This window comes from Pantoea sp. alder81 (assembly GCF_020179835.1).
In the GTDB taxonomy this organism is placed as follows: Bacteria; Pseudomonadota; Gammaproteobacteria; order Enterobacterales; family Enterobacteriaceae; genus Pantoea.
In genome coordinates, this window is record NZ_JAIUDA010000004.1 from 227906 (window position 1) to 343248 (window position 115343).

Annotated in this window: 110 protein-coding genes and 2 pseudogenes (2 of these 112 running past the window's edge); 56 read left to right on the forward strand and 56 right to left on the reverse strand. The window is 53.1% G+C overall.

Annotation, left to right across the window (positions count from 1 at the left end; all coding sequences use genetic code 11):
- Positions 1-726, reverse strand: the 5' portion of a protein-coding gene (gene ahr / locus LBW88_RS13365; RefSeq protein WP_224932763.1) for an NADPH-dependent aldehyde reductase Ahr. 291 nt of this gene lie to the left of the window's left edge; 726 of the gene's 1017 nt are visible here — the first part of the coding sequence; it begins with the start codon at positions 724-726; its stop codon lies off the left edge, out of view.
- 110 nt (positions 727-836) lie between these two features.
- Positions 837-1106 carry a hypothetical protein gene (locus LBW88_RS13370; protein WP_224932764.1) on the reverse strand — a complete coding sequence of 90 codons (270 nt, stop codon included), beginning with the start codon at positions 1104-1106 and terminating at the stop codon, positions 837-839.
- Positions 1107-1393: 287 nt separating this feature from the next.
- Between LBW88_RS13370 and LBW88_RS13375 the strand changes: the two genes are divergently transcribed.
- From LBW88_RS13375 to LBW88_RS13385, 3 genes are all read left to right on the forward strand, one after another.
- Positions 1394-1954, forward strand: coding sequence for a thioredoxin (locus tag LBW88_RS13375; RefSeq protein ID WP_224932765.1), 561 nt, complete (start codon positions 1394-1396; stop codon positions 1952-1954).
- A gap of 114 nt (positions 1955-2068) precedes the next feature.
- The gene (locus tag LBW88_RS13380) at positions 2069-2992 is read left to right on the forward strand and encodes an extracellular solute-binding protein (protein ID WP_224932766.1); all 924 of its coding nucleotides are present in this window, start codon (positions 2069-2071) and stop codon (positions 2990-2992) included.
- Entirely contained in the window at positions 2992-3771 is a 780-nt protein-coding gene (locus LBW88_RS13385; protein WP_224932767.1) for a molybdate ABC transporter permease subunit, read from the forward strand. Before LBW88_RS13380 ends, LBW88_RS13385 begins: the two co-directional genes overlap by 1 nt.
- A gap of 21 nt (positions 3772-3792) precedes the next feature.
- Here LBW88_RS13385 and LBW88_RS13390 read toward each other — a convergent pair whose 3' ends face one another.
- The 12 genes and pseudogenes from LBW88_RS13390 to LBW88_RS13445 all read right to left on the reverse strand — a co-directional run bounded on the left by LBW88_RS13390 (position 3793) and on the right by LBW88_RS13445 (position 13662).
- Positions 3793-4182: a response regulator gene (locus LBW88_RS13390; protein WP_224932768.1), complete on the reverse strand. Its 390-nt coding sequence runs from the start codon at positions 4180-4182 to the stop codon at positions 3793-3795.
- A gap of 301 nt (positions 4183-4483) precedes the next feature.
- A complete protein-coding gene (locus LBW88_RS13395) occupies positions 4484-5575 on the reverse strand; it encodes a VasL domain-containing protein (protein ID WP_224932769.1) in 1092 nt (363 codons plus the stop codon).
- 19 nt (positions 5576-5594) lie between these two features.
- The gene (gene tssE, locus LBW88_RS13400; protein WP_224932770.1) at positions 5595-6035 is read right to left on the reverse strand and encodes a type VI secretion system baseplate subunit TssE; all 441 of its coding nucleotides are present in this window, start codon (positions 6033-6035) and stop codon (positions 5595-5597) included.
- Complete coding sequence (tssJ, locus tag LBW88_RS13405) at positions 6035-6574, reverse strand: type VI secretion system lipoprotein TssJ (RefSeq protein ID WP_224932771.1); 540 nt, start codon at positions 6572-6574, stop codon at positions 6035-6037. Before tssJ ends, tssE begins: the two co-directional genes overlap by 1 nt.
- Before the next feature lie 226 nt (positions 6575-6800).
- Positions 6801-7349 (reverse strand): annotated as a pseudogene (locus LBW88_RS13410) (type VI secretion system contractile sheath domain-containing protein); the annotation flags it as partial.
- A 28-nt stretch (positions 7350-7377) separates the two neighbouring features.
- Positions 7378-7875 (reverse strand): type VI secretion system contractile sheath small subunit, encoded by a 498-nt coding sequence (tssB, locus tag LBW88_RS13415; RefSeq protein WP_160866980.1) that lies wholly within the window; start codon positions 7873-7875, stop codon positions 7378-7380.
- A gap of 364 nt (positions 7876-8239) precedes the next feature.
- Positions 8240-9016 carry an ABC transporter ATP-binding protein gene (locus LBW88_RS13420; RefSeq protein ID WP_224932772.1) on the reverse strand — a complete coding sequence of 259 codons (777 nt, stop codon included), beginning with the start codon at positions 9014-9016 and terminating at the stop codon, positions 8240-8242.
- The gene (locus LBW88_RS13425) at positions 9013-9699 is read right to left on the reverse strand and encodes an ABC transporter permease (RefSeq protein ID WP_200536971.1); all 687 of its coding nucleotides are present in this window, start codon (positions 9697-9699) and stop codon (positions 9013-9015) included. The genes LBW88_RS13420 and LBW88_RS13425 overlap by 4 nt, the downstream gene beginning before the upstream one ends.
- A gap of 9 nt (positions 9700-9708) precedes the next feature.
- Positions 9709-10428, reverse strand: a complete 720-nt coding sequence (locus LBW88_RS13430; protein ID WP_224932773.1) for an ABC transporter permease — start codon at positions 10426-10428, stop codon at positions 9709-9711.
- Between the two features lie 12 nt (positions 10429-10440).
- On the reverse strand, positions 10441-11289 hold the full coding sequence (locus LBW88_RS13435; RefSeq protein WP_224948300.1) for a transporter substrate-binding domain-containing protein: 849 nt from the start codon (positions 11287-11289) through the stop codon (positions 10441-10443).
- A gap of 21 nt (positions 11290-11310) precedes the next feature.
- Positions 11311-12498, reverse strand: coding sequence for a M20 metallopeptidase family protein (locus LBW88_RS13440; RefSeq protein WP_224932775.1), 1188 nt, complete (start codon positions 12496-12498; stop codon positions 11311-11313).
- A 270-nt stretch (positions 12499-12768) separates the two neighbouring features.
- On the reverse strand, positions 12769-13662 hold the full coding sequence (locus tag LBW88_RS13445; protein WP_224932776.1) for a LysR substrate-binding domain-containing protein: 894 nt from the start codon (positions 13660-13662) through the stop codon (positions 12769-12771).
- A gap of 106 nt (positions 13663-13768) precedes the next feature.
- Here LBW88_RS13445 and LBW88_RS13450 point away from each other — a divergent pair, with 106 nt between their 5' ends.
- Together LBW88_RS13450 and LBW88_RS26500 are read left to right on the forward strand one after the other, a co-directional pair.
- Entirely contained in the window at positions 13769-14473 is a 705-nt protein-coding gene (locus LBW88_RS13450; RefSeq protein WP_224932777.1) for an SDR family oxidoreductase, read from the forward strand.
- 194 nt (positions 14474-14667) lie between these two features.
- Positions 14668-14799 carry a hypothetical protein gene (locus LBW88_RS26500; RefSeq protein WP_265112598.1) on the forward strand — a complete coding sequence of 44 codons (132 nt, stop codon included), beginning with the start codon at positions 14668-14670 and terminating at the stop codon, positions 14797-14799.
- 1 nt (position 14800) lies between these two features.
- Here LBW88_RS26500 and LBW88_RS13455 read toward each other — a convergent pair whose 3' ends face one another.
- Complete coding sequence (locus tag LBW88_RS13455; protein ID WP_224932778.1) at positions 14801-15733, reverse strand: AraC family transcriptional regulator; 933 nt, start codon at positions 15731-15733, stop codon at positions 14801-14803.
- 160 nt (positions 15734-15893) lie between these two features.
- Here LBW88_RS13455 and LBW88_RS13460 point away from each other — a divergent pair, with 160 nt between their 5' ends.
- On the forward strand, positions 15894-16625 hold the full coding sequence (locus tag LBW88_RS13460) for an SDR family oxidoreductase (RefSeq protein ID WP_224932779.1): 732 nt from the start codon (positions 15894-15896) through the stop codon (positions 16623-16625).
- Positions 16626-16742: 117 nt separating this feature from the next.
- Here the strand turns inward: LBW88_RS13460 and LBW88_RS13465 are convergent, their stop codons facing one another.
- The 5 genes from LBW88_RS13465 to LBW88_RS13485 all read right to left on the reverse strand — a co-directional run bounded on the left by LBW88_RS13465 (position 16743) and on the right by LBW88_RS13485 (position 20037).
- Positions 16743-17438: a DJ-1/PfpI family protein gene (locus tag LBW88_RS13465; RefSeq protein WP_224932780.1), complete on the reverse strand. Its 696-nt coding sequence runs from the start codon at positions 17436-17438 to the stop codon at positions 16743-16745.
- A 66-nt stretch (positions 17439-17504) separates the two neighbouring features.
- A complete protein-coding gene (corA, locus tag LBW88_RS13470; protein WP_224933010.1) occupies positions 17505-18473 on the reverse strand; it encodes a magnesium/cobalt transporter CorA in 969 nt (322 codons plus the stop codon).
- A gap of 34 nt (positions 18474-18507) precedes the next feature.
- Entirely contained in the window at positions 18508-18978 is a 471-nt protein-coding gene (locus LBW88_RS13475; RefSeq protein WP_224932781.1) for a GNAT family N-acetyltransferase, read from the reverse strand.
- Between the two features lie 74 nt (positions 18979-19052).
- The gene (locus LBW88_RS13480) at positions 19053-19373 is read right to left on the reverse strand and encodes an AzlD domain-containing protein (protein WP_167134304.1); all 321 of its coding nucleotides are present in this window, start codon (positions 19371-19373) and stop codon (positions 19053-19055) included.
- Positions 19363-20037 (reverse strand): AzlC family ABC transporter permease, encoded by a 675-nt coding sequence (locus tag LBW88_RS13485; RefSeq protein ID WP_224932782.1) that lies wholly within the window; start codon positions 20035-20037, stop codon positions 19363-19365. The genes LBW88_RS13480 and LBW88_RS13485 overlap by 11 nt, the downstream gene beginning before the upstream one ends.
- A gap of 102 nt (positions 20038-20139) precedes the next feature.
- On the opposite strand from LBW88_RS13485, the gene LBW88_RS13490 reads away from it, so the two are divergent.
- Positions 20140-20688, forward strand: a complete 549-nt coding sequence (locus LBW88_RS13490; RefSeq protein WP_224932783.1) for a helix-turn-helix domain-containing protein — start codon at positions 20140-20142, stop codon at positions 20686-20688.
- 88 nt (positions 20689-20776) lie between these two features.
- Positions 20777-21298, forward strand: a complete 522-nt coding sequence (locus LBW88_RS13495) for a GNAT family N-acetyltransferase (RefSeq protein ID WP_224932784.1) — start codon at positions 20777-20779, stop codon at positions 21296-21298.
- Here the strand turns inward: LBW88_RS13495 and LBW88_RS13500 are convergent.
- From LBW88_RS13500 to LBW88_RS13515, 4 genes are read right to left on the reverse strand one after another with little or no spacing between them, the layout of a single operon-like run.
- Positions 21295-22695: an ABC transporter ATP-binding protein gene (locus LBW88_RS13500; RefSeq protein ID WP_224932785.1), complete on the reverse strand. Its 1401-nt coding sequence runs from the start codon at positions 22693-22695 to the stop codon at positions 21295-21297. The two genes, LBW88_RS13495 and LBW88_RS13500, sit on opposite strands and share 4 nt — an antisense overlap.
- A complete protein-coding gene (locus LBW88_RS13505; RefSeq protein ID WP_224932786.1) occupies positions 22692-23474 on the reverse strand; it encodes an ABC transporter permease in 783 nt (260 codons plus the stop codon). Before LBW88_RS13505 ends, LBW88_RS13500 begins: the two co-directional genes overlap by 4 nt.
- Positions 23471-24406: an ABC transporter permease gene (locus LBW88_RS13510; RefSeq protein ID WP_224932787.1), complete on the reverse strand. Its 936-nt coding sequence runs from the start codon at positions 24404-24406 to the stop codon at positions 23471-23473. Before LBW88_RS13510 ends, LBW88_RS13505 begins: the two co-directional genes overlap by 4 nt.
- Complete coding sequence (locus LBW88_RS13515; RefSeq protein ID WP_224932788.1) at positions 24406-25932, reverse strand: ABC transporter substrate-binding protein; 1527 nt, start codon at positions 25930-25932, stop codon at positions 24406-24408. The genes LBW88_RS13510 and LBW88_RS13515 overlap by 1 nt, the downstream gene beginning before the upstream one ends.
- Before the next feature lie 190 nt (positions 25933-26122).
- On the opposite strand from LBW88_RS13515, the gene LBW88_RS13520 reads away from it, so the two are divergent.
- Positions 26123-26308 (forward strand): tautomerase family protein, encoded by a 186-nt coding sequence (locus LBW88_RS13520; RefSeq protein ID WP_034822328.1) that lies wholly within the window; start codon positions 26123-26125, stop codon positions 26306-26308.
- A gap of 42 nt (positions 26309-26350) precedes the next feature.
- On the opposite strand, the gene LBW88_RS13525 is transcribed toward LBW88_RS13520, so the two are convergent.
- From LBW88_RS13525 to LBW88_RS13535, 3 genes are all read right to left on the reverse strand, one after another.
- Positions 26351-26668 carry a helix-turn-helix domain-containing protein gene (locus LBW88_RS13525; protein WP_224932789.1) on the reverse strand — a complete coding sequence of 106 codons (318 nt, stop codon included), beginning with the start codon at positions 26666-26668 and terminating at the stop codon, positions 26351-26353.
- A complete protein-coding gene (locus LBW88_RS13530) occupies positions 26661-27050 on the reverse strand; it encodes a type II toxin-antitoxin system RelE/ParE family toxin (protein WP_058960458.1) in 390 nt (129 codons plus the stop codon). Before LBW88_RS13530 ends, LBW88_RS13525 begins: the two co-directional genes overlap by 8 nt.
- Positions 27051-27481: 431 nt before the next feature.
- Entirely contained in the window at positions 27482-28858 is a 1377-nt protein-coding gene (locus LBW88_RS13535) for an aldehyde dehydrogenase family protein (RefSeq protein ID WP_224932790.1), read from the reverse strand.
- 480 nt (positions 28859-29338) lie between these two features.
- On the opposite strand from LBW88_RS13535, the gene LBW88_RS13540 reads away from it, so the two are divergent.
- The 3 genes from LBW88_RS13540 (at position 29339) to LBW88_RS13550 (ending at position 34555) form a co-directional block, all read left to right on the forward strand.
- Complete coding sequence (locus LBW88_RS13540) at positions 29339-30268, forward strand: RepB family plasmid replication initiator protein (protein WP_224932791.1); 930 nt, start codon at positions 29339-29341, stop codon at positions 30266-30268.
- A gap of 2108 nt (positions 30269-32376) precedes the next feature.
- The gene (locus LBW88_RS13545; RefSeq protein ID WP_224932792.1) at positions 32377-33576 is read left to right on the forward strand and encodes an AAA family ATPase; all 1200 of its coding nucleotides are present in this window, start codon (positions 32377-32379) and stop codon (positions 33574-33576) included.
- A gap of 7 nt (positions 33577-33583) precedes the next feature.
- Complete coding sequence (locus tag LBW88_RS13550; protein ID WP_224932793.1) at positions 33584-34555, forward strand: ParB family protein; 972 nt, start codon at positions 33584-33586, stop codon at positions 34553-34555.
- Positions 34556-35002: 447 nt separating this feature from the next.
- Here the strand turns inward: LBW88_RS13550 and LBW88_RS13555 are convergent, their stop codons facing one another.
- Positions 35003-36934 (reverse strand): aliphatic sulfonate ABC transporter substrate-binding protein, encoded by a 1932-nt coding sequence (locus tag LBW88_RS13555; protein ID WP_414004086.1) that lies wholly within the window; start codon positions 36932-36934, stop codon positions 35003-35005.
- A gap of 276 nt (positions 36935-37210) precedes the next feature.
- On the opposite strand from LBW88_RS13555, the gene ssuD reads away from it, so the two are divergent.
- From ssuD to LBW88_RS13595, 8 genes are all read left to right on the forward strand, one after another.
- A complete protein-coding gene (gene ssuD, locus LBW88_RS13560; RefSeq protein ID WP_224932795.1) occupies positions 37211-38383 on the forward strand; it encodes an FMNH2-dependent alkanesulfonate monooxygenase in 1173 nt (390 codons plus the stop codon).
- A gap of 14 nt (positions 38384-38397) precedes the next feature.
- Positions 38398-39804, forward strand: a complete 1407-nt coding sequence (locus LBW88_RS13565; protein WP_224932796.1) for an FAD/NAD(P)-binding protein — start codon at positions 38398-38400, stop codon at positions 39802-39804.
- A gap of 75 nt (positions 39805-39879) precedes the next feature.
- The gene (locus LBW88_RS13570) at positions 39880-41274 is read left to right on the forward strand and encodes an LLM class flavin-dependent oxidoreductase (protein ID WP_224932797.1); all 1395 of its coding nucleotides are present in this window, start codon (positions 39880-39882) and stop codon (positions 41272-41274) included.
- A complete protein-coding gene (locus LBW88_RS13575; RefSeq protein ID WP_224932798.1) occupies positions 41271-42290 on the forward strand; it encodes a methionine ABC transporter ATP-binding protein in 1020 nt (339 codons plus the stop codon). Before LBW88_RS13570 ends, LBW88_RS13575 begins: the two co-directional genes overlap by 4 nt.
- Positions 42287-42985 (forward strand): methionine ABC transporter permease, encoded by a 699-nt coding sequence (locus LBW88_RS13580; RefSeq protein WP_224932799.1) that lies wholly within the window; start codon positions 42287-42289, stop codon positions 42983-42985. Before LBW88_RS13575 ends, LBW88_RS13580 begins: the two co-directional genes overlap by 4 nt.
- A complete protein-coding gene (locus LBW88_RS13585) occupies positions 42982-43857 on the forward strand; it encodes a MetQ/NlpA family ABC transporter substrate-binding protein (protein WP_224932800.1) in 876 nt (291 codons plus the stop codon). Before LBW88_RS13580 ends, LBW88_RS13585 begins: the two co-directional genes overlap by 4 nt.
- A gap of 177 nt (positions 43858-44034) precedes the next feature.
- Complete coding sequence (locus LBW88_RS13590) at positions 44035-45474, forward strand: MFS transporter (RefSeq protein WP_224932801.1); 1440 nt, start codon at positions 44035-44037, stop codon at positions 45472-45474.
- Positions 45471-46685: an acyl-CoA dehydrogenase family protein gene (locus LBW88_RS13595; protein ID WP_224932802.1), complete on the forward strand. Its 1215-nt coding sequence runs from the start codon at positions 45471-45473 to the stop codon at positions 46683-46685. Before LBW88_RS13590 ends, LBW88_RS13595 begins: the two co-directional genes overlap by 4 nt.
- 39 nt (positions 46686-46724) lie before the next feature.
- Here the strand turns inward: LBW88_RS13595 and LBW88_RS13600 are convergent, their stop codons facing one another.
- On the reverse strand, positions 46725-47579 hold the full coding sequence (locus LBW88_RS13600) for a LysR family transcriptional regulator (RefSeq protein WP_224932803.1): 855 nt from the start codon (positions 47577-47579) through the stop codon (positions 46725-46727).
- A gap of 108 nt (positions 47580-47687) precedes the next feature.
- Between LBW88_RS13600 and LBW88_RS13605 the strand changes: the two genes are divergently transcribed.
- On the forward strand, positions 47688-48647 hold the full coding sequence (locus tag LBW88_RS13605) for a quinone oxidoreductase family protein (RefSeq protein WP_224932804.1): 960 nt from the start codon (positions 47688-47690) through the stop codon (positions 48645-48647).
- A 43-nt stretch (positions 48648-48690) separates the two neighbouring features.
- Here LBW88_RS13605 and LBW88_RS13610 read toward each other — a convergent pair whose 3' ends face one another.
- Positions 48691-49638, reverse strand: coding sequence for a sulfonate ABC transporter substrate-binding protein (locus LBW88_RS13610; protein ID WP_224932805.1), 948 nt, complete (start codon positions 49636-49638; stop codon positions 48691-48693).
- 252 nt (positions 49639-49890) lie between these two features.
- Here LBW88_RS13610 and LBW88_RS13615 point away from each other — a divergent pair, with 252 nt between their 5' ends.
- Positions 49891-51945, forward strand: coding sequence for an FUSC family protein (locus LBW88_RS13615; protein ID WP_224932806.1), 2055 nt, complete (start codon positions 49891-49893; stop codon positions 51943-51945).
- 93 nt (positions 51946-52038) lie between these two features.
- The gene (locus LBW88_RS13620) at positions 52039-52737 is read left to right on the forward strand and encodes an aspartate/glutamate racemase family protein (protein WP_224932807.1); all 699 of its coding nucleotides are present in this window, start codon (positions 52039-52041) and stop codon (positions 52735-52737) included.
- Between the two features lie 118 nt (positions 52738-52855).
- On the opposite strand, the pseudogene LBW88_RS13625 reads toward LBW88_RS13620, so the two are convergent.
- The 6 genes and pseudogenes from LBW88_RS13625 to LBW88_RS13655 all read right to left on the reverse strand — a co-directional run bounded on the left by LBW88_RS13625 (position 52856) and on the right by LBW88_RS13655 (position 57671).
- Positions 52856-54127, reverse strand: a pseudogene (locus tag LBW88_RS13625) (alanine racemase).
- Positions 54128-54138: 11 nt separating this feature from the next.
- On the reverse strand, positions 54139-54876 hold the full coding sequence (locus LBW88_RS13635; protein WP_224932810.1) for an amino acid ABC transporter ATP-binding protein: 738 nt from the start codon (positions 54874-54876) through the stop codon (positions 54139-54141).
- On the reverse strand, positions 54873-55517 hold the full coding sequence (locus LBW88_RS13640; protein ID WP_224932811.1) for an amino acid ABC transporter permease: 645 nt from the start codon (positions 55515-55517) through the stop codon (positions 54873-54875). The genes LBW88_RS13635 and LBW88_RS13640 overlap by 4 nt, the downstream gene beginning before the upstream one ends.
- The gene (locus tag LBW88_RS13645; RefSeq protein ID WP_224932812.1) at positions 55514-56251 is read right to left on the reverse strand and encodes an amino acid ABC transporter permease; all 738 of its coding nucleotides are present in this window, start codon (positions 56249-56251) and stop codon (positions 55514-55516) included. Before LBW88_RS13645 ends, LBW88_RS13640 begins: the two co-directional genes overlap by 4 nt.
- Positions 56252-56301: 50 nt before the next feature.
- Entirely contained in the window at positions 56302-57138 is an 837-nt protein-coding gene (locus tag LBW88_RS13650) for a transporter substrate-binding domain-containing protein (protein WP_224932813.1), read from the reverse strand.
- 140 nt (positions 57139-57278) lie between these two features.
- The gene (locus tag LBW88_RS13655; RefSeq protein ID WP_224932814.1) at positions 57279-57671 is read right to left on the reverse strand and encodes a RidA family protein; all 393 of its coding nucleotides are present in this window, start codon (positions 57669-57671) and stop codon (positions 57279-57281) included.
- A gap of 381 nt (positions 57672-58052) precedes the next feature.
- Here LBW88_RS13655 and LBW88_RS13660 point away from each other — a divergent pair, with 381 nt between their 5' ends.
- From LBW88_RS13660 to LBW88_RS13675, 4 genes are all read left to right on the forward strand, one after another.
- On the forward strand, positions 58053-58805 hold the full coding sequence (locus LBW88_RS13660; RefSeq protein ID WP_224932815.1) for an IclR family transcriptional regulator: 753 nt from the start codon (positions 58053-58055) through the stop codon (positions 58803-58805).
- A 260-nt stretch (positions 58806-59065) separates the two neighbouring features.
- Entirely contained in the window at positions 59066-60172 is a 1107-nt protein-coding gene (locus LBW88_RS13665) for an ABC transporter substrate-binding protein (protein WP_224932816.1), read from the forward strand.
- Between the two features lie 158 nt (positions 60173-60330).
- A complete protein-coding gene (gene zigA / locus LBW88_RS13670; RefSeq protein WP_224932817.1) occupies positions 60331-61542 on the forward strand; it encodes a zinc metallochaperone GTPase ZigA in 1212 nt (403 codons plus the stop codon).
- Positions 61543-61748: 206 nt separating this feature from the next.
- On the forward strand, positions 61749-62939 hold the full coding sequence (locus tag LBW88_RS13675; protein WP_224932818.1) for a CobW family GTP-binding protein: 1191 nt from the start codon (positions 61749-61751) through the stop codon (positions 62937-62939).
- A gap of 1 nt (position 62940) precedes the next feature.
- On the opposite strand, the gene LBW88_RS13680 is transcribed toward LBW88_RS13675, so the two are convergent.
- Positions 62941-63168, reverse strand: a complete 228-nt coding sequence (locus tag LBW88_RS13680; protein WP_224932819.1) for a hypothetical protein — start codon at positions 63166-63168, stop codon at positions 62941-62943.
- Positions 63169-63240: 72 nt separating this feature from the next.
- Here LBW88_RS13680 and dksA point away from each other — a divergent pair, with 72 nt between their 5' ends.
- The gene (gene dksA / locus LBW88_RS13685; RefSeq protein WP_224932820.1) at positions 63241-63660 is read left to right on the forward strand and encodes an RNA polymerase-binding protein DksA; all 420 of its coding nucleotides are present in this window, start codon (positions 63241-63243) and stop codon (positions 63658-63660) included.
- Between the two features lie 32 nt (positions 63661-63692).
- Here the strand turns inward: dksA and LBW88_RS13690 are convergent, their stop codons facing one another.
- The gene (locus tag LBW88_RS13690; protein WP_224932821.1) at positions 63693-64364 is read right to left on the reverse strand and encodes an O-methyltransferase; all 672 of its coding nucleotides are present in this window, start codon (positions 64362-64364) and stop codon (positions 63693-63695) included.
- A gap of 81 nt (positions 64365-64445) precedes the next feature.
- On the opposite strand from LBW88_RS13690, the gene LBW88_RS13695 reads away from it, so the two are divergent.
- Both LBW88_RS13695 and LBW88_RS13700 read left to right on the forward strand, forming a co-directional pair.
- Complete coding sequence (locus tag LBW88_RS13695; RefSeq protein WP_224932822.1) at positions 64446-65084, forward strand: TetR family transcriptional regulator; 639 nt, start codon at positions 64446-64448, stop codon at positions 65082-65084.
- A gap of 137 nt (positions 65085-65221) precedes the next feature.
- Complete coding sequence (locus tag LBW88_RS13700; protein ID WP_224932823.1) at positions 65222-66043, forward strand: Cof-type HAD-IIB family hydrolase; 822 nt, start codon at positions 65222-65224, stop codon at positions 66041-66043.
- 93 nt (positions 66044-66136) lie between these two features.
- On the opposite strand, the gene LBW88_RS13705 is transcribed toward LBW88_RS13700, so the two are convergent.
- Positions 66137-67312 (reverse strand): MFS transporter, encoded by a 1176-nt coding sequence (locus LBW88_RS13705; RefSeq protein ID WP_224932824.1) that lies wholly within the window; start codon positions 67310-67312, stop codon positions 66137-66139.
- Positions 67313-67414: 102 nt separating this feature from the next.
- Here LBW88_RS13705 and LBW88_RS13710 point away from each other — a divergent pair, with 102 nt between their 5' ends.
- Entirely contained in the window at positions 67415-68329 is a 915-nt protein-coding gene (locus tag LBW88_RS13710) for a LysR family transcriptional regulator (protein ID WP_224932825.1), read from the forward strand.
- Here LBW88_RS13710 and LBW88_RS13715 read toward each other — a convergent pair.
- Positions 68314-69204: an SDR family oxidoreductase gene (locus tag LBW88_RS13715; protein ID WP_224932826.1), complete on the reverse strand. Its 891-nt coding sequence runs from the start codon at positions 69202-69204 to the stop codon at positions 68314-68316. The genes LBW88_RS13710 and LBW88_RS13715 overlap by 16 nt on opposite strands.
- A 103-nt stretch (positions 69205-69307) precedes the next feature.
- Between LBW88_RS13715 and LBW88_RS13720 the strand changes: the two genes are divergently transcribed.
- Positions 69308-70132, forward strand: a complete 825-nt coding sequence (locus tag LBW88_RS13720; RefSeq protein ID WP_224932827.1) for a helix-turn-helix transcriptional regulator — start codon at positions 69308-69310, stop codon at positions 70130-70132.
- Here the strand turns inward: LBW88_RS13720 and LBW88_RS13725 are convergent.
- Positions 70074-70505, reverse strand: a complete 432-nt coding sequence (locus LBW88_RS13725) for a winged helix-turn-helix transcriptional regulator (protein WP_224932828.1) — start codon at positions 70503-70505, stop codon at positions 70074-70076. The two genes, LBW88_RS13720 and LBW88_RS13725, sit on opposite strands and share 59 nt — an antisense overlap.
- Positions 70506-70615: 110 nt before the next feature.
- On the opposite strand from LBW88_RS13725, the gene LBW88_RS13730 reads away from it, so the two are divergent.
- Positions 70616-71665 (forward strand): NAD(P)-dependent alcohol dehydrogenase, encoded by a 1050-nt coding sequence (locus LBW88_RS13730; RefSeq protein WP_224932829.1) that lies wholly within the window; start codon positions 70616-70618, stop codon positions 71663-71665.
- A gap of 40 nt (positions 71666-71705) precedes the next feature.
- Here LBW88_RS13730 and LBW88_RS13735 read toward each other — a convergent pair whose 3' ends face one another.
- The gene (locus LBW88_RS13735) at positions 71706-72623 is read right to left on the reverse strand and encodes a formyltransferase family protein (RefSeq protein WP_224932830.1); all 918 of its coding nucleotides are present in this window, start codon (positions 72621-72623) and stop codon (positions 71706-71708) included.
- A 195-nt stretch (positions 72624-72818) separates the two neighbouring features.
- The gene (locus LBW88_RS13740) at positions 72819-73259 is read right to left on the reverse strand and encodes an ester cyclase (protein WP_224932831.1); all 441 of its coding nucleotides are present in this window, start codon (positions 73257-73259) and stop codon (positions 72819-72821) included.
- Between the two features lie 112 nt (positions 73260-73371).
- Between LBW88_RS13740 and LBW88_RS13745 the strand changes: the two genes are divergently transcribed.
- The 4 genes from LBW88_RS13745 (at position 73372) to LBW88_RS13760 (ending at position 77026) form a co-directional block, all read left to right on the forward strand.
- On the forward strand, positions 73372-74283 hold the full coding sequence (locus tag LBW88_RS13745) for a LysR family transcriptional regulator (RefSeq protein ID WP_224932832.1): 912 nt from the start codon (positions 73372-73374) through the stop codon (positions 74281-74283).
- A gap of 128 nt (positions 74284-74411) precedes the next feature.
- A complete protein-coding gene (locus LBW88_RS13750; protein WP_224932833.1) occupies positions 74412-74729 on the forward strand; it encodes an aspartate/glutamate racemase family protein in 318 nt (105 codons plus the stop codon).
- 9 nt (positions 74730-74738) lie between these two features.
- On the forward strand, positions 74739-75053 hold the full coding sequence (locus LBW88_RS13755) for a hypothetical protein (RefSeq protein ID WP_224932834.1): 315 nt from the start codon (positions 74739-74741) through the stop codon (positions 75051-75053).
- Between the two features lie 137 nt (positions 75054-75190).
- Complete coding sequence (locus LBW88_RS13760) at positions 75191-77026, forward strand: methyl-accepting chemotaxis protein (RefSeq protein WP_224932835.1); 1836 nt, start codon at positions 75191-75193, stop codon at positions 77024-77026.
- A 42-nt stretch (positions 77027-77068) separates the two neighbouring features.
- Here LBW88_RS13760 and LBW88_RS13765 read toward each other — a convergent pair whose 3' ends face one another.
- From LBW88_RS13765 to LBW88_RS13775, 3 genes are all read right to left on the reverse strand, one after another.
- Positions 77069-78331, reverse strand: a complete 1263-nt coding sequence (locus LBW88_RS13765; protein WP_224932836.1) for an MFS transporter — start codon at positions 78329-78331, stop codon at positions 77069-77071.
- Positions 78332-78472: 141 nt separating this feature from the next.
- Positions 78473-78832, reverse strand: a complete 360-nt coding sequence (locus LBW88_RS13770; protein ID WP_224932837.1) for a hypothetical protein — start codon at positions 78830-78832, stop codon at positions 78473-78475.
- Positions 78833-79115: 283 nt separating this feature from the next.
- Positions 79116-81137 carry a DUF4034 domain-containing protein gene (locus tag LBW88_RS13775; RefSeq protein WP_224932838.1) on the reverse strand — a complete coding sequence of 674 codons (2022 nt, stop codon included), beginning with the start codon at positions 81135-81137 and terminating at the stop codon, positions 79116-79118.
- Between the two features lie 803 nt (positions 81138-81940).
- Here LBW88_RS13775 and LBW88_RS13780 point away from each other — a divergent pair.
- Both LBW88_RS13780 and LBW88_RS13785 read left to right on the forward strand, forming a co-directional pair.
- Positions 81941-82837 carry a DMT family transporter gene (locus tag LBW88_RS13780; protein ID WP_224932839.1) on the forward strand — a complete coding sequence of 299 codons (897 nt, stop codon included), beginning with the start codon at positions 81941-81943 and terminating at the stop codon, positions 82835-82837.
- Between the two features lie 129 nt (positions 82838-82966).
- The gene (locus tag LBW88_RS13785; protein WP_224932840.1) at positions 82967-84052 is read left to right on the forward strand and encodes a diguanylate cyclase; all 1086 of its coding nucleotides are present in this window, start codon (positions 82967-82969) and stop codon (positions 84050-84052) included.
- Here LBW88_RS13785 and LBW88_RS13790 read toward each other — a convergent pair whose 3' ends face one another.
- Positions 84053-84511: an OsmC family protein gene (locus LBW88_RS13790; protein ID WP_224932841.1), complete on the reverse strand. Its 459-nt coding sequence runs from the start codon at positions 84509-84511 to the stop codon at positions 84053-84055.
- 71 nt (positions 84512-84582) lie between these two features.
- On the reverse strand, positions 84583-85242 hold the full coding sequence (locus tag LBW88_RS13795; protein ID WP_224932842.1) for a helix-turn-helix domain-containing protein: 660 nt from the start codon (positions 85240-85242) through the stop codon (positions 84583-84585).
- Between the two features lie 133 nt (positions 85243-85375).
- On the opposite strand from LBW88_RS13795, the gene LBW88_RS13800 reads away from it, so the two are divergent.
- The 9 genes from LBW88_RS13800 (at position 85376) to LBW88_RS13840 (ending at position 94152) form a co-directional block, all read left to right on the forward strand.
- Positions 85376-86293, forward strand: coding sequence for a carbon-nitrogen hydrolase family protein (locus tag LBW88_RS13800; RefSeq protein WP_224932843.1), 918 nt, complete (start codon positions 85376-85378; stop codon positions 86291-86293).
- The gene (locus tag LBW88_RS13805) at positions 86286-87068 is read left to right on the forward strand and encodes an ABC transporter ATP-binding protein (protein WP_045834332.1); all 783 of its coding nucleotides are present in this window, start codon (positions 86286-86288) and stop codon (positions 87066-87068) included. The genes LBW88_RS13800 and LBW88_RS13805 overlap by 8 nt, the downstream gene beginning before the upstream one ends.
- 12 nt (positions 87069-87080) lie before the next feature.
- Positions 87081-87923, forward strand: coding sequence for an ABC transporter permease (locus tag LBW88_RS13810; protein ID WP_224932844.1), 843 nt, complete (start codon positions 87081-87083; stop codon positions 87921-87923).
- A gap of 2 nt (positions 87924-87925) precedes the next feature.
- The gene (locus tag LBW88_RS13815; RefSeq protein ID WP_224932845.1) at positions 87926-88933 is read left to right on the forward strand and encodes an ABC transporter substrate-binding protein; all 1008 of its coding nucleotides are present in this window, start codon (positions 87926-87928) and stop codon (positions 88931-88933) included.
- Positions 88934-88999: 66 nt separating this feature from the next.
- Complete coding sequence (locus tag LBW88_RS13820; protein WP_224932846.1) at positions 89000-89203, forward strand: hypothetical protein; 204 nt, start codon at positions 89000-89002, stop codon at positions 89201-89203.
- Positions 89196-90566 (forward strand): amidase, encoded by a 1371-nt coding sequence (locus LBW88_RS13825; protein WP_224932847.1) that lies wholly within the window; start codon positions 89196-89198, stop codon positions 90564-90566. The genes LBW88_RS13820 and LBW88_RS13825 overlap by 8 nt, the downstream gene beginning before the upstream one ends.
- Positions 90563-91438: a DMT family transporter gene (locus LBW88_RS13830; RefSeq protein ID WP_224932848.1), complete on the forward strand. Its 876-nt coding sequence runs from the start codon at positions 90563-90565 to the stop codon at positions 91436-91438. The genes LBW88_RS13825 and LBW88_RS13830 overlap by 4 nt, the downstream gene beginning before the upstream one ends.
- Before the next feature lie 603 nt (positions 91439-92041).
- Complete coding sequence (locus LBW88_RS13835; protein ID WP_414004083.1) at positions 92042-93277, forward strand: oligosaccharide flippase family protein; 1236 nt, start codon at positions 92042-92044, stop codon at positions 93275-93277.
- Positions 93278-93282: 5 nt separating this feature from the next.
- Positions 93283-94152, forward strand: a complete 870-nt coding sequence (locus LBW88_RS13840) for an ATP-grasp fold amidoligase family protein (RefSeq protein WP_224932850.1) — start codon at positions 93283-93285, stop codon at positions 94150-94152.
- 105 nt (positions 94153-94257) lie between these two features.
- On the opposite strand, the gene fic is transcribed toward LBW88_RS13840, so the two are convergent.
- Positions 94258-95334 (reverse strand): protein adenylyltransferase Fic, encoded by a 1077-nt coding sequence (gene fic / locus LBW88_RS13845; RefSeq protein WP_224932851.1) that lies wholly within the window; start codon positions 95332-95334, stop codon positions 94258-94260.
- Positions 95335-96037: 703 nt separating this feature from the next.
- Here fic and LBW88_RS13850 point away from each other — a divergent pair.
- A complete protein-coding gene (locus tag LBW88_RS13850; protein ID WP_224932852.1) occupies positions 96038-96259 on the forward strand; it encodes a hypothetical protein in 222 nt (73 codons plus the stop codon).
- Between the two features lie 41 nt (positions 96260-96300).
- On the opposite strand, the gene LBW88_RS13855 is transcribed toward LBW88_RS13850, so the two are convergent.
- Positions 96301-96924 (reverse strand): TetR/AcrR family transcriptional regulator, encoded by a 624-nt coding sequence (locus LBW88_RS13855; RefSeq protein ID WP_224932853.1) that lies wholly within the window; start codon positions 96922-96924, stop codon positions 96301-96303.
- A gap of 190 nt (positions 96925-97114) precedes the next feature.
- Between LBW88_RS13855 and LBW88_RS13860 the strand changes: the two genes are divergently transcribed.
- Complete coding sequence (locus LBW88_RS13860; RefSeq protein ID WP_224932854.1) at positions 97115-98320, forward strand: MFS transporter; 1206 nt, start codon at positions 97115-97117, stop codon at positions 98318-98320.
- Between the two features lie 93 nt (positions 98321-98413).
- Here LBW88_RS13860 and LBW88_RS13865 read toward each other — a convergent pair whose 3' ends face one another.
- Complete coding sequence (locus tag LBW88_RS13865) at positions 98414-99337, reverse strand: LysR family transcriptional regulator (RefSeq protein ID WP_224932855.1); 924 nt, start codon at positions 99335-99337, stop codon at positions 98414-98416.
- A 110-nt stretch (positions 99338-99447) separates the two neighbouring features.
- Here LBW88_RS13865 and LBW88_RS13870 point away from each other — a divergent pair, with 110 nt between their 5' ends.
- Together LBW88_RS13870 and LBW88_RS13875 are read left to right on the forward strand one after the other, a co-directional pair.
- Complete coding sequence (locus tag LBW88_RS13870) at positions 99448-100587, forward strand: M20 family metallopeptidase (RefSeq protein WP_224932856.1); 1140 nt, start codon at positions 99448-99450, stop codon at positions 100585-100587.
- The gene (locus LBW88_RS13875; protein WP_224932857.1) at positions 100574-101974 is read left to right on the forward strand and encodes a YfcC family protein; all 1401 of its coding nucleotides are present in this window, start codon (positions 100574-100576) and stop codon (positions 101972-101974) included. The genes LBW88_RS13870 and LBW88_RS13875 overlap by 14 nt, the downstream gene beginning before the upstream one ends.
- A 63-nt stretch (positions 101975-102037) precedes the next feature.
- Here the strand turns inward: LBW88_RS13875 and LBW88_RS13880 are convergent, their stop codons facing one another.
- The 3 genes from LBW88_RS13880 to LBW88_RS13890 are packed head-to-tail and all read right to left on the reverse strand — an operon-like array spanning position 102038 to position 107448.
- The gene (locus LBW88_RS13880; protein WP_224932858.1) at positions 102038-104029 is read right to left on the reverse strand and encodes a hydantoinase B/oxoprolinase family protein; all 1992 of its coding nucleotides are present in this window, start codon (positions 104027-104029) and stop codon (positions 102038-102040) included.
- 12 nt (positions 104030-104041) lie between these two features.
- Entirely contained in the window at positions 104042-106096 is a 2055-nt protein-coding gene (locus LBW88_RS13885; protein WP_224932859.1) for a hydantoinase/oxoprolinase family protein, read from the reverse strand.
- Positions 106097-106104: 8 nt separating this feature from the next.
- Positions 106105-107448 carry an NAD(P)/FAD-dependent oxidoreductase gene (locus tag LBW88_RS13890; protein ID WP_224932860.1) on the reverse strand — a complete coding sequence of 448 codons (1344 nt, stop codon included), beginning with the start codon at positions 107446-107448 and terminating at the stop codon, positions 106105-106107.
- Between the two features lie 248 nt (positions 107449-107696).
- On the opposite strand from LBW88_RS13890, the gene LBW88_RS13895 reads away from it, so the two are divergent.
- The 3 genes from LBW88_RS13895 (at position 107697) to proX (ending at position 111532) form a co-directional block, all read left to right on the forward strand.
- On the forward strand, positions 107697-108446 hold the full coding sequence (locus LBW88_RS13895; protein WP_224932861.1) for an IclR family transcriptional regulator: 750 nt from the start codon (positions 107697-107699) through the stop codon (positions 108444-108446).
- Between the two features lie 268 nt (positions 108447-108714).
- Positions 108715-110082 carry an MFS transporter gene (locus tag LBW88_RS13900; RefSeq protein WP_224932862.1) on the forward strand — a complete coding sequence of 456 codons (1368 nt, stop codon included), beginning with the start codon at positions 108715-108717 and terminating at the stop codon, positions 110080-110082.
- Between the two features lie 454 nt (positions 110083-110536).
- A complete protein-coding gene (gene proX / locus LBW88_RS13905) occupies positions 110537-111532 on the forward strand; it encodes a glycine betaine/L-proline ABC transporter substrate-binding protein ProX (protein WP_224932863.1) in 996 nt (331 codons plus the stop codon).
- 133 nt (positions 111533-111665) lie between these two features.
- Here proX and LBW88_RS13910 read toward each other — a convergent pair whose 3' ends face one another.
- On the reverse strand, positions 111666-113150 hold the full coding sequence (locus tag LBW88_RS13910; protein WP_224932864.1) for an MFS transporter: 1485 nt from the start codon (positions 113148-113150) through the stop codon (positions 111666-111668).
- 117 nt (positions 113151-113267) lie between these two features.
- Between LBW88_RS13910 and LBW88_RS13915 the strand changes: the two genes are divergently transcribed.
- Positions 113268-114272 carry a helix-turn-helix domain-containing protein gene (locus tag LBW88_RS13915; RefSeq protein WP_414004087.1) on the forward strand — a complete coding sequence of 335 codons (1005 nt, stop codon included), beginning with the start codon at positions 113268-113270 and terminating at the stop codon, positions 114270-114272.
- A gap of 7 nt (positions 114273-114279) precedes the next feature.
- Here LBW88_RS13915 and fhuB read toward each other — a convergent pair whose 3' ends face one another.
- Positions 114280-115343, reverse strand: the 3' portion of a protein-coding gene (gene fhuB / locus LBW88_RS13920; protein WP_224932865.1) for a Fe(3+)-hydroxamate ABC transporter permease FhuB. The gene runs 856 nt beyond the window's last position; the window shows 1064 of its 1920 coding nt (coding positions 857-1920); its start codon lies off the right edge, out of view; its stop codon occupies positions 114280-114282.

The window sequence follows — 115343 nt, forward strand, 5'->3', positions numbered from 1 at the left end:
GAGGTCTACTGCAACGGTGCTGATGATCAGATCAAACTGACCCGCCAGCGCATTCAGTTCCTGCGGATCGCGGCTGTTCACTACACGATCCGCACCCATCGCCAGGATAGATTCAGTTTTGCTCGCGTTGGAACTGAACGCGGTCACTTCTGCACCCATGGCACGCAGCAGTTTGATCGCCATATGGCCAAGGCCGCCAATGCCAATCACGCCCACACGACTGGTGGCATTGATGTTGTGCATAAGCAGCGGTTTGAACACGGTGATACCACCGCACAGCAGTGGGCCGGCAGTGGTGATATCCATGGATTCTGGCAGTGGGATCACCCATTGCCAGTCAGCACGCAGATGGCTGGCGAAGCCACCTTTATTCATGATGGTAGGGACAGAACCGTTTTCGCAGTTGACCTGCTCGCCGTTGATGCAGGCATTACAGTGCTGGCAGCTTTTCGCTGTCCAACCAATGCCCACGCGCTGGCCAACTTTCAGCCCTTTGTTCTGTGCGGCATCACCCAACGTGCTGATGCGGCCAATCACTTCATGGCCAGCAATCACTGGAAACGAGGAGATGCCCCACTCGTTATCGATCATCGACAGGTCAGAGTGGCAAACGCCACAATAATCGACCTCAACCTGTACCTCTTCAGCTGCCAGCGGACCGGCCTCATACTCAAAAGGCACCAGCGCTTCGCCTGCATTCATCGCGGCATAACTTTTGATTTTCATTACTGTCCTCTGTTTCAGCGTTTTCGACTCACTAGTCTAGCAGAGCGTACGCCAGGATTATGACGATAAATCAAACGATTATCCGCAAACTGTCAGAAAAGCATTCAGGGTTAAAGCGGATCGTGATTGAGGGGGCTGCGAAAAGCATGGCGCGCCGCTTCAACCAACTGATTGGCTGTCACTGTAGGTGGCAATCGCGTTAGCACTTTACTGGCCTGCCAGTAGCACAGCACCATCGCTTCATCTGTTTCGTTTTCGGCCATTTCACGCAACCGTCTGCGCAGTGTTATCACATCCAACGTTTGCTGCTCATCCACCATCTCCGCGATGGTCTGGTTAATGACCTGATGGATGATTTTCCAGGATATTTCGGCAAACACATTGAACCTCGTTGCTTATCTATTGGCTCCAGGCAAATGAATCAAACGTGCGGCGATGACCGCACAAAAAGAGAACAAAGCTGGCATAACTATAGCCGTTTATTTTCTGAGCAACGGCGGGAGCAGCGGACATTCTTGTAGTTAACGGATCTATAATATGATTTTTATTTTGCGTGATGCTGACAACGTGAATGTCCTTGTAACAAAAAAGCATAAACCTGCGCTGGCTGTCGTCGCCGCGCTTTGCCAAAGTAGGGCAACGTTTAACCTCGCAACAGGGAATGAATATGAGTCAAACCACCGCTTTACACGCCGATCCATTGATCTGGGGACACGGCCCCAAAGTGTTTGAAGTGTTCCTGGAACCCACCTGCCCGTTTTCCGTCCGTGCGTTTAATAAACTGGATGCGCTGCTGGCGTTGGTCGGTGAAGATAAGATGACGCTGAAGATTCGGTTGCAATCCCAGCCGTGGCACATGTATTCCGGGCTGATCGTACGTTACATCCTCGCTGCATCCACTTTGCCAGAGGGCAAAGCCGCGGCGAAACGTGTGCTGCAGGCGGTCGCCGATCATCGTGAGGAGTTTGAGTTCACCGATCACAGTCATGGCCCCAATATGGACGCCACGCCGCACCAAATTCTTGATCGTTTGCAACAATATAGCGGTGTGGATGCCCATGCGCCGTTCCTGCGCGCCGAGCTGCAAAATGAAGTCAAATGGCACTGCAAGTATTCGCGCCAGAACGGTATTCACGTCTCGCCCACCTTTATCACCAACGGCCTGGTGCAGTTGGACATTGGCAGCGGTGATGAGATTGAGTCCTGGGCTCAGCGCATTCTCGCCTGATGCTGTCAGCCCGCTGCGGCGGGCTATCCCCATATTTCGCAACAGATTTCAGCTTGCACTGATTGCACAATTTCCGATAATCGTTATCTACCTAATTATATAGCGAGAAAGGGAATGCAAGTCAGACACCTTACAGCATTGATGTTAACCGCAGCCGCTGGCCTCAGCTTGCAGGCACAAGCCAATACCGATATTCGTGTGACTTATGCCGGTTCGATGGGGAAAGTGATGGACCAGTCTTTAGGACCAGCCTTTGCTAAACAGAACGATGGAAAATATGAAGGGCAAGGTCAGGGCGCATACGGCATGGCACGTCTGCTCGCGAGTAAAAAAATCACCGCCGACGTGTTCGTCTCCATCACGCCGGGCCCGATGCAGATTTTGAAAGATGCAGGATTGATTGATGATGCCGTACCGGTTGCCAGCACTAGCATGGTGGTGGCGTACAGCCCGAAAGGGAAATTTGCCCAGCAGTTCGCACAGGCCAAAGGCGCAGACGCCAGCTGGCTGAAAGTGCTGGCAACACCGGGGATTAAGTTCGGGCGCACCGATCCGATCAATGATCCAAAAGGCCAGAATATTATCTTTACCCTGCTGCTGGCTGAGAAATATTACCAGCAGCCAGGCATCGCCGATAAAATTCTCGGTGGCTACCAAAATCCTGCTCAGACCCACCTTGAAGGCGGCCTGCTGGCTCGTCTGGAGAGCGGCCAGGTGGATGCCGCTGCCGGTTATGAGAGTGAAGTGATTTCCGCACATCTGCCTTACGTGGCGCTGCCAGATGAGATCAATCTGAGCAATCCAGACATGGCAAAACAGTGGTATGACACCGTCAGCTTCAGCGTGAAAGATAGCGCGGGCAAAGATAAAGTGCTGCATACCCAGCCGCTGGTTTACTACGCAGCAGTGCTGAAAAACGCCCCGCACGGTGTGGCAGCGGGTAAAGCCTTTGTCGACTTCATGCTGAGCCAGCCAGGTCAGGCACTGTTTAAACAGAATGGTTACGCCGCACCGAAAGGCGGAGCTGTTTATCAGTAATGAAGACGGGTCACGCCACCGCGCTTTGGTTGTCACTGCCAGCACTGTTGTTGCTGGCAGTGCCTTTTGTCACCCTGATTGGCGTCACGCAATGGCAGCATATGCACCTCGCCTGGGCCGATGGCAGTGCCATCACTACCTCTTTAGGTTTGGGCGCGATTGCGCTGCTGTTGATCTTTATCAGCGGATTGCCAGTAGCGTGGTGGTTGTCGCAGGCAAAGGGCCGCGCGCGCGCCATTGTGGAACTGTTGGTGATGATTCCATTACTGACGCCTCCGCTGGCAATGGGAATTTTACTGGTGAGCGCTTACGGACCTTACAGTGTGCCAGGGGAATTACTGGGGAAATTTGGCTGGACGCTGGTTAACAATCCTGCCGCGTTTATTCTGGCGCAATGGTACGGTGCACTGCCCTACTTCATTACCACCGCACGTTCTGCTTTTGCCGGCGTTCCGCAGGATATTCTGGATGCCGGTCGTACCTTAGGTGCCTCACCCTGGCAGGGATTTTGGCGTTTGTCGGTTCCGCTGGCCGCGCCGGGCTTGGCCTCTGCAACGGCTTTGGCGTGGGTGCGTGCCATGGGTGAGTTCGGCATTGTTATGATTTTCGCCTATTTCCCTCAGGGCATGCCGGTTCAGCTTTATAACAATCTGCAAAATGACGGCGTAGACGCGGTGTACGTGCTGCTGTGGTTGCTGCTGTTGTTTACGTTGCCGGTTCCTCTGCTGTGCTTTGTGGCATCAAGGCGAGTGCGCGGCGAACACATCGCGCATAATTAATTTCAGTGCATCACGCGCCCGTTATGGCTGGGCGCGTTTCTCACTTTCCTGCATGGCTTGATGCAAGGTCTCAAGCAGCGGCTCAATCTCCAGCGGCTTAGAGAAAATGGCAAACATGCTTTCGGAAAACGCATGGCGACATGCCTCAACGTTATCCTGATCGGTCATGATGACAATCGGTAGCAAAGCATGACGAGCAGTTAAGTTCACCATGACGTTCAGTTCATCTGCGTCTGCGGTTGGCACATCCACCAGCAAGCAGCCTTGCAAGGGTTCATCGCTGTGCACAGCGGCAGCAAACGATGCGATATCCGCAAAATCGGCCACTTCATATTCAATGGCTTTTAGCACAAAACCCAGTGACTCACGCACTGACAAATCCTCATCCACTAACCAAACTTTTGCGCTCATTCCCTACTCCGCCAACGGTGAAACTCAGTTAACTTTTGCATCGTGACCGATGCAGATTGCTTGCCATGGCAGTGGCACTCTCTTACATCATGGCTGGCAGAATTGAGGCGGTTTTTAATGTTTAGAAAACAATAAAAAAAAGCCCTCCGTTGACTGGAGGGTCATCAATATCGCTGTTCGGCCTGTTGATGCAGTGTGCAACTTTTATCTTTATTATCCTTGCGATTCAATATCTTTTACCGGTTAAATAGCGATTTCAGACGTCTACCTAAGACAACTTTGATTTAGACTGGTTGCTAATTCAGTCCAGCGTGGGCTGCGCTTTTTGCTGCTGCAAAAGTTGAAAGCGAAACATCAGTTGCTTCAGTCGCAGTTCTGTCTGAGTTTCTTCATTCAGTTGGTCATTCTCACTTTGCGCGTAGCGCCGCAGTTGTTCTTCAACCGGAACCTGTTCATTGAAAGCTTGCATGGCTGAAAATATGCCGGTTTTCAATTCGCTTACCGTCAAATACTTGCCTTTGGTTTTGTCCAGACTGTTAAGCTGCTCAGCCATATTTTCCAACTGCGCCATACCGCGGTGCCAGCTTGCCAGCCGCTCCAAAGGTATCGCTTGTTTCTCTCTACGCTGTTGCTCAAGCAATGCCTGAGCCGCGGCTGATTGCTGCTGATGTAAATGCCGGTACCCCGTGCCGCAGGCAAACACCAATGCACCGGCCAGCAATGCACAGCAGGCACCACTGACAAATGATTTCAAGGGTGACGGCGTTGCATGCATCGCTGATTGCTCATCGGCATCTGGGTAGACAACATAAACGCGGGTGGGAGTATTATCTTGTGACTGGTTAAGCGCTGCGGGGATAAGCTGCAACGGAGAGAGCAGGCTTTCCTGCAACTGCGTCATTGAGTGTTTGACCTGATGTAGTAACGTATTGGCCTGCGCAAATTCCCGAATGCCAAAACGTAACAATGCTTCACGCAGGGATATCAGCAGTCGTTCCGTTTCTATCAGCTGGGTCAGCATTTCGTGGCCCTCCACCTGCCAGCCACGATAGAGACTTTGCAGACGTCGAAACATCACGCTGAGGATATCGGCGCGGGCATCAATCGCCAGCGGCCAGAAAACCGCCCATTGATGCACTACTAACGCATTAATCAGGTTCAGGCCTTCATTCAGGCCGCTCAACCCCGAGTTCTGAGCACGCGCCAGGGTAAACCAGGCCGCACTCTGCAATTCCAATCCATTCTGTTCAAACAACCGCAGCGTGAGTGTCTCTACTTTGCCCCAATCGACATCGGGCCGGGCGGGATGCGTCAGCTTATTCATCTCATCCCGCAACTGGGTATAGCCCGGCAATGTGCGCGGATCTGCACCGGTTTTGATCACCTGATTCATATTCAACAACCTTCCTTGTTTATCGCGTCAAACCATTGCCTATTAGCTGCTGTTGCTTTAAGTGACGCAGCAACACTCTGCCCTCTGGTTTGAATTCCGTGCCGTAGCGCACCAATCCGATATCGGTGAGTTCGGCATCAATGGCGTAGCGCAATTCACCAGGCATTGTTTGCTCCAGCAATGCCACATCAACACGCTTCAGACGCGGCTCGTATTTCAGCAGCACATTTGAAAAGGTGTAAAGCAGCTGATGCGCAGTGCCAGGCATCCCCTGCAAAATGCGGGTCATATCCGGCAGACCGTAATCGGGGATGTGCGCAATTGAGCCTGCGCGGGTGTTGAGGATACGCTGCAGATTATCCAGCACCGAGAGAATGACCTGGTCCCGTTCGCTCACCGCATCGAGGTCCAACCCACCACTGAAATTTCCGTAGAGGATCTCGTAAAGTGAAGGCATCATTATGGTCGCTTCGCCTTTTCCGCTACCAGCGTCAGGATACCGTCACCCAGCTCAATCACGCGCGCCTTGTCCGGATCGAGGTCATCGCGGGTCAGCAGCAGTCGCCACTTATCATCCTGAGTGTCCGGTGACAGGAACAGGCCGGCCACCGCCACGAATTCCGAGTTATCGTCCATGGGCATATCAATACTGACTGACTCGCCCGGGCGTATGCGGATGTCCTTTTGTGCCAGGATATCCGCCTTCAGCACCTGACTGTCAGCAGAAAACAGTGAAGCATAGTCTGAGGCTTCAAAGGCTTTACTGTCCTTGAGCTGCCATATGCGCACCACGGTCGAGAGCGCAGCACCCTGCGCGTTACGGTTTGCCCCTTCACGGGCGCGAAAATCGAGATGCAGTGTGCGTATTTGTTTGTAAAAAATGGATTTTGTTACGGAGACGGTGCCCTCTGATACTTTCTGCGTCAGACCGCAGCCGCTGACGCTCAGCGCCAGCATAAGAGAGAGCAGCGTTTTACCAGCGGTAGTCGCCCTGTTCATCGGTTTCGATCCTTGAAGGTTGTACCCGGACACGCTGATAGCGACCGAGCTGTATGGTTATCAAATCAGGCTCTCGGGAGCCCGGGGGTTGTGTCAGAGGCAGCACCGCCGTGCGCCCCAACTGTTGCGCTTCATTCGTCCGGCAGCTCAGCTGCGCATCAGGCAACAGTGCACGATCAACGCAGAGCTCCAGTCGCGCATCCAGCTTTGCGCCCAGATAGACGTGCAACAGCGCCATCAGGTCGCCACCCGGCGTGTCGTACTCGGCAACGTAAGTTTGCAGATAGAGACCGCTTTGGATTATTTCCGGCGCGTCTTCGAAGTCCTGACGCAGGTCTTCTTTCGACACATCAAGCACTTCCAGTTTGACGTTTTGGCGGAAATCGGTCTTATCCACCAGCGATTTCAATCCACGCCACACCGATTCCACCTTCTGGAATTCGTCATGGTGCATCACCGCATCCAGCTGGCGGCTGATCTGATAATCCAGCTCGGCAATATGATGATCCAGCAGGTTTTTATCCAGTTTTTCGACTTTCTCACCGCTGATTTTTAAGCGATTAAGAAACACCTGCATCGCCGCCGTGACGCGCTCGTCAGCGGTGGCGTCTGACATCACCTGATTGTCTTGCCAGACATTCAGATCGCTCAGGGAGGTGACCGGATGGAGATTAATTTTATCAAACAGCGAGGCGTACACGCCTTCCACTGCAGGGTTTTCAAGCATGGTGGTTTCACCGGAAGGCAGGGTTTCATTCTGAACTGACATCAGCATCTTCTCTCATTTAGTCCGTTAAAAGGGTTCAGCCGTTATCGCTGGCAAGCGCAGAAAGTTCGGAACGCAGTTCGTCACTCAGTGCCGGGTCTTTCAGGATGATTTCCAGTTCTTTGCGGAAGGTGACGTTATCAAGCAGATTGGATTTGAGATCGCGCAGCAGATTGCGCATCGCGAGCATTGCTTTGAGTTGCGGGATTTGACGGGCGACCTGTTCAGGTTCGAAGTCTTTGATGTTGCTGAAGGTAAGATTGATGGCCTGTTCACTGCCATCCGCTGACAAGGTATCCGGCACGGTGAGCCGTACTGAAGGCGAGAAGTCAGCGAGCACGCTGTCGAAATTGTTTTTATTGACGTTAACTTTTTCGCGCTCGCTCAGGACGCGATCTTCCTGGCCGTTACTGAAATCTCCGGTCACCAGCAGCTTGAGCGGCAACTCCATTTTGCGTGCAGCGCCGCCGGTATGAACGTCAAGTTTGATGTTAACGCGCGCTTTGGGTATTTCATTTTGATAAGAATTACTCATATTTACTCCTGTAAGTGAAGCGCGGAAAGCACGCTTTAAGCACACTTTCCTTGTGTGATTCTGCGCGAATATATCTTAGGCTGGATTAGGATAGCAACAGGGTAAGATGATCTTTGTGATCTGATTTATATAGGAAATTTCTTACTTTTTGATTTAAGTCGTTGAAGTTATGCGCGGTTAAGGCTCAGGAAGGGTCTGAAAATTTATGTTGTATACATCATTTGATTAGCTGAAATCGTTAAGATAAATCGCAAGAAATATCCTAAAAGCTAATGTATTTCAGGATGGGATTGTTAACTGAGTAAATTAATTGAATGAGGGTTTGGATAACAAAAAACCCGCTGAAAGCGGGTTTGAAAGGAAGCTAGCTATTTCGCTGCAGGTGGCTACTGACAAATGCCCGGCAGCGATCAGAGAGCGGATCGCTAAACACCTGTTGCGGCGGGCCCGACTCTTCGATTTTGCCTTGATGCAGAAACACCGCTTTGTTGGAAACATCGCGCGCGAAGCCCATCTCGTGAGTGACGATGATCATCGTACGTCCTTCTTCAGCCAGGCTGCGGATCACCCGTAACACTTCCCCGACCAGTTCCGGGTCAAGTGCGGAAGTGGGCTCGTCAAAAAGAATCGCTTTGGGCTGCTGCGCTAACGCTCGCGCGATGGCTACACGCTGCTGCTGTCCGCCTGAAAGCTGCGATGGCCACGCGTTACGCTTTTCATACAGCCCGACTTTATGCAGCAGGGCTTCGGCTTCTTCAACCACCTCTTTTTGACTGCGTTTCTGCACATGCACAGGCGCTTCAATAATGTTCTGCATCACGGTTTTATGCGGCCAAAGGTTAAAACTCTGGAACACAAAACCCAATTGCATGCGCATCAGTTTGATACGACGCTGCTGCTCACGGCTGAGTTTCTCGTGGGGATTGTCAATGGTGACTACCTCATCCCCGACTGCAATTTCCCCGCCCTGCGGCACTTCAAGAAACGGGATGCAGCGCAACAAAGTGCTTTTTCCGGAACCGCTGGCGCCAATCAGCGATATCACATCCCCATCCTGCGCCGTCAGGCTGATGTCATGAAGCACTTCATGCCCGCTATAACTTTTTCTGAGATGACTCAGGGCGATAGTGGGTTTACTCATTGACGTGCTCCAACGTGATAAGGGGACAAACGGCGCTCCAGTAGCGCCACAGCTTTACTGACCAGCACGGTCAGCAGCAGATAAATGATCGCCGCACTGATAAAAACTTCCAGCGCGCGGAACGTCTCCGACACTATCGAGTCCGCGATACCGGTCATTTCCATCAGGCTGATGGTGCTGACCAGTGAAGTCGATTTGATCATCGAGATAATTTCATTGCTATAAGCTGGCAACGCCTGGCGCACGGCGAGCGGCAAGGTGATGCGGCGCAGCGTCGTAAAACGCGACATGCCGCTGACCTTGGCGGCCTCAAGCGACTGAACGCTGACGGCATTGAGACCACCACGCAGAATTTCCGAGGTGTAAGCGGCGTCGTTAAGCACCAGCGCAATCAACCCGCACCAGTAAGGATCGCGCAGCAGCGGCCACAGCACACTTTCACGCACTGCCGGTAAACTCCCCAGTCCGTAATAGATCATAAAAATCTGGATCAATAACGGCGTGCCGCGAAACAGCCAGACGTAAAAGCGAGCAAAAACGCTACCATAACGATTCTGACGCAGCAGATTGAGTAACAGCGCCAGCACCCCACCACCCAACAGTGACAATACGGCGAGATTGAGTGTCAGCGGCAAGCCGCGCAGCAACGCGGCAAGCGTATGCTGTAAGAAAGTGAAATCCATCGTGGCTCCTTACAACCGCGCGCGTTGTTGCCCGCGCATGGCCACTTTTTCCACATAGCGGAAAACAAAATCGGAACAGGTGGTGATGATCAGGTAGATCACCGCGCCGACGCTGTAGAAGAAGAACGGCATTTGCGTAGAGTTGGATGCGGTGGAAATTTGGTTCATGGTTTCCACTAATCCTGTCACAGAAATCAGCGCCGACTCTTTAATCACCGATTGCCACTGATTTCCCATCCCCGGAAGAGCCGTGCGCAACGCCTGCGGCACGATCATGCGGCGAAACAGCATCAGCCGTCCCATACCGGTCACCGTAGCCGCTTCCAGCGTGCCTTTCGGGATGGCGTAAAATGCGCCACGAAAGACACCACTCTGGTAAGCGCCGGAGATCAAACCGATGGCAATAGCCCCGGCGACAAAGCCGTTAACATCAAACGGTCCCTGCATGCCCAACGCTTCCCCAAGGAACGAAACGACCTGGCGTCCGCCAAAGTAAAACAGGTAGATCACCAGCAGTTCGGGTACGCCACGAAACAGCGTGATGTAGCCATTAGCGAGGCGCTGTTGCCAGCGCGCACCACCAATTTGCATCCAACAGAGCAGGCTGCCGAGCACCGCGCCCAGCAGCCATGCACACAATGATACGGTGACGGTCACCGTGGCGGCGTCAAGCAACACGCCGCCCCAGCCTTCGTCACCAAAACCTAACAGTTGCCAGTCAATAGTCATAAGCGCTCAGCATTACTCCGCAGGCGCGACGTTCTCGCCGAACCATTTTTCTGACAGCTGCTTCAGCGTGCCATCTTTGATCATTGAAATTAACGCGGTATCCAGTGCCGCTTTCAGCTCCGGGTTGTTCTTCTGAATCGCAATCGCAGAACCCTGCCCTAACACGCCGCCGGAAAAGCCGTAACCGGTGCTGTTTACGGTATCGGTGTGTTTTTTCACATAGGCATTCAGGTTGGTACGTGACGCCATTACCGCGTCAACGCGGCCGTTCAGCAGATCAGCAAAGGTTTCTGGTCCAGCCTGATAGGTGCGGATGGTGGCAACGTCAGCCAGATATTTGTTAAGGAAGTCAGCCTGAATAGTCGCGACCTGCACGGCGATGGTTTTGCCTTTGAATTTCGCTTTCAGCGCGTCGATGGCTTTGTTCATACCCGCCTCGTCACCTGCCAGTACAACTTCACCGTTGCCCGGTAAGGTATCAACCGCGCTGCCTTTTAAGGTGACAAAACCAGACACGCTCACGGTGTACTGGTGGGTGAAATCCACCACTTCTTCACGCTTAGGTGTGACAGTTACAGCATCAATCACCGCGTCATATTTGCCATCGACCAGGCCCGGGATCATGCCAGACCATTTCTGCGCCACGATTTCATATTTGAAACCGGCACGTTTCGCCAGCTCCGCCACCATATCAGGCTCATAGCCGACAATTTTGCCACTCGGCGTAGACTGGTTGAACGGAGGATAAGCCGCTTCAGTCGCGAATTTCAGTGTGCCAAAATCTTTTGCCTGCACCAGTGCAGAAGCAGCCAGCAGCAACAGGCCAGCAGAAACAGTAAACAGCCCTTTACGCATCATCATAAAACCTCAGAGTTCATTATTTTAGGAGAGTAAATCGATGGCTAAACGGGCTAATGCCTGAGTGCCTGCATGAATGCTGCGTTCGTCGGGTTGATAATCCGAATTATGCAGATGGTCGTCGCGTCCTGGCGCACCGGATCCTATGTGGATCTGACAACCCGGCGCCCGCTCGGTAAACAGGGAGAAGTCCTCCGCGCCAAAACTGGCGCTCGGTTTCGCCACAATCGGCTTACCAAACTGGTGCGATAGAATCGGTTCGAGCGCATCAATCAACACATCATCATTCATCAACGGGGGCACGCCGCGTTGATAATTGACCTCAATGCGTGTGTTCAGCGACAGCGCCACGCCGGCACAGATACGCTTAAAAGCGTGCTCAATATGCGCGCGTGACTCAGGCGATTTCGCCCGAACGGTGCCCTGAATAAGGCAGCTATCAGAAATGATGTTGTGCGTCGAGCCGCCGTGAATATGGCCGATGGTTAATACTGCAGAATTCGAAGGATCGAGCTCACGTGAAATGATGGTTTGCAGTTGGCTGATAAGGTTCACCGCCGCAATTATCGGATCGGTTCCCATGTGTGGGCGCGCAGCATGAGTAGATTTGCCGTGAACCACCACGTCAAATTCGTCGCTGGAAGCCGTGCTGGCGCCACGCGTCAACGCAATTTCACCTGCCGCCAACTCGGGTTTGTTGTGCAAAGTAATCGCCAGATCCACGCCCTCAGCCACGCCATCAGCAATCATCGCTTCGGCGCCACTCTCAGGCGTCTCTTCGGCTGGCTGGAAGATCAGCCGCGCCGTGCCTTTTAGCTGGCTGCGATATTGCGCAACAATCGCCGCCACGCCAAGCAGCGTAGCCGTATGGATATCGTGGCCGCAGGCATGCATTTTGCCGGGGTAGGTGCTGCTAAACGGTAAACCGGTCTGCTCCTGAATCGGCAGCGCGTCCATATCGGCGCGGATCAGGATCGTTTTGCCCGGCTGTTCGCCCACAATGTCCACCACCACGCCGGTTTTGCCGACGCCCGTTTGGGGCGAAAGGCCAAGGCGCAGCAACTCCTGCTCGACGATATGCGCGGTACGAATGGTGTCGAATCCGAGTTCGGGGTGCGCGTGAATATCACGGCGGATGGCGATAAGGTGCGCTTCCATGCTTTCGCTTTTGGCACTGATGTCCCTGGCTAAAACATCTTTAAGGTCGGTCATGATGGCATTGATCTTTTCAGGCTGACGCCTGGCCTTTATGGCATTTTTATGATGATTGACCTCGTATTTATTCACAGCCATAGCAGGATTGCAACGCGCATTGCTAATGGTTACTTGCTGAAATATCGTGATATTTTGCTAATCCACTGCGTTTGCAGGATAAAAACCCGTGATTGCATCTTCAGTCAGTTATAACATTCATAATCTCCCCGGGATCATCAGTTTTACTGATTTTGTGATTGAACAAAAAACGCCCATTTCTTCAGACATTTAAGGCTCTTTGACTTGCTCCAGCAACCACGCACGCACGGCCTGGACGCTCGCCTGCTCACGTGGACGCTGCGGAGAAACCAGATACCAACCTGCGTCAACGGTCATTTGTTGGGGAAATGCTGGCACTAAACGGCCACGGGCCAGATCGTTCTCGACAAAGTGCGGACTGGTAAGCGCCACGCCTTGCCCGTTGATTGCCGCCTCTAAGGCCAGCGCAGTCTGGTTAAAACGCAAATGATGTTGATGTTGTAGCGTGCTGCGCGGGAAAAGATAGGAGAGAAATGCCGGCCACAAATGGTGCCCGTCATGCAACAAAACATAGCGTTGGAAGTTATCCCGATCCTGCGGATCGCCTGATTCAGCCAATAATTCCGGACTGACCACCGCCACTACGCTTTGGCTGAACAACAGCGTTGCGTCCAGCCCGGCGCCGAACGGCGGCCGCCCGTAACGTACGGCCAGATCAACGCCTTCATGATGAAACTGCACCAATCTTTCCGACGCCAGCACGCGCAGATCAATATCCGGCCATGCGGCGGTAAAAGCGGGTAAGCGAGGCAACATCCAACGGCTGGCAAAAGTTGGGGTAACGCTCAGGGTCAAACGATCAGGTTCGGGTCGCAGAGCACGCGTGGCCTCATCAATCAACTCAAACGCCTGGCGGACGCTCACCGCATAGCCTGCTCCCGCCCCAGTCAGCGCCAATGTCCGCGGTAGCCGATCGAACAATTTCAGCCCAAGGTTACTCTCGAGTCCACGAATTTGCTGTGCCACCGCGCCCTGCGTCACGCCAAGTTCTTCAGCGGCGAGGCGAAAATTGAGATGACGCGTCACGGCTTCGAAGACTTTGAGCGCGTTAAGCGGCGGTAACGTGGGAAATCCCTGAGTCATCCTGTAGTTTTCCTATCGTCAATTGCGAATCAGACTGACTCTCTGCAGCTGAATTTAGACCCTATACTGCTATAAATCGACTTCTGAGAGAAAAAGGATCTTGATTATGACAGTAGAAAAAGTAGCAGTGATTATGGCTGGCGGCAGCGGTATGGGTGCAGCAGCCGCAGAAAAACTGGCGGCCGATGGCTATAAAGTTGCGATCCTTTCCTCTTCTGGCAAAGGGGAAGCGCTGGCTGAACGTCTGGGCGGATTGGGTATCACCGGATCAAACCAGTCAGTGGATGACTTGAATAAACTAGTTGAAGCCACGATGGATCGCTGGGGTCGCATTGATGTGCTGGTCAACAGTGCCGGTCATGGGCCGCGCGCGCCGATTCTGGAACTGACTGATAATGACTGGCAGGTCGGCATGGAAACCTATTTCCTGAACGTGGTACGAGCTGCGCGCCTGGTCACCCCGATTATGCAAAAACAGGGCGGTGGCAGCATCATCAACATCTCATCCGCCTGGACGTTTGAACCCACCGATATGTTTCCGACTTCAGCCGTGTTCCGCGCCGGGCTCGCCTCATTCACCAAAATTTTCGCAGATACCTTCGCAGCGGATAATATTCGTATCAACAATGTGTTGCCGGGCTGGATCGACAGCTTGCCTAAAAACGATGCTCGCCAGGATAGCGTACCGCTCAAGCGCTACGGCACCGCAGAAGAAGTCGCCGCCACCATCGCGTTTCTCGCCTCGCCCGGCGCGGCTTACATCACCGCTCAGAATATTCGTGTTGATGGGGGTGCTACCCACAGCGTGTAATATCGTTGTCTCCAGCCGCGTGAAGTCCCATTCTGCGCGGCTGGAGGCTCCTTTCCCGCCTTTGTCCTTCGCATAAACAAGACTGGTCTCGTCGATCGCTGTTTAAGAAATAGTCAGAATGTTCCTATCCGCTGCCAAACCTTTCTGAACGCAGCCACTGATTATCCGATTAAACATTTTGACCCGAGGTGACTATGCAAACGATTTTACGTGCGCGCATCCATGTGCTTTTCAATTTTGAACGCCATCAAATTTGGCAGTGGATGCTGGCAGGCTGTGCGCTGTTTTGGATTGTGACGGTGATTGCCGTGATGGGCATTCGTTAAGTTAATGGGCCTGCAGTCGCCCGATGAATTGCTCAGGCGGCAGCAGTTTAAATGCCCTTTTCATCACTCGCGCTTCTTCTGCCGGACTGCGACCAAACAGGCGTTTAAACTCGCGATTAAACTGGGAATCACTTTCATAACCGACTCGCGCCGCGGCACCGGCTGCGGTGAGATTATCGCGAATCATCATCAAACGGGCCTGATGCAAACGCAGCGATTTAAGGTATTGAATCGGTGACGTTTGCGTCACCGTTTTAAAATGCAGATGGAAACGCGGCACGCTCATCCCCGCTTCGTTTGCCAGGTGAGGTACATCCAGTGGCTGCTGCCAGTCAGCATGGATACGCTGCAGTGCACGGGCAATGCGGCCAAAATGGCCCTGATAGGTCAGCGCCGCGCGCACTGCCCCACCCTGCTCGCCCATCAATATACGGAAGCAAATCTCCTCTACGCGCGCGGGTCCCAGCACTTTTGCCTCCAGTGGATCACTGAGCGCTTCCAGTAATCGCAACGTACTTTCTGCCAGCACATCATTAATTTGCGTAGAGATAATCCCTGCCGGTGGCGCTGTGACCGCTGTATCAACTTCGGAAAGTTGTGCAACTAATCGCGCGATCATCGTGGCATCCAGACGGATTGCTATCCCCAGGAGTGGCTCTTCAGAAGTCGCTTCCGTCTCTGCGGAAAAGGGCAACGGCACCGACAGCACAAGATAATGCTGCGCATCGTAGCGATACATCTTATCGGCGAGAAAGGCGCGCTTCGAACCCTGACAAACAATGATGATGCTGGGCTCATACAGCACCGGCGTGCGCGCCCACTGTTGATCAGCACGCATAAACCGGACGCCGTCCATCAAGGATTGGGTATAGCCTTCCTGGCGCGCCAGTTGACGCAACAGGTGGCAGGTTTGCTGTTTTACCGTGTTTGACATGGATAACGCTCCAGAGAGAGGTTCAGGCAAAGCATAACGATGGCGTTGTGACGTGCACAAGAGGAACGAGAGAATCAGGCAATAATGCGCTACGAATCGGTCTGTTGCGTTAAGTGGGATTTTTCAACAATGACCTCGTCAACTACACGAGGAATTACCCATGAATCAGCATGCAAAAGTGATTATTTTGACCGGTGCCAGCAGCGGAATTGGTGAAGGCATTGCCCGTCATCTGGCGCATCAAGGGCACAAACTGGTAATGGGTGCGCGCCGTACCGATCGACTGGCAAGCTTGTGCGATGAATTACGCCGTGAAGGTGCCAGCGTGGATTTTCTCGCAACGGATGTGACACAGCGAAGTGACACGCAAAGACTGGCGGATTTCGCGCTGGAGGAATACGGACGCATTGATGTGATGATCAACAACGCAGGCGTCATGCCGCTTTCGCCGATGAGTTCAATGAAAGTTGAAGAGTGGGATTTAATGCTGGACGTCAACGTTCGCGGCGTGTTGTACGGTATCGCTGCGGTGCTGCCCACCATGCAGGCACAGCGCATGGGGCACATTATCAATATCGCTTCTGTGGGTGCTCTGACGGTTTCCCCCACTGCCGCGGTTTACTGCGCCACCAAATATGCGGTTCGCGCCATTTCCGATGGCCTGCGCCAGGAATCACGCGAACTGCGCGTTACAGTTATCAACCCCGGTGTGGTGGAATCTGAACTGGCAGACAGCATTAGCGACAGCGTGGCGCGCGAGGCAATGAAAAGCTATCGACAGATTGCACTCAAGCCTGATGCTATCGCCATGGCAGTCAGTTGGGCCATCGACCAGCCTGGCGAAGTCGACGTTAACGAAATCACCGTGCGCCCTACTGCCAGTGGGCATTGAGGGAAAATATCCCTGGCGATTTCAGGCTGAAATTCGCAGAAATCGCTGCAGGTAACCCCGCAGCGATAGCAATTTCCAGTTTGCTCTCGCTGCATAAAGGTTTCTTAAAGTAACTCGTTAGGGCTTAAGTTTCGCGGCGGCAGCTTCCGTCGCTACCCGACGACGGGCGATGAAGTCTTGCATCTGGGTTTTTGCCTGTGCCAGTCGTTCCGGTGAGGCGTAATGGGGCGATCCGGAGTGGAATGGCGGAGCAGGATCGTACTCCATTTGCAGCTGAATGTTTTCCGCCACGTCGCGGCCAAACAGTTCTTCCGCTACGGTGAGGGCGAAATCGATCCCAGACGTGACACCCGCGCCGGTTATCCGATTGCGGTCACGTACCACGCGTTCAGCCACCGGCGTTGCACCCAACAGGCTGAGCTGATCCAGCGATCCCCAATGCGAAGTGGCACGATATCCCTGCAATAAACCCGCTGCCCCCAGCACCAGTGAACCGGTACATACCGATGTCACCCATTGGGCTTGTTCGGCCTTTTGCCGCACAAAATCCAGCGTCTCTTCATCCTCCATCAGCGCTATTTGTCCCGGACCGCCGGGAATGCAGATCAGGTCAAGAGGTGGGCACTCGGAGAAAGTCGTGGTCGGCACGATGGCTAAACCACGGTCAGACATCACCGGTTGCCGATCTTTCCAGATGAGAAAGTTGTTCACGCCTGGCATGCGAGCAAAGACTTCCCACGGACCGGTGAGATCGAGTTGAGTGAGATGAGGGAACAGCAGCAGACCAATATTGAACGGCGAGGAGACGGCCATGATAGGCTCCATTTGGATAGCAGGAAATTATCATGGCCTTGAAGGCACATAGAATGCAAACCGCAATTACAGCCATCCTGCTTTTTTAAAGCGCGACCACATCAGGCCGCAGATCGCCAACGTCACGATCAGCACCGCGGGATAACCAAAGTGGGTTTTCAGTTCGGGCATGTCTGAGAAGTTCATACCGTACATGCTAAAGACGATCGTCGGAACGATCAGCACCGCACCCCAGCCTGCCAGCTTTTTATTCACTTCGCTCTGCTGAACCGATACCAGCGCCAGATTGACCTGCATCGCGCTGGTCAGCATTTCGCGCATGTCCTCCGCATCGATCATTACGTGATGAGCATGATCCTGGACGTCGCGCAGGTAGGCACGCAGGTTCTTCGGGATAATGTCCTCGTGAAAACGCGCCAGCTGGGCACAAATTTCCGTCACCGGCATCGCGGCATTACGCAGTGCCAGCAGTTCGCGCCGCAGATGATAGACATCCTCCAGCGTTTTGCTGTCAAAACGGGTGGTAAACATGCCCTCTTCCAGCGCACCGATACGTTCGCTGAGTGATTCGGTTATTTTGCTGTAGTGGTCAACGATAAAGTCGAGGATGCAGTAAAACGCGTAACCCGGTCCCTGACACAACATGGTGTGGTTTTTTTCTGCCCTGGCGCGAATCGCCGCATAGCCCTCCGACGAACCGTGGCGGACGGTGATCAGGAAGTTTTTACCGAGGAAAAAGTGGGTTTCACCAAAGCTGATGCGCTGCTGATCGTCGAGATGCGCCGTTTTCACTACGATAAAAACCGACTCACCGTACTGCTCAATCTTCGGGCGCTGATGGGCCACCAGCGCATCCTCAATCGCTAACTCATGCAGTCCAAACTCTTCCTGCAACGTCTGCATAAAACCCGGTTCAGGCTGATTCAATCCCAGCCAGATAAAGGCACTCTCATCTTTAAGTACTTCGCTGATGTCGGCTACATCGACATGCTCTTCACGTTTGCCGTGGCGATAAGCCACACAGTTAATCACCATTTTGGCGCTGTCCATGTTGTTTTCACTTACTTAATCATAGTGTCAGTATCATTTCGACGCAGGGGAGATCGGCTTTCGCTAAAGCGGAAGGATATAAGGCCTCACGTACGGTGCTGAAGCCATGGCGCAGATAGAAGCCGCTGGCATTGGGCGTTGCGGCTAAGGTGAGGTGCCGAAAACCGCGCTGGCGGGCTTCCGCGATGATCGCGTTCATAATGGCGCTGGCGTAGCCTTTTCCGTTGCAGGCTGGCAGGGTAAAAATGGCTTCTACGCTGCCGCTTTTGAGATCGAGGAAGCCCGTAGCGGCAGCGCCCAACTCAGGATCGTCGATCACATAGAAAGGATTGCCCTTAATCGCCTCAAAGTAACCTGCCGGCAACGCGTCAGGCGTCCATGCGGCAATCACTTCAGGCGGATAAACTGACTGGCAGCCATCGCGAATCGCGAGATTGCGAATACGCCACAAGTCGGCGGCTTCATGTGGAAGCGCTAAGCGCGGTGTCATGGATTCTTCTCTGTGTGATGAATAAGGAAATCCCACATTAGCAAAACCCTTGCCGCACGTTTGTTCTTTTTGGCTTAAGGCACACCAAAATAACGCAGCAATGCCGTCATCACGGCCGCGCCAACAATCACTAAAATCAACGGCGTACGGCGCCAGGCAAGAAACACGGCAAATAACACGCCCGCTATCCGCGCGACACCTGCGAAGTGGCTCCCTTCAAATAATGCGGTGGTAACGGCAACCGCCAGCAACAGCACCGTAGCAGCATCCGAAAGCATATTGCGCACCGATTCCGACATCGGCATACGGCTTCCCAAACGGTAACCGGCGAAACGCATCACATAAGTGCCGACGGCCAGCAGTACGATCCCGGCAATCACGAGGTTATTGTGCATTTTTGCGCTCCCGCCAGCTCAGCAAGCCTAACAAAGAAAACAATACCGGCATTCCCGCCGGGACAAACGGCGTGGCGAGCACTGATAATGCGGTACCCAGCGTGGCCGGAATACGCGTGCGACGTTGGCGCAAAGCGGGAAAGATCAGCGCGATCAGGATGGCGGGGAAAACCGCATCCAGACCAATCGCCGAAACATCAGGAATGAAGCGCCCAATAAATGCGCCGCACACCACGCTGAGTGGCCAGATAGCAAAAATTCCTAAACCACACACCCAGTATGCGGCGCGTCGCTGGGAAAGCGTCTTTTGCGAAATGCCAAACACCACGCTTTCGTCGTTCATGATATGGCAACCCAGCAAACTGCGTCCGCCCTGCCCGACCAGATCTTTCACTGCAATACCAAAGGGCAAGTGGCGCGCGTTGACCAGTAAACCCGCCGCCGCAGCTGTTAATGGGCTGCCACCACCGGCCACAATGCCGATGAACAGAAACTCGGATGCGCCTGCCAGCACCATCGTCGAGAGCGCGATGGGCACCCACAGCGGAAAACCATCCGCCGCCGCCAGCGAACCGTAAGAGAGCCCGACAATACCGTCGGCAAGACAAACCAGGAAAATCGCTTTAAATACGCCGCAATCAAGCGGAACTGCACCCAGACGCATCACAATTTGATCTCATATCGAACAGGAAAGCCGTTATAATGAACGCGCCCGAATTGTTTTACAAGATGAACAAAACGTTCGATATAAAGAACAGGAGTAATTGTGACGCCACCGATCGATCTTATCTCTGCTGGATTAGTGCGCGAACGCCAGCGTGCAGGGCTCTCGTTAACCGAAGTGGCACGCCGCGCCGGCATTGCCAAATCCACGCTTTCCCAACTGGAAGCGGGCAACGGCAATCCCAGCATTGAGACGCTGTGGTCACTGTGCGTGGCGCTGAATATTCCTTTCGCCCGTTTGATGGAACCGGAAGTGAAGCGTTTACAGGTGATCCGTCGCGGTGAGGGCATGATGGTGTCGGCTGAACTCGCGGATTACCAGGCCGCGTTACTGGCCAGCTGCCCGCCGGGCGGTCGTCGTGATTTATATCTGATCACCAGCCAGCCGGGTGCACCGCGCGCCTCTCATCCACATCCACCGGGTTCAGTTGAACACATTATCATCGCGCAAGGTCGCGCCCTGGTTGGGCCTACCGATTCGCCGGTCGAACTTCATCCAGGCGACTACATCTGCTACCCCGCTGACGAACCGCACATCTTCGAAGCGCTGGAAGCGAATACCATGGCGGTGCAGCTTTCAGAGCAAAATTAGTCATAACAATTTCCTATATTCAAACCCGATGATCGGCGCGGGACACAGTGGCATGCTGTGTTTTTCGCTAGCCGATTATCAGGAACATATGGATATTATTCCCGCCCGACCCCATCACGCCGCTGCCATTCAGAAAATCTATGCGTGGCACGTCATCCACGGCACCGCCACCTTCGAAACCGAACCACCTAGCGAAAGCGAAATGCTTAACCGCGTTAAAGATGTGCAGCAGCGCGGTGGCTTCTGGCTGGTGGCGCAGGAGGATGAACAGGTATTAGGTTATTGTTATCTGGCGCCTTATCGACCGCGCTATGCCTATCGCTTCACGCTGGAAGATTCGATTTATCTCGATAATGAACAAACCGGACGTGGCGTCGGGCGAGCGTTATTGCAAAAAGCGATTGCGCTGGCAGAAGCAGCAGGCTTTCGCCAGATCATCGCCATCGTGGGAGATAGCGCCAATCAGGGATCGCTGGGATTGCACCGGTCGCTCGGCTTCGAGCACACCGGCGTGATGAAATCGGTGGGATTCAAACATGGCCGCTGGCTCGACACCGTCGTGATGCAGCGCTCACTGGGTGTCGGTGATAGCCAGCCGCCAGAGCGTTAAGCCGCCTGCATCGCGATCACGCGATCTGTCCCCTTCTCCAGCAGTTCGCGATCGTGGCTCACCAGCAGTACGCCGCACTGCTGGTGACGCGCCATCTGCGTTATCAGCTGCAGGGTTTGCTGCTGTACCAGCGGATCGAGTCGCGATGTTGGCTCATCGGCGAACAGGAAAACCGGTTCAAGCAGCATGACGCGTAACAGAGAAAAGCGCTGTAACTCGCCGCCCGAGAGGGAATCCGGGCAGCGCGTAAGTAATGAAGGATCTAACGCCAATTGCTCCATTAGCGTGTCGCGTTTAGACCGTTCAATGCGATGACGGCGCAGCACATCCTCCAGGCTTTGTGACAGCGTGCGCATAGGGGGAAACAACGCCGAGGGATCCTGATAGATCTTCTGATACTTCAGCGCGCTCGCCGCAACATGACGTGTGATACTGCCCTGTTGTGGCGCGAGTAATCCCAGTAATACGTCGCCAAAACTGCTTTTCCCACTGCCGCTGGCGCCATGTAAACCGACAATTTCACCAGCATGCAGGGTGAAGTTTTCTGGCACGCCCAACGTATTTCCACCGCGCTGCAGTTTTATTCCCTGCGCGCTCACCACCGGTTTGCTACGGATCACCGTGCTTTGCCGTTGCGGCCAGGCAACGGGGTCGGCGGCCAGCAACTCGCGGGTATAGCTCTGCTGCGGGGTGTGTAACACCTGCTGCGCTGTACCTTGCTCGATCACTTTGCCTTTGTGCATGACGATAACGTCGCCGCCTAACTGACGCGCCAGCGCGATATCGTGCGTGATGGTCAACAGCGTTCCGCCTTCAGCCACTTCACGACGCAGCAATGCAGAAACGTCATCGCGTCGGGACACATCCAACCCCTTGGTCGGTTCGTCTGCTATCAGGATCTCCGCACCACCCGAGCGCGCCGCTGCAAATGCCGCGCGCTGGGCCATGCCACCGGACAGTTGCCACGGGAATTTCTGTGCCGCAACCTGTAATCCCAGCTGTGCGAGGTCATCCTGCGAAGCCGCAACGCTTCGCGGCGCGGAATGCCCTCGAATATAGCGATAGCCTTCCTCAACCTGCTGCTGAATCGCCATGGTGGGATCCAGCGCCAACCAGGGTTCTTGTGGCAGCGAGGCCATAGTCCTTCCCCACAAGCTACGTATCGCATCACGATCCTGCGGTAACTGATAGCGTTGACCGTTGATGATCAAGGTTCCGCTGGCCTGTAATGTCTCCGGCAAAATTCCCATTACCGCCTGCGCCAACAGGCTTTTTCCTGAGCCGGTTTCACCTAATAAGGTGAGCGGCTGGCCAGGTTGCAAGTGAAAATCGACCGGTTCCACCAGCGTGGCATCTGCTGTTGATACCGTTAGGCCAATGGCCTGTAATCCCTTCATGCACGCTCCTTTTTCATCATCAGGTTGAGGCTTATCAGCAATAAAAACAGCGCGGCAACGGGCTGCAACAGTAACCAGGGGGCTTCCCAGGCAAAGGGCAGCAGTTCCGTCATCATCAAACCCAGTTCCGGCGTCGGTGGTCGGACACCCACGCTGATAAAGCCCAGTGCCGATACGGCCATGATGGCACTGCTGAACGAGAACAGCGCAACTGTGAGCAGTACCGGTGCGAGTGCCGGCCACAGGTGGCGACGAAAACGGTAAAGCGCGTTAAAACCCAGCAGTTTTGAAGCCTGCATGCCTGGTGAATGCACAATCGGAAGTAAGGTGGCGCGCGTTACGCGGAAGAATTCCACCCACAGTACCAACGAGATCCCCAGCCACAGCATCTGCGGCGAATCAGGGGCAATCGCCGCCAGTAACAGCACCAGCAGCAAGCCGGGTAGCGCGAGATACATATCACTCAGCATACTGATTAAGCGGTCCAGCACACCGCCATAAAGCGCACTGAACGCGCCAGCCAGCACACCGACCAGCATCGCACTGATCACGCACAGTGCAGCCAGACCCAGTGACAGGCGCAGCGCCGCACTCAGGCGCGGCAGCATGTCACGCCCCAGGTGATCAAAACCTAACAGATTGGCCTGGCTGGGCGGCTGCAACATGTTGAGTAGCTCTTGTTGCAGGGGATCGCCATGATGAAACAGAGGCAGTAAAAAGGCGTAGCTCAGTAGCAGAGCCAGCAGCAGTAAACCGGCATGACGTGAAGTCAATTTCATGGACGCGTCCCTCGCGGATCAAGCAGATGGCAACCCGCATCCACCAGCATGTTAAGCAGTACAAACAGCAGGCCGAGCGTCATGGCACTGGCCTGTATCACCGGCACATCGCGGGCGAAGATGGCGTGAACCAGTGCATGACCGATGCCTGGCCAGGCAAACAATGTCTCTACCACTACCACGCCTTCCACCAGCCAGACAAACTGCATACCGAACCAGGTGAGTACCGGTGTTCCCAGATTGCGTAAACCGTGACGTTGCAACAAGGTGGCGGGCGCCAGACCTTTTTGCGCCCCCCAATGGTAATAGCCTGCATTCACCACCTGCCGGGTGGCTTCGCGCACCACGCGCACGCCCACCGCGCTCAGGGACAAGGCCAGCGTCATCGCCGGTAACAGGAAATGGCGCAGCTCACCGTGTCCCGCAGTCGGCAGCCAGTCGAGTTGCAGCGCGAACAACACGATCAGCAGCATACCCAGTGCAAAATGCGGCACAGACTTAAGCATCGACGTCAGCCAAAACAACAGCCGATCCAATTTGCCATTGGCGTGGCAACCGGCCCAGATACCCAGTGGCAGCGTGATAACCAGCGTCAACAGCAATGAAACGCTTGCTAATGCCAGCGTCTGGCTCAGTTGCCATCGCAGTTCGTCCATCACCGGTTCGCCGGAGACCAGCGAACGGCCAAAGTTGAATTGCAGCAGATCGAACAGCCAGTGCAGTAAGGCGCTGCCTTGATCGGTTGCACCGTTTAACTCCTGCTGCACGCGCGCGACAGCATCCGCATCAACCCGATCATAGCCGTAGCGACCACTGGCAATACGCCACGCCATATCGCCCGGCAGTGACCGGACCAGAAACCAGGTGAGTAAACCCACCGAGAGCACGACAAAAAACGCCTGCATTAGACGCCAGCTTAGTTGTCTGATCATCACGGCTCCCATCGCAGCTGGCGCAGGCCGAAGTGACGTTCAAACGGATCGAGCGCGACGTTTTTCAGTTGGCTGTTGATCGCTGCCGATTGTTGATACCAGGCGATTGGAATCACCGGCAGATCCTGTTGCAGCGCCGAAGTGATCAACGTTCGAGCCTGGGCACGCGCGGAGGCATCGGTGGATTGCGTCAGGGTATGCAGTGCGCCACTGAATCCCGCCGGATGCCAGTTCATCGCTCCCCAATCGCCGCCTTTCTCGGCGTAATCCTGCAGCAAGGTGCCGGTTGGATCGGGCGTTAGTGCAAAGTTGCGTGAGAACAGCGCCAGTTGTAATTTCCCGCTGTGATGCTGGGCAGGAATTTCGCTGGCATTGGTTGAGTTGATTTTCACTTCTATACCAACTTTGCGCAGCTGCTGCTGAATAACCATCGCCATCAACGGCAGTTCAGGGCGATCCGGGAATGTCAGCAGCGTCAGGCTAAATCGCTGACCGTTGCGTGTCAGCACGCCGTCTGATCCTGATTGCCAGCCGGCTTTTTGCAACAGAGTGATAGCCTCATCGGGCTGATAGGCCAGTGGTTGCAGTGCCGCGTTGTGCCACTCACCCATGTTCGGCGGGAACAACTGACTGGCAGCACCCGGATAGCGCAACACCGCCATCGCCAACGCGTTGCGATCGATCGCCATGCTGATCGCTTCGCGCATCGGTTGTTCGGCTAACAGCGGATCGCCCAGATTGAGCTTCAACATCAGCGTGCGCGGCACAGAAATGGCGGGAAGCTGCAGCGCAGGCTTACGTGCCAGACGCTGACGGCTGGCTGCATCAAGATTGAACACATAATCCTCATCACCGCTTTCTGCCAGTAGCGCGCGGGTTTCTGCCCGGCCGGAGGAGAGATAGCTGGCTGTGGCGATATGCGGTTTTTCACCCCAGTACGCTTCAAAACGTTTTACTGCTAACGACTGCGGCGGCTGAAAGGCGGTCAGCATGAAGGGACCACTGCCGATGATGCGCGTAATGTTGCCCTGTGCATCCCAGCTGGATAGCGCCAGTATTTGTGAGCGGCTTTCAGCCAGGACGGAAAGCAGTGGTGTGAAAGGCTCGCGCAGTGTGATGGTCACCACCTGCCCTTCCCCGCTGATCTCAGTGATGGGTGTTTTATCCAGTAATCCCGCTTTGTTCCGCGCAGTGTTGAGTGATTTCACTACCACTGACGCATCCAATGGCGAGCCATCATGAAAGCGCACGTTATCGCGCAGTTGTAATTGCCAGCGCAAACCGTCTTCCGAGACCTGCCAACTCTTCGCCAAAGCCGGGATCGGTTCACCGCGTTCGTTCACTTCCACCAGCGTTTCCACCACATCCATGCGCAGAAGGATGTCACCGGAAAGCGCCGGATCGGCACCTTTAATTTCAAACGGAGCGGCAATGCGCACCGTGTTTTCCTGATGCTGCGCCGCGAAAGAGGCGCACGAAGCCAGGCCGAGCGCCGTGGCGATCAGCAATTTTTTCATTGATTTCATTATGGTTTCCGAAAAATACCGCTACAAAAATCCCAGAGAAATTACGTTATAACATAACAATACACATTTAAACACAGATCGCCTGCGGGGATAAACGGTTTGCGCGGGTGTTTATGACAAATTGACACTGCATGCTCGGGCGTGACTGGGTTATGCTGAACCGAATCTGACCCCTCAAGGAGAAACGGAAATGCCAGAGATCGTTGTCTATGCTGCGGAAGGCCGCACGGTTGAGCAGAAGAAGAAGTTGCTGAAAGCTGTTACTGCCGCAGTCGCGGACTCGTTTGAGATTGATGCCAATTCAGTGACGGTCTCAATCATTGAAACGCCGAAGCATCATAAATCTAAAGGCGGCGTGCCGTTTGATGAGCGGTGATTTGAGATTTGAAACATAAAAGCCCTGATGGGCTTTTATGTTTTACAGGATGAAAACCGCTGGGCCTTTATCCTCAATGGTGTTGAGGATACGCAAAGCCGCTTTATTGGGTTTACTCTCGTTCCGTTCCCACTTTGAAACACTCTCAACTGACATGCCGGTGGTCATTGCTAATGCTGCCTGCGACATCTTCCATCTTAAGCGTACCGCTTTGATCTCAATCCCAGACATAGCGCGTACAGGCGGGATATTACGTGCTTCGATCGCCGCGCTGATTTCCGCAACCGTCTCGTCCTGAACAATTCCCAATTGGTTATAGCGCTGCGCCATATCGTGGATTTTCTTTAAGCGATCAGTCATCACAAGTTACCTCGATTAGTTCTTTTAACTTAATCAATTCCCGGACCTTCTCATCTGACATCGCAATAAAATCCCGAGCGATACGGCAATAAGCATCAATTTCATCATCTTCAAGTTCTTTGCCTTTCTTCTTTGACAGCTGACTTTTCAGGTACATATCAAAGAAATAAATGTTGTTGCCATAATTGAAGAAAACAATGCTACGCGCGCCGTCAGATGCCCCAACACCGGGCAACCCAAGTCGTTTTTTGAACGTGTAACGTCCTAATGGGTCGCCATGTAATCCCGCAAAAATCGACTTTGCAGCTTTACACAAAATTTTATCATTGATGCGTGCATTACATCTCTCTTCCTGAAATTCTGGCGTCAGGTAAATGCCCATTTACCCCTCCTTGCCTTAAAATATCCGTAAGCGTGACTATAGTCTTGGTTACGGGTCAGGTCAAATTACAAGCGAAGGACTTGGTTGAACCTATGTGCTAATAACCGCAATAACATGTGGTTAAAGTCGCTAAGTTTGTTGTGCATTCACTGTAGTCAGTAAATCCAACCTGACAGCACGCAATTGCACAACATCTACATAGGTATCAATTCAACTGAAAAAGTCCAATATGCCAGTATCTCAATCAATCTGATTTGGTATCACTTAGAGGCTACATTGCGGGGAGATCAATAGTTGGTATGTTAGTAAGCGCATACATCTTTAGCTATTGAAAAGAATCTGCAGAGTGCATTTGCTTTGCGGTGAAGAATGAGCAACATGACGGAATAGAATTCGGGGAATCAGGGCGTGCACTGCACGCCCTAAAAGTCTTAACGACGGTTCTTCCAGACGGTCTGGATATTACAGAATTCGTGGACACCAAAGCTGGAAAGTTCACGACCGTAGCCGCTCTTCTTCACGCCACCAATCGCCACACGGGGATCGGAAGCACCGTTGCCATTGATAAACACGGCGCCGGTTTCCAGTTTCTCTGCCAGCTCATTCGCCATCGCTTCGTTACCGCTCCACACGGTGGCACTCAAACCAAATTCGCTGTCGTTGGCCAGTTCTAAAGCATGCTGCGCATCACGTGCTACGGTAATCGCCGCCACAGGGCCAAAGATCTCCTGCTGGAAGGCGATCATGTCGGGTGTCACATCAGCAAGGATCGTTGGGGCATAGTAGTTGCCGACGCCATCGATCTTATGACCACCGATAACCAGGCGCGCACCCTGTTTCAGGGTTTGCTGTACCTGCTGGTCTAACTCATCACGCAGATCATAACGCGCCATCGGTCCGATATAAGTTTCTTCATTCAACGGATCGCCAATTTTTAATGCCTGCACAGCAGCGCTAAAACGCGCCTCAAACGCTTCTGCGACACTTTCTTCAATGATGAACCGTTTGGCTGCCATGCATACCTGTCCGGTGTTCTGGTAGCGTCCTGTGACCGCTGAAGCCACTGCTGCATCGAGATCCGCATCGGCAAGGACGATAAAAGGATCTGCACCACCCAGTTCCAGCACGGTTTTTTTCAACACGGCGCCGGCTTGCGCCGCAATCGCTCCACCTGCCCGCACACTTCCAGTCACTGCAACAGCAGCAATACGAGGATCCTTGATCGCTGCTGAAACACCGTCGTTATCCACGTTAATCACGGTGAAGCCACCTTTTGGCAGATCGGTCGCATCAAATAGTTCCGTCATGAGATGCGCTGAACCCATCACACTTGGGGCGTGCTTCAGCACATATGTATTCCCTGCCAGCAGCATACTGACTGCGCCGCGCAGCACCTGCCAGTAAGGGAAGTTCCACGGCATCACGGCGAGGATCACACCTAACGGGCGGAACGACTGCCAGGCTTGCTGATTTTCCACCAGCGTGGGTTTGTCAGCCAACATGGCCGGACCCTGTTCTGCGTACCAGTCACAAAGGTTCGCGCATTTCAGGACTTCAGCACGAGCCTGTGCAATGGGTTTACCCATCTCCAATGTCGCCATTGTGGCGAGTTGATCCTGACGCTGACGGATCTGTTCTGCTAACTGACGCAATACGATGACACGCTGAGCCATGCTGGTGGCGCGCCATTGTGTGAAAGCATCAGCGCTGGTCTGCAACGCAGCTTCAAGCTCAGCTGCATTCTGTAGTGGATAGGTTGCGATGATTTCGCCAGTGGTAGGATTACGTGAAATAACGTTGTCAGTCATAAGATGCCTTCGTCATGAGTTGTAGGGTGTGAATATGGCTTTCACCTTACGCTCTGAGAAGATTGATGAAAAATGAATAATAGTGAGGAAGTTGTTCTCTTCTGATGAAAGCTTAGGATGCTATTCGCAAAGAATTAATGTTTTAACGCTATTGATGGGATCAATCCTACTGACTTACATATTCCGACAGTTTTTGATGGCAGATGCTGATTCTTCATAGGGTTATGCAGTTATACAGTGAATAGATCTTAAAGAAAGATCATAGAGAGATCTTAAAGAGATCCTAAGAGATCCCCGATCGCTGTAAGCCGCACCCCACAAGGCCTGAGAAGGTGATCGCGTTCACTATAATCAGAAAAACGTTCACTACAATCAGCATAATATTCACTATAGACTGTAGAATGTTCACTATAAACAGTGTTAATGTTCACTGTAATCAGAAATCGATCCTTTTCATCCACAGAATGAAGATCTCAGGCTATGGCAGATAAAGAGAGTGAAAACAAAGCGTTACTAGAACCTTTTCTGTCGGTGACAAAAAATAGTGGTGAGGTTATTCAGCTTCATCCCAATAAAAATAACACCGTACAACCGGTCGCCTTGATGCGCCTGGGTCTGTTCGTTCCGACACTAAAGTCTACTGCGCGTGGGAAATCGGGCGCGATGGCTTCAACGGACGCCACAAAAGAGCTCAAGAACCTTTCATTGGTTAAATCTGAAGGCTATGAAAAGATTACCATTACTGGCGCAAGGCTGGATATGGATAATGATTTCAAAACCTGGGCTGGCATTATCCAGTCTTTCTCGCGTTATCCCTCAAAGGGCGACACGGTGACGCTGCCGTTTATTGATTTCGTGAAAATGTGCGGGATCCCTTCGGCAAATTCATCAGCGGCCTTACGTAAGCGTTTGGATGCCTCTTTACGACGCATCGCAACCAACACGTTGTCCTTTGAAGGTAATGGCAAAGCGTATCATACCCACCTTGTGCAGTCGGCGTATTACGATCGCGAAAAGGATCTGGTGCGTATCCAGGCCGATCCTAAGCTGTTTGAGCTGTATAACTTTGACCACAAAGTCTTACTTCAGCTGCGTGCCATCTCACGCCTCAAACGTAAGGAATCGGCTCAGGCGCTGTATACCTATCTTGAAAGCTTGCCAACCAATCCCGCGCCTATATCGTTAGCGCGTCTGCGTATGCGCTTAAACTTAGGGTCTAAGACCACCACACAAAACCACGTGGTCCGACGCGCGATGGAGCAGCTCAAAGAGATTGGCTACCTCGACTATTCTGAAGTGAAGCGTGGACGTTCTGTGTTCTTTATTATTCACAGCAGGACGCCGAAGCTTGATGGTATCAGCAACCTTGAGAGCATTGATTCCCTCGATGAAATCGAGTTTGAAGACTGATTTTTCGCGTTCACTGTAATCAGCGCCCTTCCTGAGAGAGTGTCACTTTATCGCCAAAAGTGACACTCACCTCTTTCACTCTGTTCACTGTAATCAGCATACCTTCACACATTCACTGTAATCAGTAACGTTCACTGTAAACAGTATCCAGCGACTCGCTAATCTCACTTTCACTTATATCGCTCTTATAATAGACGATTCATTGGGCTAATAATTGATAGTGAGTACTTACCAGGTGGGTATTTATCTCGGGCATCTCCCACAATTGGTATCGATTGCTGATTACAGTGAACATTGGGAATGCGGGAAGCTTATGCTGATTACAGTGAATGTTGGTTGTGAAGGGGCAACTGATTACAGTGAATGAATTAGGTTAACTTGATGAATTTTATCGTTAATATTATGGAATGTGTCATTCATTCACTGTAATCAGTTTAATCGCTGTACAAGTAAACAGTAAAAGTGACAGGGTTGCTCACCTTCACTGATTACAGTGAATTTTCGCCCTCATTGCAGATTGCAGTGAACGTTATGCCAATGAGATTGATGATGGATTTAAGGAGGTGATCCTGTGCGTCACGCTGTCACTGATTACAGTGAATGCTCAACTGCCCTCCCCTCTTCCGATGCACATCTCTCCCCCGACCTCTATGGCCGCCGAGGATCATTCTACTGATTACAGTGAACGTTAATGGTCTGACTGCCGATGAGCTGTTACTGAATACAGTGAATGTTTTGGCTGTGGATTCGGTAGTATCAGGAAGACGGTCATAAGTGGTTTGCTGATTACAGTGAACGTTTGAGCTCACAGGCAGACATTGTTTTTCGCGTTGAGCCTGTAATTGAGGCGGCTAAAATACTCATCTCTCATCTCTCATCTCTCATCTCTCATCTCTCATCTCTCGTCTTAAAGCTCAAACCGACCATACTTCCCGAGGCGTTCCCCCACTCATTCCTCATCGAACATGGCTCTTCAACCCTCACCCATTGAGCATGATTAACCCTTCAACTGTCTTCACAACTCTTCCACTGAGCATCATTAACCCTCCAGGACTCGCCAGTCATTGCACCAGCTATCTTCTATTCACCATGAGTCACCACTAACCACTTATCAGCTTTAACTCATGAGTAAGTAGCCATGAGTCCTCAATGATTTTCATCCTCTCTCATCCATGAACACGCAACCATCACTCGGGAGCCATTAACCGCAACTGGCTACTCAACATGGGTTACTGATTACAGTGAATGTTGATCGCCATTCCAGACCGTTTTTTCATTCCTGACTCCTGACTCCTGACTCCTGACTCCTGACTCCTGACTCCTGACTCATTCACTGATTACAGTGAACGTTCTGTCTATTACCCGCTCCCCTCTCACCGATAATGGTGATTCCATTCAGAACGAAATTACTGACTATAGTGAACGCTGCGCTTAGCGAACGATTTGGCTTACTGATTACAGTGAACGGTTGATTGCGACTTAGACAAACTGCTGATTACAGTGAATGCTTGTGAGCCATACGAGGTGTCGTTTACTGATTACAGTGAACACTTGGTAAAAAGCGAGGCTACCCAAGCGCAGTCTACTGATTACAGTGAATGCTCATATTGGAACTCAGCCGTCGCGAACCAAACTGAATCGCCCACTACTGATTCCGCCATGGGCTACCCAGGGCATTCAAAGCGCAGCGTAAGAAACAAGTCATGCTGATTACAGTGAACGTTACGCCGATGCTTGCTGATTACAGTGAACCTTATGCCGATTGCAGTGAACGTTTGCTGATTACAGTGAATGTTTAGCTGACTGCAGTGAACGCAGAGCGTGATTTCAGTCGCAATACCCTGCCCTTTAATCTCGTGCAACGGACACTCCAAATACTGATTACAGTGAATGTTGGATCAAATCAGCGAATGCGGCTTTGGTCACACTTTCACCTTTTATTATGCTCTGGTTAAAACAACATCGCTGATTACAGTGAACGTTTGCACTAACACCCTCTTACTCAAGGTCTTTTCATAAACCTAAGAGTTTCGCATTAGATGAGATAGATTTGCCTCATGTGCAGGATTTCGGTATAAAGTCATAAATCCTACATGTGTGGAGCAAGTATGGCTAACGATGAGAAGCAAGTTCTGAAAGTCGCACAACGTTCAGAAAAGATGCTGATGAGCCTGACGGAACAGATTCAGGCGCAGAAAGAAGAGTTGAAAGAAAACACTTTTTATCAGGTTTACGCTAAAGCGGCGTTAGCCAAACTCCCTAAATTGACGCGTGCGAGCGTTGATTACGCCGTGAATGAAATGGAAGAGAACGGCTATCCATTTGATAAACGTGCTGCGGGCAGCTCGACTAAGTATGCGATGTCGATTCAGAACATCATTGATATCTATCATCACCGTGGTGTTCCAAAGTATCGCGATCGTCATGGAGATGCGTTCACGCTTTTTGTGGGTAATCTCAAAGGCGGCGTATCAAAAACCGTATCGACGGTCTCACTGGCCCATGCGTTACGTGCGCATCCGCATCTGCTGTTTGAAGATCTGCGTGTTTTAGTCATCGACCTCGACCCGCAATCCTCTGCCACCATGTTCCTCAATCATGAGCGTTCGGTAGGACTGGTGGAAGCCACAGCGGCTCAAGCGATGCTGCAAAACGTGGGCCGTGAAGAACTGCTGAACGAATTCATCGTGCCATCAATTATTCCCGGCGTAGACGTTCTGCCGGCTTCGATTGATGACGCCTTCATTGCTTCACGCTGGGAAGAACTGTGTGCTGAGCATCTGCCTACGCAGAACGTGCATGCGGTTCTGTATGACAACGTCGTAGCAAAATTGAAGAAAGATTATGACTTCATCTTCATCGACAGTGGCCCACATCTGGATGCCTTCCTGAAGAATGCTATCGCAGCGTCTGATTTATTGATGACGCCGGTTCCTCCCGCTCAAGTTGATTTCCATTCAACGTTGAAGTATCTGACGCGCCTCCCGGAACTGATTGGCATTATTGAGGAATCGGGCGCATCCTGCCGCTTGCAAGGCAACATCGGCTTTATGTCGAAGCTATCGAATAAAGCGGACCACAAGCTCTGTCACAGCCTGGCGAAAGAGATCTTTGGCGGCGACATGCTGGATGCTGCGTTACCGCGTCTGGACGGCTTTGAACGTTGCGGAGAGTCATTTGATACGGTGATCTCTGCGAATCCATCGACATATGTGGGCAGCACCGAAGCCTTGAAGAATGCGCGTTCGGCAGCGGAAGATTTCGCTAAAGCCGTGTTTGATCGCATTGAATTTATTCGCCTGAACTGAGGTTACTATGAGCGCAAAACGAATCACGATTGGCCGTACCTTCAGCCAGACACCTTTGCAGACAGAGGATGCTTCCGACGGACATTCTCAAACCTTCATCCTCTCAACCGGTAAGCGTGCCCTGTTCACGCTTGAGCACATTACGGCGAAGGAAATCGAAGAAAAAACCTATGTCGTCATGGAAACCAATGGCCGCGATCAGTCAGGCCTGACGCCAGAATCGCTGCGCGACATCATTCGCACTATCAAATTACAGCAGTTCTTCCCTGCTATTGGTGTGAAACAGGGCGACCGTATCGAAATCCTGGATGGCTCCCGACGTCGCGCGGCGGCTCTCCACTGCAAAACCGGGCTGGATGTGCTTGTCACTGAGGTCGCCATCACAGCCGATGAAGCTCGTCGTCTGGCACAGGACATCCAAACCGCGCGCGAACATAATCTGCGTGAAGTAGGAATGCGTTTACTGTCATTGAAGGACAGTGGCCTGTCACAGAAAGAAATTGCACAGAGCGAAGGTCTTTCGCAGGCGAAAGTCACGCGTGCATTACAGGCTGCGAGCGTGCCACTGGAGCTGGTGACTTTGTTCCCCAATCATTCCGAGTTAACTTACCCGGACTACAAAACGCTGCTGCAGGCTTATGAAAAGCTGCAGGAGATTGGTCAGTCGGTTGAAGCGTTAATTGACACCATCGGCATGGATGTAGACACAGTCTGCGCACGAGATGGCCTGGCTGAAGATGAAGTGAAAAATGGTATTTTGCGTCTGGTACGCAATGGCAGCCAGACGCTGATCCAGTCGCCAGCTAAGGATAAAGCTGTCGCCACACCTCTCTGGTCGTTTGCAGATAAAGATCGCTATGCCCGCAAGAAAACGCGAGGTCGCATGTTCAGCTACGAATTTAATCGTCAGTCTAAAGAGCTTCAGGATGAGTTAGATAGAGTGATAAATGAGACACTCAACAAATATCTCAATCAATAGCGAAATGCCGCCTTCGGGCGGTTTTTTTTGCCTGAATTTCAGCTTTTCGCCAGTGCTATTTCATCGCTAACTGTATGAAAAATATCTAACCTGCGTGGAAATTTCAGGCTGAAATCGCCAATTATTTCATCGTGTCCCTTTGCTAAAATCTCATGCGACTTAGTTTTGTGAATCAGTGATGGAGGCAAATTGACCAGCTGGATAGGAAATCGACAAAGGTTATTTAAAGGAGGATTTTAAACTGCGGATGTTCTGAAATTCGCTAAGTTCGCCAACACAATTTCACGATTAATTTATTGAATTTAAAGTGTTTTATGATTTAATTTCAGGCTGAAATCGCCAGTATTTCAGCGAATTTCAGCTCTTCATTAATGAAACTAACCCGGTTTAGCCAGATGATATACAATGATTTATCCACAGAAAAGGTGGATAACTTTATTGGCGAAGTCAGGCCGTTAGCGACAAGGCATTGAAAGATTGCCAGACAGCGTCCCGAACGCGAACAGGTTTGTTTATCAGACCCAAGGCATAAAAGCGATCGGCGATAATCTGCTGCTCTTTGATCACCTCAAACGCCATTGAACGCGTTTTATGACTGCGTCGGGTCAATGCCCTCTCGACAGCCAATATATCAAGACCTAATTCCTGCGCGAGCAGACCAGCCGCTTCATGGCGATGACTATCAATAAAAATGCCAGTCTGCTGCAAGCTATCTACCAGCTGCTGGACCACGTCATGATGTTTTTCTACATAATTGCGACGGGCCAGATAGAATTGGTGGTTGCGGACACGTCCCTCACCATTGGCAAGCACACGCAATTCAGAATTGCTCTCTGCCGCACTGAGCAAAGGGTCCCACATCATCCAGGCATCAACAGCGAGATTATCACTCGCGGTCAGCGGATATTTCGGCGGCGCATACACCACTTTCAGTTCATCAAGGGCGATACCCGCTTCTTCCAACACTTGCAGCAGTAACCAGTGAACATTAGAACCTTTATTGACCGAAATGCGTTTACCGCGTAAATCGGCAATGCTACGAATATCGCTATCGACCGGAACAACAATCCCCACGCTGCTTGGCGCTGGTGGTTCCCAGGCGATGTAAGTTACGGCATTGCCATTCGCCTGGGCAAAAATAGGCGGGACCTCGCCGGTGGTACCAAAATCAATCTCATTATTCTGCAATGCATAAAGCAATTGAGGCCCGGCAGGAAATTCGCTCCACAACACGCTGACGCCCTGCTGTGCAAAGCACTGCTCAAGACTTTGCCGTGCTTTTAACACGCCAAGATTACCGAATTTCTGATAACCAATACGCAACTCTCGTTCCTGATTAGGCTCAAGAGAAGAGGCAGTTGCAATGTGACTCGCCGTCTTACGCCGTCCTTTTATCATTCCCTGATGAGCAAGATGAGTACGCAGTGTGTGGCGGCTGATGCCAAGTAACGTCGCGGCCTGCGTCTGATTTTGATCGGTGAATTCCAGCGCGTTATTAATCAGACTGGCAATCACGCGATCAAACAGCTGATTGGGCTTGGTGGAGAGTTGTTGACGCAGGAAGCTATCAAGCGTTGATTCCTCCGCACTGTTGAAACCCTGTTCACTGTGTCCCGCCAGTCGCAGCTGGGTTGACGTCAGCGTCTCTTCCCGGCTGAGGAGCACTGCATTATGTAGCGTATTTTCCAGCTCACGAATATTACCCGGCCAGCTGTACTCAAGCAGTGCTTCCAAGGCATCAGGAGATAAGCGGCGTGCCGGTCGACCTAAGCGACGTGCATAGAGTGAAAGGAAATACTGCGCCAGTAGCGGGATATCATCACGACGCTGACGCAATGGCGGCAGCGGCACTACCGCAATGTTGAGACGATAGTAAAGGTCTTCTCTGAATCGTCGTTCGCGGATCGCCTGTGCTAAATCTACGTGGGTGGCAGCGATGACACGCACATCGACTTTGATCGGCTTGCGCGAACCCACACGCGTAATCTCGCGTTCCTGCAACACGCGCAGCAATTTAACCTGTAATGAGAGACTCAGTTCCCCAATCTCATCCAGCAGCAACGTGCCGCCCTGCGCGGATTCAAACCAACCGGGATGAGATTGGGTCGCGCCGGTAAATGCCCCTTTCTCATGACCAAAGAGTTCGGCCTCAGCAAGACTTTCCGTCAAAGCGCCGCAGTTAACGGCGAGGAAGGGGCCATGTCGGCGTTGGCTATGATGATGCAGATAGCGTGCCACCACTTCCTTACCCGTGCCGGTCTCGCCGACAATTAATACAGTGGCATCCGTGGGAGCGAATTTATCGAGGAGTGATTGAAAAGCGAGAGAAGCCGGGTCGACTAAACGCGGTGAGTCGGTGTAATTGCTATAGTTGGTCAGCATAGTTTGATGTCCATTAAGGAGTATCAGTACACGCTAAACTTTGCTATTCAGTGTTAACAGCAGGAAAAAAGCATAAGCAGTTGCATATGCAGCAATAGCTGTAGGCGGTAAGTTGCCGATGCAACTACCCGATTACGGCTTAAGTCCTTAACCTGCTGAAATACCGCAATAATCACCAGAGCCAAAGCTGGCACGCTTTTCGCTAATAGCCATATAACTAAATAAGCAGTCCGAAATGACCATTTTTTAATAAAGTTATATAGGAAAAGCATAATGGCCGAATCCGCAAACAAGAATATTAATGTCTTCTGGTTTCTCCCGACGCACGGTGATGGACGCTATCTGGGCACCACGGAAGGTGGGCGCCCGGTTGATTTGGCTTACTTACAGCAGGTGGCATTAGCTGCCGACAATCTCGGTTTCTACGGCGTGCTGATTCCCACGGGTAAAAGCTGCGAGGATTCGTGGCTGGTCGCGTCTGCACTGGCACCCATCACCAAGCGCCTGCGCTATCTGGTCGCCGTTCGCCCTGGACTTCAACCACCGACACTGGCTGCGCGCATGGCCACAACCCTGGATCGCCTCTCTGAAGGACGTTTGCTGATTAACGTGGTGACTGGCGGTGACCCGGTTGAGAATAAAGGCGATGGCATCTTTCTCAATCACAGTGAGCGCTATGAAGTCACCAAAGAGTTTCTTGATGTCTACAGCCGTTTAATGCGCGGAGAGAAGGTTGACTATGAAGGGCAGCATATTCACGTTGAAGGCGCTGAGGTGTTGTTCCCGCCCGTTCAGGAAAATGGCCCACCGCTCTACTTTGGCGGTTCGTCTGATGCAGCCATTGATGTTGCCGCTGAGCAAATCGATACCTATCTGACCTGGGGTGAGCCCCCTGAGCAGGTCGCAGAGAAGCTGGCGGTGGTCCAGGAACGTGCAGCTGCGCGCGGACGCAAACTGGAATACGGCATCCGCCTGCATGTCATCGTGCGTGAAACGGAACAGGAAGCGAAAGCGGCGGCGGAGAAACTAATTGGTCATCTGGATGAAGACACCATCGCGCAGGCGCAGAAGATCTTTGCGCGTATGGATTCAGCAGGCCAGGCGCGTATGAGCGCGCTGCACAAAGGTTCCCGCGATAATCTCTATATCTCGCCAAACTTATGGGCAGGCGTCGGTCTGGTGCGCGGTGGAGCAGGAACGGCATTAGTGGGCAGTCCTGAGCAGGTCGCAGAACGTATTCGTGAATATCAGGCATTAGGTGTGACCAACTTCATCCTGTCGGGATATCCACATCTGGAAGAAGCGCATCGTGTGGCAGAATTGCTGCTGCCGCTGTTACCGCTGGCAAATGGTCAGCAGCAGCGTTCGCGCACTATCAACACCGGGCCATTCGGTGAAACCATTGGTGGTGATAAGCGCCCTTCAAAGCAGGTGAGCGCCAGCTAATGCAGGAGAAGACGATGGCACGACCACATATCATCATCACGGGTGGCGGGTTTAGCGGAACTGCACTGGCGATTCATCTCGCACGCCAATCGTCCTCTCCATTACTGATTACAGTGGTCGAACCGCGTGAGCAACTGGGCGGTGGTGTGGCCTACTCCACGCAAGAACCGGCGCATCGCATCAATGTTCCGGCTTCACGCATGCAACTCAGCGGTGATGAGCAGGGCGCCTTTGACCGCTGGTATCGTCAGCAGCCGGAGTGTTCACTGGATTCAGCAGCCCATTGCGAAGACGGCTCAGTCTATCCGCAGCGCGGTATGTTTGGTCGCTATCTGGCAAAGCAGTTTGCCCTCGCGGCAGAACGGCATCCGCAGATTGAGCTACGACACGTTCAGGCCAGTGCCATAGCGTGGGAAGGGCAGCAGCTATTGCTCAGCAATGGTGAGACGCTACAGGGCGATGTGCTGGCGTTAGCGATTAGTCACCCGCCGCCATCATTGCCTCATTCGCTGCAACCCTTTGCCCATCACCCAGCGCTCATTGCCAATCCATGGCAAGCCGGCGTGCTGGATGTGATAGATCCTGACGCAGCTGTAGCTATTATTGGAACCGGCCTGAGCATGGCGGATGTGGTTGCCTCATTAGGCACCCGCCACCATCGAGGCCCATTAACCGCCTTCTCGCGCCGTGGGCAGCTCTCACGCGCTAATCTGCAGGGTGAGTGGCCTGAATGGACGTTAGCGCCTCAGAGCGTCCCTGGCGTGCGTCTGTGGCTGCATCACATCAGGGATGAGGTTGCCCGTGCGGCACGGCAGCAATTACCCTGGCAGCGCGTGCTGGACGATGTACGCGCACAGGGCCAAACCATCTGGCAATCGTTGCCGTTGCGCGAGCAGCAGCGCTTTGTGCGCCATCTGCGTTCATGGTGGGATGTACATCGTTATCGCATCGCGCCGCAGGTGTCTGCAGAAATCATCAGACGACAGCAGCAGGGTAGTTTGCAGGTGCTGGCAGCCAGACTGGACGCCATCACTGTACAGGGCCATCAGCTGGCAATCACGCTGCGCACTCGCCAGGGTGAAACGGAAACGCGCCTGCTTGATCATCTGATCGTCACCACGGGACCCGGGCATGATGCGCTGACTCAAAGTCAGCCGTTGTTGCGTTCGCTGAGTGAACAAGGCCTGGTCCGAGGTGACCAGCTTGGCTTTGGTCTCGATGTGGACCTGCAGTCACACGCACTTAATCAGCAAGGCCTGCCCAATGCTCGCCTGTTAGTGGTGGGCCCCGCTGCACGCGCACGTTTCGGTGAGTTGATGGGGTTACCACAGGTAGCCGATCACGCTGCTGCCGTTGCTCAGCAAATTCTCAAGGAACTTAATATCGCTCAAGACGAGCGATGTCCCCCTTACGCTTCTTAATCTCTCAAACATCCTAAAAACACACTAACGAACGCCGGGTCGTCGCACGATCACGGCCTCGCTATGGAGATTGCTATGCCATCGCAACGTGAAATTCGCCTGAATGCTTTTGATATGAACTGTGTCGGACACCAGTCACCGGGTTTGTGGGCGCATCCGCGCGACCGCTCCTGGCAATACAAAGATCTGGAGTACTGGGTCGATTTAGCGCGCCTGCTGGAGCGTGGCAAATTTGACGGCTTGTTTATCGCCGATGTGCTGGGTATTTACGATGTGCTTGACGGGAACGGTGATGCCGCGATTCGGCAGGCGACGCAGGTGCCGGTCAACGACCCGCTGGCGTTAATCACCCCAATGGCGCTGGTGACGGAGCATCTGGGTTTTGGCCTCACCGCATCGCTGTCGTTTGAACATCCTTATCCCTTCGCGCGCCGTTTATCGACGCTCGACCACCTCACAAAAGGGCGCATCGGCTGGAATATTGTGACTTCGTATCTGGAGAGCGGGGCGCGCAATATTGGCCATCATGCGCAGAGCGATCACGACAGCCGCTACGACTACGCTGATGAATATTTGCAGGTGGTGTACAAGCTTTTAGAAGGCAGTTGGGAACAGGATGCTGTATTACGCGATCGTGAACGGCGTATCTTCAGCGATCCCCGCAAAATTCACCCCATCAATCATCAGGGCACCTTCTTCAACGTACCGGGCATTCACCTGTGTGAGCCGTCACCACAGCGCACGCCGGTGTTGTATCAGGCGGGTGCATCGAGTCGTGGCAAACAGTTTGCCGCTGAGCACGCGGAATGCGTGTTTGTTGCCGCGCCGTCGAAAGTGCTGCTGAAGAAAACCGTAGCGGATATTCGTCGCCGAGCAGAAGAAGCAGGGCGCGATCCACGCAGCATCCTGATCTTCAATCTGCAAACGGTAATTGTCGGGGAGACCGATGCCGTCGCGCAGGCGAAGTGGAAAGAATACCAAAGCTATGTCAGCTACGAGGGTGCACTGGCGCTGGTATCTGGCTGGACGGGTATCGACTTCGGTCAATATCAGCCAGATCAGGTGCTGAAGTACCTGCACACCAACGCCATCCAATCAGCCGTCGAAACCTTCTCCACCGCCGATCCCAATCGTCAGTGGACGGTGAAAGCGCTGGCGGATTGGGTGGGTATTGGTGGTTTTGGCCCGCTGATTGTCGGCAGTGCAGCAACCGTGGCCGACGAACTGCAAAGCTGGGTGGAAGACACTGACGTTGATGGTTTCAACCTCGCCTACGCATTAACGCATGAAACCTTTGAAGACGTGGTTGAACTGCTGATCCCTGAACTGCAAAAGCGCGGCGTTTACAAAAAGGAGTATGCGGAAGGGACGCTGCGCGAGAAGTTGTTTAACGCCGGGCCACAGTTGACCGCACCGCATCCAGGCGTGGGCTATCGAGTGAAAAGCGCGGCGCAGCAGGAGGTCATATGATCGAAATTGACCAACTGAGCAAGCATTACCGCACCGCTGACGGGCGCGTCACCGAGGTGCTGAAAGCCATCAACTTGCAGGTACCGCAGGCCAATATCACCGCCGTTGTTGGGCCCAGCGGCGCGGGAAAATCCACGCTGGCGAAGTGCATCAGTCTACTGGAGCAGCCCAGTGCGGGCAGCATTCGCGTCAATGGCAGCGATCTCTCGCGGTTGAATGGCGAAGCACTGCGTCGCGCGCGCCGTTCGATTGGTACCGTTTTTCAATCCTCAGCCTTACTGCAGCGAAAAAGCGCCTGGGAAAACATCGCGCTGCCTTTGCGTTACCTCGGTGTGGTCGAGCGGGATATTTCTGCGCGTGTCGGTGAGTTGCTGGAGAGTGTTGGACTGAGCCATAAAGCCAAAGCCTATCCCGACCAGCTTTCGGGGGGACAGCGTCAACGTATTGGCATCGCGCGTGCGCTGGCGTTGCACCCTACCGTGCTGTTAGCCGACGAAGCGACTTCTGGCCTCGATCCTGAAGCCACGGTGGCTGTGCTGGATTTGCTAAAGAAACTGCGTGACGACTATAAGCTGGCGATTGTGCTGATCACCCACGAGATGGATGCCGTGCGTCAGGCGGCGGATGCCGTAGCCGAAATTCGCGATGGGCAGATTGTGCAGTATGGCGTGGTGAAGCATTTACTGGCACAGCCCGATTCGTCACTGGGGCAACGTTTGTTCCCACTGGTGGCGCAACCTGGCGTGGCGGAATTGATTCTGCAACTGAGTTATCGCACAGATGTACCGGTCATCAGCGACTGGATCTCGCGTTTGAGCGTGCAATTCAATCTGCGCATCGATCTGCTCGGTGCGCACGTTGAGCTGGTCAACGGTATCCAGGCGGGTCGCTTGCAGGTGGGCATTCACTTCCAGCAAGAGCGTGTGCCACTGGCGCGATTGCTGGCGCAACTCGAACAGTTTGGACTGGTTGCCAGCGTCTCGGGCAGTGTACATCAGCTGCGGGAGGCGGTATGAGCGTTTCCGTGATAAGTCAGGACACGCCGTGGCTGGAGATTCCGGCATTGATGTTACCTGCGATAGGTGAGACCGCGCTGATGGTCGGCATCGTGATGCTGTTCGTGGTGAGCTTCGGCGGTATCGTTGGCGTGGTGTTGTTTAACACCTCAGCACGAGGACTGTTTCCTCATCGCGGCGTGCACCGGGTGCTGAGTTGGATTGTGAATATGGGGCGCTCGTTGCCGTTTCTGGTGTTGATGTCCGCAATCATCCCGTTCACCTTCTGGCTGACCGGCACCACCATCGGCATTCCTGCGGCGGTAGTCCCGATGATTGCAGCGGGGATACCATTCTTTGGCCGTCTGGTGGATAACGCGCTGCGAGAACTGCCAGGTGAAGTGACCGCGGTGGGTTTGGTGTGCGGTGGTTCGCGCTGGCAGATCATCCGTTCGGCGCAGCTCAGTGAAGCCTTACCCGCTGTTGTTGCCGCCATCACCCTCAACCTGATTTCCATGATCGAGTACTCCGCCATCGCAGGCACCATCGGCGCGGGCGGTATCGGCTATTTAGCCGTGGTGTACGGCTACCAGCGCTTCGACAACCACATCATGATCGCCACCATCGTGGTGCTGATCGCTTTGATACAAACCATTCAATTTATCGGCGACCGTTTAGTCGCGGTTCTTCGCCATCCTCAGGGGATATCACGATGACAACACAAGAATTTGAGTTACGTAAAACGCGGCGCTGGCCTTGGCTACTGCTGATTATAGTGGTCATTGCGTTGGCCGCTGCCGCCTGGTTCTGGCGCAGTCAGCAGCCGCAGGCGGTCGTCTTTGGCACCACGCTGCAGGTTCACTTTGAACCGGCGATGGCGGGAGAACAGAAATTGATTGAGTATGTGGGTGAGCACGTCGCGCCCGATTATGGCCTGAAGCTGGAAGCGGTGGGCGTACAGGATCCGGTGCAGGCGGATCGCGCCGTGGCACAAGGGCAATATGCGGCAACCGTCTATCAGCACCAGTGGTGGTTAAAGCAGGTGGTGGATGCCAACGGTTTCCAGCTCACCTCCGCCTTACCGCTGTTCCAGTGGGCATTTGGCGTCTACTCCGATCGCTATAAATCCATAGCCGACCTGCCGCAGGGGGCCACCATTGTGGTGCCGGATGACGGCGCGAACCAGGGACAAGCCTTGTGGCTGCTGGCGCGTCAGGGGTTGATCACGCTCGATCCTAACGTTGAACCGCGTACCGCCAAATTAAAAAACATTGTCGGTAATCCGCATGGCTTCGTCTTTAAAGAACTCGATTTGCTGACCATGCCACGTGCGTTGAATTCGGTGGATGCGGCGATTGGTTATGTTTCGCAATTTGATGCCGGAAAAGTCACGCGTGATAAGGGCATTCTGTTCCCTCCGGCACCGCGTACTTTTGCCTCGCAACTGGTGATTGGTACGCCCTATCTGGAGCAGGAGAACATTGTGAAACTAAAGCAGGCGTTTTCCGATCCTCGCGTCCAGCAGTGGCTGAAAACGACGGATGATCCGTTAGTTAAAGGCGTATTAGTGCCGGTCTCTGCAGACTAACTTCCTACTGTTTACCCCTCACCCGGTCTCGCGATGCGCGTCCGGGTTTTTGTGTTTAAAAAATATTTTATATTATTGATTTATAACAATTAAATATCACTATTTGTTGCTTTGGACCTGAAGGCTAAGCGCTTATAACAACCTCACCTGCACAACTAAAAAACAACGTGAGGCGTTATGAGTTCCGTTCCTTTAGAAAACACCTTACCGGCATCTGAGCCGGTACGTTCGGTCAGTGATGTGGCAAGGCTGATCAACACTCGCAGTGACAAAAACAATTATGCGCGCATGATTGTGTTCCTCGCGCTCGGCGGCGTCTTCCTCGATGCCTACGATCTCACCACGCTCTCCTACGGGATTGACGATGTGGTACGCGAATTCCAGCTTTCCCCACTTATAACCGGACTGGTGACCTCGTCAATTATGGTCGGCACCATCGTCGGTAACCTGGTAGGTGGCTGGTTGACTGACAAATATGGCCGTTACTCCGTCTTTATGGCCGATATGCTGTTCTTCGTGGTCTCCGCCATCGCAGCAGGATTAGCCCCTAATGTCTGGGTGCTGATTGGCGCACGTTTCCTGATGGGGATTGGCGTGGGGATCGATTTGCCGGTGGCGATGTCCTATCTGGCAGAGTTCTCGAAATTTGCTGGCAAAGGCAATAAAGCCGCGCGTCTCGCCGCCTGGTGCCCGATGTGGTACGCCGCCTCAACGGTGTGCTTCCTGCTGATCTTTGCTCTCTACTTCCTGTTACCGAAGGATCATCTCGATTGGTTGTGGCGCGCATCCCTGCTGTTTGGGGCAGTACCTGCGTTATTGATCATCGCGGTACGCAGCAAGTTCATGAACGAATCACCGTTGTGGGCAGCCAATCAGGGCGATCTTAAATCTGCGGTGCGCATTCTGCGTGACTCTTACGGCATCCATGCTCATGAGGCAGAACCGGAAGCGCTACCCGCGGAAGCGGCACCCAAAGTGAGTTTCCGCGTGCTGTTCCAAAAACCCTGGCGTGAGCGCACCATCGTGGCCGGCGTGATGAACATCTGTATCTCATTTGAATACACCGCAATCGCCTTCTTCCTGCCTTCGATCCTTGCGCAGTTCCTCGGCGCGGGCGTATTTGAAACTATCTCTGCGTCGCTGGGCCTGAATGCGCTGTTTGCTTTCACCGGCGGTTTGCTGGGTATGCGTCTGGCCTGGAAATATCCATCACGCCATGTGGCGATTGCCGGATTTGCATTGCAGTTCTTCGCGCTGATTGCATTGGCACTGATTGGGCACCCAGAAGCCATTGCGGGGATTGTGTTTGCGGTGCTGATGCTCGGCTTGTGGCTGTTTGCCGAAGGCTTTGGTCCGGGCGCGCAGCTGATGGTCTATCCGGCGCTCTCCTATCCGACTTCCATCCGCGCAACTGGTGTGGGCTTCAGCCGTGCGCTGTCAGGCATTGGTAGCGCGCTGGCGCTGTTTATTCTGCCGATTCTGCAAGCGGCGCTGGGCACCAACATGTTCTGGGTGGTGTCGCTTGCCGCCATCATCCCGATCTTCTTCCTGCTCGCGGTCCGCCACGAACCGACGCGCCACGACATCGACGATCTTTCTCATCAGGAGCAACCATGAGCTTACTTTCAACAGGAACCGACTACTCGAAACTGGCAGCGCATTTCCGTCCATTGTTCGACCGTATCGCTGAAGGTGCAGTGGAACGCGAACGCCACCGCACATTGCCGCATGAGGCGATAACATGGTTAAAAGAAGCGGGCTTCGGCACCGTGCGCATCCCGAAAGAGCAGGGCGGATGGGGCGCATCGCTGCCGCAGCTGTTCCAGTTGCTCACTGAACTGGCTGAAGCGGATTCAAATCTGCCTCAAGCGCTACGCGCGCACTTTGCATTTGTCGAAGACCGCCTGAACCAGCCCGCAAGCGCAGAGCGCGATCGCTGGTTCCGCCGCTTTAGCGATGGCGAGCTGGTGGGCAGCGGCTGGACAGAAATTGGCACGGTGAAGCTCGGTGATGTGATTACCCGCGTCACGCCAGCCGCAAATGGCTGGACGCTCAGCGGCGAGAAGTTTTACAGCACCGGAACACTGTTCGCAGACTGGATAGATGTGTATGCCCGCCGCAACGACAATCAGGGCGATGTCATCGCTCTGGTAAGCACTCACCAACCGGGTGTAACGCGTGATGACGATTGGGATGGTTTCGGCCAACGCTTGACCGGCAGCGGCACCACGCGCTTTGACCATGCCCACGTCGAACAGGAACACGTATTCGATTTCGCTACGCGCTTCCGCTATCAAACCGCGTTCTATCAACATGTGCTGCTGGCGACATTGGCCGGGATTGGGCGTGCCGTGGCACGCGATGGCGCTCAGGCGGTGGCGGCACGTAACCGAATCTACAGCCACAGCAATGGCGCAACTTCTCGCGAGGATGTGCAGGTACTCCAGGTGATCGGCGAAATCACCAGTCTGGCGTTTGCGGTGGAAGCTACAGTGATCCGCGCCGCACATTCACTGCAATCAGCGTATGAAACTCATTTAAGCAACGACGAAGCGCAACTTTTGGCAGTGAATGCGCTGGCCGAAGCTGAAGCGGGTCAGGCACAGGTGATCGCCAGTGAACTGGTGCCGCGTGCCGCCACCGAGTTGTTTAATGCGCTGGGCGCATCGGATACGCGCATCAGTAAAGCGCTGGATCGCCACTGGCGTAATGCGCGTACGGTGTCGTCACACAATCCTGTGATTTATAAAGCGCGCGATATTGGTAACTGGAAAGTTAACGGCACGCCGCCGACCGGGATTTGGCAGATTGGGCGCGGGGAAGGCTGATATTTTGCCTGAAGTGGGCTGCAGTTCTGCCGCCCACTTTCAATACAAGGTATTCAAACTTTCCCGAATCACTTTCAGAGCGGTGGTCACATTGACACTCGGGCGTCGTGTAACGAACAGCCCATAAGCCACTTTCACCGGGCCATGGTCGAAATGGACCAAACGCATGGTGTCAGGGCGGATAAGCTCAGCCGGCAGCATCGCAACACCAAGCCCGCCCTCTACGGCGGGTATAATCGCGCCAAGATTCGAACTGGTTACCGCAATTCTAAACTCCTTGCCTGCCTCAACCAGCGCATCAAACATTAATCGTCGCCATGAACAAGGTTCAGCACACACAATGGCATCCACTGTCTGCGTGCTATCCCAGGGGTAATCGATACCGCAGACCCAGTGCAGATCAATTTCCCATCGGGTCAACGGGTCTTCGCTAAAGCCAGCGGTGAGGCCCATCACCATATCAAACGCATTCTCCTGCCAGCGTTTGGCCAGAATATGATCGCTCTCGATCGAAAGCTCAATATGCAAGTCTGGACATAAGCGTCTTAGCCGTCCGAGAGCGAACGGCAACAGACTGGACGCCACATCTTCGGACATGCCGATGCGAATTGTTCCGACGGGTGTGCTTTCACTCAGTTGCGCTACCGCCATCTCACCCAACGCGAGAATTCGCACCGCAAAACTGAGCAGCACTTCTCCCTCTTTGGTCGGCACCACGCCTCGCCCGGTTCGGCGCAGCAAACGTTGGCCCGTATGTTCTTCCAGCCGGCGGATCTGGGCACTGAGAGCGGATTGCGCGCGTCCTGCTTGCTCGGCAGCGCGTGTCAGGCTGCGGTGATGACAGACTGCAACGAAAGTACGAAGTAGTGCGGGTTCAAAATTGTCCGATATCATGATGGGATTATGTCTGATACATGTGAATGCAGCCTACCAACATATCATCGGCTTCGCTACGCTTTAAGGACCAATCATTATTCGTATTCAGAAATGTGGAGAGCAGAGATGAAAGCAGTAACTTACCCCCAACCCGGTGGTCCAGAAGTTTTACAGCTGGTGGATGTCGCTGAACCTTCGATTGCGCAGGATGAGCTGCTGGTGGCGGTAGAAGCCATTAGTGTTGAAGGTGGCGATATCATTTCGCGCAACAGTCAGCACTTACAAGCGGGTGAGTCTTTAGGCTATGCGGCGGCGGGAACCATTGTTGATATCGGTTCAAACGTGACGGAATTCAGGATTGGTCAGAAAGTGGCAACGTTCAACTGGCGAGGAGCCTATGCGGAACGCCGCGCTGTCGCAGCATATAACTGCTTTCCTGTTCCAGAAGGCCTGGATCTGCGCATTGCTGCTGCCATTCCGGTTGGGCCAGGCACCGCGGCATGGGCGTTTCATTTAGGTAAACTGCAGCCTGGCCAAACCGTACTGATTCTCGGCGCGGCGGGTGGTGTGGGCATGGCAGCGGTCCAACTGGCCTCCCGAATGGGTGTCCGGGTAATTGGAACCGGTACGCGTCCAGAATCACTGGAGAAGTTACGTGAGTTTGGCCTCAATGACGCCATTGTGGTGGGTGACAAACAGGCTGGCGAGCAGGTGCGGGAATTACTGGGCGGCAATAAAGTGGATTTGCTGATCGATACCATCGGCGGTGCTGCATTGTCAGACGGTATTGAAGTATTAAAAGACGGAGGGACGGCGATTTTGATTGGTATCCTCGCCGGACGTAATCAGATGGTTGATGCGGAATATCTGCTGCTGCACCGTATCACGCTGATCGGGTGTCTACTGGGCCCGGAATGGGGTGAGAAAGCCATTGCCCGTGAGTTAGTTAACGAGCTGATGTCCATGGCAGCGAAAGGGGAGTTGACCATTCCCATCGATAGCACTTATCCGCTGGAGCAAGTGGTAGCTGCTCATCAACGAGCAGAAACCCGTGGGCGTTTGGGTAGAGTGTTTATTACGGTTTAACAGTAAGCGGCCGTTGGGCCGCTCACTACCTAATGGGTACCGATCACTTCTTATCCAGCGACCAGGTCGCACTGCGCACATCCACTTTCACCGGCAGCAATCCAACGCGGGTAAAGGTATCGGCTAACGCCTGCTGTTCATCAAACACCTGTGGCGTCATGCGCGTGGCACCATACGGCAGGCGTTTCAACGTCGTCTGCCAAATCGCCTTATCTAATCCGGTCGATTTGGACAGAATCGCGGCAGCCTCATCCTGATTGGCGTTCGCCCAGTCACTCAATTTGCTCAATTCATCCACCACCTGTTTCGCGGTGTCAGGATGGCCTTCAGCAAACGGACGGCTGGCGAGATAAAAGGTGTAATGCGGCACCAAACCTTCCGCATTGCGGATTTCACGCGCATCGGCATTCGCTTCTACTTCGGCAAGGAACGGATCCCAAATCACCCACGCATCAATCGCGCCTTTCTGGAAGGCGGCGCGCGCATCAGCCGGCGGCAGGTAAACCGGCTTCACGTCCTTATAATTCAGACCGGCATCTTCCAGCGCTTTCACCAACAGATAATTAACGTCCGATCCTTTATTCAGTCCAACGCGCTTACCTTTCAAATCCGCCACACTTTTAATCGGCGAATCTTTTGGCACCACAATCGCTTCAGTTTTGGGGTTAGCAGGGGAGTGACCAAGATAGATCAAATCCGCTTTGGCAGCCTGCGCGAAAGCGGGTGGGGCATCGCCGGTCGCGGCTAAATCGATGCTGCCTACGTTCAAGCCTTCCAGCATTTGCGGCCCGGCCGGGAATTCCACCCAACGGATGTTGATCCCTTCCTTCTTGAAGGTTTCATCCAGCGTGCCGCGATATTTCAACAGCGCAAAAATATTGGCTTTTTGATAGCCAATGGTCACGGTTTCTGGGTTAGCAGCAAAAGCGTGCGCAGACAGCAGGCCAAAGCTAAGCGCCAACGCGCTCAGAACAGGAATTTTTGTTTGCATGATGAGTCTCTCGTGGATTTTTTCTCACCATAGCAAAGCGCTTATATAACCAATAAATAACTAATTTCGATCGCTTATAACCTAATTTTTTGTGATCAAGATCATTCACTGTAATCAGCATGTCATCTCAATTTGCATAGATGCCCAGATAATTAGCACGGTAATAATTTGTATAACAAATCAAAATGTCATATCGATATGCTTCTGTCAGGATAGGCACTTACGTTGCCTGCTATGGGTTTCTTTCGCTCTATGAAGTGGTTTTCACAAAGCGCAGTGCTGTTTTCTGCCAAAACTTGTCTTGCCGCCTTTCTGGCTTTTTACATTGCTCTGGAACTCAATCTCGATAAACCGGCGTGGTCACTGACTACAGTGTACGTTGCCTCCCAACTCTATTCGGGTTCGACCGTATCGAAATCGGTGTTTCGCTTCTTTGGCACCGTGTTGGGCGGGTTGTTTACGCTGTTGATCTACCCGATCACCGTTGAGTCACCGATGCTGTTTAGTCTGTGTATCTCTTTATGGGTGGCGGTGTGTCTCTACCTGTCGCTGCATGACCGTACGCCGAAAAGCTATGTGTTTATGCTCGCCGGTTACAGTGCGGCAATCATGGGCTTTCCCGACGTCACGTCACCCTCAGCCATCACCTACACGGTGATTTCGCGTATTGAAGAGATCACGGTGGCGATCATCTGTAGCAGCCTGGTGCACCGATTGATCATGCCGGTGTCGATGCGCAGTTTGTTGGAGCAAAGCGTCAGCCAGTGGTATCAAAATGCGCGCAAGCTGTGTAGCGAGTTAGTTACCGCTATGCCGGCTGAAAAATCAGTGGAGCGTGAAGATATTTTGATTCAGATGGCTAACTATCCGCTCAGCGTTGAGACGCTTATTACGCACTGCGTCTATGAAGGCGATGCGGCCCGGCGTCTGGTGCGATTGGTTAGCGTGCAGTATCAACATCTTTCTTACCTGATTCCGACGTTAACGGCGATTGAGTCGCGGCTTAATTTACTGGCGCAGCAGGAAATCCGTTTTCCGGACTATGTTGCAGAGGCGTTCCAGCAGTTTTTGTTATGGCTGAACGGCGATGACCAGGTTCAGGTGCACGATGTCCTCAGCGTTACACAGGCGCAGTTGAAGCAGGCCTGGCAGGAAGGGCGACTCAACAGTGAAGAGAGTATCTTGCTGATTGGATTGCTGGAGCGTTTACTCAACTTCGTGCGCATCGCCAATGCTTATCACAGTGTCAGTGAGCGCGTCAGTGAGTGGACACCCACCGTTAAGCCGGGCAAAACCGTGCGTGCGCATAAGCACGTCGATAAAGGTTTATTGCTGCTCTCCTGCTTCACCGCGTTTTTTGCTACCTTCGCCACCTGCTTGTTCTGGATAGGCAGCGGCTGGAAGGATGGCTCGACTGCGCCGATGATGGCGGCGGTACTCTGCTCATTCTTTGCCGGGTTGGATAGCCCCATCGCGCCAATGAAGTTGTTCCTCAAGGGCGTATTGATCTCGATGGCGATCAGTTTGCTTTACGTCACGGTGCTGATACCGCAGGCGGTGACTTTCGAGGCGATGATCATCTGCCTCGCACCCGGATTATTTGCGCTGGGTCTGGTGATTGCTAACCCGGCGACCAATCTGATTGGCCTGATCGTCGCCACGCAGATTCCGGGGCTGATTGGCATGAGTCACCATTTCAAACCAGATCTTCTGCTTATAGTGAACGCCATGCTTTCGACGCTGGTGGGCATTGTCATCGCTTTGGTGCTGACGTTGCTGATCCGCAACAAACGTCCATCGTGGACGGCGAAACGCGCGGTGCGCAAAGGGATCCGCGATCTGCTGCAGTTTATCGCAACGCTACGGCTCAACACGGTGACGATGACGGCGCGTCAGCAATTTGTGGCGCGCACGCTGGATAAGGTCAACATCATCCTGCCACGCAAACGCGTCGATCCGTCACCCGATCTGGTTTCCGGCGGCAATTTGATTGCCGAGGCCTGGCTTGGCGCCAACTGTTACGACTATTACACGCGGCACAAAGCGTTGCTGACTGCGAATGGCATTGAGAGCGCAGCCATGTTTCATGAGCTGAGCGTATTCCTGAAGCAGAGACTCAAATCCCTGCAGACTCAACCACATCCTGCATTGCTGCATGAGCTAAATCGGTTGTTATTAAGGTTAGAGGCGCGAACGCAGCAGGAGCAGGCATTGTTTGCACCGATGTTCCACTTGTTCAATATCCGCTTATCGCTGTTTCCCTCAGCGCGCTGGCCGGAAAACGCGACACTGGAGTCTGGCCTGTAAGTGTGCAGTGAAGTGGGTATTCGCGTTGGGTGCATGCGCTGCAAGGCCAAATCCCGTACAGTGCTGAACAGGCTTGAAAAAGGATAATCGCAAATGAAAATGATCGGTTTGATTGGTGGAATGAGCTGGGAATCGACGGCGCTTTACTACCGCATCATTAATGAGCAGGTGAAGCAGCAACTCGGCGGACTGCACTCGGCGCGCAGCCTGATGTACAGCGTCGATTTTCAGGAAATCGAGAAGCTGCAGGTGGCGGGTGAATGGCAACGAGCTGGTGAGATTCTGGCTGATGCCGCGCGCAGTCTGGAAAAGGGCGGAGCGGATTTTATCGTGCTCTGTACTAACACCATGCACAAAGTCGCCAACCAGATTACCGATGCGGTGGATATCCCGCTGTTACACATTGCGGATGCGACTGCGCAGCGCATTCAAGCTGCGGGCGTGAAGCGCGTGGGCTTGTTAGCCACCGCTTTCACCATGGAGCAGGAATTCTACAAAGGTCGTCTGGCGCAATCTGGTATTGATGTGCTGGTGCCGGATGCGCCGGGCCGTAAAGCGGTGCATGACATCATTTATCAGGAGTTATGCCTCGGCATAATTCGTGAAGCGTCACGCGCGCGTTATCGCGAGGTGATTGCTCAATTGGTGGAGCAGGGCGCTGAAGCGATCATTCTGGGCTGCACCGAAATCACCTTGCTGGTGAAGGCTGAGGATGCCAGCGTGCCACTGTTTGATACCACATTAATTCACGCGGAAGATGCGGTGAAACTAGCTTTAGCGGAATGTAGCTAGCCTGCTATTTATAATTTGTGTTATTATTTGTTCATTGAAGGCACAACGTCTGACCCCACATGGTCGTACAAGGATGTGCCAGAACTGGCTGCCAATAAGTTGGCAGCCTTTTTTGTGGTCAAAATGCTGTTTCCAGTGAATCAGTGACGCAATAATCGTCATCGACCAGCGGCAGATAGCGCCATTTATCAAATGCGGTACAAGGATGTGAAATACCGCATCCTACCCAATCACCCGGTTGTAATCTTTCATCATCGGGCAATAGCAAATACGCATGCTGATCGTTCACATCGCTGATACGCAGATGCGTTGCCGCGCGCGGCTCACTGCCGTCTGCGTTGCGTATCCACAGCGGATTGGGCAAATCCTGATCGAACGGCACATCACGCCGACCAAAATCGACAAACGCCAATCCTGGCTCAGGGCGAGATAACACCCGACCCCAAATCTCCAGCGCCGCATCGAAGTGGTGGTTTGCGCCCGGTTGGGCGAACGGCGCAATGCGCGCATACAAGCCGCTGTCATGTGCCATATAGGCACCGGAGCGAATCAAAGGTGTCATTGGTAGCGGTAAATTCGCGGCGGTAAAACACTCTGTCACCACGTCAAACCATGCGCCACCGCCGGCACTGAGAATAATGTGATCGCTACTGAACAGCTGTTTCTCAGCCAGAAATGCGGCGGTGCTGATCATCATTGCGCAGTAATCCTTTACTCGCTGCACACCCGCCGCATCGCGACCGGCACCCAGCGCGCCCTCATAACCCGCCACGCCCACCAGTTCTAGTGAAGCGCTGGTTTTAATCGCTTCGGCAATCTCTAACGCTTTCTGTTGTAAACGGCAGCCGGTGCGTCCGCCGCTCACCGACATCTCCAGCAGCACAGAAATCTGTGCATCACCGAGATGCTGCTCCAGCAGTTTGACGCCTTGCAGTGAATCCACATAACAAAGGAAGCCGTGATCGGGATGCTGTTCCTGCCACTGCCCAATCCAGCGAATGCCTGCCGGATCGACCAGTTCATTGGCGAGAAACACATTGCGAATACCAAACTGACGCAGCGCGCGCACTTGCGCTGGCGTGGCGGCGCCTAAACCCCACGCACCACCTTCGCTGATAGCGCGGCGTAAAATCGCAGGCGACATTGATGTTTTACCGTGAGCCGCCAGCATGATGCCGTTCTCCTAGCAAAAAGCGTCAAGCTGGTGAAGATTGTTTTCCAGCGCAGACTGCTTCATCACCATCAAGGGTGAGAAGACCTCGTCACTGGTAAACACATTGCTGCCACGCGATAACGGCTGATCGCCCGCACCCGCCACCGATTTAAAACGTGGCGCGGGCTGTTGGGTATCCAGTAAACCGTCTGCCTGCAGTGGAAAACGAATAGACATAGTGGCTCCTGTTAGTGCTCAAGCACGCGCGATAAGAATTGCTGAGTGCGGGGATTTTGTGGATTCACAAAGATTTGCTCCGGCGAACCCTGCTCGGCGATCACGCCCTGATCCATAAACACCACCCGATCCGCCGTTTTGCGGGCAAAGCCCATTTCGTGGGTGACCACCACCATGGTCATCCCTTCACGCGCCAGGCTGCGCATCACTTCCATCACTTCACCGACCAATTCCGGGTCGAGCGCGGAAGTGGCTTCATCGAAGAACATGATTTTTGGTTCCACGGCCAGTGCACGGGCAATCGCTACGCGCTGCTGCTGACCACCAGAAAGTTGCGCCGGATAATAATGTGCACGCTCGGCCAGCCCGACACGCGTTAAGGCTGCCATGCCACGTTTGTTGGCCTCCGCTTCAGACAGCTTTTGCGCTTTGATCAACGCCAGCGTGACGTTGCCTAACGCGGTTTTATGGGGGAACAGGTTGAACTGCTGGAACACCATGCCGACGTGACCACAGATTTCACTGCTGCGTTTGCGGTCGTGCAGCGGCACTTTATTGACCCAGATTTCGCCGCCATCAGCGGTTTCTAAACCGCTCATAATGCGCAGTACGGTGCTTTTTCCTGAACCGGATGCACCAATCAACACCAGCACTTCGCCAGGTGAGACTTCCAGACTGATCTCTTTCAGCACCTGCGTCGGGCCAAACGATTTTGAAATGCGGCTCAGCGTAATAGCGGACTGGCTCATGATATTTGGCTCCTGGTTTGATGATGTTGAACCCAACGAGAAAGCGGGAAGCAGATGGCGAAATAGAGCAGGGCGACCAAACCGTAAATCACCACCGGCTGGCCGATGCGATCAACGATTGCCTGGCCCTGATGCATCAGTTCGGACATGCCAATCATGCTGACGATCGAGGTGTCTTTAATCAGCGAAAGATACTGACCGGCCAGCGGGGGCAACACGATGCCGCGGGTCTGCGGCAGTATCACGCTCATAAAGGTTTGACGTTTGGAAAGGCCGAGAATCCACGACACTTCCCATTGCCCTTTCGGCACCGCTTCAATCCCGGCACGGAACACTTCCGCGATATAAGCGCCTTGATAGATGCTCAAGCCAAGAATCCCGGCGGCAAAAAGGTTGATCTCATAACCGAAGTAAGCCACGCCGAAGTAGATAAACATCAGCGTGATCAACACCGGCGTACCGCGAAACAGTTCGGTATAAATCACAGCAATCTGTTTGGCGACCGGCAGACGGCTGGTGCGCAGCACAGCAGCCAGCAGACCGAGCAAGGTACTGCCAATAATGGCGGCGATAGACAGCAACAGCGTGATACCCAACCCTTTCAGCAGGATGGGGAAAGAGCTGATAATTAACTCGCTCATAACGCATTCTCCCGTTTCACTGGATTAGTCAGCCATTTTTTTGCCCACCACCAGGCGGACTTTTTTACCGGGGTCACCAGCGGCGGGTGGAACATATGCCGTCCTGCTATTGTGCCCAGCCAGGAGAACAGATTACTCAGCACCAGATACACCAGCGCCACCACGCTAAACGTCTGAATGTAGAGCAGGGTACGAGCGTTGATCACCGTCGCGGTGCCGGTTAGTTCTGGCAGCGCGATAGCGGAGAGCAGCGAGGTGCCAAGCAGCAGCTGAATCAGGTTATTGATAATTGCGGGCCATACGGCGCGCGCTGCCTGCGGCAATATCACGCTGAGAAAGATCTGCCGACGCGGAATGCCGAGAATATAAGCAGCTTCCAGTTGGCCTTTTGGCACCGATTGAATCCCGGCGCGAAACGTTTCTGATAAATACGCGCCCACGTTAACGCCTAATGCCAATACGCCCGCGGTAAATGCACTCATGGTGATGCCGAGAGAGGGCAGGCCAAAGAAGATGATAAAAATCTGCAGCAGCACCGGGGTGTTGCGAATGAATTCAACGTAGCAGTGGCTGATCCAGCGTAGTGGCGCGACGGGTGAAGATTTTGCCAACGCCGATAACAGCCCCAGAGCTACAGCCAGCGCGAAGGCCAATAGCGTCACCTGTAATGTCAGCCATGCGGCTTCCAGAAAGGTATCGGCATAGCGCCATAAGGTGAGCCATTGATAATTCATGGTTTGACTCCTTCAAACGGCGCGACAAATATTGCCGCGCCGCAGATCAATCAAAATTGCGGGTTGAGCGGATAACGCGGCTTGCTACCGAACCATTTCTGGTACAGCTGGGCGTTTTCACCCGAGGCGTTAATTTCAAACAGGAACTCATTCAGATAGTTGGTCCATACCTGATCGCCCTGTTTCACACCGAAGGCGTTGTATTCCAGCGGCACCAGCGCTTCGTTGGTCACGGTCAGCGTAGGGTCCAGCTTGGCCTGATACGCAAGGAAGTTGTTATCCTCGATCATCGCATCGGCCTGACCCTGTTTCACGGCAAGGATCGCGGCTTGTGATGAGTCGTATTCCTGAATTTTCACGTCGATGCCGAGGTTGCGCACTTCATCACCGTTAGTGGAGCCTTTTACGGTGGCGATAGTCTTGCCTGCCATATCATGGGCAGATTGGATGCCGCTGTTTTTGCGCACCAGCATCGCTTCACTCGCCACCACATATGGGTTGGTAAAGCCGATCTCTTTGGCGCGTTCCAAATTGCGGGTGAAGTTACAGAACACCACATCGACTTTATTGGTTTGCAGGTTCGGGATACGGTTGGCGCTGGTGGTATTCACCATCTCCAGCTTCACGCCCATCTCTTTAGCCAGCGCCTTCGCCAGGTCCACGTCATATCCATCCGGATTGCCGTCTTTGTCATAGAAGCCAAAGGGGGCAAAGCTCAGGCAGTCACCGACGCGCAGCGCGCCGCGTTGCAGCACGTTCTGCAGAGCCGATTGCGGCGCTGCACCCGCTTCTTTTTTTTCTTCTGTGGGCGTACACCCTGCCAGAGCCAATAAAACCAGCGCACCGGCAACGGCTTTGGCACTGAATTTCAGCGATGTAGTATTCATTTCTATGCTCTCTTATAGAATTTAGACGAGACGGCTTTCACCGATATTTCACAGCTAAATGAAAAGCATCAATTAATAACAGGCTGTCCTGGTGTGGGCGAAGAAATTAAAAATACGCCAGCCTGCTTTAATCGTAATAATTATTTACGATCGGCGCGGAAGCATTTGAAGTCCACTTCTACTTTGCAGTCGACCACTAAATCCTGCACGCTACAAATACGCGCCGGTGGGTTTCCGCTGAATATCTCACTGAATACTTTATTAAAGGAACTGAAGTAGCGTGCGTCGGTTAACACCGCCGTGACGTGTACCACATCTTCCACGCGATAGCCCGCTTCACGCATGATGTCGAGACAGTTTTCAAAGGCTAACTGCGTCTGTTCAATGATGCCGCCTTCCACGACTTCACCGTCGCGCATCGGCGTCTGGCCCGAGATGTACAGCCAGCCGTCAGCCTCTACCGCACGGGCGAAGGGTAGCTTTTGCCCACCGGTGCCGGTCCCGCCTTCAATGCCATAACGTTTTATCGTCATGCAAATTGCCTCATTTCTGGAGTGGTTAGTTTGTCCGATATATCAGACATGAATCTGCAATACCGGATAGGGCAAGATTTGCACAGTGGATTTGCTTTTGCAATATGTGATCGGCTATTTAATTTTTTGTGATGCAATCGGGATCGCAAAATAAATCTCTTTGAATGTTTTCGTTTAATAAGAATGTGACCTTTATCGAACATTTTAAATGTCAGAGAAAAATCGTTGCGCCAAAATGAGGCCCCAAAATAGATCGCCATAATATAACGACAGTAACTATATTTTTGTTTTTACGGGGATGGGTAATTGTTGCGTTGGGGTGTATGATGCTTTCTTTTTTCATGTATTCCAATCGCACCAATGCAACAGGGGAGTGAGCGTATGCCGGATGAAAAACCGTCACGGGCGCGAGGTGTTGACCGGGTTATCGATATTTTCCGTCAGTTACATACTGCCCGTCAGCCGATGGCGATGCGGGATTTGATCGATGCCACCGGCGCACCTCGATCCAGCGTCTATGAATTGGTCAGCCTGCTCAGTGAAGCCGGACTGGTGGAGTTAGATGCAGAGGGTGCGGTGTTCTTTGGTCGCGAGATGCACTATTACGGTGCGGATTACATGGCGCATAACGATCTGATCCGTCGCGCGCATCAGTTGATGGTGGAGATTGTGGCGCGGCATGGCGAAACCGTGCAGCTTTGCATGCTGGAAGGCAACAAGTACACCGTGGTGCTTTCCGAAAGCAATGCGCATCCGTTCAAAATCACCTCGGATATCGGCGTGCGCGTGCCAATCACCTGGACTGCTACGGGGCGCTTACTGCTGAGCAACTGGTCTGATAGTGCGATCCTCGATTTGATCCCCGAAGAAGATTACCGGCTTGCCAGCGGGCAGATTCTCGATAAACAGGCTTTTCTCGATGAAATCCATCATGCGGGCAAATTGGGCTATTGCATGACGGAAGGCCTTTCTGAAAGCTTTACCTGCTGCATGGCTGCGCCGATCAGTTCTCGCAGCGGCCAGGCCGTTGCCGCCATCTGCTTTATGGTGAGCCGCGATACGCCACAAGAGCGCCGGCAAATGTTATTGCAGGAACTCATTACCTCAGGGCAGAAGCTGTCCGATTTCACCTGAATCGCATTTCCCTGCGGCGGCGGATTGCACGCTGCCAGCAGGGAACGGATAATTCAGCCGCCATCCGCCATCCGCCATCCGCCATCCGCCATCCGCCATCCGCCATCCGCCATCCGCCATCCGCCATCCGCCATCCAACCCTCATCGCTCAGCATTAATATCCGGTTACAACCCGTTGTTCTGGCGTTTATTTTCGCCCCTTAAGGTTGTGTTAAGGTAATTGATAATAATAACTATTCTTTTTACCACGGAGTTTTAGGATGAAAACGCGCCTGCTACTGGCAATGGGGTTACTGGCTTCCACCGCGGCTTCGGCCACCACTTACCCGTTAACCGTCACCGACATGGACGGCCACACGCAAACCATCAATCAAGAACCGCAACACGTTATCCTGCAAGATGGCCGCGATATTTTGACGCTGGCGCTGCTCGATCGTGATGACCCGTTCAAGCGTGTGGTGGCGTGGAATAACCTGCCGAAGAAACAAGACACCCAAACCTGGGATCTGCTGAAGGACAAATGGCCAGAAGCCACCAAAATTGTCGATATGGGATTCAGCGACCAGGGGCAGGTGAACCTGGAAAGCGTGCTGGCGCAGAAACCGGATTTGATGATTGCCCAACTGCGTGCCAAACCGGCGCTGCAACAATCAGGCGTGTTGAGTACCCTGAGCAATCTGCATATTCCCGTGGTGTTTGTCGATTATGAACTGCATCCGGCACAAAACACCGCGCCGAGCGTAACGCTGTTGGGTAAAGTGTTGAACCGTGAAAGCCAGGCAAAGGCCTACACCGACTTCTATCAGCAGAAGTTCGATCGCATCACCCAAGGCGTTGCTGAGGTAAAGAATAAACCGACCGTGTTCATCGAGCCGATTGCCGGTAACAGCGACAACTGCTGCTTCACCCATAGCCACAATGGCTGGGGCGGATTAGTGGAAGCCGTGGGCGGTAAGAATATTGGTTCCGAGTTGCTACCGGGCAACGTGGGCTTTATCGCTCTGGAAAAAATTATTGCCATGAAACCGGATGTTTACATCATGACCGGTTCAAAACGTCCTAACACCAACGTGCTGCCATTTGGTTACGGCGTGCAGCCGAAAGAGGTGAATGCCACTTTCCAGACGCTGCTGAAACGTACCGGTCTGGCACAGATCGAGCCGGTGAAGAATGGCCGCGTGTATGGCGTGTACCATCATTTCTATAACCACCCTTACAACATCGTGGGGATGGAAATTTTGGCAAAAGACCTTTATCCGCAACAGTTTGCCGATCTGACGCCTAACGCTGATTTCCGTACCATCGTGAAAAAATTCACCAAATTGCCGGATGAAGCGATCGATCTGAGCTATCCCGACAACAAGTAATGCTGACTAGCGGGCCGTAAAGGCCCGTTTTTTTAGCCTCACGCAACAATCTTACTCCGACGCAATGACAACAGCATTTGTTATGTTATAACATAACAAATATAACGTTGGCTGTGGCATGTCACCGCAGCAGCATTTGTCATGTTGAAGGAGTTGCAATGTCATCATTATCCCCGAATTTTAAAAAGTTGCCGGTTACTGTTCTCTCCGGTTTTCTCGGTGCAGGCAAAACCACGCTGCTTAACCACATTCTCAATAATCGCGAAGGTCGCCGCGTGGCGGTGATCGTCAACGATATGTCGGAAGTGAATATCGATGCCGCCCTGGTGCGTGAGGGCGGAGCGGAGCTGTCGCGCACCGATGAGAAACTGGTGGAGATGAGCAACGGCTGCATCTGCTGCACGCTGCGTGAAGATCTGCTGTTAGAAGTGGATCGCCTCGCAAAAGATGGCCGTTTCGATAATCTAGTGATCGAATCCACCGGTATTTCCGAGCCGCTTCCGGTGGCGGAAACCTTTACCTTTGCCGATGAAGACGGTCAGAGCCTGTCGGAAGTCGCTGCTCTTGACACCATGGTCACGGTCGTGGACGGCTTTAATTTCCTGCGCGATTACGAATCCAACGAAAGCATCAAATCCCGCGGTGAATCGCTGGGTGAAGAAGATGAACGCACGGTGGTGGATCTGCTGGTGGATCAGATTGAATTCTGCGACGTGCTGATTCTGAACAAAACTGATCTTATTGATGAAGCGGAAAAAGCCCGTTTGTTGGCAATCCTTTACTCGCTGAATCCGCGCGCACGCATTGTCACTTCCGAATTTGGCAAAGTGCCGTTGGATCAGGTGTTAAACACCGGCTTATTTGATTTCGAAGCGGCCTCACAAGCACCGGGCTGGCTGCAAGAACTGCGCGGTTCACATACGCCAGAAACCGAAGAGTACGGCATTCGCAACTTCGTGTTTCGCGCGCGTCGTCCCTTCCATCCCACCCGCTTCGCCAGCGTGATCGAAGGTGATCTCAAAGGTGTGGTGCGGTCTAAAGGTTTCTTCTGGCTCGCCAGCCGCCCGCGCTATGCCGGTTCATGGTCACAGGCCGGCGGCGTGACGCGTCAGGGCCTGGCAGGCATGTGGTGGGCAAGCGCGCCAAAAGAGCGCTGGCCGGAAGACCCTGAGACGCTGGAATACATCATGCAGAACTGGGTTGAAGGCACCGGCGATGCGCGGCAGGAAATCGTGTTTATTGGTATTGAGATGGATGAAGCCCTTCTGCGCAGTCAGCTGGAAAATGCGCTGCTGACTGATGAAGAGATGGCGCAGGGGCCTGAAAACTGGGCCGAATATCCGGACCCGTTTGAACCCTGGTTTCACTAATGACAGGCTATAAATCTTTCTGTGCGTTGATGGATAAAGATTAAAACCGGGCACACAGGTAACACTTTTAACCCGGCACACAGGTAACACCTTAGACCGGCCACACAGGTAACAGTGCTAAATGCGCACCCTGCGTTACTCCTCCGGGTATTCGTAGGGGCGCCATTTATGGCGACCAAAAAATGCTGCGGCAGCAAGAGGTCACGATGCAAAAAATCCCCCTCACCATTCTCAACGGTTTTCTCGGTGCAGGAAAAACGACGCTATTAAAAAGCCTGCTGATTCAGGCTCATAAACAGCAACTTGCAGTCTGCGTCATCGTCAATGATATGAGCGAACTGGACGTCGATGGCGTGCTGATTGCCAACACTGAAATCGTCAACACCAGTAAACACAATTTCATCACGCTCTCGGCCGACAGTATCAGCAGCCGAAGCGGCATTGAAAAACTCAATGCCTCGCTGGCGTCGATGCTCAATGCGCATCGTCCGGACCTGATCCTGCTGGAAACCTCTGGCAGCAGCCATCCGTTGCCGCTGGTGCGCTATTTCCGCGACCATGCCGAGGTGCAACTCAACGGATTCTTATCATTGGTCGACAGCGTGATGCTAAACGACGATTACCAGCAGGGCGAGGCGCTGATTCCTCGTTTGCAAGCCAATCTGACTCGTCACGAACGGCGCATCGAGAATCTGCTGGCAGAGCAAATCATGTTTTGCAGCCATCTGCTGCTCACCAAAAATGATCGGTTGCCGTCTTCCAACATTACCCGCATTGCCCAGGCCATTCATCCGCTCAATCCCTATGTGGCAGTGATGGCGGTATCACGGGGAAACCTGCTGCTGAGCGAACTCATGGCGATGCCGTCCTACGATTTCGGACGGGTCGCGCAGTTAATTGAAGAATTAGCGGATGAGGTGGATGTCATTGATCCCGGCGCGTGGCAAATGACTTCCGAAGTGATTCACGACGATCGTCCATTCCATCCGCAGCGATTGTGGGATACCTGCCATCACTTTATGGGCGCGGGCATCTATCGCAGTAAGGGCTTTTTCTGGCTGCCGACGCGAGATGACCTGGCACTGTTGTGGAATCAGGCCACTGGCAGTATCAGTCTGGAATTTATCAGTTACTGGAAAGCGGGAATTCTGAATCATCGTGATAGTCCGCTAACGGCAGAGGAGCGCGCGGCGGTCGAACTGGCAGTGGCAAAAATGCCGGGGCGATTTGGCGATCGACGCTGCAGTTTAACGGTGATTGGTGAGCCGGATGACGTGAAAAGCTTCAGCGCCGCCCTGAAACGCTGCTTTCTCAATGAAGAGGAGATTGCATGGTGGCAAAGCGGCGGTGAATTTGCCGATCCCTGGCCGCAGCGAGTCGCGCGTGTATCGGCCTGAATTAACCGGCTAGCGCGCGCATTTGCGTACAGAACGGACACTGGCAGCCGGATACGGGCTTTAACAACGCCGCATGCACTTCTGCCGTCGCCAGAGGCTGCGTCAAATCGACGTTGGCCACTGCGGTATCCGGCTTTTGCGCCAGTTTTAACATATCAATCTTTGCCTGAAAGGCACCTGCTTTTGCCGATGCTATGGCGATAAGCAACAGAGGAACAGTGGTCTTCATCGCAGCAACCTCAATGAATGATTTGAAATGTGACGATATAACATTAACACAGGGCTGTTAAGGAATTTCAACATGAACAAACCCACAGCAGCGGAGCAGCAAAACCTCCTGAGTATGCCGCCCGACGCGTATATGAATGCTCACCAAAGTGATTTCTTTTTGCGCTTATTACGTTTTGAGCGTCAGGAATTACTTGACCACATCGACTATCTAAAAACACAACTGCAGCGCAATGAACAGCAAGGAGATGAGGCCGACAAGGCGCTACGTGAGGAAGAGCTGCGTCTGTTGTTTCGGCAGATTGATCGTGAAAGCCGCCTGATACCCAAAATCGCAGCGGCGATGCAGCGTATCCATCAGGGTGAATACGGCTTCTGTCGGGAGACGGGCGATCCGATTGGCCTGGCGCGTTTGTTATTACGCCCAACAGCGGAACTCTCAATTGATGCGAAGATTAAACAGGAGCGGGTTGAAGCGCAGTACCGCAAATAACAGTCACCCAGAGCGCAGGCTCTGGGTGCTGATTACTGTGAACGCCCCAACCACATTGACACTTCAACGCCGTCGTTAAACGGCAGCGACAGATAGCCACGCTCGCTGTGTACATATTCGAGATATTCCGGGCTGAAATCGGCATCATCGGCGATGATCAGCGCGCCAGGACGCAAGTATGGCTCAACCAGCGCCAGTATTTCAGGGTAAATCGCTTTCGCGCCATCCAACACCAACATATCAATTGAAACTGGCAGTTCGCTGTTTAAGGTCTGCAGCGCATCGCCCACACGCACTTCAATCAAATCACTTACGCCCGCATCGGCAAAATGATTACGTGCCAGTGCCACTTTGCCCGGCTCAAACTCACTGGTGATGATCTTCCCGCCGCCGTTATCACGCACTGCGGCCGCCAGATGCAGCGTCGAGATCCCGAATGAGGTGCCAAACTCCACCACTGCACGCGCCTTGCTGCTGCGCGCCAGCATGTACAGCAATTTGCCGGTTTCACGCGACACCGCCAGTGGCACATCTTTCAGGTGGCCATAGAGTTCGAGGTAATCGGTTTTGCTTTGCAGCAGGCGATGTTGCTCTTCATCGGACATTACGCGAAACGCCTCATTAGTCGGATGCGATAGATTGTCTGCCAGCTCAAACAGGTAATTCAGCAGCGGCGCCAGTGGCGCGGAAGTTAAGGTGTTCATGATGATTCTCCGTGGATTAATCTGTGTGAACAGAATACGATGAATCATTCGCATTTCACTATTCGTGTTCGGGAGCGACAAGTGGCTGAAAATCGTAACGCTAAGATTTCAAAGAGAAAAAGTCCGCAGCAAGCGCGCTCCAGCGAGCTGGTTTCCGCAATATTGCAAGCCGCTACTCAGGTTTTAGAGCAGGAGGGTGCCACGCGATTTACCACGGCACGCGTGGCAGAACGGGCGGGTGTCAGTATTGGATCGCTGTATCAATACTTTCCCAATAAAGCGGCTATTCTTTTCCAATTACAAAGCGAGGAATGGCAACGCACCGGCGATCTTTTAGGATCGATCCTGCGCGATCGGGCTGTACCCGCACGTGAACGTCTGCATCAACTCACGCTCGCTTTTTTACACTCCGAATGTGAAGAAGCCGCCATGCGCACCGCGCTCAACGATGCGGCTCCTTTGTATCGCGATGCTCCGGAAGTGGCGGCGGCGCGCGCGGCGGGGGAAAACGTGGTGAGTGAGTTTCTGCGTGAGTTACTGCCCAATCTGGAAGAGAAACAACGTCTGCGCGCTGCGGACCTGATCAACAGCACACTGGGTAACGTGGGCAAGCATTTTTCCGAAACGCCGCGCTCTGAGGTAGAAATTCAGGACTACGCGCACGATATGGCAGACATGTTCTGTGTCTGGATCAGGGAAAAAGGGGCGGATTTGCAGTAAAACATGGCACTGGAAATCTCTGAAAGCGGTTAACAATCTCATTATTACCATTCTCATTAATCCACACCGCGAGTAAGCTCTATGAAAACCTTTTCACAGCTGGATGGAATGCTGGTCAAACGATACGGGAGAGCAAGATGGCAGTAAAAATGATTGCGGTGGATATGGATGGGACTTTTCTCGACGACAACAAACAGTACAACGCCCAGCGTTTTGCGCGCCAGTACGCCTTGTTGAAAGAGAAGGGCGTTCGTTTTGTGGTCGCCAGTGGCAATCAGTATTACCAGTTACAACGCTACTTCCCGGATATCAAAGATGAAATCGCCTTTGTCGCCGAGAACGGTGCCTGGGTGTCAGACAGCAATGAAGAGATCTTCTGCGGAGAATTGGCGCCAGAACGAGTCCATCAAATTTTGGATATTCTGGCCAAAGAGCCGGAGATTAGCACCGTTGTGTGCGGTCGCAACGGCGCTTATGTACACACCTCGATGCCGGAAGACGTCATTGCGATGCTGGCGAATCATTATCATCGCCTGGAGAAACGCGACAATCTGTACGATATCGATGACACCATCTTTAAGTTCTCGTTGAATCTCGCGCATGAAGGTGTTGATGCTCTGATGGAGCGCTTACATACGGAACTGGGCGCGATCGAAAACATCATGCATCCGGTCTCCAGCGGCTTTGGCTTTGTTGATCTGATTATTCCGGGTTGCCACAAAGCGCACGGTATTGCGCTGCTGCAGGAAAAGTGGGGCATCGATGATTGCGAAGTGCTGGCGATTGGCGACAGCGCCAACGACCTCGAAATGCTGCGTCAGGCCTGCTACAGCTTCGCGATGGCCAATGCCGCCGACGCTGTGAAATCGGTGTCGCGTTATAAAACTGACAGCAACAACGACGAAGGTGCGTTGAACGTGATTGCGCGTTTGCTGGCGCGTGAAGAGCCGTTTAGTTAACTCATTAAAGTATAGCGGCAGGGTTTATCACATTTATCTATAGTTGAAGCTCCACTTGGATATCAGATAGATTTTGCCGCCACGTTTATCACTTCAGATTCCGCGTCGGGCCAGCCTCTTCTCCATACTCTTTACCATTGGGGGTAAGAGTAATGCGCTGCTTATCACCAGTATCAAGAACATGACCGGCAACGGTGATGCCTCTTCAAAAGTCATAGCTGAAAGAAAAAAGGCGAGAGTGGTGCTCAGTGACATCAGCGCCGTTTGCACAGTCAGGAAGCCGGCACGACTTGTCTTATCGGGAAACTTCGCTGTCACACAAGACACCACCACTAATCGCCCATAAGCTCCACCCAGAAATAGCCCAATAAAAAGTCCACTGGCGTGTAGACCTGTAACGGGTAGCAGGATGCTGACCAGCAATATCAGCGTTGAGACAATAGCTAATGTGTAGCCGGGTAAGTAAGCCAATAGTTTTCCGGTGAGTTTTGTCGCTAACAACCCAGCGATGCCACCAATGAAAAACAGAGTGGGCAGAGAAGCGGTGAGAGCCTGCATGTGTTGGGTCAGCATCGGCACCAATGCAGGGATGATGAGCATAGGTGTAAATTGCGCGACGGCGTTTCCGCTAGCAAAAAACAACCACTCTGGCGTCAGTGTCATCGATGCTTGATTCACACCATTGCTCTCGACATCAGGAATAAATCGGGCAATAAGCCCTAAACACACCAGGCACAGCAAGCTAATAAGTCTTGGTGCACTACACCAGCCGAAATGTGTGCTCAAAAACAGCATCGCCGGCATGCCTGCAATGCTTACTACAGAGAAAGAGGCGATGACGGTGGCAATCATCCGCGCTTGTAACGCCGCTGGCGCGAGGCTGATTAACAAACTCATTCCGACGCCCATTGTTGTTCCTCCCGCTAACCCCGCCATAAATCGCAGAAGCAAGAGCAAGGTATAACTGCTCGTAAATGTGATCAGTACCGTCAGAACTCCCAAAAGCGCCATATTCCAAAGTAAAAATTGTTTGGCGCTCACGCTATTAATCCATTTCCAAACACATAAGCCGGATATCACTGAAGTAAGGGTGTAAGTGCCTGTGACATAACCTGCATAAGTGACAGGCACTGAAAAATGAGATGCCATATAGACGAACAATGGATTGAACATCATGTACTCAAGTGCATTTGTGAACTGTACAAACGCGATGATTAAAGCGATGCGCATCACGGCGGATGAGCCCAATGCAGGGCTAGAGAGGTTCATAGTTTTCTCCATCAAGTTAGTGGAGGCTTAGTCTATTGCCCGTGCATCACTATGATTAGAGATATAAAGTAGGATGATTAATTATCAAAAATGGGATGATGGATGCGCAGCAAAATCGATTTAAATGTCTTGAGGGTATTCGTCACCGTTGCCGAGAAAGGCAGTTTTATTGGCGGCGCACGTGCTTTGAATATACCCGCATCAAATGTGAGTCGTCAGATTTCCCAGCTGGAAGAACGATTAGGTATGCGACTCATACATCGAAGCACGCGTCAAATGAAGCTTACCGAGGCAGGGCAGTTGTTTTTTGACAGCATGCGACCACTGCTGGACTCGGTGAATGAGACGGAAGCCAGATTAAGCCACGCGCAAACTGAGCCTGAAGGCCTGCTTCGCGTGTGTTTGCCGAATGGAGTAGGACCGGTGATCTTCGGCAATCTTTTGGCTGACTTTGCACTGCGATATCCCAGAATTGAACTCCATTGCACTACCAGTCTGCTGGGAGCAGAGGCACTGTGGGATGATTGCGATGTTGTTGTCGATATCAGTCGCGGCACGCGCGCCAGCAGTGATGTCATAGCCCGACCGCTGGCTTCATTGCCCTGCCACATTGTTGCAGCACCGACTTTACTTCGAAAATACGCCAAACCTACGCAAACAGAACAATTGCTGGCTCTGCCCTGTATCACCACCGTTAGTGCACTTCAGGGGCAAGCGTGGCAATTTCTAACCACTGGCAAAGGATTTCGACACATCAATGTGCTGAGTCCTTTCCGTGTCGACAGTGGTGAGATGGCAATGCAAGCTGCACTGAAAGGCATCGGGTTTGCCATCCTTTCAGCGCAGGCTTGTGAGCCTTATATTCGTAGTGGGCAGTTAGAAGTGATTGAGCTTGAACTCGCTCCCGCCCCCCTTGAGATTGCGCTGCTCTATCAGGAGCGTAGTTTTCTTCCCGCAAGAAGCCGCGTGTTTATTGATTTCCTGCAAGAGGCGGTGCGTAATCAACGAGAAAAATAACCCGCCTCGCGCATATCCTGCAGCAATCCCGGCCCGGTGGGCTGCCAGTTAAAGGTCTGGCGCGTCCATTCACTGGACGCGGGGTTATCGATTGAAGCAAAGAACGCCATCCACCCCAGCCACTCTTTCGCCTCTTCCAGCGTCAAACTTTTTACCGGCAGCGATAAACCTGCGCCAATGGTTTCGGCGATCTGACGAAATGCGATGCCTTCCTCCTGAATCGCATGCAGAATCGTCCCGGCTTCGGCGTGCTCGGCGGCGAGGCAGAACAACTCAGCCGCATCATCACGATGCACCGCTGGCCAACGATTCGCGCCATCACCGATATACACCGCCGCGCCTTTCTCTTTCGCCATATTGATGATCATCGGCACGAATCCGTGATCCCCTGCGCCGTGCACCGTTGGCGGCAGGCGCACCAGCGAGATGCGCACCCCTTTATCCGCCAGCGCGAGTGCGGCGATGTTGGAGTCGGAACGAGGATGTCCGCCGGAAACCGGTTGAGTCTGCTCAACCGCGAGACGCCCTGGCGACACCAACGCGGTGCCGGTGGTCACCACTAATGGACGATTGGATCCGGCCAGCACTTCACCCATCGCCAGAATCGCCTGCTGATCGATAGCCGCTGCGTGATCCATACGGCTGAAATCATGGATATAGCCGGCATGGATCACACCGTCACTCTGTTCAACGGCGCTGCGCAGGCTGGCGATATCTTCTAAATCGCCGCGCATCACCTGGACTCCCTGCTGGTGCAGTTTCTCAGCCGACGCGTCACTGCGCGCCAGTCCAAGCACATCCACTCCGCGTGCCTGCAGTTTTTTTACGATGGCGGAACCGATAAAGCCGCTCGCGCCGGTCACAAAAAGTCGCATATTCGTACTCCCATCTCTGGCTGTTGAAGCACTATGATAAAAGTCTGCGGCGCGGCGAAAAGTCGTGAGCTTATACAGGTATATGCACTAACAGGATAACGCCATGACCTTGCAAGACGACAATCTCCTCGGTAACTACCTGCGCAAACGCCGTCAGCGGCTGGATGCCGGCAAACTGGGTTATCCCTTGTTGCGCCGTCGCACCCCCGGATTACGCCGGGAAGAGGTGGCGGTGCGCGCCTGCGTCAGCACCACCTGGTATACCTGGTTAGAGCAGGGCCGAGGCGGAGCGCCTTCCGAAGAGGTACTCGAGCGTTTATCTAAAGCGCTGGAGTTGAGCGCCGCCGAGCGCGATCACCTGTTTCTGCTGGCGCAAAATCGGTTGCCGGGCGTCACCTGGCAGGCGGGCGTGGATGTTTCCCCCTCGTTGCAACGCGTCCTCGACAGCATGACGCACACGCCTGCACTGGTGAAAACTGCCGAGTGGCAGGTGGTCGCGTGGAATCACGCAGCAACCAGGGTGTTCGTGGATTACGCCGAGCTGCCGCCGGAACAGCGCAACATTCTGCTGATGATGTTCAGCAACGAAGAGATGAAAAAGCGTCTGCCGGATTGGCATCAGGTCACGCGCGGTATGGTGGCAAATTTCCGTGCCGACGTGGCGCGCACCGGTGCCAGCGAGCATGTGCGCGCGCTGGTGGAAGAACTCAGCGCGATGAGCGAAACCTTCCGCCAGCTGTGGCAATCGCAAGAGGTGAGTCAGCATGGCGAAGGGATAAAGCAACTGTGGCTGCCAGACGAAGGTGTGCTGGAGTTGGAATACAGCACCTTCGCCGTTGAGGGTAAGCCCGGTTTGAGTCTGGTGGTGTTTAACCCACGCTTGCCGAGGGATCGGGAGACGGTGGCGCGTCTAATGGCGCGTCCGTAGCCGCTTTTAAGTGGGCTTCCATCGCATCCAACGCTGCCTGATTATCCAATCCCCACTGGTACATCTGCTCAATCGGTGCAGCGAAGGTCTGTCCCAGCGGTGTTAAGCGATAATCCACTTTGGGCGGGATAACGTCATACACGTGGCGGGCAATCAGTCCGCGCTGCTCCAGCTCTTTCAGTGTCTGAAACAGCATCTTCTTCGAAATCCCCTGCAAACTGCGCTGCAGTTCCCCGGTGCGCGCACGCTGTCCCGGCCAGTGATAAAGCGCATGCAGCACCATGCTGTTCCATTTCTGCGAGAACAGGTCCATCAAGCGACGCGGCGGTGAATCCGCATAAAAAACCAGTTTACCGTCAACCCAGGCTGGCATCAGTCTCGCTCCTTTATGGTCACCAAATGGTGACTACTATCATTTTTGCACCACGTTGACTATAGTCTGCCGCCTTCAACTCAATAACGCCAGCACCTTGCGGAGGCACCATGAAAATCAACGCATTTGTCGCACACGACGCGGCTAAACCTTTAGTATCCAGCCAGATCGCGCTGCGTCCACTGCAACCGCAGGACGTTAAAATCGATATCCTCTATTGCGGCGTCTGCCACTCCGATCTGCATATGGCGCGTAACGAATGGGCGGTGAGCCGCTACCCTCTGGTGCCGGGCCATGAAATTGTCGGTCGCGTGCGTGAAACCGGTGCAGCGGTCACAAACTTCAAGATTGGCGATGTGGTAGGTGTTGGCGTGATGGTCGATTCCTGTCGCGAATGCCATTTCTGCCAGCAGCAGGAAGAGCAGTACTGCGAAGCCGGATTTACCGCCACCTACAACGGGATTGATAAACATACCGGCGACAGCACCTGGGGCGGATACGCGCAGAATGTGGTGGTCGATCAGCATTTCGTAGTGTCAGTGCCACAGAACCTGCCGCTGGCGGGCGTCGCGCCACTGCTGTGTGCAGGCGTCACCGTCTGGTCGCCGCTGCGTCACTTCAAGGTGCAGGCTGGTGACAAAGTTGGCGTCGTCGGTTTAGGTGGCTTAGGCCATATGGCGGTAAAACTGGCGAGCGCGATGGGTGCGGAAGTCACGCTGTTTACCACCTCACCAGAAAAAGGTGCCGATGCACGTCGTCTTGGGGCCAGCCGCGTGGTGGTTTCGCGTGATGCCGATCAGATGGCGGCGGCACAAACCTCTCTCGACTTCATCATTGACTGCGTTTCCGCGCCTCACGATCTCGATCCTTACCTCGCGACCTTAAAAACCAATGGCCGTTTGGTGCTGGTGGGCATTCCAGAACAACCGCACCAGGCACCTGACGTCACCCCGATGGTCTTCCGTCGCTTGAGCATCAGTGGCTCATCCATCGGCAGCATCAAAGAGACGCAGGAGATGCTGGATTTCTGCGGAGAGCACAACATCACGGCAGATATCGAATTGATTGCCGGTGAAGCGGTTGAAGATGCCTTTGCGCGCATGCTGAAAGGCGATGTGAAGTATCGCTTTGTTATTGATATGGCAGCGACTCGCTGGTGATAAAAGTTGGCGATTTCAGCCTGAAATCGCCAGTTCAAAATTACTTCAGCTGCATTCCCACGTTCAGCGAGAAGTGCTGCACCAGCTGCGCCGCACTGAAATTGTCGTGATGAGATAATCCCGCCGCGACAATTTCCAGCACATTTTCGCCACAGGCGATATAAAGCGGATCGATGGAAATAATGCTGCCCGGTGCGTGCTGATGCGGCTGGGTAATTACGCGGCTTTTCCACACGGTAAAACGCTGTTCTCCCATCAGGCTATACGCACCTGGCCACGGATAAGCGACGCCGCGAATCAGAGCATGAATCTCATCGGCAGTGTGATGCCAGTGAATCTGCCCATCTTCCGGCTTCCGTTGTCCCGGTTCGCTGGCGAGACTTTCATCCTGCGCACGTTCAATCAAACTACCCGCCCGCAGTGCGCGCAGCCAGCCTGGCAACTGTTCGCGCGTGGTGCGCACCAGCTTGCGATGGAGAGACAGCGCTTCATCTTCATCGGTGATAACGACACGGCTCTGCGCCAGTATCGGGCCACCGTCTGGGACATCATTGATGCGATGCAGCGTCACCCCGGTTTCACGCTCATTACGGATAATCACCCAGTTAAGATGCGCCCGTCCGCGATAGGTGGGCAGCAGCGAAGCGTGCACGTTGAATGCGCCTTTTTTGGCAGTGGCAATTAATGCGGGGGAGAGCGCTTGTCGATAGGACAGCGTGAGAATCGCATCGGGTTGCAGCGAGGTGACTTTGGCAATCCATTCTGGCGTGTTGATATCGTCCGGGCAAAACACCGGGATCTTCAGCTGCAGCGCCATGGCTTCAACCGAGTTAAAAAAACTGTTTTCCTGATGTGCACCTGCGTGAGTGAAGACGCACACCACCTCGAATCCCACTTCCTGCAAGCTCTCCAGCGCCGCACATCCCATCTCGTGATACGCACATAACACGACTTTCATTGTTCCGCCTGTGAATACTGTTAACGACTGATGCCAAGCATAGCAGCGGAAGATTATGCCTGGCTTAAACCGCGCAGATGATCCCAGTTCAATCGTCGGATGTTTGTTGTTGCCCCCAACTCTCCGCTGCATCATTAGTGCCTAACGAGGCAGCGGATTTCCGCGATTATCTATCCACTAACTGAAATGCTTGTTTTACGGAGCTGGGAATTGCCCAATCTGCTGGAACAGCGCCATCCAGTCTTCCATGTGCCAGGTGGTCGTGACGCGTTCACCGTTCAGTAAGTGAAACTCATGCAGGCGAACGTGAATACGGCGACCGGTTGGCGCGATACCCAAAAACTCGCCCTGGTGTGTCCCGGTGATTTCGGCACGCACTGCCGCTTTGCCCGGTTCCTGCAGCATGTCATGCACGATGATGTTGATGTCCGGAAAAGCGGCGATAAAACTTGCCAGCACCGGTTTAAATCCTTCTGGTCCAGGCCCTTGCCCCGGCGCTAAAGGAATATCACTCCAATCTTGCGTCACCGCCAGATCCAGCAGATCCGGGTTCTTTTCACTAAACGCACGGTACAGATTTTCTACGGCCGCGCGTTCTGTTTGCAGACGTTGGTCGAGTTGTTGTGTCACGGACATAGCGGAAACCTTCTTTAAATAAGTTAGCGGTGCATCTCACCGGCTTGTGCAGTATTCCCGAAGCTGCCACTATCAATCCAACAAATGATTGGTATAGAGCAATATACAAAATATGAATTTTGATGGTTTCGATCTTAACTTGCTGGTGGCCTTTAACGCCCTGATGATGGAGCGCAACGTGACGAAAGCAGCGGCGCTGGCGGGCGTAAGCCAACCCGCGATGAGTGCAGCGCTGGCTCGTTTGCGTCGCGTATTTGATGACCCATTGTTTATCCGCAGCGCGGAAGGTTTACTGCCAACGGCCAAGGCGCAGGAGATGGCGATTCCGGTAACGGATGCGTTGAGTCAGGTACGTGATTTGATGAAACCGGCCGAGGAGTTTGATCCTAATGACAAGCAACGCAGCTTTACGCTGGGCCTCACTGAATACCCGCTACATGTTTTGCTGCCTGCATTAACCAAAAAGCTGGCGGCGTTGGCACCCAATTGCACCATCCATGTGCGTTACTTTATCGATCGTGATGAGGTCGTTGCGCTGCTGGATGCGGGTAAAATTGATGTTGCTGTAGGCGTGCCACCGACCAAAGCCGAGAACCGTATTCTTTCGCAACCGCTACTACGCGATGACTTTGTCACGCTGGTGGGAGGCGATCACCCCATCGCGCATGAAGAGATGAACCTACAGACATTTCTGTCAATGCCACATATCCTCGTCTCCCCGGAAGGCAACCGATATGGGCTGGTGGATCAAAAACTGCGGGAGCAGGGATTGGCGCGCAACATCAGCCTGACTTTGCCCACCATGTTTACCGTACCTGATTTACTGCCTGGCACGGATTATGTGGCGACAGTGCTGAGCCGCGTGGCGACGACATCGGGCCATCAAGATCGGTTCGTAATGTGTAAACCGCCAATAGAATTACCTTCGATCCCCTTTGATTTGCTCTGGCACCGCAGGACGCAGGATAGTGCAGCACACCGTTGGTTACGCGGGGTGATGAGCGACGCAGTAAGCTTGCTGTAGTTAAATGACTTATGAATGACGGCAGGCAACAGTTGTCTCCACGGTTCAAACCTGCCAATTTACTGCACACAATTAAAACAGCATTGCTTGAGCAAACACCTTCAACTTCACACCAGGAGTGACACCTCATGTTAGGCATCATCCGCGTATTAACCCATCCAGATCAGCACTTTGTCGAAGAGCATGGCCGACTGATTCATCAGGAATATGGCATTAACGCCATTAGCCGGGCGATTCCCGATCAGCACAAAGGTATTTTCGATGATGCCAGTGAAGCACTGGCGGTGCCAAAGATCGTGGTGCTCGGCCAGCAACTGGAAGCTGACGGCTGCAATGCCTTGTTCCTGAGTTGCGCCGCCGATCCGGGCCTGGCGGCACTGCGTGATGCGGTATCGATTCCGGTGATCAGCGCCGGTTCGGCATCGGCAAGTATTGCGCGCATGTAGAAGCGTCCTGTGGCCGTGATGGGCATTGGCGCGGTGGCACCGGCACCTTTCCGCCAGCTGCTGGGTGAATCAGTGCGTTATGCGCGTCCGGAAGGGGTGCTGAACACCACGGACTTGCTGAGTGCCGAAGGTCGCGCCGCCGCCCTGGCCTGCGCCGATAGTCTCTATCGCGAGGGCATAGAAGTGATCGCCTTCTCCTGCACCGGTTTCTCCACCATCGCGCTGGGCGACAGCATTCGCCAGCAGCTCGGCAAAATCGCGGTGGATGCGGTGAGTGCGGCAGGCCTGTTTATCAGCCAGCTAGCCCCGCAATCCGCGCGATAACCTGCTCGCGCCGCTGCCCGGCGGCGCATAACATCCTGTAATCGCTTTTTTGTGATCTCCGCGATAAACAAATCCCGCTTCGCTCCGATAACTCCCTTACCAGAATTTACAAAAACAACATTCGCAGGAGAGGGAACATGGGGCTGGTATCCCGTTTACGTAATGTACGCATCACCCGAAAATTGTCAGCAGGATTTGGCATTGTGTTGCTATTGGTGGCGTTAGCCACTGGAATTAGCGTGCAGCGCTTCAATGCGATTCACGATATTTACCAGAAAACCAATCTGATTTACGACATCAACATTGAGGTGTTCCAGGCCAAAATTAACCGCCTCAAATATCTCTATGGTGATGATAAATCGGGCAAAGTGATGGCTGATTACGTGGCGCATGCCCAGCAGCTCAATCGCGAAGCCAAACAACTCTCCTGGACAGACAATGCCCGCGCGCTGGTGGATGAACTGGATACCCATCTCGCCAGCTTCCAGAACAGCATTGGCGCGATGACGCAAGCCACGCAGCAACTGAATAGCCAGCGTGCACAGCTCGATTCCCTGAGTCAGCAGGATATGACATCGCGCTACACGCAGTTGATCCGCACACCGGTGACCAATCCTGAGTTGACCAACCAGATTTACGAACTGTTATTTGCTATCAGTAACGTGCGTGAAGAAGCCTGGGCGCTGCGCTTCAATGTCACTGATACTCTGCGCAATACCTTGCAAACCCATTTCCAGCAGGCCGATCAGGGCATGAAAGCCTTGCTGGCTCAGTTACCACCTGAGCAGCAGGGCGGTTTCAACGCGCTGTGGCAGGACACGGAACGTTTCAAAGATCTTAGCCTGCAAGCTGCCGACAGCTATGGTCAGCTGCGCGCGTCAGAAGACACGGTAAAAGTAGCAGGCGATAAGAGCAGCGCGGCGATCAAAAAGATCATTACTATCGTCAAAACGCGCAATGATGAACTGGCAAACGGTTCAGCTACGCTGTCGTTGCTGATCGGTGGGCTGGCCATTCTGTTTGGCGTGCTGGTGGCGTGGTACATCATCCGTCAGATTACGCGTCCGGTGTTTCACAACCTTGAGCTGGCGGAGCGCATTGCCAGCGGCGATTTAAGTTCTCAGTTCGCCACCGATCGACACGATGAGCTCGGTAAGCTGACGTCGGCGATGGGGCGGATGAACGATCGTTTGCGCAGCATGATTGGGGATGTGTTGAGTAGCGTCAGCAGCGTGTCGCAAGCCGCCAGCGAGATTAACCAGGGCAACCTGGATTTGTCATCCCGCACGGAACAGCAGGCAGCGGCGGTGGTGGAAACGGCTGCCAGCATGGAGCAGCTCACGGCCACCGTTAAAAACAACGCAGCAAATGCCCGACAGGCGAGCAAGATCGCCGCAGAAGCTTCGCATAATGCCAACCAGGGCGGCAAAGCGGTACGCGATGTGGTGAGCACTATGGGCGATATCTCGGACAGCTCGAAGAAAATTGCGGATATCACTGCCGTCATTAACAGCATCGCCTTCCAGACCAACATTCTGGCACTAAACGCGGCAGTTGAAGCGGCACGAGCCGGTGAGCAGGGGCGCGGTTTTGCGGTCGTCGCCAGCGAAGTGCGCAATCTGGCACAGCGCAGTGCCGGTGCAGCAAAAGATATCGAACAGTTGATCAGCGAGTCAGTGAGCCGCATCAGCAATGGTCATCAGCAGGTGGCGCGTGCCGGCGAAACTATGGATCAAATCCTCGGCAGCATTGCCCGCGTGAATGAGATCATGGAGGAGATTTCTGCGGCATCGGATGAGCAAAGCCGTGGTATTGAGCAAATTGCTCGCGCGGTAGGTGAACTCGATACCACTACTCAGCAAAACGCCACACTGGTCAGTGCATCCTCGCACTCGGCAAACTCGCTGGAAGAGCAAGCGATGATGCTGGAGAGATTAGTGTCGCAGTTCCGCTTGCAGGGCGCGGGGCGTTAATTACGGTAAAACATGGGGCGGCCTGATGGCCGCCTTCGTTTTTTAAAGTGGCCTGCGGTGATCGTCTTTATTCAACGTCCACAGCGCGACAAAGCTCACCAGCGCCGTACCCATCACATACCATGCCGGAATATCCGCATTACCCGTCTGCTTCATCAAACCGGTAATAATCAGCCCTGCGCAGCCAGAAAACAGCGCATTCGACAGCGAATAAGCTAATCCGAGCCCGGTGTAGCGCACGCGCGTCGGGAACATCTCCGCCAGCATCGCCGGACCAGGGCCTGCAAGCATACCGACCAATGCCCCGGCCACAAACACCACCGCCGCTTTGATCAGCAAGCCGTTTTGTGGGTCCTGCAATACTTTCAGCAGCGGGAATGCCAGCACCAACAATAAAAACGTTGCCAGTAACATTACGGCGCGCCTTCCCACGCGATCGCTCAGGATTCCGGCAGGCAGGATGGTGGCCGCGAAACCGAGATTAGAAATCACCGCAATCAGCAGCGCCTGATTGAAGCCGGTATGCAGCGCAGCCTGCAGATACGTCGGCATAATCACCAGATAGGTATAACCCGCCGCGGACCACACCATCAGTCGTCCGATACCCAGCACAATGGCACGCGCAGTGGCGCCGACCGACGCGCTTTCTGCCTCGGTGGCTTGCGCAAACTGTGGAGACTCTTCTAAGCCTGAACGTAGCCAAAGTGCGATGGCGCCTAGCGGCAGTGCAAGCAGGAAAGGAATGCGCCAGCCCCAGTCACTCATCGCTGCGTCTCCGATGAGCAACGGCAAAACCGCCACCACGGCCACGCCCGCCAGTAATCCAAACGCCACGGTCAGAGACTGCCATGCTCCGTAAAAGCCGCGTTTGCCAGGCGGCGCAAACTCCGTCATCAGCGAAACTGCGCCGCCGTATTCTCCGCCCGCAAACAAGCCTTGCAGGATGCGTAACGCGGTAATCAGCAGCGGTGCGGCAACGCCAATGGAGCCATAAACCGGCACCAGACCGATCGCAGCGGTCGCGAGCGTCATCAATATCAACACAGCGATCAGCACCGGTTTGCGTCCATAACGATCGCCCAGCCTGCCGAACACCACCGCGCCTAAAGGTCGGAAAAAGAAGGCCACGGCGAATGCCGCATAAGTCAGAATCAGACTGGTGAGGGCACTTTCACCTTCAAGCTGGAAGAAGTTTTTAGCCATTAGCGTGGCCATAAAACCGTAAACGGCAAATTCATACCATTCAATAAAATTGCCAACCGATCCGGCGATGAGCACGCGCTTGTGTGCCGCAGAAAGAGACATGATGTTTTCCTATAAGCAGGGGGCAGTGAACATCCTGCGGGCAAGCCGCTGGTGTGACAACCGCTGGTGCTAATCGGCTGCTAAAAATCGCTGTGGGTTCAAAGTTCTCACTGATTGAGTGGCTGAAAACCACGATTCGTCTTACAAATCTTTTTCGTATTCAATCGCTTCCTTTACTTTTATCAGTGCCGATTGCAAATCATGCAGGCTTACAGAACCCAGCGCCAGTCGGATAGCCTGCGGCACGGTCGTCGAGGTACTAAAAGGCTCTGCGGTTGAAACGGAAATTCGATGCTGCAGCAAGCGTTTTACCACGCGCTCCGCCCGAGCCTCATCGGGTAACACAATCCAGATAAAATAGGCATTCGGATGGCCATAGCAGGTAAAAACCTGCAAGATTTTTCGCGCCAGGGTTTGACGTTGCCCGGCATCTCTTCGCTTCTCTTCCTCAAGTTGTGCGACGTATCCCTCTCGCAACCAGTCGCAGACGATGGAGGTCATAATAAGGCAGTGTGCTGTCCCAGCTGCAGTGTAAAGGATTAATTCCCAATTGAACGTGGTCAATGGCAACCGTTATTAAAGTAACCAACTGGCCCTCTTTAAAAAAAGGGCCAGTAACTATCCGGATGTCTCAAACAAAACGGTTACGGACAGCGGCTATTTCTTTCTTGGTAACATAACCGTGGTAGCCTTTTTTTGTGCCTTCAAGATCCTCGGCCTGACGAAGAAGAACATTACTGCAATGAATATTACAAAAGAAACTACTGACATCGGCTGATCCCCTTTACTGAACCACATGTTCCATAATGATTTTCATTTCCTCAGAAATCTTACCCTTAGACCTTTTTACGTAATAGTTATACAAAGGTCTTAAGGCGACACCTTCTTTAACCTTCTGAAGAAAATTCCAGTAGTTTGGATCCGCGTCCCATTGCATCGCTTGTTTGATCCAGAAATCCATAACAAAAAGGTTTTTATCCATACCCCGGGCATTGAATGCGCAAAAAGCATACAGGTAGGCAATGTAAGCCATCTGATCTATCCTTACACCTGCTTGAAGCAATACTTTGGGGGCCTCAATAAACAATCCCTGACGAATCTGCTTCTCATCACTGGATGCAATTAAACTACATGCATAATCATACTGTGATAATGCATCCCCTGACTGAATATTTATTTTTAATAATCTCTCTCTTTCAATGGTTAATTCTGCCTTCTCAGAGGGATTATCGTTACCTTCTATCAAGGTCTCTAAATCACGAGATTTAATCAACATTGCCTGTGAAGAACTTCGCTGTATGGCAATATTAAGAAACATATTTGCTTTGTCGATATTAGTATTAACAGAAAACATTTTTGCAAGGCCAGGAGCGTTACCGTAATAAATCTCATAACATAGTATGGAAGCGTTAATCCCACGATATTCGGTGGAAAACTTTTCAATCACTGACTTTATCGATGCAGCATAGCCCATTTTACTCAGGATAAAAATGTGCAATCTAAACATCCCGTAATCAAGATTTTTTTCTCCGGAAATATAATAATCCTCAATACTTTCGCGCTGATTTTCAAGGAACATGTCGGATAACGGAAAGTTTGCAGCCAGAGCGCTGTATAAGACTTCAATCGGGGAGGTAAGATTGCGGTATTTCGTTTGTCTGGAGAGGTCGTCAAAGACATTCAACTTATCTTCAAACTCAAAAATTTTCATCATGGAGAACAGGACATTGAAAACCTCAGTAGCCCGGTAGAAAATAATCCAGGGTGAAGCAAGTTTGACAATATCATGCAATGATTGATAAATACTCCACACCAACGCATCTCTCGAATTCTTACGATCGTCAGGCATAGTCGTCAGAATATGGTAACAGAAATCAATATATTCGAACCGGGTCAGGGAATCTTCTTCATCGCTAAGGTGGTCATTAACGAGTTCTGCGAATTGAATCTCTCTTTTTTCCAGAGCTTTTCTAAGATTGACCGATGGCAGTGTATTATATGCCGTTAGCCGGTCATATTCTTTCTCGCGATGCAAAATTTTCATCTGCAGATCAGATAAGCCTGAGCAGTATTCACTTTCCAGGAATTGAGATGCTTTTTCATATTTTTCATCACCATACCATCTCGGTGACAGAAGCCTGATAATCGTTTTTCTTGACTCAATATGTCCAGGTGCCGTTATCAGGATGTGCCTCAACCAATAGAGTGGAATGAAGCTTATTTCATCAGCAGTTGGTGTCGAAAGCGTTATTTTAATCAGTCCCTCTGGAAGGCTATATCCATCAAATGAAGATATATACTTCCTGGCATCATCATCGTAATGCGCGCAGGTGAATTCAATTGGTTGATTGACAGGCAACTCCAGCCAGTCAGGTATACCAAATCGTCCTGACGCCTCTAATAGCTTGTTATAGATCACAACACTTTTAGGATTTAATTCAAGCGTTTTCAACGCCCAGTAAAAAAATTGGTCGTTGGCAATACTGAATCTCTGGTATTGTGCGGGAGTTACACGGTCCATAGTTTTTATCCCACGTTCATTTGCAGCGGTCATATACCAGAAGCCTGCAATGAAAACATAAGGATAATAACTCTGCGGAACTTCTTCCTTCCAGGCGTGAAGTTGTTGCAGTATTTCATTCACATCTTCAACTTGAGGGTTAAACAGGAACTGAATTTGCAGCACTTTATGCAGATCCAGTTCCGCCAACGGTGCAAACAGTTGCTCAAGGTTATGGTAATTCTTTTGACTTAAATTACGCTTCACATGTTGTTGTAAGTCATTTATTTCTAAGAGAGATTTCATGAGTAAACGTCCTGTATATGAATCATGATGCTATTGTATAAATCCGCAAAACCTTTTTTCCGCAACAGAAAAAACGTGATGAACTGAATGACCTGGCCAAGTGTGGGTTCAAGTCTGTGGGAGTTCTCTTGTATGTCACATGCTTACAAGATCCACCTTACCAAAAAATATATAATTATTTAAGTCTATATTTTATTCCCTGCAGCTTCCGTTTTTCGCTCGAAGCGGAGCTTACTATTACCCGGGCTGCTTTGAGCCTGAGATGACGATTCATGCTGCGGATGCCATTTTACGAATAAATATAAATTTTCACATGCAGAACTGATGGTTGCTAAGTATTCCCTGCTCATCCCTTTGAATCATTAGCATTGGGTTTTCCCGCGCTGATGGAACACTTACTGAACCGAACCGTAATGGATTTGCAGAACAGACCTAACCACAAATATTTGCCGGGATCCCCGCAAAATTGGCAGCAATAGGGCCGTGAACGTGTCCTAAAGAAACAGCCAGCAGCCTGTCCGGAAATCTTCATATCAGCTCATCAATCTCACTCATTGCCATGCATATCGTTTCATCAAGTGAAGGATTTCGGAAGGAAAAATGTGATGGTGAAGTAACAGCAGAACCGGAGCATCATCAGCCTCGCCAAGTTGCTTTTCCAGCCATCCCATACGGCCCGATAGTGAGCCGTAGTTCTGTTCGCTGACAGTTGAGTCCACGCCTGCCAGGCATATTTCGCATGTGTTTTAACTGAAGTGCAGCAACTCCCCCGGTGGGTAAGTGAATGAATCAAGGTGGCGTTTATGGCAAGAAGCAGTAATACAAGGGTGTGTCACGCTAGCAATGCTGGATTACAGGGATGGATGAGTGGATTTATCGGGATGATTATTTTTAGTCGGTCGTTACCGGCAACGCGCGTGGCGGTACAAAGTTTTGACCCCTTTTTCCTGACTTTTATGCGCGCTTCAATTGCAGGAATGTTAGCGGTCCTGCTCATCTTAGTTCTTCGACAGCGCAGACCTGCATTGGGGCAGTTTTTTTCATTGCTGATTGTCGCGCTGGGTGTCGTGATAGGCTTTCCATTGCTCACTGCACTGGCGTTACAGCATGTTAGCTCAGCACATTCCATCGTTTTTATTGGATTGCTTCCAATGTCTACCGCACTTTTTGCTGTGATTCGCGGAGGCGAGCGACCGCGAAAAGCATTCTGGTTATTTTCCACTCTTGGCTGTCTATTAGTGATGGGGTTTGCGTTGGTGCACAGCGCAGCGGCATCACTGACCGGTGATCTCTTGATGTTCGCTGCAACATTAGTATGCGGTCTGGGTTACGCGGAAGGGGCGATGCTTTCTCGTCACATGGGCGGCTGGCAGGTTATATGCTGGTCACTGATCCTTTCACTGCCTGCTATGTTGCTGGCAACGATGATGACTGCACCCGGCAGTTTCCAGTCGGTCCATGCGTCTGCGTGGTGGGCATTGGGTTATGTATCGCTGTTCAGCATGCTGATTGGTTTTATCTTTTGGTATAAAGGCCTGGCAACAGGGGGGATCGCCAGCGTAGGACAACTGCAGCTTTTACAGCCTTTCTTTGGCCTCATTTTCTCAGCCTGGTTACTTCATGAATCCATTAATCCATCGATGCTGGTGGTGACGGCAGCCGTTGTAGGTTGTTTGGCCGCTGGGCGTAAATTTCGGTGATAGCTTTACGCAATCTTAACGAACCTTGCGCAGTTGTTAAGCGCAAGGTAAATATTCTTAAAATAAACCGCTCCGCTCGCTGTTTTTCCCGTTAAACTGCTTTTCTTGTCGATCAGACTTTTCCAGTGAATGAATTATTACTCACCTGATGATAGCCATCTGAAGCGGCGTTCGGAACGCTTCGTACGTCGTATGTTTATCATGCGCCAGCTTGGCACAATTTTATGTTTCTTCCCGATTCTCTCTGTATTGATGGAGATGGATCGCGGTGTGGCGTTCAGCGCCCTGTTATTTACCAATGCGTTTGTCTGGCCGTGGGTGGCTTATCGCCGGGCATTGCGTGCAGAGGATTCAACCGGCACCGAACGCAATAACTTAACGCTAGACGCGGCATTTGGTGGGATTTGGGTGGCGCTGATGGCGCTTAGCCCTTTGCCGTCATTTATCATTATGGCGGTGCTGGCCTCGGATCGTTACGCAGCAGGGGGCGCAGCGCAGTTGATCGCGGCCATGCAGGCTTTCCTTTGTGCTTTTGTGATGGTCTGGCTGGTAGATGGCGCGGGGGTCCATCTCGCATTCAGTGCGCAAACCGTCTGGCTGACGTTGCCGCTGGCAACCTGCTATATGCTGGTATTGAGCGTGACGTCTTACAATCTCACCTGGCAACTGCGTAAACGAAACCGGGAACTGGAACGCATCGCACTGATGGATCCTGGTCTGGAAATTCCCAACCGTCGGCTGTTTGAGCGTCGTCTGGAGAGTGAATTTCTCAGCACGCGTCGTGGTGAAAGTGCGGGCTATCTGTTGCTGATGGATCTCGATTACTTCAAGTCGGTGAACGATACCTGGGGCCATGAAGCCGGGGATTTTTTGCTGGCGGAGATTTCGGCGCTGCTACGCAATCACGTGGGCTTGCAGGATATTCCCGCGCGTTTCGGTGGCGATGAGCTGGGCGTGATCGTGCATCATGCGACCGATGAATCGGTGGTGGCACTGGCGAACCGACTCAAAGAAAAAATTGCTCAGGTGCGCCTGCCGGCGTCAGCGGAGTTTCACTGCTCGGTGAGTATTGGCATTGCCTCTGCCTCCAATGCGGAGTCATTACGTCACTGGCTGCGCCATGCGGACGAAGCGTTATACGAGGTGAAACGCGCCGGACGTAATGGCGTGCGACTGTGGGAACCGCCGCAACCACCGTTGGCCGGCGCCGCCTGATCAGGCAAACGTCGGTTCGCAGTTCACCGGGAAGTTGAGTGAATTTGCCACGTAACAGGCCTCATGTGCCTGATGATGTAACTCACGCGCGCGGTCCGCATCTGCCGGATCGCGCAGCGTAATACGTGGTTTCAGCGTGATTTGCGTGAAACGACCTCGCGCCCCTTCCACCATGGTGCCTTCCGCCGCATCTTCATAATCTTCCACCACAATTCCCGCGTCTGCGCACAGATGCAGATACCACAGTTTGTGGCAGGCTGAGGCCGATGCGAGCAGTAACTCTTCAGGATTCCAGCGCGTTGCATCACCGCGAAATGCCGGATCGGCGCTCAAAGGCATCGTAGGTTTGCCGTTTGCCAGCATCTCACTGTTACGATCGTAAGCCGTGTAAGAAGAGGTGCCGGTACCGCGATTGCCGGTCCAGCGAACCGTGACCTGATAGTGGTGTTCCCGTGCCATAGCTGAAGTTCCTTTTAAGGGGGATCGGCGGCTAGTTTACTGCGTTTACTGGCGCGGCGGGAAGGCTCTGGTCAGGCACCGCGCGTCAAATCCCCAATATCCAACGTTTCGGTCTGGCAAATGGAAATCAAGCTGGCGGCTGCTTCACTCAGCCGTACAAAGGTATGGCGCATCGTACTGTCGATGTAGGCGCTATCGCCTTGCGCGAGCCGCAGCGGCGCGTAGAGCTGCGTATGCAACATTACTTCGCCTGATAAGACGTAAATGAACTCTTCGCCAGCATGCTGAGACCAGGCTTCTGGCGGCGGCAACTCCCGTGTCTCAATCCCCATCACCACCGGAATCATCCCTTTCACCAGCAGTTCAGCGGCATGCACTTCATAGCGAAAATAGGGATTGGTAAATGCCAGTCCTTTGCCGGCCAGAGTGTAGGTGCGACGCCCCTGAATGGCGGCGCTCGTCACCGAGGGCGCCGGCAGCTCATCGGCAAACAGTTCTGCCAGAGAGTAATCAAACGCGCTGGCAATCTTGGCAATAGTATCGAATGAAGCGGATACCTGGCCTTTCTCAATCTTTGAAAGTGTCGAAATTGACACGCCACTTAACTCGGCAACCTGCTCCAGCGTCAACTCACGTGCCTGACGTATCATCTTGATTCGCAGTCCAAAATCTTGTTCACCGGTCAAGGCGGCGCCCAGCCCGGAGGCTTCATGCTGTCGGGTGGTTTTCATTGGCAATGATTCTTCTGCTTAGTGAACTGGAAAGTTAATTTCTCACATATGATAAAAATTATCACATAAGAAAATTGTATTGGTCTAAATGTGAGCAGAGTAGCAGTTTAAAAGAAAACTTCTGGGAGCTGCTATGAACATAACCACCATCGCCAGCGTCACTCTGACCGCGTTTTACGACAAAACCCGCAACCTTAACAACCTGCTGAGTTGGATGGAACATGCGGCACAGGAGGGCGCCGATCTGGTGGTGTTCCCTGAGCAGGTTTTGCAAGGTTATCTGCCGGATACGCTCAACTGGAACGGTGAAGCAGTGGCCTGGCAAATGGCGCAAGCCGAAGTGGTGCCAGAGGGTCAGAGCGTACAGGCAATACAGACGCTCGCCACGCAACTGGGCTTGCACGTGATTTTTGGCATGACAGAACGCCATCCCGAACGTGCCGAAATCCTGTTTAACAGCGCGGTGCTGTTAGGGCCAGACGGTTTGGTCGGCGTGTATCGCAAAGTGCATCAGCCGGGCGATGAGAAGCATGTCTACTATCCCGGCAGCGATTTCCCGGTGTTCAGCACGCCAATTGGCCGCATTGGTATGTTGATTTGCTACGACAAAGTCTTCCCGGAAAGCACTCGCGAGTTGGCGCTGAAAGGCGCGGACATCATGATCATGCCCACCGCATGGGGCTATGCCGGAGACGGCAGTGCAGGCGATGCCGATCCGATGGTCGATAGCTACACGCTGTTTGGCCGCGTGCGCGCACTGGAAAATCAATGCTGGATGATCGAATCCAATCTGTGCGGCCAGCACGGCAATCTGCACTATCACGGCCACAGCCGCATCATCGATCCGCTGGGGAATATCGTGGCGGACAGTGGCACCACGGAAGGGATGGCGATTGCCAGCGTCGAGGTGCAATCCGCCATTCTGCGCGCCCGCAGCAGTGACTATCTCGGCTATCACTTCCTGAAAGATTACGTTCCGGTGCAGGCCCCGCCTTCGCCGCTGACGGTTCACAATCGCCACGCGCGACCTTTGGGGGAACACCATGAGTAAAGTTCTGGAAGCCGCTGGCATCCACAAAAGCTATCCCACGCCGGAGGGTGAGGTGACGGTGCTGCGCAACCTCAACTTCCACGCCAATCGCAATGAATTTGTCTCCTTTGTCGGGCCCAGCGGCTGCGGAAAATCGACACTGTTCAACATCATCACCGGACTGCTGATGCCCGACAGCGGCAGCATTCTGCTGAAGAATCGTGAAACCACCGGCACGCCGTCACCGGAACTGGGCTACGTGCTGCAAAAAGACCTGCTGTTCCCGTGGCGTACGGTGATCGACAACGTGATCCTCGGGCTGGAGGTGCGCGGCATGCCCAAAGCACAGGCCCGAGCCAAAGCGCGTGAACTGTTCGAACTCTACAAAATGACCGGCTACGAGCAGAAGTATCCGTCGCAGCTTTCTGGCGGCATGAAACAGCGTGTGGCTCTGATGCGCACCATGGTCACCAACCCGGAAATCATCCTGATGGATGAGGCTTATAAGGCGCTGGACTACCCGCTCAAAATCTCGCTGGAAAGTGAGCTGCTGAGCGTGGTGAAAGAGCAGCACAAGACGGTGATCTTCATTACGCATGACATCGAAGAGGCGGTCACGTTGTCGGATCGTGTTTATGTGATGAAAGCGCGACCAGGTGAAATTGTGCAGGAGATTGAGGTCGATCTCGGCACGGAAAGCCTGTCGATTCCCGAACGCCGCTTGTCGCCGCGTTTTAATGAGTATTACGAGCACATCTGGCGCAGCATCGGCATCCAGCCTGAGCCGGTTAACTAACGAGAGGACGAAATGACAATGAACTCAGTGTCTACGCGCCCCACGGTTGCCGCGACAGCCAATCGCAGCTCGCGTGAAACCTTTTTCCGATCGGCTAACGCACGCCGCTACACGCTGCTGTTTTTGCAGGTGGCAATTGTCGTGGTGCTGCTGGGAGGCTGGGAACTCGGTGTGCGCAGTGGCAACATCAATGCCTTCCTGTTCTCCAGCCCGTCTCAGGTGTGGGAGGTGCTGGTTCAGCGCTTCCAGTCCGGTGAGATGGTGACCGATATCCGCGTCACCGCCGTTGAAACCCTGGTGGGCTTTGCGGTGGGTGCGATTGGCGGCTCGATTCTGGGCTTGCTGCTGTGGTACTCGCGTTTTATCTCCGACCTTGCCGCGCCGTTTATCGCCGCGATCGGCTCAATTCCGGTGCTGGCGATTGCGCCAATGACCATCATCTGGTTTGGCACGGAGATGCTTTCCAAAGTGGTGATTGTGGCGTTTTCGTGCGTGGTGGTGTCACTGACGACGTCCTATAAAGGCGCGATGCGCACCGATCCTGATCTCATCAACCTCCTGCGATCCTTCAACGCTGGACGCGGCACCATCTTCTTCAAGCTGGTGGTGCCATCTGCCATGTTGTGGGTGCTGTCAGGCTTACGCCTCAATGTTGGCTTCGCACTGGTCGGTGCCATCGTTGGCGAATACATCTCTTCAGATAGCGGCGTGGGTCACATGATCCTGCTGGGCAGTTCCAACTTCGGTATGAACATTGTGCTGGCTGGCATCGTGCTGGTCATGCTGATGATGCTGTGTTTCAACGCGCTGGTGGCATTTCTTGAACGCCTCATTCTCTCCTGGGACAGGAAATAATCATGAAAAAATTCCGTTTAGCTACGATCTCTGCCGCAGTCTCTTTGGCTTCCATGGTGTGCGCGCACGCGGCCGACACGCCAGTGCGCATCAACCAGGCGTTTCAGTCTCTGCTCTATCTGCCGCTGTATGTGGCGCAGGAACAGGGCTTTTTCAAACAGCAGGGCGTTGAGGTCAAAATCAGCACTGGCGGCGGCGGGGCGCAATCCTGGTCAGCCGTGATTGGCGGTTCGGCTGATTTTTCGATTCAGGATCCGGTGTTTGTGCCTAAAACCCGTGAAAACGGTGGCAAAGGGGTGGTTGTAGCCGGTGTTCAGAACGCGCCAACTATCTTTATCTTCGGCAAAGAAGCGGCTTCATTGCAGGACAATTTATCGCTGCTAGCGGGTAAACGCGTGGTAACCAGCCCGCAACCCGACACCACGTGGGCATTTATGAGTTATCTGATCAAACAGAACAACCTCAAAGACGTGAAGCTGGTGCATGTGGCGATTGGCAATGAGATCCCGGCGGTGGCGGCAGGTCGTGCGGATTACGCATTGGCGGCGGAGCCACAAACCACCATGGCGGAAATGCAGAATGGACTCCACGTGGTTTACTCGTTCTCAGCGGCACAATCCTGGTATCCGTTTGCCTTCTCCAGCCTGACCACCACTCAACAGTATATCGATAAAAATCCGCAGGCCGCGCAGGCTGTTGTCACCGCCTTTGAACAGGCCTCGCGCTATATCTACAAGCACCCGGCTGAGTCGGTGACTATTGCACGCAAATACTTCCCGGCGCTGCCCGAGGAGGTAGTGAAAACTGCGGTGCAGCGTGAAATTGATGCCAAAGGCTATCCGGAGAATGTGCTGGTGTCGCAGAAGGCCTGGGATAACAACATGAACATTGCGCTGTACGCCAAAAACATCAAAGCCTATCCCTCTGAAGCCACGTCGTATCAGAACAACGTGAATACCGAGCTGGCGACAAAGGCTAAAGAGGCGGTCGATGCGATGGGTGACAAATAAGTCATCACACACCTTAAACAGGTTATGGGCGTGCCGCTGTGCGCCCGCTATAAAAGAGGATGGATTATGGATGCACTGACACTCCGTCTGGCGTTAATACAACGCCATTGCGCAGCAGATGCGGTTGAACTGGAACATCTGCTCACCGATTGTGAAGCGCGTGCGGCGGGCGTCAGTGCCTTTGCTGCACAACATTTCGCGCCAATACTACTGCCGGCAAACGCCTGGGTATCCGCTTTGCAGCCGCCGCTGGAGTTGCCTCATGAGTGAGTTAATCGATGCCTCGATGCTGACGTTGGCTCAGCAGCTGCGCACGCGGCAGACCAGCGTGCCAGAGTTGGTCGAAGCCTGTCTGGCGCGTGAGGAAACCACGCGCGATCTCAATGCGTTCAATGAAGTTTATGTGTCTCAGGTTCGCCAGACGGCCAAAGCCAGCCAGCGCATGTTAGAGCAGGGCTACGATCTCGGGCCACTACACGGGATGCCGATCGCCATCAAAGCCAATATCGATTTGGCCGGCGAGGAGATGCACGCCGGTAGCCAAATCCTGAGCGGTAATATCGCCCAACGCGATGCAGTGGTGGTACAGCGTCTGAAGCAGGCGGGCGCGTTAATTATCGGCAGCACCAATATGCATGAGTTCGCATGGGGCGGCACCACTAACAATCCGCACTATGGCGCGAGCAGCAATCCCTGGGATGATGCACGCATTCCCGCCGGATCCAGCGGGGGTTCCGGCGTGGCAGCTTCGGTGCGCAGTGCGCTGGCAACGCTCGGAACCGATACCGGTGGATCGATTCGTTTACCGGCGTCGATGAACGGGATCACGGGGTTACGTCCGGGCGTGGGGCGACTCTCCACGGAGGGCATCTTCCCGCTGGCGACCAGTCTCGATACGGTGGGGCCGCTGGCGCGCTATGCCGAAGAATGTGAAGCGGTGTTTAACGCACTGGATGGCAAATCGCAGCCGCTCACTGTTCTACCGGACCTGGCGGGTTTGCGTATCGGCCTGCTGCCGGATGTGCATCAGCAGGTACAGCCCGATGTCGGCGCTGCTTACGATCAAATGGTGCAGTGGTTTAGTGCAGCAGGCGCGCGCTGCCAGACGCTGAACTTTACCGGGCTTGAGCAGGCGGTGAATGCGCTGGTGCTGATCAACCTCGCGGAACCGGCTTCATTGCATGCCGCCTGGCTTGCTGAGCGTCCGCAAGAGTACGGCGCTGACGTGCGAAAGCTGCTGCAGGCGGGTTTAAGTATTACGGCAGTGGAATATCTGCAAGCCCAGCGCTTCCGCACCGGACTGCGCATGCAACTGTTGCAGCATCTCAATCAGGTGGATGTGATTCTGGTACCAACGCTGCCGTTTACCGCACCGCATAAAGGGCTGGAAGCGATTCAAATGGGCGATCGCGAAGAGAGCGTATTGACCGGCAACATGCGCTACAACGCGCTGGCAAGTTTGTCAGCACTGCCGGCGATCAGTCTGCCGGTGGGGTTTGATCATGCAGGGATGCCGATCGGCATGCAGTTAATCGGGCGCGATGGTGCTGAACGTCAGTTGCTGGCTTTGGCACGACGTTTCCAGCTGCAGCACGATTTTCATCTGCAAACGCCCACGCGGCTACGTGTGTGAAAGCAGTCTCTCTGCGCGATGTGTTCGTCCTGCTATTGGTGGTGAATGGCTGGGCATTTAACGTCATCGCCATGAAGTTTGGCCTGATGGAGTTGCCGCCACTGTTTATGCTAACGCTGCGTTTTGTGTTGGTGGCGGCGATTTTACTGCCGTTCCATCGCTTAACGCGCCGTCAGGTGCCCGGCATGCTGCTGCTGGCGTTCACCTTTGGTTTTGTGCATTTCGGATTGATGGTAATTGGCATGCAAACCACCGATGCGGGTACCACCGCCGTGTTTATCCAGATGGGCACGCCGATAGCCATGCTGCTGGCGACAATCTGGCTTAAAGAGCGGCTCCACTATCGGCAAATCGCGGGCGTAGTGGTGGCATTTATTGGCGTGATGATTCTCACGGGCAGTCCGGCCCTGACGCACTGGCAAAGCATCATGTGGTTATTGATGAGCGCTTGTGGTTGGGCATGCAGCACGGTGCTGATCAAGCGTTTGCCGCCGATTGCACCACTGGCGATGACGGGCTGGTTGTCACTGTTTGCCATTCCGCTGGTGGGTTTGAGCTCATTACTGACCGAGCAGCATCAGTTCTCCTTACTGTACGTGGCGGGTTGGCGCGGTTGGCTGGGGGTCATCTACAGCGCGCTGGGTTCGTCAATCCTCGCTTATTCATTGTGGTACGGCCTGCTGAAACGCTATCCCGCCAGCCAGATTCTGCCCTGGTCACTGCTCAGCCCGGCGCTGGCGTTGCTAATGGGCGTGGCGATTCTGCATGAATCGCTGGATCACAGCAAAGTGATCGGCACGCTGCTGATTGTGGGGGGGATATTGCTGGCAGTGGTACGAGGCACAGTGATAAAGAGGAGGGTGGTGGTGTAATTGGGATTTTTCAGCCGCAATGCTCAGAACTCTTTATGTAAGATGATTTATCGGTATATCACCAGAACTTTTCGATGCCACATGTAAGGCACGCACGTCGGCTTAAAAAGCGCGAGTTCATTCCCCCATTTTTAAATCGATTCGATGCGCTAAACGTAGCGCTTACCCTTGTTGATATTGCCGCAGCCTGATGTCCTGTGTTAAACCGTCGCGTTTAGGAGAGGGATGAATGGGTTTGAGTTTTACTATCCCGGCTGCCACGCTTATGCACACCGCCCTCACTATCTTCCTAATTATTACTCTCCTATTTAATTAATTCCGTCAATGCGATGCTTTATTAATGGCTGGCACTGATTTTAATAAATGGTTGCTACTAATCTGATTCGAACAGAAACCTCTTCACTATTTTTGTGTAAACAGTCACAGTATCGACCAATTAAAATGAAAGCGTAAAGTAAAGAAGTAATGTGAAGGTTATTTGACTATATAAGAATTTGGAAAATAAATATACCAGTAATGCATATAAATCTCGTTGCTTTTGAGCGTAGAACATCTATCAAGCAAGAAAACTGCAACTCAACATAAGTTTATGTGAGACGTAAAATGTATTCTAACGCGATATGGATCATGCTGGAGAAATCAGTCAATATCATTGGGCTGATATACATAAATTCTTTAATGGCTAAATACATTGGTCCTGATAACTTTGGCAAGATCAACATTGCCACCTCTCTGTTTATATTTGTACAGACGTTGTCATGGTTTGGCGGTCAGAATATTATTTTCAAGCGCATGAGCGAGAGAGCCCGTTCAGGTATCTCTTTGGCGATGCACACGCAGAATCAGAGGCGTTTTTTCTTTCTGATTTCATCAGGCGCAGTGCTCACTTACCTCTACTTATTTACTGACTTAACGGTATTTATTTTTGGTGTGGCCAACTGCATCGCGACTTATTACATCGTGATGGACTTCTTTTCGATCTACAACAACACTCAATTAAAATCAAAGATCAATACGATTACCAATGTCATCGGATTGTCTCTGGCACTGATGGCAAGATTCTACATATCGCACTTTGAGCTGCCGATTTACTATTTCACGATACCTATCATCATTATCCCACTGGTTCCTTACATCTTGCGCCTCGTTTACTTTAGGCAGACCACGGCAGTTAATGAAAGCAGTAAAGGTGCCGTAATGTACAACCGCCACATGTTGTACACCGGGGGGGCGCTCATTCTTTCGAGCATATCAGCGGATATCTACACGCAGATATCGAGTATTTTCCTGGCTAAAATGATCTCTTACTCAAATCTGGGGGTCTATAGCGTTGCATTAACCATAGGAGGCGCCTGGTCATTTATCGTATTGGCATTAATAACGAGTTTCTTCTCAAAAATATACAATGAGAAAAACCAACTCACCGTTGATGAATTACTAAGTAAAATCAACAGGATTGTTATTCTTTTGTCCCTTGCTGTGCTAGGTGGATTCTATCTGTTTGGTGATTATTTTATCCATTTGCTTTATGGCAATAAGTATATGGGGTCTGTGGAAATCATACCCATCATCATTATTGGCACGATGTTCTCGTCACTGGGAACGATCTGTTACCGATATATGATTAAAGAGTCCGGATACAACTACCTGGCAAAGAAAATGTTTTTATGTTGTGTATTAACCGTGCCATTTTCCTGGCTCATGATTCGTACCTTCGGGATTAATGGCGCTGCATACTGTTTTTTGATTGTCGAAATTTTGTCTTGCACTCTTCTGAATTACTTTTTCAAGAATAGAACAATCATCAAAATGCACCTCAACATTTTTAAAATGAGATAATTTCAATGAGAATGATAAAACACACAGTTAAATCAGCTCTAAAAATTAGCGCTAACATTTCACCAGAGTTTTGTGCTAAAGCTCACTATTATATTAAATTCAAGAAAAAACTTAATTTGACCAATCCCACTAATTTTAATGAAAAGATTCAGTGGCTCAAGTTTAACGAGTTCAATAACGAGATTTACACACAGTGTGCAGATAAATTTAAGGTTAGAGAATACATTGCCTCCAAAGGCTGCGGTGAAATTCTCAATGAGATTTATGGCGTCTACGATAATCCTCAAGACATTGACTATGCCGCATTGCCCCAAAGATTTGCCCTCAAGTGCAATCACGGTGCAGGCTACAACATCATTTGTAGTGATAAATCCTCATTAGATGTTGAAAAAACTAACAAGCAGCTGAGCAAGTGGTTAAGTGAAGATTTCTCATCACATTTTATTGAGCCTCAATACCGTAAGATCGAGAGAAAAATTCTTTGTGAGAAATTCATCGAGAATGAACGTGGTGGTTTTCCAGACGACTATAAGTTTTACTGCTTTAACGGGAAACCTTACGCGGTCATGGTTTGTGTCGGCCGCGAAAAAGGCAAGCCGAAATTCTATTACTTTGACATGAACTGGAATCCGCTTCCCTTCGAGGATACGGTGAAGTTGGTTAATAAGTATGACCTGCCAGAGATGCCTGATGGCTTTGTGAAAATGAAGCAGTATGCAATGAAACTTGCGACCGATTTTAAATTTGTGCGCGCTGATTTCTATCTGCTGAATGGTGAAGTCATTTTCGGCGAGCTGACATTTACGCCTTCAGCGGGACTGGATGTCAGTCTTCAGGAAGCGGATGCTATTTTGGGTGGGCAGCTGAGGTTGTGATATCTGTGCCTGGAACGTTCCTGGCACAGTAGAGTGCACACGCTGTTGATGAATAGCGGTTCTGGGATTGAGGGCGGCATAACGAAGCACTCAATCCCGTTTCATTTATTGATTCAGTTCCTGCAACAGACGCGTGTTCATATACAGCTTCTCGCGTCCGTAGCTTTTCTCTTCCAACACGCCAATTTCCACAAGCTGTTTCAAATAAGCGGATGCCGTTTGACGTTTAGCGATACCACTTTCAACCAGATTTTCGATACGGCAGTAAGGTTGTGCAAACAGCACTTGCATCAACTCATGGGAGTATATTTTTGGCAGTTTTTCTCGTACGTACGCCGACGCTTCGGTGATTAATGCACGCACAATGGCAATTTTTTGCGTCGTCCAAATGGCGGTATTTCGCACGGCTTCCAGCATAAATAGAATCCAGGCTTCCCATTTACCCTGCTCGGTAACGTCACGCAGCAGCGTGTAGTAGTCGTCTCGGTTTTCCAAAATGAACCTCGAGAGATACAGAATGGGCAGCGAAAGCAGATCGGTTTGAATCAAATACAGAATATTCAGGATACGCCCAGTGCGACCGTTACCATCAGGGAAGGGGTGAATGCACTCGAACTGATAATGCGAAATCGCCATTTTTACCAGTGGATCGATCTCATCATCGGCATGAATGAAGCGTTCCCAGTTTGCCATCAAATCACGAATAGCGGTTTCACCCACAGGAGGTGTGTATACCACGTTGTTGTGTTGGTCACGCAACACCGTACCTGGCGTTTTGCGAATATCACTTTGCACGGCGCGCAGCTTGGTACAAAGCGTTATCGCTGTATTGGTGCATAACGGGTAAGCATCAAGATGAGCAAAGCCTTCAAACAGTGCCGTGCGATAGCGCAACGCTTCTTTTGTTGAGGGATCGGCGTTTTCATCATGATCCGCATACTGGAAAAGCTGGTCGCTGGTGGTCACGATGTTTTCAATGCGCGATGAATCCTTCGCTTCTAACATGGGTAAGATGTTAATCAGCAACCCTTGATCGGGAATCAGCTCCCCGGCGGTTTTCAACTCCGCCACCGCAGCCCGAGCTGTGATACAAGCCTTTAACACCCTACGAGTCTCTATGGTTTCGAGGTCAGGGGGCAGCAAGGGCAATGCGTTATAAGGGACTTCAGGATTCCAGACCATATGTTTAAAAAATCCAGTTTTATCGACATATGGCCATAATATGTCGATGCCATAAACATGTCACGGCCATATGTTTAAAAAAATCGATTTTATCGACATATCGTCAAAACGTGTCGATGGCGTAAACATGTCGAAATCCAGACCTGCGTCAAAAATAATCTCTGCCCAGACGGGCTGCGGGCGTGTTCGCCAGACGGTAGCAAACATCGCTACGGATAGTCAGGCCGCCTTATTGAATAATCTATTCAAAAACAAATGGCTTCTGTATGAGTCATAAAGGAGTTCTATGCCCCATAGATGAGGCATTGCAAACATTAATCCCGTGAGACATATATCCAGACAGGGCACGATCCAGCCTTAAGCTGGCATTGGTTTCACGTAAAACAACTTTAGTATCAACCGTAAAATCACCAACAGTCTCAATCTGCAGTTGTTATGAGATTAGAAACAGAATATCTGAAATTAAATCCTCGCAACGCGTCATGCAGCGATTAGGAATGACCTATAAAGGCATCGAACAACATTACGATGTGCCCTGTGTGGTTTATGAATGGGCGATTGAAGAAACTCAATCGCAGAACCCAATCAACAACCATTCATAAACGGCCTTCAATCTCTCCTGCGCCGCAGCGAATAGTGCACGAATTCCAACTTATTTATCGGTAACGTACTCAGCCTCAACCCTTTTCGGAACCACAGTTGTATGAATAATCTGTCAAAGCTGGTTATCACATTAGGCCTGTTTTTAGCCGTCAGCGCTCAGGCTGAAGCACAAGGATGCCTGAAAGGCGCGATGATCGGTGCCGCTGCAGGGCATGTTGCGCACCATGCTGTGATGGGCGCGGTCGGGGGCTGTGTTGTGGGCCATCACATGGCCAGTAAGAAGCAAAAAGAAGCTGAAGCCAAACAGCAGCAACAAAAGTAATTGGTAGACATGCGCTTCCGGTTTAACCTGCTGATTGCAGGTTAACCGGAGGCGATGGGCTTATTCGCATCCCACATCCACATCATCTGCGAAATTGCCCTGTTAAGTTCCTCAATGCTGGCGCCATCGCGTGCCTGAATCGATAAACCAAACATGAAAGTGCTGAAGGATGCCGCCAGTGCGCGGACATCAACATCCTGCCTCAGTTCGCCCGCGGCAACAGCGCGCTCGATCGAGGCGGTGATTCCGGCTCGGGTACGATCGCGCGAACGTGTCAGCGGTTCGGTCACGGCGGCATGTTCGACGGAGGTGGCGCTCATGGCACCGAGGCCGACCATACATCCGGTTGGGTGGCCTGGCTCGCACTGCATCTGCGCAGAGCGACGCAATGAGGTTTCCACGGCTTCGCGTCCCGTCAGGCTGGTATCCCACAAGCATTCCGTCACCTGACCGAAAGTCGAGAGATAGCGCTGCACGCATTCACGGAACAACGCCTCTTTCGAACCGAACGCGGCGTAAAAGCTGGGTGCGGAGATGCCGTTATTGATGCTGCCCTTGAGCTGATTGAGTGAGGTCGATTCATAACCCTGCTGCCAAAACAGATACATCGCCTGTTCGATCGCCTGGTCTCGATCAAATGTTCTTGGGCGTCCCATCGTCGCCATCGCTTCCTCCTGTTTAACGCGTGCAGTGGATTACTATACTAAACGATACATATCTCGTTGACAAAGTGAACCTGCCTGATTAGTGTATCGATCGTTACATTAATCGGGATTGCCTTCTTTTACTTCCAGGAGGCAATATTTTACGCCCAAATATATACCAATCGATACATAAATGATTTCAGAAGGAAATATGGAAAAAGAACTCGCACTCAACGGGCAAGATACTGCGACAGAGCGCCTGCCGATATCGGCTCTGCTGGCACTGGCGATGACGGGCTTTATTTGCATCATCACCGAAACCTTGCCCGCCGGGCTCTTGCCGCAAATGGCAGCGGGTCTGAATATCTCCAACGCACTGGCAGGGCAGACGGTCACGGCTTATGCGCTGGGCTCGCTGATCGCGGCGATTCCTTTGACCATCGCGACACAGGGCTGGCGGCGCAGAAACGTGCTGCTGCTGGCTATCGCCGGGTTCCTGATTTTCAACTCCATCACGGCGCTATCCGCAAATTACTGGCTCACGTTAACGGCACGCTTTTTTGCCGGCGTGGCGGCGGGATTGTCATGGAGTTTGCTGGCGGGCTATGCACGCAGGATGGTGGCGGTTCATCAACAGGGCAAAGCGATGGCCATCGCCATGGTGGGCACGCCCATTGCCTTGTCATTAGGCGTGCCGCTCGGCACCTGGCTGGGGGGCGTGATGGGTTGGCGCAGTGCCTTCGCGGTTATCTCAGCCTTAACCCTTGTGCTGGTGGTGTGGGTGCTGGCCAAAGTGCCTGATTATCCGGGACAATCGCGCCATGACCGCATGCCGCTATTAAAGGTGCTCACCACACCAGGCGTGAGAGCGGTGCTCAGTGTGGTGATTGCCTGGATGCTGGCTCACAACATTCTCTATACCTATATCGCCCCGTTACTGCAGTTGGCAGGCCTGGGTTCACAAGTGGATATCGTGCTGCTGGTGTTCGGACTTGCGGCACTGCTTGCGATTGCGGTGACTGGACGGCTGGTCGATCACCATTTACGCCGCAGCGTGTTGGTGAGTCTGGCGGTATTTGCTCTGGTATCACTCGCGTTTATGGGCTTCTCGCACATTCCGGCGATGCTGTATCTCGGCGTAGCGGTATGGGGATTGACGTTCGGTGGGGCGGCAACCTTGTTGCAAACGGCACTCGCGGATACCGCCGGAGAGGGTGCTGATATCGCGCTTTCCATGAACGTGGTGGCGTGGAATGGCGCGATTGCGGCGGGCGGCATCACGGGCGGTATTCTGCTGAATCACTGGGGCGCGCAGTCGTTCCCGCCGGTGCTGATAGCACTCTTGATCGTCGCATTTGTTATCGCATGGCGAGCAAGTGAACACGGATTTAGAGCAGGTGCTCGCACGGGTCATTAATCGATCGCCCAACATCAGGTTCGCCTCTTCGTGCGTTGGCTACGTTCTTCGTCGCCAACGCAACCTGGAGCGGCGCTTCACATGTTAAATCTCTCATGATGCTTCATGTGAACTCCCCTCAAAAAACTGACACAACATCTGCCACAGATGCTGTGCTGCAGGGGTGAAGCGGTGATCGGCGCTGCGTAAAAGATGACATTGGCTTTCGCGTGCGATGCGATGGTTGATCGGCACCGCCACCAGCTGGCGAGAGTGTAATGCGTCCTCTACCACCTTGGTGGTCATAAAGGCGATCCCCATGCCCGCCTGGCTCAGCGCAATCGCACTGGTGAACAGGTTGCAGCTATACGCCGGGCTAAACACCAATCCTTCCTGTGTGAACATGGCATTCATGTAACTCTGAATCCCAAAGTTTTTGTCCATCCCGATCAGCGGATAGTGGACGATATCGCTGACATCGACCTGGTCATACAAAGCAATGGGATGTTCAGGGCGCACAATGGCGCAGATAGGGCCACGCAGATAGCTATGACATCGGAGACCCGGCGGGCCGACCGGTCCAAAACCGACGGCCATATCCACTTCACCTTTGGCAATCAGGCTAACTGTTGTTTGCATGTCACCAGACAGAATGTCGATGAAGACTTCAGGATAGGTTTGTGAAAAAGGCTGAAACACATACCTGACCACCTCATCGACCATACCTTGCCCAACGCGGATGGTGATGGAACCGCCGCGCTTATGGCGCAGATCTTTTAGCCGTCGTTCTAAATGACTTCTGCGCTGATGCGTCTGCGCGTAGTCCTCAGCCAGCAACTTGCCCGCTTCGGTCAGTACCACATTGCGGCCGCGGCGTTCTAACAGCGGCAGTTGCATTTCACGCGCCAGTTGCGAGAGTTGACGGCTGATAGCTGCCGGATCCACATCCAGCGCTTCCGCCGCACGGCGAATGCCACCGTGAATACCTACTTCATATAAGTATCTTATGGATTTGTCGGGATAAAGCAGCATAGCCATAGGTTTTAGTTATCTGTTGATCTCAGGTCAACAATAATAGCGTTTTATACCCATTTTTTAAGCCCTATTTTATCCTCATACTCGGGATTCACTTGGTGAGGACAGATTTAATGAAAAATATAATAAGTTATTTGCAACAGCATTCAGGCGAAATTCTCTCGGATATCAAAACCCTGGTGGCAGCCGAATCGCCGTCAATGAACAAAGCGGCGGTGGATCGCTGTGGCGACGTGCTGCGTGCGCTGTTTGCTGAGCGTCTGGGTATTGATGCGGAAATCGATGTGCAGGAACACTACGGCAATCATCTCAAGTTCACGCTCGGTTCAGGCAGTGATCAAACCGTGGTGCTGGGCCATTTTGATACCGTCTGGGATGAAGGCGAATTGCCGATGCGCGAGGAGGCAGGCAAGTTCTACGGCCCCGGCATTCTGGATATGAAAGCGGGTCTGGTGCAGTCGATCTGGGCAGCACGCGCATTAAAAGAACACGACTTGCTGGCAGGGAAACGTATCGTCTTCCTGTGTGGCAGTGACGAAGAAGTCGGCAGCCCAAGCTCCAGCGACTGGTTGTCTCAACATGCGCTGGGATCATCGCAAGTGCTGGTGGTGGAACCTGCAGTAGCCGGAAGCGGTGCACTAAAAGTTGCGCGCAAAGGCACGGGCCAATATCAGATCGCGATCACCGGTCAGGCTGCACATGCCGGTAATAATCCGGAAGAGGGGATCAGCGCAGTGCAGGAGATGGCGCATCAGGTGCTGTTCCTGCATGGATTGAATGCACCGGATCGCGGCACCACCGTCAACGTCGGGATCGCGCAAGGCGGTAATCGCATCAATGTGGTCGCGGATAAGGCCGTACTGGGCATCGATACACGCGTCACCAGCGAAGAAGAAGCGCAGCGCATTCACGATGAGATTACCCAGATTCAACCTCACTTACCGGGCATCAAGCTGGAGATTAGCGGCGCACAATCACGTCCACCGATGCGCCAGAGTGCCGAGTCGCGGGTGATCATGCAGCGTGCGCAAGCTGTGGCACAACAAATCGGTTTCAGCGTTGGAGGGCAATCGGTTGGCGGCGGCAGCGACGGCAATTTCACCGCGGCGTTGGGCATTCCAACCCTGGATGGTCTGGGCGCAACCGGCGCAGGCATTCATGCGCGTCATGAGCACATCATCATTGCCGATATTGCCTCACGCACCGCGCTGGTGGCGGGTCTGATGCTGGGGGACGCTCATGTCCCAGGTTAATGTTGATAAAAACGCGGCGATGCAACCTGCGCCGGCCAAAAGCGAACAAAGTCCTTATCTGTTGCTGTTTATCATTCTGGTGCTGGCAGCGGTAGCCACCTGGATCATCCCGGCGGGCAAGTTTGATCACGAAACCCGCAATGGCGTGACCTTTGCCATTAAAGGCAGTCTGCATGAAGTGGCGCGCACGGGTGTTTATCCCGGCGAGATTTTTATGGCCATCGTGCAGGGCGTGATCAAAGCGGCACCGATCATTTTCCTGATTCTGTTTACCGGCGGATTGCTGGCGGTGATTGAAGCCACAGGCGCGATTGCCACTGCGCTGAATTCATTGTCACGCAGCACCAAAATCAGCGATACCCGTTTGATCCTGATTTTTGCGGTGATCTTTGCCATCCTCGGCAGTACCGGCGTGGTGCAAAACTCGGTGGTCGCCTTTGTGCCAATTGGCCTGCTGGTGGCGCGTTCGTTAGGCTTACCGCCGGTTATCGGTATGGCGCTGATCTATCTGACCTGCGCGGCAGGATTTAACGTGGCGTTCCTCGGCCCGGCCACCACCGGTCTGACACAGCATCTGGCGCAGTTGCCGCTGTTCTCGGGCATGCTGCTGCGCGGCATCACCAACCTGCTGTTTGTGTTAACGGTGGCGATTTACCTGATTATTACCGTGAAGCGCATGCGCAAAAATGGTCAGGTGCGCGTGGACACTGCGGTGGAAACCGCAGCCCCGATGGAGATTACCGGCCGTCACAAACTGATCCTGCTGACCTGCGCGGTGACGCTGATTCTGTTTATGGTCGGCACCGTGCAGCTGCATTGGGCCACCAATGAGATGTCGGCGATGTTTATCATCCTGTCGATTATGGTCGGTTTGATTGGTCGCCTGTCCGGCTCTGCTATTGCTAACACCTTCCTGTCCGGCTGTTCTCAGCTGGTCAAAGGCGGCTTTATCGTCGGGATGGCGGGCGCGATTTCGGTGGTGCTGCAGCAGGGCAATATCCTCGATCCTATCGTTGGCTTCCTGTCAGATCTGCTGGCGCCGGTGCCGCCTGCGATTGCTGCCGTGGGCATGTTTGTCAGTGCCGCGCTGATGCACTTCGGCATTTCGTCCGGATCGGGCGAGTCTGCTTTGCTGATTCCGATTTTCTCTCCGCTGGGTGATAACCTCGGTCTGACGCGTCAGGTCACGGTGCAAACAGTGTTGTTGGGCGAGGGGATTGTTAACTCCATCAGCCCGACATCGGGCGTGCTGATGGCCGCGCTGGCCACCGCCAATATCTCGTTCGGCAAATGGCTTAAATTCGTGGCACCGGTGGTCGCCATTTGGTTTGCGATTTGCGTGGTCACGTTGCTGATTGGCGTCGCGATAAACTGGGGTCCGTTCTAACCCCAATAAACGAAAAGGGATGCTGCGTTAGCATCCCTTATTTTTGGGCGATTAAGCTGAGAATCAAGCCTGCAGAAACTCCCGATACTCCTCACTGAAAGCGTCAAACAGTTGATATATCAACTCACCGCCGGGAGCCGTTTCCCCTTGTGCTTCAGCGGCGGCGAGCGCGTCAAACAGGCGATGTTTAATGTGGAAACGCCATATCACCGGCACGCGAGATAAGATATCGGTCAACGCCAGATAGCGTTCCGGTGTCCAGCTCCTCTCAAAACGAGTGCGCCACGGACCAAAATCAAAATGGGTAATTGGCGCGGCGACGGCTGCCAGTTCATCGCGTTTAGACTGCGTGGCTTCTACGTCCAACTCACCATAGCGGACCACCACACCGTAATCCTGCTCGGCACGTGCTGAAGAAACGTAGCCGCTTTTGACGTCTGACAGCACCAACTGGGGATCGCGATCCAGTGGCGAACCATAACCTCCGCCACCGGCTCCCGTTAATCGAATCACATCCCCCGCCTGGCAACGGATCACGTCGCTATTGCCGAGCATTTCTGGCGCTGCGCTGTCTGGGTTTTTCACGAAAATCGCATTGCTGCCCGCTTTCCCACCGAGCACGCCCCAGGAGGCGAAGTGGGTGCGATCGCGGTTGCGTGCTGTGACGGTGGTATCCGGCGCAAACACCTGAAACTCCATCATCAACCCGGACCCGCCGCGATATTTTCCCGCGCCGCCGGAGTCAGGCACCAGGCAGTAACGCGTGATGCGAATCGGCACTTCCGCTTCATTAATCTCCACCGGCGTATTACGCAGAAACGCCACGTTAGCGCCCGATCCTTCTTCTCCATCACCGAACGGCATGCCGCCCGCGCCGCCGCCCACCGGACCAATGGACGCTATTACTGGTCGGCCCGAGGTGTTGGTGGTTTTGACGTTTAATATTGCTAAGCCACAGGCCGCACAGGCGGGCAGACGATCGGGTATCGCCTGCGAAAACGCGCCAAAGGTCAGCACATGGGTCAACTTGCAGGTCAGGCTGCGCATGCCCACGGCGGCCGGGTAAACGGCATTCATCACGCTGCCTTCGGGCAGCACACATTCGACCACGCGATCTAATCCTGCATTGAGCAGGATGTCGGGATTAAGGGTGTAAAGCACATAGTGATAGCCCACCAGCGCCAGCGCGTGACGCGTCATGCCACCGGTCGGCATGTTCAACGACGAAAGCAGTTGCGGATCGCTGCCCGTGTAATCGAGGATGGCACGGCCACCATTGATTTTCAGCGTCATCGCTACGCGCATCGGTTTGCCGTTCACGCTGTCTTCATCGGCGTATTCTGCGAAGAAATACTCGCCATCCGGCACGCCCTCCAGAATGCGTTCCGCCTGCTGCGCCGCATAATCGAGTAGCGCCACCATCCCTTGCTGAAAATCGTCGACGCCAAAGTGCGTAATGATTTCCAGCACGCGTTTTTCGCCATTGGCCAGCATCGCCAGCTGGGCATGCAGATCGCCAATGTTCTGTTCCGGTGCGCGCACGTTGGTTTTTATCAGCGTGAGCATCGCTTCATCCAATACGCCTTCGCGGACGATTTTGGTGGGCGGGATGCGGATGCCTTCCTGATGGATTTCGGTCAGTGTGCGCGAGAGCGAGGCGGGCACCGCCCCTCCCACATCGGTGTTATGAATATGACCGCCAACAAAGCACACCAGCTTGCCTTGCCAGAAAACGGGTTTCCACATCACCATATCCGGGCTATGTGTCGCAACGTTACCGCTGTAGGCATCGTTGGTCATCGCCACATCACCGGGACGATAATCCTCAATCATGCCGAGAACCGGACCGTAATCGAGACCGATATACCAGGTGGCCCCCAACGTTTTGGGTGAAGCAAAGGCCAGCCCTTCGGGCGTGAGCAGGGCACAGGAGAAGTCTTCTGTCTCTTTAACAAAGGTCGAGTGCGCGGTGCGCACCAGGGTGTGGGCCATGCTCTCTGCCGCCGCCACACAGTAATTGGCCAGAATCTGCAGACCTGAAGTATCAAACGCCATATCAAGACTCCTTTATTTAGCCGTGTGGGTGAGGTCAGTAAGGATCAGGTTGCCGAGCGCATCAACCCGGGCGTGGAAATCGGGTAATACAGCCACCGTGGTGTCGGACTGGGTAATCACCGCCGGGCCGCTGAACTGCTGCCCTCCAGCTAACTGTTCACGTTGATAGAGCGGCACGGTGAGATAACGGGCCGACATCCAAACATCAATGTGCTCAGCGGGGATGGGGGCGGCGTCAGAGTGCGGCAAAGGTTCAAGTTGCGGCTTCGGCGTAGGCATGCTGACCACCAGACGCAGCGATACCACCTGAATCTGCGCATCGCGATCGCTGTAGGCATATAAATGATGGTGTTGCGCATGGAAGGCTTCACGCAGTGATGAGAGGTTGCCGTTGGCTAAATCATCCCGCTGCAATGGCGTGGCGATCTCAAACGACTGCCCCTTGTATCGCATCTCCGCCGAGAGACTCAACTCGCCGTGGCGGGTATCACTCACTTCGTGGCTCAACCACTCACGCGCTTGCTGTTCGAGCTGCTGATACTCCGCTTCCAGTCGTGGCAGGCTCTCTGCGGTTAAATCGCCGTAGATGATGCGAACAAAATCGTTCTTCACATCGGCCACTAAACCGCCTAACGCACTCAGTACGCCGGGGGTGAGCGGCACCAGCACTTCACGCATATGCATGGCGCGCGCCAGGTAACAGGCCATCATCGGACCGGCACCGCCAAAAGGCATCAGGGAAAAGGCGCGCGGGTCGATGCCGAAACGGGAAACCAGTCGACTGATCCCCGCGTACATGCCGGATACCGAAACGTTGATGATCGATTCCGCCGTTGCTTCAACCGATTGACCCAGCCGATCGGCCAGCGAGCCTATCGCCGCTTTGGCTGCGGCGACATCAACATTCACGGCGTTGTAGCCCAGCTTTGCCTGGCCCAGAATGCCCAGTGACACGAAAGCATCGGTGATGGTGGGTTGTGTGCCACCGCGTCCGTAACATACCGGACCGGGCGTCGAGCCTGCGCTTTCTGGCCCGACTTTTAGCACACCAAACTCATCGACACGCGCTACGGAACCGCCGCCATCGCCAATCGATGTGACGGACACAGACGGAATATGAATCTGGTAATCACCGATATATTCGCCAGTGTCATATTGCGCTTCTCCGTTGACGATCAATGCCACATCGGCGGTGGTGCCGCCGATATCCAGGCTCATGACGTTCTCACGTCCGCACTGACGTGCAACCCAGGCTGCGCCCATCACGCCCGATGCGGTTCCCGACAGGATCATCTGCACGCACTCAGCTTTACCGCGCTCTGCGCTCATCACGCCGCCATTGGATTTGGTCACTTTCAGCTCGGCAGTGACGCCCGCTTGAGTCAGCGCCTGTTGCAAAGCACCGAGATAATGCGAGACGCGTGGCTGAACATAGGCGCCAATCACCGCGGTTTGCGTACGTTCAAATTCGCGGATGGTCGGCCAGACATCACTGGAGCAGCAGACAAAAAAGCCCGGTATCGCCGCTTCAATCAGCTGCTGTACCTGCTTTTCATGCGCGGGATTACGATAGGCATGCAGCAGTGCAATCACCACCCCTTCGCAACCTGCATCGCGCAGGCCTTCGATGGCGGCCAGCACACTTTGTGTTTCAATCGGCGCGAGTGCTTTGCCGGTGGCATCCAGTCGACCGTCAATGCCAAACACATTTTCGCGTGCAATCAATGGCTCGGGCCTCAGCGAGTGCAGGCTGTACATATCCGGCGTTTTAAGCCTGCCGAGTGCCAGCACATCCTCGAAATAGCGATTGGTGATCAGCCCCAGCTTAGCCCCTTTTTTCTGTACCACGGCATTAACGCCCACGGTGGTGCCGTGAGTGAAATAGTGGATATCGGCGGGATCAATACCGTAGTGCTTCTCCAGTTCCTGAATACCTTGCAGCACTTCCTGGCCCGGATCATCGGGACGAGAAAACACTTTCAGGCTGTACAACGTGCCAGATGCTTCATTGAAGACGGCGAAGTCGGTAAACGAGCCGCCAATATCGACACCAATGCGTAATCCCATACTTCCCCCTAATTGGTTTGCGGATGAGCGGATTTATCCAGGCGGTCGCGCACCTGGTAGTAGCTGCCAAGCAGCGGCATAAACCAGGTGTTGCCGGTGTAGAGCGGGTGCCCAGGCAGTGGCGATACCCCGTAAGGACTTGAGTTGAGCGGTGTATTTTCAAGCAGGTGACGAGCTAACCGATGGCCGAGCCAACTCATCATGGTGACACCGCTGCCGTTGCAGCCCACCGCGTAAAAACAGCCTTGCGGCGTCTGGCCGATATGCGGCAGATAATCGAGCGTGACCGCCACGTTGCCGCCCCAGCTATGGCTGATTTTGATGTCGCGTAACTGGGGGAAACGTTGCGTCAGATGCTGATGCAGCACGCGCGCAGACTGCTGACGGTCAAGCGCATAGAAGCGTGCGCGCCCGCCAAATAGCAGGCGAGTGCCATCGGGCGAATAGCGGAAATAGTGCGTGACACGTTGGGTTTCAGCGATGCCGCGCTGGTGAGGGATTAGCGTGTGTCGAAGATCATCGGATAAGGGCTCGGTGGCAATCTGATGACTGGTAACCGGCACCACGCGTGCGCGTAAATGCGCCATTTCGGGACCGGTATAACCATTAGTAGCGATGATCACCTGACGGGTCTTGATGCTGCCACGCAGTGAATCGATCCGATAATGCGCCGCCTGTTTCTCAATGCGGATCACTGCGAAATGACTGCAAACTACCACGCCAGCATTGCGCACCGCATCCAGCAAACCTGCGTAATAGAGCGCTGGATTAAGCAGACCCGCGCGCTCAATCAATACGCCGCCATGATAAGCCGGGCTATCCAGTTCGGCGCGCAGCTCATCGCGCGTCAGCATACGTGCCTGCACCTGGCTCACGCTGTTCAGCAGCGGCAAACGCTTTTTCCAGCTCTCCAGATGCTGGGGGATCCAGGCGGCAGCAAGGCGACCAGTTTGTCGATAATTGCAGGCGATGTGGTGCTGGGCGATCAGGGTTTCCAGATAGCGATAACCGTCAGCCGCCTCCAGCAGCAGGTCGCGTTTTAACTGCTCATCGCCCTGCCGCAGACCCTTTTTCGCCGACATGGTCTTGCCCACGTTGATACCGCCGGTGACCTGACCGCCACTCAACGTGCTGGCACCACTGCCCAGTAAGCCCGCTTCCAGAATCACCACTTGTTTGCCGTTTTGCGCCAGCGTTAATGCACAACACAGACCGGCATAGCCCGCGCCAACGATCACGTATTCCGCTTCGGGTGGAACATCACTGGGCGATGCATCCTGGGGTTGCCACTGCTCCCACCAATAGGGTGATGCTTTAAAATCCTCGGTAAATATCGACTGATGACCTGCCATCACTCCGCCTCGCTCAAACCCATACGTAGTATTCAGCGGCTGAAACTTTAGCCGTTCCACAATAAGGAATGCCATTCCATAAAAATAACCTGGCATGATTTTATCTGCCCTGCAAGAACAAAAATTAAGCATTCGGGAGGAATTGTGATCGGCTCACGGGCAAAACGCCGAGCGGCAGATGGCAGGCTGTGCCATATTACGGCACAGCAAATTGAGACAATGAAGTCAGAAAGTAGGGAGGTTGGAGTATGCAGAGCCTAATTAAAAGCCTGAAGGTGCTGGAGATGGTGGCCGAGAAACAGCCGATCAGCGTGGGCGAGTTGGCTAAGATGATGTCGATGCCGAAAACCACCGTGCAGCGTATTCTCTGGACCTTCCATGAGGCGGGCTGGTTGCGATTGATTGAAGGCGATATGCCGCGCTGGACCGTCAGTCCGCGCGTACTCAGCGTGCGGCCGATCGAGTTAGCCGGTGGCGGGTTGGCAGCTGCCATTCAGGATCCCATGGCGGATTTACGCAACATCACGCAGGAAACGGTGTATGTGTCGGTGTATGACGGCAATGGCGCGGTGGTGGTGATCGACAGGCTGGAAAGTCCGCATCCGGTTCGCGCGGTCAGCCCGATTGGGGATATCGCCCCGATTCACTCCACGGCAAACGGCATGGCAATTTTGGCGTTTTTACCGGAAGCCCAGATTGAAAATATCCTCACCGGAGAACTGAGCGCGTTTAATCCCGCCACCATCACCGATGCCGATAAACTTCGCGCGGAACTGGAGCAGGTGCGTGAGCGCGGATACTCGATAAACCGCGGTTATTATCGCTCCGGTATTTTTGCTATCGGTGCCCCGATTTTTGATGCGGCCCACCAGCCGGTGGCCAGTATCTGCATCTCTATGCCGGACTCTCGCTACCACGAAGAGAACATTGCCGAGTGGGGCGCGCTAACGGTTAAAGCCGCTCAGGCAGTGGGCTTCCAGAGAAATGCCAGAGGCTGACGGCATGACACAAAGGCAACGCTGCGGCGTTGCTGATAACCATTAACCTATTGTTATAAATAAAAACTTACATTTCCATTCCCCCTTTAAATCTATGTTCAACGTCCAGTGTGACCCATAGCGAAATCCTCTCACCCACATATTGACGGTCAATTTTCACTCAGCTAACGTAATTAACGGAATGCCATGCCGTAATGTGGAATGATTGAAATCATTCTGACTCACGTTCAACTGACCGTGCTGTTATGCGGTGAAGATGGGGTTAACCATGTCAACTTCTGCCACGCTTCCTCAGGTGACGCCCGAAATGCAGCGCAAGACGCTGATCGGTGCTGTTGCCGGCAATCTGGTCGAGTTTCTCGACTTTGCCCTCTACGGCCTGTTGGCCAGTGTGATTTCACGGATATTTTTCCCGCAGGATGCGCCTTTAACGGCACTGCTCTCGGTGTTATTGCTCTACGCATCAAGTTTTTTGGTACGCCCGATTGGCGGGATCGTGCTGGGATTGGCGGGTGATCGTTGGGGCAGGCGTTCGGTACTGATGATTACTATCACTGGAATGAGTGTGGTCACAGGTTTGACTGCACTGCTTCCCACTTATGCGCAGGCAGGCACCACCGCTACCGTACTGCTGGTCATTTGTCGACTGATTCAGGGCTTTTTTGCTGGCGGTGAATACGCGACAGCCACGGATTACATCGTCGAGAACAGCAACCAAAAACGCCGCGCCTTTCGCGCTTCATTCTCTCCTATTGGTGCCTATATCGGCACGGTGATCGCTATTGGTCTTTACACCTTGTTGTCTTCGTTGATCACTGCGGCACAAATGGAAGAGTGGGGCTGGCGCGTACTGTTTGCCATTGGCTTTCCGCTGGGGCTCGTCGGGTTGCTGATTCGCCGTAAACTCGATGAGAGTCCGGAATTTCTCGCGGTTGAACGGGCACGTATCGAGCAGCGTTTAAACCCTCCAACGGTGACAAAAGTTATCCGCTCGCAGTGGAAAAACATCCTGGTGTTTATGTCGATACTGATGAGCCATACGCTGCCTAATTATTTAATTCTGGGCTTCTTCGCCACTTACCTGACCACGTTTGTCGGATTAGCCAAAACCGATGCGGCAATGGCGGTATTAGTTTCCCAGTTTGTACTGATTTTCAGCACGCTGCTACACGGCTATCTCAGTGATGTGGTGGGCAGAAAACGCTGGCTGCTGCTGGGCTGTGTGCTGGTGATCCCTGCGATGTTCTTTGCTTTCACTTATGCTGAGCATGGCACGTTAGGCAGTGCAATTATTGCAGCCGTGGTGCCGGTGTTGGTCTTCCCGATGGTCACCAGCGGGATGACCATTAGCCTCGTCGATATGTTCCCGGCCGAGATGCGCGCTTCGGCGGGTGCGATGGCTTACAACACCGGCACCGCGTTGTTTGGTGGCACTGCGCCGCTGATTGGCGCGGCATTGATTGGCTGGTCTGGCAGTGCGTTTACGCTGGTGTATTACGTTGCTGCCGTGGCCATCGTCTCATTTATTTCAATTGCGCTGTTTTTCCGCTACCCGCAACGCACCGCGACTCAAGCTAATCAGCTTGAGAGCGCAGCACCACTGGGCGATCTGATATCCGAGCGCGCAAGGCGATGAGCCGTCAACATCACTGAAACGTTATCATCGGTAACCGTCAGGCAGAGGTTACCGATATCCATCTCTGCGCGTTCAAGTGACAATATTTTGTTTAAACTGAGCGTATCAGAAAGTTTATATTTGACAGGTATTTCCTCCTGCTGATGACCAGCAAACTATTAACGGTTGCAGCTCGAAAATAATGTGTTATGGTAACTGCACTTGTAATTTACCGGAGTGAATGTCGCGGGCTGAATATCAGGAAGAACAGCCTGTCACCAGATATCATAATGATGAATTCTGATTTGTCTTATTTCACCACCTATAACACCCGCCTTCGTTACGCACGTCACTATTTGCATCAGTAAGCGTTAATTCAAGCTTCACATCATTAATCGCCGCATTTCATCTCTCTTCATTGCAGAGAGATATTCTTATGCCATTCGCTGGCAGCTAAAATAATAAGGTTTTGAATATGACCAGGAAAAATGTAATCGCTATTTCCCTCACTGCGTTAATCAGTTCTCCCGCTGCGTTTGCTGCCGATCTACCGGGCAAAGGCGTGACTGTTTCGCCGGTGCAAAGCACCCTGCCGGAGGAGTCGTTTCAAACAGAATTGATTAACAGAGCGCTGGAAAAACTCGGCTATGAAGTCAAACCCACGGAAGAAGTGGATTACAACGTGGCTTACACCGCGATTGCTGCGGGTGATGCCACCTACATGGCGGTCAACTGGGAACCGCTGCAAAATGATATGTATAACGCAGCGGGGGGCGACGGCAAATTCTACCGCAAGGGCACCTATATCAGTGGTGCTGCGCAGGGTTATCTGATTGATAAAAAAACCGCCGATAAATATCACATCACCGATATTTCTCAGCTCAAAGATCCCAAGCTGGCAAAGCTGTTCGATGCCAATAATGATGGTAAAGCCGATCTCGCTGGATGTAATCCGGGTTGGGTGTGTGGACAGGTGATTAATGCGCAAATCAGCGCGTACGGATTGAGTAATACCGTACAGCAGAATCAGGGGAATTATTCTGCCATTATCGCCGATACGTTAACACGCTATAAAGCAGGGAAACCCGTGCTCTATTTCACCTGGACGCCTTACTGGGTCAGTGATGAATTAAAACCGGGCAGGGATGTTGTCTGGCTGACTGTGCCATTCTCGGCGACACCAGGCTCGCAGAAAAATGAAGATACCGCGCTACCGAATGGCAAGAACTACGGTTTCAAAGCGAATAACGAACATGTGGTGGCGAATAAGGCGTGGGCAGAGAAGAATCCTGCTGCCGCTAAGCTGTTCTCCATCGTTAAATTGCCGCTAAACGACGTCAATGCGCAGAATCAGCGAATGCATGCGGGCGAGTCTTCAAGCGAAGACATTCAACGCCACGTGGATGGGTGGATTCATGCCCATCAGGCCACCTTTGATGGCTGGGTGAAAGAGGCCGCAGCAGCGAAATAACGCTAGCGATGATCTCCGCCCGGTAATTCAGCGACACGCCCCGTAGTATTACAGGGCGTTTTTTTCTCATTAGTAGTACGCATTCAACGAATGAGATGTCATCGATCGCCTCGACTATGTCGTACGATAACCATCAATCTCGCCCACAAGAATTGACTGTCCCCTCAGCCACGTTGCGCCTTTTAGGCTTAAACAGCAGGTAACTCGCCAGTGCCAGACTGCCCACGCCCAACGCGCCATAGGTCAGTATTGCGGAAAAACCATCAGCCAGCACTTGCGAGGCGATATCGCGGCTAAGTGAAACCTCAGCGCCAGCCGCAATCCGCTCTGCCATCGCAACCACATCGCTGGAGGCAGGGAGCCGTTGCCGCAAACTGGCGGCGATCCCGGCTACCAGCAGGCTGCCCATCAAGGCGATGTTGATCGCCAGCGTGATTAAACGTGCACTGATATCAATCCCAGAGGCCATGCCCACCCGATTGGCGGCTACGGAACCGGTGGTGGTGTTGGTGACCGGCGTATTGGTGAGTCCCAACGCCGTTCCCGCCAACAGGGCGCCGAACACCAAACTTAATTGGTATGCAATGGCCAGTTTCATCAGCACGAATCCCAAACCGATCGAGAATAACCCGAGTGGAATGACGCGGGCAGCACCCAATCGCAGCACCAGTTTTTCCCCTATCGGCGGCATCAATAAGGTGGGCAAGGTATAGGCAAGGAGGGCGATGCCGGTCTCCATACTGCTGAATCCAAGCCCGCTCTGGTAATAAACCGGCAGGTAGATCATCAGCGGCCAGAAGCTGAAGTTCATGCCAATCGAACCCATCAAAGCCCCCGAAAAGGTGCGAATGCGGAACACCGTAAAATCAAACATCGGGTGAGGATGGCGCTTCTCCGTGCGGATAAACACCACAGCGCTGATCAGGATCACCAGCAAGATTAGCCGGGCTTCAAGACTGCGCCAACCGATGCTGCCACCCTGGGTGATGAGATAGGTCACGCCGACCACGCAAAGGGTGAGTGTGATCAACCCAACCAGATCGAGTTTGTTGCCCTGGCTATGGTGGGACTCATCCACATTTTTCAGCGCCAGCACGAATGTCAGTAGCGCGATAAAGCCGTGCACCAGAAACACCCATTGCCAGCTTAAAACCGCCACCAGCAACCCGCCGATGATAGGACCGAAACCGAGGCCAAAGCCAAAGGTTATCCCCCATGCGGCAAAGGCCTGGCTGCGGGGTTTTCCCTGCGGGAACTGGTGCGACAGGATGGCGATCAAGCAGGTTAACATCGCGCCGCCGCTCAGCCCCTGCAGGAAACGTCCGACGATCAGCCAGAACGCACTCCCGGCCAGCCCACAGATAATCGATGTCAGGCCAAAGCCGATAATGCTGATGAGAAAGATGCGTTTGCGGCCGTAGTTATCCGCCAGCGTGCCGGTTGCCATCAAAACGGCAGTGCAGGCAAGCGTATAGGCGTTCATGACCCACTGCAGATCGCGAAAATTCGCCTGCATCTCCTGTTCCAGTACCGGCAAAATCACCGGCACGCTGGAGATTTCCAGCCCCGACATCAACGCGGCTAAGCACACCGCCATCAGCGCCAACATGTTCTTCATCCTGAATTCCTGCGTAACGTTAAGAGCGTGCCAGCATGGAAGATTGACGTGACGGTGGAAATCCATGCCGATGCCAGATATCGTCAAGATCGTGCCAACATCATGGATAAGGCTTGTATGCAAATTACCTCTTCTCTCCGTTCCTATTCTGCTGCGCCGAAAAACCGGCGGCTGGTGCTTCTGGCGTATGAGTGCCTCTGCACATTCGAGTTCGGTATTGCCGTTGAGGCCTTTGGTCGCGCAGATGAAGTGCTTGGCCATCCACTGTATGAGTTGAGCGTGGCGTCGGTGGAAGAGGGCGTGTTTGGTGCGCAGGGCGGTGTTCGTTTAGTGGTGGATGGCGGACTTGAGTTACTGGAAGATGCCGGAACCATCGTCATCCCGGGCTGGCGCAGCGTGACGGCACCGGCCTCTGATGCGTTAATCGCGGCGTTACAAAGAGCCCATGAAAATGGCGCGCGGATTGTCTCGATCTGCGCCGGAAGCTTTGTGCTCGGCGAAACGGGGCTGTTAAACGGGAAACGTGCCACCGCCCACTGGAACAGCACCGAGATCCTCGCCGAAAGATTTCCGCAGGTGCAGGTGGAACACGGCATGATCTACGTTGATGAGGGCAGCATCATCACCTCAGCGGGCGGTGCGGCAGGTGTCGATTCATGTTTGCATCTGATTCGACGCGATTACGGTATCGATGTCGCCAATCGCACCGCGCGCAGAATGGTGACGCCGCCGCTACGCGAGGGCAGCCAGGCGCAGTTAATCCAACAACCTGTTCCACAACGCCGCAGCAATAGCCTCGCACCTTTGCTGGATGATTTGCGCAGCAATCTGATCGCGCCGTTGGTGATCGAGCAGTTGGCACGGCAAGTGGGCATGAGCCGCCGTACCTTTATTCGTCGCTTTCATGATGCCACCGGCACTTCGCCCGGCGAATGGTTGCTCGGCATTCGGCTGGAAAAGGCCTGTGCGATGCTGGAAAACAACGGGCTCAGTATTGATCAGGTCGCCGAACAGGCGGGTTTTGGTTCTCCTGAAGCGCTGCGCCATCACTTCAGACAGCGATTTAACACCACGCCGACAAAATGGCGCAAGGCGTTCAATGAGCGAGTGGTGATGGGGTGAGTTTTGTTCAGCCTGAGGTTCTCCGCAGCTGCCATAAAAACCAGGGCGCACCGATAAATGCGGTTAACAGCCCGGCGGAGATTGGCCACGGCCAGGCGATATTACGCCCTAACCAGTCGGCTAACACCATTAACAATCCCCCCATCAACGCGGCGGCACACAGCTGGTGACGCAATAGATTGGCCCCCAATGCTCTGGCGCATTGCGGTGCAAGCAATCCGATAAAACTCAGCGGGCCGACCAGCAGCGTACCGGCTGCGGTGAGCAGGGCCGTCAGCAGCAGAATGAACAAATTCGTGCGGCGCAAGGCGATGCCCAATGACTGTGCGGTCGGCTGCCCTAATCCTAAAAGCGTTAACCAGCGTTGCATCATCAACGCCAGCGGACACAACACCATCGCGGCAACCATCGCACCGATGGCCATGCTTGCATCAATGTTGGCGGTCGAGCCAGTACTCCAGTTCAACAGCATCAGGGCACGCGGGTCGCTACTCATCATCAATATCATATTCAGCGCGCTGGCGAGGCTGGTGAGGCTCAAACCAATCAGCACCATTTTCTGCGGGTTAAACCCGCTGCGTGCGCCAAACAAAAACAGCAACAGCATGGCGAGCAGGCTACCGACCACCGCAGCGGGCAACATAAAAGTCAGAGGTAAGGAGGTGAACAAGACGGTTAATAGCACCGCCAGGGCCGCGCCGCTGCTGATGCCGGTCAGTTCCGGGCTAGCCATCACGTTGCCGGTTAAGCGTTGAATCAATACGCCCGCACACGCCAGCATCATCCCTGCACAGAGCGCACCGCTGATTCTCGGCCAGCGCCAGACCAGCAACTGCGAGGTAATCGCGCCTGGCGGCGCACGGTTGAGCCAGAGTGACGCAGGCAGAACCAGCAACAAAAGCAGCAACAGGATGCCCAGTTGACGAGTATTGAAACGCGGTGTGGCGCTGACCCGCGTTTGCCCGGTCGGCAGATGCGTGGCGCGTTGCCGCATCAGCAGCATTAATAACAACGGGGCGCTTAACAGTGCCGTCACGGCGCCTGAGGGAATGTCGCCCGCCGCTGGGGAGA

Bases quoted from the DNA above. Each gene is read 5' to 3' on its own strand.
- LBW88_RS13375 (WP_224932765.1), top strand. From the start codon at position 1,394: ATGAGTCAAACCACCGCTTTACACGCCGATCCATTGATCTGGGGACAC.
- LBW88_RS13380 (WP_224932766.1), top strand. From the start codon at position 2,069: ATGCAAGTCAGACACCTTACAGCATTGATGTTAACCGCAGCCGCTGGC.
- LBW88_RS13385 (WP_224932767.1), top strand. From the start codon at position 2,992: ATGAAGACGGGTCACGCCACCGCGCTTTGGTTGTCACTGCCAGCACTG.
- LBW88_RS13390 (WP_224932768.1), bottom strand. From the start codon at position 4,182: ATGAGCGCAAAAGTTTGGTTAGTGGATGAGGATTTGTCAGTGCGTGAG.
- LBW88_RS13395 (WP_224932769.1), bottom strand. From the start codon at position 5,575: ATGAATCAGGTGATCAAAACCGGTGCAGATCCGCGCACATTGCCGGGC.
- tssE (WP_224932770.1), bottom strand. From the start codon at position 6,035: ATGATGCCTTCACTTTACGAGATCCTCTACGGAAATTTCAGTGGTGGG.
- tssJ (WP_224932771.1), bottom strand. From the start codon at position 6,574: ATGAACAGGGCGACTACCGCTGGTAAAACGCTGCTCTCTCTTATGCTG.
- tssB (WP_160866980.1), bottom strand. From the start codon at position 7,875: ATGAGTAATTCTTATCAAAATGAAATACCCAAAGCGCGCGTTAACATC.
- LBW88_RS13420 (WP_224932772.1), bottom strand. From the start codon at position 9,016: ATGAGTAAACCCACTATCGCCCTGAGTCATCTCAGAAAAAGTTATAGC.
- LBW88_RS13425 (WP_200536971.1), bottom strand. From the start codon at position 9,699: ATGGATTTCACTTTCTTACAGCATACGCTTGCCGCGTTGCTGCGCGGC.
- LBW88_RS13430 (WP_224932773.1), bottom strand. From the start codon at position 10,428: ATGACTATTGACTGGCAACTGTTAGGTTTTGGTGACGAAGGCTGGGGC.
- LBW88_RS13435 (WP_224948300.1), bottom strand. From the start codon at position 11,289: ATGATGATGCGTAAAGGGCTGTTTACTGTTTCTGCTGGCCTGTTGCTG.
- LBW88_RS13440 (WP_224932775.1), bottom strand. From the start codon at position 12,498: ATGACCGACCTTAAAGATGTTTTAGCCAGGGACATCAGTGCCAAAAGC.
- LBW88_RS13445 (WP_224932776.1), bottom strand. From the start codon at position 13,662: ATGACTCAGGGATTTCCCACGTTACCGCCGCTTAACGCGCTCAAAGTC.
- LBW88_RS13450 (WP_224932777.1), top strand. From the start codon at position 13,769: ATGACAGTAGAAAAAGTAGCAGTGATTATGGCTGGCGGCAGCGGTATG.
- LBW88_RS26500 (WP_265112598.1), top strand. From the start codon at position 14,668: ATGCAAACGATTTTACGTGCGCGCATCCATGTGCTTTTCAATTTTGAA.
- LBW88_RS13455 (WP_224932778.1), bottom strand. From the start codon at position 15,733: ATGTCAAACACGGTAAAACAGCAAACCTGCCACCTGTTGCGTCAACTG.
- LBW88_RS13460 (WP_224932779.1), top strand. From the start codon at position 15,894: ATGAATCAGCATGCAAAAGTGATTATTTTGACCGGTGCCAGCAGCGGA.
- LBW88_RS13465 (WP_224932780.1), bottom strand. From the start codon at position 17,438: ATGGCCGTCTCCTCGCCGTTCAATATTGGTCTGCTGCTGTTCCCTCAT.
- corA (WP_224933010.1), bottom strand. From the start codon at position 18,473: ATGGTGATTAACTGTGTGGCTTATCGCCACGGCAAACGTGAAGAGCAT.
- LBW88_RS13475 (WP_224932781.1), bottom strand. From the start codon at position 18,978: ATGACACCGCGCTTAGCGCTTCCACATGAAGCCGCCGACTTGTGGCGT.
- LBW88_RS13480 (WP_167134304.1), bottom strand. From the start codon at position 19,373: ATGCACAATAACCTCGTGATTGCCGGGATCGTACTGCTGGCCGTCGGC.
- LBW88_RS13485 (WP_224932782.1), bottom strand. From the start codon at position 20,037: ATGCGTCTGGGTGCAGTTCCGCTTGATTGCGGCGTATTTAAAGCGATT.
- LBW88_RS13495 (WP_224932784.1), top strand. From the start codon at position 20,777: ATGGATATTATTCCCGCCCGACCCCATCACGCCGCTGCCATTCAGAAA.
- LBW88_RS13500 (WP_224932785.1), bottom strand. From the start codon at position 22,695: ATGAAGGGATTACAGGCCATTGGCCTAACGGTATCAACAGCAGATGCC.
- LBW88_RS13505 (WP_224932786.1), bottom strand. From the start codon at position 23,474: ATGAAATTGACTTCACGTCATGCCGGTTTACTGCTGCTGGCTCTGCTA.
- LBW88_RS13510 (WP_224932787.1), bottom strand. From the start codon at position 24,406: ATGATCAGACAACTAAGCTGGCGTCTAATGCAGGCGTTTTTTGTCGTG.
- LBW88_RS13515 (WP_224932788.1), bottom strand. From the start codon at position 25,932: ATGAAATCAATGAAAAAATTGCTGATCGCCACGGCGCTCGGCCTGGCT.
- LBW88_RS13520 (WP_034822328.1), top strand. From the start codon at position 26,123: ATGCCAGAGATCGTTGTCTATGCTGCGGAAGGCCGCACGGTTGAGCAG.
- LBW88_RS13525 (WP_224932789.1), bottom strand. From the start codon at position 26,668: ATGACTGATCGCTTAAAGAAAATCCACGATATGGCGCAGCGCTATAAC.
- LBW88_RS13530 (WP_058960458.1), bottom strand. From the start codon at position 27,050: ATGGGCATTTACCTGACGCCAGAATTTCAGGAAGAGAGATGTAATGCA.
- LBW88_RS13535 (WP_224932790.1), bottom strand. From the start codon at position 28,858: ATGACTGACAACGTTATTTCACGTAATCCTACCACTGGCGAAATCATC.
- LBW88_RS13540 (WP_224932791.1), top strand. From the start codon at position 29,339: ATGGCAGATAAAGAGAGTGAAAACAAAGCGTTACTAGAACCTTTTCTG.
- LBW88_RS13545 (WP_224932792.1), top strand. From the start codon at position 32,377: ATGGCTAACGATGAGAAGCAAGTTCTGAAAGTCGCACAACGTTCAGAA.
- LBW88_RS13550 (WP_224932793.1), top strand. From the start codon at position 33,584: ATGAGCGCAAAACGAATCACGATTGGCCGTACCTTCAGCCAGACACCT.
- ssuD (WP_224932795.1), top strand. From the start codon at position 37,211: ATGGCCGAATCCGCAAACAAGAATATTAATGTCTTCTGGTTTCTCCCG.
- LBW88_RS13565 (WP_224932796.1), top strand. From the start codon at position 38,398: ATGGCACGACCACATATCATCATCACGGGTGGCGGGTTTAGCGGAACT.
- LBW88_RS13570 (WP_224932797.1), top strand. From the start codon at position 39,880: ATGCCATCGCAACGTGAAATTCGCCTGAATGCTTTTGATATGAACTGT.
- LBW88_RS13575 (WP_224932798.1), top strand. From the start codon at position 41,271: ATGATCGAAATTGACCAACTGAGCAAGCATTACCGCACCGCTGACGGG.
- LBW88_RS13580 (WP_224932799.1), top strand. From the start codon at position 42,287: ATGAGCGTTTCCGTGATAAGTCAGGACACGCCGTGGCTGGAGATTCCG.
- LBW88_RS13585 (WP_224932800.1), top strand. From the start codon at position 42,982: ATGACAACACAAGAATTTGAGTTACGTAAAACGCGGCGCTGGCCTTGG.
- LBW88_RS13590 (WP_224932801.1), top strand. From the start codon at position 44,035: ATGAGTTCCGTTCCTTTAGAAAACACCTTACCGGCATCTGAGCCGGTA.
- LBW88_RS13595 (WP_224932802.1), top strand. From the start codon at position 45,471: ATGAGCTTACTTTCAACAGGAACCGACTACTCGAAACTGGCAGCGCAT.
- LBW88_RS13600 (WP_224932803.1), bottom strand. From the start codon at position 47,579: ATGATATCGGACAATTTTGAACCCGCACTACTTCGTACTTTCGTTGCA.
- LBW88_RS13605 (WP_224932804.1), top strand. From the start codon at position 47,688: ATGAAAGCAGTAACTTACCCCCAACCCGGTGGTCCAGAAGTTTTACAG.
- LBW88_RS13610 (WP_224932805.1), bottom strand. From the start codon at position 49,638: ATGCAAACAAAAATTCCTGTTCTGAGCGCGTTGGCGCTTAGCTTTGGC.
- LBW88_RS13615 (WP_224932806.1), top strand. From the start codon at position 49,891: ATGAAGTGGTTTTCACAAAGCGCAGTGCTGTTTTCTGCCAAAACTTGT.
- LBW88_RS13620 (WP_224932807.1), top strand. From the start codon at position 52,039: ATGAAAATGATCGGTTTGATTGGTGGAATGAGCTGGGAATCGACGGCG.
- LBW88_RS13635 (WP_224932810.1), bottom strand. From the start codon at position 54,876: ATGAGCCAGTCCGCTATTACGCTGAGCCGCATTTCAAAATCGTTTGGC.
- LBW88_RS13640 (WP_224932811.1), bottom strand. From the start codon at position 55,517: ATGAGCGAGTTAATTATCAGCTCTTTCCCCATCCTGCTGAAAGGGTTG.
- LBW88_RS13645 (WP_224932812.1), bottom strand. From the start codon at position 56,251: ATGAATTATCAATGGCTCACCTTATGGCGCTATGCCGATACCTTTCTG.
- LBW88_RS13650 (WP_224932813.1), bottom strand. From the start codon at position 57,138: ATGAATACTACATCGCTGAAATTCAGTGCCAAAGCCGTTGCCGGTGCG.
- LBW88_RS13655 (WP_224932814.1), bottom strand. From the start codon at position 57,671: ATGACGATAAAACGTTATGGCATTGAAGGCGGGACCGGCACCGGTGGG.
- LBW88_RS13660 (WP_224932815.1), top strand. From the start codon at position 58,053: ATGCCGGATGAAAAACCGTCACGGGCGCGAGGTGTTGACCGGGTTATC.
- LBW88_RS13665 (WP_224932816.1), top strand. From the start codon at position 59,066: ATGAAAACGCGCCTGCTACTGGCAATGGGGTTACTGGCTTCCACCGCG.
- zigA (WP_224932817.1), top strand. From the start codon at position 60,331: ATGTCATCATTATCCCCGAATTTTAAAAAGTTGCCGGTTACTGTTCTC.
- LBW88_RS13675 (WP_224932818.1), top strand. From the start codon at position 61,749: ATGCAAAAAATCCCCCTCACCATTCTCAACGGTTTTCTCGGTGCAGGA.
- LBW88_RS13680 (WP_224932819.1), bottom strand. From the start codon at position 63,168: ATGAAGACCACTGTTCCTCTGTTGCTTATCGCCATAGCATCGGCAAAA.
- dksA (WP_224932820.1), top strand. From the start codon at position 63,241: ATGAACAAACCCACAGCAGCGGAGCAGCAAAACCTCCTGAGTATGCCG.
- LBW88_RS13690 (WP_224932821.1), bottom strand. From the start codon at position 64,364: ATGAACACCTTAACTTCCGCGCCACTGGCGCCGCTGCTGAATTACCTG.
- LBW88_RS13700 (WP_224932823.1), top strand. From the start codon at position 65,222: ATGGCAGTAAAAATGATTGCGGTGGATATGGATGGGACTTTTCTCGAC.
- LBW88_RS13705 (WP_224932824.1), bottom strand. From the start codon at position 67,312: ATGAACCTCTCTAGCCCTGCATTGGGCTCATCCGCCGTGATGCGCATC.
- LBW88_RS13710 (WP_224932825.1), top strand. From the start codon at position 67,415: ATGCGCAGCAAAATCGATTTAAATGTCTTGAGGGTATTCGTCACCGTT.
- LBW88_RS13715 (WP_224932826.1), bottom strand. From the start codon at position 69,204: ATGCGACTTTTTGTGACCGGCGCGAGCGGCTTTATCGGTTCCGCCATC.
- LBW88_RS13720 (WP_224932827.1), top strand. From the start codon at position 69,308: ATGACCTTGCAAGACGACAATCTCCTCGGTAACTACCTGCGCAAACGC.
- LBW88_RS13725 (WP_224932828.1), bottom strand. From the start codon at position 70,505: ATGCCAGCCTGGGTTGACGGTAAACTGGTTTTTTATGCGGATTCACCG.
- LBW88_RS13730 (WP_224932829.1), top strand. From the start codon at position 70,616: ATGAAAATCAACGCATTTGTCGCACACGACGCGGCTAAACCTTTAGTA.
- LBW88_RS13735 (WP_224932830.1), bottom strand. From the start codon at position 72,623: ATGAAAGTCGTGTTATGTGCGTATCACGAGATGGGATGTGCGGCGCTG.
- LBW88_RS13740 (WP_224932831.1), bottom strand. From the start codon at position 73,259: ATGTCCGTGACACAACAACTCGACCAACGTCTGCAAACAGAACGCGCG.
- LBW88_RS13745 (WP_224932832.1), top strand. From the start codon at position 73,372: ATGAATTTTGATGGTTTCGATCTTAACTTGCTGGTGGCCTTTAACGCC.
- LBW88_RS13750 (WP_224932833.1), top strand. From the start codon at position 74,412: ATGTTAGGCATCATCCGCGTATTAACCCATCCAGATCAGCACTTTGTC.
- LBW88_RS13760 (WP_224932835.1), top strand. From the start codon at position 75,191: ATGGGGCTGGTATCCCGTTTACGTAATGTACGCATCACCCGAAAATTG.
- LBW88_RS13765 (WP_224932836.1), bottom strand. From the start codon at position 78,331: ATGTCTCTTTCTGCGGCACACAAGCGCGTGCTCATCGCCGGATCGGTT.
- LBW88_RS13770 (WP_224932837.1), bottom strand. From the start codon at position 78,832: ATGACCTCCATCGTCTGCGACTGGTTGCGAGAGGGATACGTCGCACAA.
- LBW88_RS13775 (WP_224932838.1), bottom strand. From the start codon at position 81,137: ATGAAATCTCTCTTAGAAATAAATGACTTACAACAACATGTGAAGCGT.
- LBW88_RS13780 (WP_224932839.1), top strand. From the start codon at position 81,941: ATGGCAAGAAGCAGTAATACAAGGGTGTGTCACGCTAGCAATGCTGGA.
- LBW88_RS13785 (WP_224932840.1), top strand. From the start codon at position 82,967: ATGAATTATTACTCACCTGATGATAGCCATCTGAAGCGGCGTTCGGAA.
- LBW88_RS13790 (WP_224932841.1), bottom strand. From the start codon at position 84,511: ATGGCACGGGAACACCACTATCAGGTCACGGTTCGCTGGACCGGCAAT.
- LBW88_RS13795 (WP_224932842.1), bottom strand. From the start codon at position 85,242: ATGAAAACCACCCGACAGCATGAAGCCTCCGGGCTGGGCGCCGCCTTG.
- LBW88_RS13800 (WP_224932843.1), top strand. From the start codon at position 85,376: ATGAACATAACCACCATCGCCAGCGTCACTCTGACCGCGTTTTACGAC.
- LBW88_RS13805 (WP_045834332.1), top strand. From the start codon at position 86,286: ATGAGTAAAGTTCTGGAAGCCGCTGGCATCCACAAAAGCTATCCCACG.
- LBW88_RS13810 (WP_224932844.1), top strand. From the start codon at position 87,081: ATGACAATGAACTCAGTGTCTACGCGCCCCACGGTTGCCGCGACAGCC.
- LBW88_RS13815 (WP_224932845.1), top strand. From the start codon at position 87,926: ATGAAAAAATTCCGTTTAGCTACGATCTCTGCCGCAGTCTCTTTGGCT.
- LBW88_RS13820 (WP_224932846.1), top strand. From the start codon at position 89,000: ATGGATGCACTGACACTCCGTCTGGCGTTAATACAACGCCATTGCGCA.
- LBW88_RS13825 (WP_224932847.1), top strand. From the start codon at position 89,196: ATGAGTGAGTTAATCGATGCCTCGATGCTGACGTTGGCTCAGCAGCTG.
- LBW88_RS13835 (WP_414004083.1), top strand. From the start codon at position 92,042: ATGTATTCTAACGCGATATGGATCATGCTGGAGAAATCAGTCAATATC.
- LBW88_RS13840 (WP_224932850.1), top strand. From the start codon at position 93,283: ATGAGAATGATAAAACACACAGTTAAATCAGCTCTAAAAATTAGCGCT.
- fic (WP_224932851.1), bottom strand. From the start codon at position 95,334: ATGGTCTGGAATCCTGAAGTCCCTTATAACGCATTGCCCTTGCTGCCC.
- LBW88_RS13850 (WP_224932852.1), top strand. From the start codon at position 96,038: ATGAATAATCTGTCAAAGCTGGTTATCACATTAGGCCTGTTTTTAGCC.
- LBW88_RS13855 (WP_224932853.1), bottom strand. From the start codon at position 96,924: ATGGCGACGATGGGACGCCCAAGAACATTTGATCGAGACCAGGCGATC.
- LBW88_RS13860 (WP_224932854.1), top strand. From the start codon at position 97,115: ATGGAAAAAGAACTCGCACTCAACGGGCAAGATACTGCGACAGAGCGC.
- LBW88_RS13865 (WP_224932855.1), bottom strand. From the start codon at position 99,337: ATGGCTATGCTGCTTTATCCCGACAAATCCATAAGATACTTATATGAA.
- LBW88_RS13870 (WP_224932856.1), top strand. From the start codon at position 99,448: ATGAAAAATATAATAAGTTATTTGCAACAGCATTCAGGCGAAATTCTC.
- LBW88_RS13875 (WP_224932857.1), top strand. From the start codon at position 100,574: ATGTCCCAGGTTAATGTTGATAAAAACGCGGCGATGCAACCTGCGCCG.
- LBW88_RS13880 (WP_224932858.1), bottom strand. From the start codon at position 104,029: ATGGCGTTTGATACTTCAGGTCTGCAGATTCTGGCCAATTACTGTGTG.
- LBW88_RS13885 (WP_224932859.1), bottom strand. From the start codon at position 106,096: ATGGGATTACGCATTGGTGTCGATATTGGCGGCTCGTTTACCGACTTC.
- LBW88_RS13890 (WP_224932860.1), bottom strand. From the start codon at position 107,448: ATGGCAGGTCATCAGTCGATATTTACCGAGGATTTTAAAGCATCACCC.
- LBW88_RS13895 (WP_224932861.1), top strand. From the start codon at position 107,697: ATGCAGAGCCTAATTAAAAGCCTGAAGGTGCTGGAGATGGTGGCCGAG.
- LBW88_RS13900 (WP_224932862.1), top strand. From the start codon at position 108,715: ATGTCAACTTCTGCCACGCTTCCTCAGGTGACGCCCGAAATGCAGCGC.
- proX (WP_224932863.1), top strand. From the start codon at position 110,537: ATGACCAGGAAAAATGTAATCGCTATTTCCCTCACTGCGTTAATCAGT.
- LBW88_RS13910 (WP_224932864.1), bottom strand. From the start codon at position 113,150: ATGAAGAACATGTTGGCGCTGATGGCGGTGTGCTTAGCCGCGTTGATG.
- LBW88_RS13915 (WP_414004087.1), top strand. From the start codon at position 113,268: ATGCAAATTACCTCTTCTCTCCGTTCCTATTCTGCTGCGCCGAAAAAC.